This is a genomic window from Streptomyces sp. NPDC001108, from assembly GCF_053598535.1.
The window spans coordinates 114,543-226,719 of sequence record NZ_JBSFKL010000003.1; the positions used below are offsets into that span (position 1 = coordinate 114,543).

Below are 112,177 nucleotides of genomic sequence, written 5' to 3' on the forward strand. Positions count from 1 at the left end.
AGGCCGCTGGTGAACATCTTCAACGGGGGGAGGGTCTCGTCGACCGGGTGCTTGCCGCCTGCCGGGGCGGCGGCTCCGGGGTCGGAAGGGGATACGGCCGGTGCGGGGGATTCCGGGGATACGGGTGAGGCGGCGGATGCTGCGGATGCGGGGGCTGCTTCGTTGCGAAACCTGGGCGTGGCTGCCACGGCGGTTCCTCCGGTCGGTTACACGTCTGCGGTGACGTGGGTGTCAGGGAGGTGGTGCAAGAGGGGCATTGATCTGGTGGGGCAGGTCGTGCAGCTGGTGCGGGCAGCTCCGTGCGCCGGTGCGGGGACGCGTACTCGTGGGTACGCGCCCCCGCACCGGTTGCCGCGGACCCTCCCGGGTCCACGGCGGCCGGCCGAGGGCCGTCCCCCTCGGCCGGCGGTATGGGGATACCGCGGGAGGGTCAGGCTCCGGCGGCGATCCGGGCCAGCCGGCGGGCCTCGTCGCGGGTCGCGCGGGCGATGGTGTCCTCGTCGGCGGTGACCAGGTGGTTGTCCTCGACGACCGGCTTCCCGTCGACGAGGGAGAGGGTGACGGGGGCCGCGGCGCCGAGGACGAGCGCGGTCACCGGGTCGGCGATGGAGGCGTGGGCGAGGGTGTCGAGCTTCCAGAGGACCAGGTCGGCGAGTTTGCCCGGCTCCAGGGAGCCGATCTCGTCGGCCCGGCCGAGTACCCGGGCACCGCCGTGGGTGCCCAGGCGCAGGGCCTGACGGGCGTTCAGGGCCTTCTCGCGGTGGGCGCCGAGGCGGTTGATGAGGAGGGCGTTGCGCAGTTCGGTGTGGAGTTCGCCGGACTCGTTGGAGGCGGTGCCGTCGACGCCGAGGCCGACCGGGACCCCGGCGGCGAGCATGTCGGGCACCCGGGCGATGCCGGCGGCGAGCCGGGCGTTGGAGGAGGGGCAGTGCGCGACACCGGTCCCGGTGCGGGCGAAGGCGGCGATGTCGGAGTCGTTCATGTGGACGCAGTGCGCCATCCACACGTCCTCGCCGAGCCAGCCGGTGGACTCGAAGTAGTCGGTCGGGCCCATGCCGAACAGCTCGTGGCAGAACTTCTCCTCCTCCACGGTCTCCGAGCCGTGGGTGTGCATGCGCACGCCCTTGCGCCGGGCCAGTTCGGCGCCCTGCCGCAGCAGTTCGGTGGAGATCGAGAACGGGGAGCAGGGCGCGGCGGCGACCTGGGTCATCGAGCCGAACGACGCGTCGTGGTGGGCGTCGATCGTCGCCTCGGTGCCGGCCAGCGCGCCGTCGAGGGACTCCACGGCGAAGTCCGGCGGCAGCCCGCCGTCCGCGGCGCCCCGGTCCATGGAGCCGCGGGCGAGGGTGAAGCGTACGCCCATGTCCCGGGCGGCCCCGATGATGGCGCCGGACAGGTCGCCCGCGCCGCGCGGGTAGACGTAGTGGTGGTCCATGGCGGTGGTGACGCCGCCGCGGGCCATCATGGCGAGCGAGCCCTGGGCGGCGGCCCGGACCATCGGCTCGTCGATGCGGGCCCAGGTCGGGTAGAGGGCGACCAGCCAGTCGAACAGGTTGTGGTCGGTGGCCAGTCCGCGGGTGATCCACTGGTAGAAGTGGTGGTGCGTGTTGACGAGGCCGGGGGTGGCCAGGTGTCCGGTGCCGTCGACGCGGCGGACGACGTTCTCCAGGTTCTCCGGGGCCGGTCCGGCTCCGACGGACTCGATCGTGTTGCCCGCGACGACGATGTGTCCGTGGGCGTACTCGGTGTCGTGGGCGTCGACCGTGGCGATGGCGACGTTCTCGATGACGGTGCGGGAAACGGGGGCTGCCGAAGGTGCCATGGGGCTTCCTTCCGATGTGGGTGGCGGTGCGGGCACGGCAGGACCCTAGGAGGATTTGAGTGCCGCGGCGGAGGTGGCGCCACGGGTGCCGAGATGGTGGAAGAACAGGTTCAGCACCACGGCGGCGAGCGCGCCCGCGCTGATGCCGGAGCCGAGTACGGTCTGCGCCCAGGCCGGGAAGCCCGCGTAGAAGGCGGGAGAGGCGAGCGGGATGATGCCCGCGCCGAGCGAGACGGCGACCAGGATGATGTTGGAGCTGTCGTCGAGCCCGGCCTCGGAGAGCGTCCGGATGCCGCTGACCGCGATGGAGCCGAAGAGGACGATGCCCGCGCCGCCGAGGACCGGCATCGGCACCGTGGAGACGACCGCGCCGAGGACCGGGAAGAGCCCGAGGACCAGGAGCGCGCCCCCGGCGGCGGCGACGACGTAGCGGCTGCGGACCCGGGTCAGCGAGACGACACCGACGTTCTGGGCGAAGGCCGAGGTGGGGAAGCCGCCGAAGACGGGGCCGAGGAAGGTGGCCAGTCCGTCGGTGCGCAGGCCGCGGGTGATGGTCCGGCCGTCGGTCTCGCGCTCGCAGATCTCGCCGATGGCGAGCATTCCGGCGCTGGACTCGGTCATCAGGACGAGCATCACCAGGCAGAGCGAGATGATCGCGGCGGGCTGGAACTGGGGGGCGCCGAACGCGAAGGGGGTGGGCAGCGCGGCGACCGGGGCCGAGCCGAGCGCGCCGAAGTCCGCCATGCCGAACGGAATCGCCGCCAGGGTGCCGATCAGCAGGCCGAGGAGGAGGGCGACCTGCTTGACGAAGCCGCGGCCGAAGCGCTGGATCAGCAGGATGACGACGAGGGTGAACGCGGCGAGCGCCAGGTTCCGCATGGTGCCGAAGTCGGCGGCGCTCTTGTCGCCGCCCTGGGCCCAGGCGACCGGTACCGGCATCAGCGTCACCCCGATGAGGGTGATGACGACGCCCGTGACCAGGGGCGGGAAGAAGCGCAGCAGCTTGCCGAAGAAGGGGCCGACGGCCAGGCAGAAGAGCCCGGCGATCATGACCGCCCCGTAGATCGCGGGGAGTTGGTCGCCCGGGGCGTTGGTCTCGGCGATGGCGAGCATCGGTGCGATGCCGGCCGAGGAGGCGGCGTTGACGAAGGGCAGCCGGTTGCCGGCGAAGCCCTTGACTCCGAGGGTCTGCAGGAGGGTGGCCACACCGGCGATGAGCAGGCTCGCGGCGATGAGCCGGGTCTGTCCCGCGGTGTCGAGGCGGACGGCCTGGCCGATGATGAGCGGGGGTGTGACCACGCCCGCGTACATGGCGGCGATGTGCTGGAGCGCGGCCGGGACGAGCCGCGAGGGGTGGAGCTTCTGGTCGACCGGGTGGACCTCGGGTCCGTCCGGTGCGGTGGAACACGGGCCTTCTGTCGGCCGCTTTGCAGGCGTTGCCATGGCTGTTCCCTCCGGTGGCGCACCCCCGCCGGCTACCGGCGGCGGGGGTGCGCGCCCCGCGTCAGAGGTTGGTCATGTCGACCGGGATGTGCGGCTCGCAGCCGTCACGCAGGATGGTGGCCTCGATCAGGCCGTAGGGGCGGTCGGCGGCGTAGTACACGGCGCCGTCCTTGGCTTCGTTCTCCAGGCCGAAGGCGGAGAGGTCCTGCCGGAAGTGGTGCTTGTTGGGGGCGGAGAAGCGGATCTCGTCGATCTCGCTGCGGTTGTTGATGACCCGCGAACCCATCTGGTACAGCGTCTGCTGGAGCGAGAGCGAGTACGTCTCCACGAAGGCGTGCAGGATGTGCTTCTTCGCCTGCTCGTAGGACCGCTCCCAGTGCGGCATGCGCTGCTCGTCACCGGTCCAGTTGTGCCGCCACCAGGTCGACAGGGAGGTGGCGAGGATCCGGTCGTAGTCCTCCTGGAGCGTGGTGTACTTGTCCTTGATGTAGCCCCAGAACTCCGAGTGGGTGGAGTTCATCACGGTCAGGTCCTTCAGCCCGGACAGGACCTCGAACTTCTCGCCGTCGTAGGTGATCTGCGCGAGCCGGGTCTCCTGGCCCTTGCGGACGAAGGAGTGCTTGACGTCGTCGGCGCCGATGAACCGGGAGTTGCTGTCGGAGCCCGCGATGCGCTCCCAGGCGTACTCCTCGATGCGGATGCGCGCGCGGTGGATCGACGGCTGGCTGTCGACGAAGTGCCGGGCGAGGTGGATGCCGTACTGCTCGGCCGACTCGATGCCGTACTCCTTGGCGAACGCGAAGCAGGTGTTCTTCGTGGTGTCCGTGGGGAGGCAGTGGGCGTTCGAACCGTTGTAGTGGACGTCGGCCAGGTCGCCGGAGAGGGCGACGGAGACGTTCAGGTCCTTGATGTGGTGGGTGTCGCCGTCCCGGGTGATCTTGACGACGCGGTTCTCTGCTTTGCCGTACTGGTTCTGGCCGAGAATCGTGGGCATGTCTGCTAGCTCCCTCGGTATACGGAGTAGCCGAACGGGTTGAGCAGCAGCGGTACGTGGTAGTGCTCGCCCGGAGTGACGGCGAAGGCGATGGTCACCTCCGGGAAGAACGCACCGCTGTCCCTTACGCGGGGGGCGTCCTGCTGCGCCTCGGCTTGCTTCTTGCTGGCGAAGTACGTCTCGGTGTCGAAGTCGAGGCGTACATGGGTGGTGCCCTCCGGCAGTGCCGGCAGGTCCTTGCAGCGCCCGTCCGCGTCGGTGGCCGATCCGCCGAGCGCGGTCCAGGGCGCGTCGCCGCCGCTGCGGGCGGCGAGCGTGACGGCGACGGACGCGGCGGGACGGCCGATGCTGGTGTCCAGGATGTGGGTGGACACCGATGCGGTGGTGTCGGTGCTCAAGACCGTCACTCTCCTTCGGTTACGAGACGGGTCAGCCGGATACGGTTGATCTTGCCCAGCTCGGTGCGCACGATTCCGCGCTCCTGCTCGGGCGAGTTCCCGATCCGGGACTTCACCGCATCGCGCATCTGCTCACCGGTGGCGCCGGTGGCGCAGATCAGGAAGACATGTCCGAACCGCTCCTGGTAGGCCAGGTTGAGTTCGAGCATCTCGGCCTTGAGTTCCTCCGTGGCGTCGGCCATGCCCCGCTGTTCGCGGGAGGAGGTCGGGTCCTGGGGCTTCGGGCGGCCGATCGGCGGGTGGGCGGCCATCGCCTCGGCCAGATCCCGCTCGTCCAGCGCCGCCGTGGCGGCGTCGGAGGCGAGCAGGAGGGCCTCGGCGGAGGCGTACGGTCGTCGGGAGAGGATCGCTCTTCCCCAGGCCGCACTGGCACACACCTCGTGCAGCGTGGTGGTGGCCTCGTCGTCCGCCAGGGTGTTGAACCGGGCCAGGCCCGGCGTGGAGCTCGAAGTCACGGGAGCCTCCGTGGCTGTTGTGCGCTGTGCGTTGTCGCTTCGCGTCGGTCGGGCTGCGGATAGCTAACGCCCTCCGGAACACAACGTCAACACTTTGTTGAAATTCCGCGAACGAAGAGGGCCGCCGCCCGGTTCCCCGAACGACGGCCCGCCCCTTGACGCCTCAACTACTCGGCTTTGGCGCTGTTTTCCCTGTTCAGGTAGTTGTAAACGGTGAAGCGACTGACACCCAGCGCGCTCGCCACCGTCTCCACCCCGTGCCGCACGGAGAAGGCGCCACGCGCCTCCAGGGCACGCACCACCGACTGCTTGGTCCGCCGGTCCAGCTCGGCGAGCGGCATGCCGTGCCGCCGTTCCATGGCGGCCAGGATGTGGTCGAGCGACTCCGAGAGCTGGGGCAGCCGGACGGCTATGACGTCCTCGCCCTCCCAGGCCAGGACGACGTCGTCGCCCTCCGCCTGATCGGGGCCGAGCAACTCGGCCCCCATGGCGTCGACGAGCGGCTTGACCGCGGCGACGAGCGGGTGGTCGGCCGGTTCGGTCACCGGGAGCCCTCCCCGACCACGTTGACCTGGAGGGAGACCCGGGTGGCGCCCGACGCCAGGGCCTGGCGCAGCAGCGCGTCCACCGCGGTCAGCACCTCGTCGGCGCGGCCCTCCGCCGTGTTGCCGAAGGGGCCGACGTCCACCGAGTCCAGGTCGGCCGCCTGGATGACCTCGCGGGCGACGACCGCATGGGCGGGCGCCTCGTCGAGATCGAAGGGTTCGGTGGTGAACTCCACTCTCAAACGCACTGTCTCTCCTCATGCGCCGACCGCGCGGCCGCGGCCCTGTTCCGCGGGTCAGACCTTAACGGACCTGCGGGCCCGGCCGTACGCGAACGACGACCGCGACGGGAGCGGGCCCCGGAACCGCCACCCCCGGGACCGAATTCCGGGCACCCCCTTGACAGCTTCCGGACCTCCGGGCAATCTTCCGTTAAGTAGAAACTAACTTCCGCAATACGGAAGGAGCGCCGAACCCTCATGGGCTATCCGGACCAGCGCTTCGATGTGAACCTGTCGATCCTCTTCACGGAACTCCCGCTCCTGGAGCGCCCCGCGGCCGCCGCCGCGGCCGGCTTCACGGCGGTCGAGCTGTGGTGGCCCTGGATCGAGACCCCCACCCCGCCGCAGGCCGAGCTCGACGCCCTCAAGAAGGCGCTCGACGACGCGGGCACCCAGCTGGTGGGGCTGAACTTCTACGCCGGACGGCTGCCCGGCCCGGACCGCGGCGCGCTCTCCGTGCCGGGCACCGAGTCGGACCGGTTCCGCGCCAACATCGAGGTGGCGGCCGACTTCGCCGCCTCGGTCGGCTGCAAGGCGCTCAACGCGCTGTACGGCAACCGGGTCGACGGCGTGGACCCGGCGGAGCAGGACGAACTGGCCCTGGAGAACCTGGTGCTCGCCGCCCGCGCGGCCGACCGGATCGGCGCCGTGCTCCTGATCGAGACCCTCAACGCACCGGAGTCCCCGCTCTACCCGCTGGTCAGCGCCCCGGCCGGGATCGCCGTCGTCGACCGGGTCAACGCGGCCACCGGACTCGGGAACGCGAAGTTCCTGCTGGACCTGTACCACCTGTCGATGAACGGCGAGGACCTCAGCCAGGTCGTCGCGGCGTACGCCGACCGGACCGGCCACGTCCAGATCGCCGACAACCCGGGGCGCGGCGCGCCCGGCACCGGCACGCTCCCGCTGGAGCAGCTCCTCGACGAGCTGACGAAGGCCGGCTACGACGGCTGGGTCGGCCTGGAGTACAAGCCCGGCGACCGGCCGAGCGCCGAGAGCTTCGACTGGCTCCCGGCCGCCGCGCGCCCCGCCCGCTGAGCCGGCGCGCCCCCTCGTACACCCGCACACCGGAAGGCACCCTCATGAGCAACACCCTCCCCAAGGTCGCGTGGATCGGGCTCGGGATCATGGGCTCCCCCATGTCGGAGAACCTGATCAAGGCCGGGTACGACGTCACCGGGTACACCCTGGAGCAGGCGAAGATCGACCGGCTGGCCGCGGCCGGCGGCACCGGCGCGGCCTCCATCGCCGAGGCGGTCCGGGACGCGGATGTCGTCATCACGATGGTGCCCGCCTCCCCGCAGGTCGAGGCGATCGCCTACGGCCCGGACGGCATCCTGGAGAACGTCCGCCCCGGCACGCTGCTGATCGACATGTCCTCGATCACCCCGCAGACCTCCGTGGACCTCGCGAAGAACGCGCAGGACAAGGGCGTACGGGTGCTCGACGCCCCGGTCTCCGGCGGTGAGGCCGGCGCGATCGAAGCGGTGCTCTCGATCATGGTCGGCGGCGAGCAGGACGACTTCGACGCGGCCCTGCCCCTCTTCCAGGCCCTCGGGAAGACGATCGTGCTGTGCGGTCCGCACGGCTCCGGCCAGACGGTGAAGGCCGCCAACCAGCTGATCGTCGCGGTCAACATCCAGGCCTGCGCCGAGGCCGTGGTCTTCCTGGAGAAGTCCGGGGTGGACCTGGCCGCCGCACTGGACGTCCTGGGCGGCGGGCTGGCCGGTTCGACCGTACTGGCCCGCAAGAAGGACAACTTCCTCAAGCGGGACTTCGCCCCGGGCTTCCGGATCGACCTGCACCACAAGGACATGGGCATCGTCACCGACGCCGCCCGCAACGTCGGTGCCGCGCTCCCCGTCGGCGCCGTGGTCGCCCAGCTCGTCGCCTCGCTGCGCGCGCAGGGCGACGGCGGGCTGGACCACTCCGCGCTGCTGCGCGCGGTCGAGCGGCTGTCGGGCCACCCCGTCCAGGGCTGACCGCCCCGCCGCACCCCAGACTTCCGGACGGCCTCGGCGCTGACACCTGTCCTGTCGCGCCCAGGCGCCGGCGCCGTCCGGAACACCCCTTCACCTCACCCTCTCCAGAAATTCAACAAACTGTTGACGTCGGGTTCGGGGCGTACTTACGCTCCTGGAGCCCCAAGGGCGTCGTAGTTCAGCAGCTCCCGTACGGAAGGTCGCCCCGACACCATGACGCAGCGTGTGCTTACGACCGAGTCCGGCGCTCCGGTCGCCGACAACCAGAACTCCGCCACCGCAGGCGTCGGTGGCCCGATCCTCCTCCAGGACCAGCACCTGCTGGAGAAGCTGGCCCGCTTCAACCGGGAGCGCATTCCGGAGCGCGTGGTCCACGCACGCGGCTCCGGCGCGTACGGGTACTTCGAGGTGACCGACGACGTCACCGGCTTCACCCGGGCCGACTTCCTCTCCGCGATCGGCAAGCGCACCGAGACGTTCATCCGGTTCTCCACCGTCGCCGACTCCCTCGGCGGCGCGGACGCGGTGCGCGACCCGCGCGGCTTCGCCCTCAAGTTCTACACGGACGAGGGCAATTACGACCTGGTCGGCAACAACACCCCGGTGTTCTTCATCAAGGACCCGATCAAGTTCCCCGACTTCATCCACTCGCAGAAGCGCGACCCCTTCACGGGCCGTCAGGAGCCGGACAACGTCTGGGACTTCTGGGCCCACGCGCCCGAGGCGACGCACCAGGTCACCTGGCTGATGGGCGACCGGGGCATCCCCGCCTCGTACCGTCACATGAACGGCTACGGCTCGCACACGTACCAGTGGACGAACGCCGCGGGCGAGGCCTTCTTCGTCAAGTACCACTTCAAGACGAACCAGGGCGTGCGCTCCCTCTCCAGCGAGCAGGCCGCCGAACTGGCCGGCAAGGACGCCACTTCGCACCAGACGGACCTGCTCCAGGCCATCGAGCGCGGTGTGAACCCGTCCTGGACGCTGTACGTGCAGGTCATGCCGGCCGCCGAGGCGGCGGACTACCGGTTCAACCCGTTCGACCTGACCAAGGTGTGGCCGCACGGCGACTACCCGCTCCAGCGGGTGGGCCGGCTGGTCCTGGACCGCAACCCGGAGAACGTCTTCGCCGAGGTCGAGCAGGCCGCGTTCTCGCCGAACAACTTCGTGCCCGGCATCGGCCCCTCGCCGGACAAGATGCTCCAGGGCCGGCTGTTCGCCTACGCGGACGCGCACCGCTACCGGCTGGGCGTCAACCACACCCAGCTCCCGGTGAACGCGCCCCGCACCGCCGTCGTCGACAACTACGGCCGCGACGGCCTGCACGCCACCCGCAACGGCTCCCGCCACGACAAGAACTACGAGCCCAACTCGTACGCGGGCCCGGCCCAGACCGACGCCGCGCTCTCCGCCCCGCTCGCGATCCACGGCTGGACCGGCACCCACGCGGCGCCCGCCCACACCAAGGACGACGACTTCTTCCAGGCGGGCGAGCTCTACCGGCTCATGTCCGAGGAGGAGAAGGGGCGCCTGGTCGCGAACATCGCCGGCGGGCTGTCCCAGGTCGGCCGGGACGACGTGATCGAGAAGAACCTCGCCCACTTCCACGCCGCCGACGCCGACTACGGCCGGCGCGTCGAGGAGGCCGTCCGCGCCCTGCGCGAGGACTGATCCCTCCTCCCCCGATCCCTGCTCGCGCCGCGCACCTGATGAGGGGTGCCGCGTGGCGCGGGCAGGACGAGGCCGCGGCGGTGTGCGACGCCAGTGCGGTGGCGAGGCCCCGGAGTCTTCCGTCCCCTGACCTGAAGCGGACGGGAGCTCCCCGGCCGGTCGCCACCGCCGCGGCCCCTGTTGTGTTTTCCCGGTGTCCTTTCGTTGTGTTCGCTGCTGTGTCCGTCGTCGTGCGGGCTGTCGCGCCGGCTCAGACGGTGACCCGCGGATGTGCGGGACCGAGGTGGTGGACGGTGCTCCGGTCGCAATGTCCGGCGAGGAGTTCCCGCAGCTCGCCGACGGCGGCCTCGACGAGATGGCCGTCCCGGCCCGCGTGCAGGGTTTCGAGGACGAAGGCGACGCGGGTGGAGTCCTCGGTGACGCGGGTGCGGTGGGCGTCGCGGTGGTTCCAGTGGCGGGTCAGTACGCCGGTGGTGTCGGTGTAGACGATCTCGCCGGCCCTGGGCGTCTCGACCGTGCCGGGTTCGCCGAGCGGGGTGAAGGTCTCGGTGCCGTGGGCGTACCGGATCCCGATGTCACCGGTGACCCGGTCGAGGTCGAAGGCGCCGGCGGGCAGACCGTGGCGGACGGAGACCGCGTTGTAGGTGTCGACGGCCGGATTGATCCGGGGCAGCGCGCCCTTCTTCGCCAGGCGGCGGCCGAGGGCGTCGACACTGGGCCGGATCCGGCGGGGGTTGGTGCCGAAGGAGCGGTAGGCGGTGTGCCACGCCTCGACGCGCGGGTCGTTCTCGTCGGCGGGCCGCCACTCACCGGCGGCGAGCCGCCGCTCCAGCTCCTCGACGGCGGCGCCGGTGGCGGGCCAGGGCTCGTGGCCGCGCAGGCCGGTGGCGGTGACGACGGCGACGAGGGTGTCGGGGAAGGCGTCCGCGACGGCGGGGTCGATACCGAAGGTGGTCACAGGGGGTCCGTTCCTGGGTGGTGCGGGCGTGGGGTCAGGCGAGGGCGAGGAGGCTGACGGCGACGGCGGCGGTGCCCAGGCCGATCAGCTGCCCCCGGTGGACGCGTTCGGCGAGGACACCGCAGGCGAGCAGGACGGTGCCCGCCGGGTACAGGGCCGTGATCACGGCGACGACGGCCAGGTCGCCGGAGCGCGCGGCGAGCAGGAACAGCAGGTTGGCGACCGAGTCCAGCACTCCGGCCCCGGCCGCCGTCGCGTACGCGGGCCTGCCCGGCCCGAGCCGCCGGTACATCGCACCGGCCGCGACCAGGGTGACCGCGGAGGAGACGGCCCGGCCGGTGATCAGCGGGCCGACGCCGCTGTCCGGCGGAGCCTGGTGCAGGCAGACCAGTTGGAGGGCGATCGCCGCCCCGGCGCCGAGGGCCAGCAGCAGCGCGGTACGCGACGGGCGCGCCCCGCCCGCGCCGTGCCCGGCACTGACCAGCACGACCGCCGCCAACGCCAGCGGAAGACCGATCAGCCCGGCCGGCCCCAGCCGCTCGCCCTGGGTCAGTCCGACACCGACCGGCAGCATCGCCGAGACCAGCGCGGTGACGGGGGACAGCACGTTCATCGGCCCGATCGCCAGTGTGCGGTACAGCAGGGCGAACGCCACCGCCGACGCGACACCGGACGCCGCCCCCCACGCGAGGGTGGCGGGGGCGAAGGAGGCGCCGAGGAAGGGCCACAGCAGCAGTTCGACGGTGAGCGAGGCCGGTGCGGCGATCATCACGGTGCGCAGCACATGGGCCCGGCGGGCGCCGAGGCCACCGAGGAAGTCGGCACATCCGTAGGCCAGGGAGCTGCCCAGGGCCAGCAGCAGAGCGATCACGGGTCACGCGTCCCTTACTATCGATGGAACGACCACACCGTACAACGCACCGACCGCGATAAGTCAACTGAACGACCGCGTGGTGCACCGTGACGACCGACCACCGAAGGGGCGAGCGCGATGGCCGAGACCGAGGCGGCGCTGCGGACGCTGGCGCACAACGTCCGCGCGGCCCGCGTCCGCGCCGGACTCTCCCTGGACGAACTCGGGCGCCGCGCCAAGGTCAGCAAGGGGGCCCTGGTCGGCCTGGAGAAGGCCCAGGGCAACCCGAACTTCGCCACCCTGGTCCGCCTCGCCGACACCCTGGGCGTCCCGGTGTCCGCGCTGGTGGAGGGGTCGGCCGAGGAGCGCGTGCGGGTCGTGTCCGCCGACGCCGTCGCCCCTCTGTGGACCGGGGAGCAAGGCGGCGAGGCGCGGCTCGTGCTGACCACGCCGGGGCCCGCCCCGGTCGAGGTCTGGCAGTGGCGGCTCGAACCCGGCGAGACGTACCCCAGCCACCCCCACCAGGCGGGCGTCGTGGAGACCGTCACCGTCACCGCCGGGCGGATGGCACTCGTCGTCGACGGCGCGGAACACACCGTCGAGGCCGGGCAGACCGCCACCTTCGCCGCCGACACCGCGCACGCCTACCGGGGATCCGGCACCGGGACCTGCCACCTGATCATGACCGTCCACCTTCCCCCGGGCCCCGCGTAACACCCCCGCGCCCTTGCCCCCGGACACGCCGGGGGCAGGGGCGACGCACCGTACGGGCGTCAGGAGGCGGCCAGCGGGCGGATCGCGGTCGGCGCGTGGGCCGGTTCCGTCGCCAGCTCCTCGAACTCGTTGACGGACGCGATGTCCGTACCGCTCATCGCGATGTTGGTGACCCGCTCCAGGATCGCCTCGACGACCACCGGCACCCGGAACTCCGCGGCCAGCTTCTTGGCCTCCTCGAAGGCGGGCAGCAACTGGTCGGGCTCGGTGACCCGGATCGCCTTGCAGCCCAGTCCCTCGACGACCTTGACGTGGTCCACGCCGTACACGCCGAGCTCCGGCGAGTTGATGTTCTCGAACTCCAGGTTGACCTGGAAGTCGATGTCGAAGTTGCGCTGCGCCTGGCGGATCAGCCCCAGGTAGGAGTTGTTCACCAGGACGTGGACGTACGGGATGCGGTGCTGCGCGCCGACGGCCAGTTCCTCCAGCATGAACTGGAAGTCGTAGTCGCCGGAGAGGGCGACGACCGAGCCCTCGGGGTCGGCGGTGGCGACGCCCAGCGCGGCCGGGATCGTCCAGCCCAGCGGGCCCGCCTGGCCGCAGTTGATCCAGTGGCGCGGCCGGTGGACGTGCAGCATCTGCGCGCCGGCGATCTGGGAGAGGCCGATGGTGGTGACGTAGCGGGTCTCGGGGCCGAAGGCCCGGTTCATCTCCTCGTACACCCGCTGCGGCTTCAGCGGCACGTTGTCGAAGTGCGTGCGTCGCTGGAGGGCGGCGCGGCGCTCCTGGGTGGACGCGGCCCACTCCGAGCGGTCCTTGAGCCGTCCGGCCGCCTTCAGTTCGCGGGCCACCTCGATGAACAGCTCCAGGGCGGCGCCGGCGTCGGAGGCGATGCCGAGGTCGGGGGCGAAGATCCTGCCGAGCTGGGTCGGCTCGATGTCGACGTGGACGAACGTCCGCCCCCGGGTGTAGACGTCGAGCTTCCCGGTGTGGCGGTTGGCCCAGCGGTTGCCGATGCCGAGGACGAAGTCGGACTCCAGGAAGTTCGCGTTGCCGTAGCGGTGCGAGGTCTGGAGGCCGACCATGCCCGCGTTCAGCCCGTGGTCGTCGGCGATCGCGCCCCAGCCCATCAGGGTCGGGACGACCGGGACGCCGGTGAGCTCGGCGAACTCCACCAGGAGCTCGGAGGCGTCGGCGTTGATGACGCCGCCGCCCGCGACGATCAGCGGCCGCTCGGAGGCGTTCAGCAGCTCCAGGGCGCGCTCGATCTGCTTGCGGCTCGCGGCGGGCCGGTGCACCGGCAGCGGTTCGTACAGCTCGGGGTCGAACTCGATCTCGGTGAGCTGGACGTCGATCGGCAGGTCGACGAGGACCGGGCCGGGGCGGCCGCTGCGCATCAGGTGGAAGGCGCGCTGGAGGACGCCGGGGACCTGCGCGGCCTCCAGGACGGTCGTGGCGGCCTTGGTCACGGGCGCCGCGATCGAGGCGATGTCGACCGCCTGGAAGTCCTCCTTGTGCAGCACGGCGGTCGGGGCCTGGCCGGTGATGCAGAGGATCGGGACGGAGTCGGCGATGGCCGAGTACAGGCCGGTGATCATGTCCGTGCCGGCCGGTCCCGACGTACCGATGCAGACGCCGATGTTCCCCGGGCGGGCCCGGGTGTAGCCCTCCGCCATGTGGGAGGCGCCCTCGACATGGCGGGCGAGCGTGTGATGGACGCCGCCGGCCGCCTTGAGGGCCGCGTAGAACGGGTTGATCGCCGCACCGGGCACACCGAACGCGTTGCTGACGCCTTCGCGCTTGAGGATCTCAACTGCCGCTCGGGCAGCGGTCATTCGAGGCATGGGAGCTCCTGGTCGGACCTGGTGGAGTCGGGCTCTGTCGCGCCGGCCTGAGAGCACCAATTCCGCATTACGGAAACTTGATTCTGTTATACGGAAGTCAATGTAAAGCGCGCTCCAGCGGCCGTCAAGAGACGGCGCGCGGCGCCGCCGGGGCACACCGGAAGGCCGGAAGTACGCCGGTGCACTCCCCCACGACGGCACTCCTGGTGGACGATGGAGCCGAGACGGAGCCGGCCGGAGGGGAAGCCGGGCGGCGGAGGGAGACCAAGGTGGAACCCGTGCCGGTACGCTGCCCGGCCTGCCGCCGCGAGCACAGGTACCGACCCCCGTCCCGCCCCTGCCCCTGCGGGGCGCGGACCGCCCCGGCGGTACTGCCCGGCACCCCGGCCGTGCGGATCACCCGCCCGGCCGGGGAGGACGACCGGGTGACGGTGCGCTGCGAGGACTGCGGGCGCCGGGAGCGGTGGACGCGGCCGGAGCTGTGCTGCCCGTGCGGGACGGTGCTGCGCGTCCCGGTCCGCCCGGCCCCGGACCCCGGCCCGGACGCGGCGCCCGAAGCCCCGCCCCGGCCCGCCGAGCCCGCCCACATACCGCTGCCGCGCACCGCCCCGGCCCCGCGCCCCGCCTTCCCGGCCGCCGCCATCCGCGACCCGGGCGACGCCCTCGCCACCGCGGCCCGGTACCTGGGCTGGCTGGGCTACCACGACGTGGCCCGGCCCGCGCGCCCCTCGGCCGCCCGGATCGATCTGCGAGCCACCGGCGTGATGGCCCAGGTCGACACGGTCTCCCGGCCGACCGCGCCGCGCGACGTCGAGTGCCTCTGGCTGAACGCGCTCAGCGCCCAGGTCACCGGCGTCCTCTTCTCGCTCTCCGGGTACACGCCGGACGCGGTGGTCCGGGCGGACGCGCTGGGCGTACCCCTGTTCACGATGGACACGGCGGGCACCCCTCGCCCGGTCAACGGCCCGGCCGACGAGCTGCTCAGCACCGGGATCTAGCTCCGGTCCGTGAACTCCGGTTCTCAGTAGGGGAGTTGAAGGTAACTTTCATTCCCGACACGCGTCCGATCGACTGTCATGGCCGAGGGCACGGTCGATACGCTGCGGCGCTTCCCGCCTCCACGACACAGGAGCACTCATGCCCGGACGATTAACGACAACAGCCGGACTCCGTATGGCGGTACTGGCCGCCGCCGTCGCCGTCGCCCTGTCCACGACCGGACTCCAGGCCACCGCCGCGCCGTCGCGGGACCACGCCCCGGTGAACACCGCCTTCACGCAGGCGGCGGAGAAGTACGACGTCCCCCGGGACCTGCTGGCCGCGGTCGGCTACAGCGAGACCCATCTCGACGGCCACGACGGCGAACCGAGCCAGGACCTCGGATACGGCGTCATGCATCTGGTCAGCAACCCCGTCAACCACTCCCTGGACAAGGCCGCCGAGATCACCGGCCGTTCCTCCGCCGAGCTGCGCCGCGACACCGCGGCGAACATCGAGGGCGGCGCCGCCGTACTGCGCGCGCACGCCGACGCGCTGGGCCTCGACCGCGCCGAACGACGCGACGTCAACGCCTGGTACCCGGCCATCGCCCGCTACAGCAACGCCGAGGGAGCCACCGCCGCCCTCTACGCGGACACCGTCTACCAGTTCCTCGCCCGGGGCATCACCGCGGTGGCCGAGGGCGAGAAGGTGACCGTCACCGGCCGCGGCGTCGCCCCGGACAAGGGCGCGCACAAGGACAGCGGCAGCCGAAGCAACCTCGGCACCACGAGCACGGACTACCCGCCCGCGCTCTGGGTTCCGGCCTCCCCCAGCAACTACGACACCGGGCGCACCGAGGCGATCCGCGCGATCGTCATCCACGTCACCGAGGGCTCGTACGCGGGCACGGTCAGCTGGTTCCAGAACCCGGCCTCGGAGGTGAGCGCCCACTACGTGGTCCGTTCCTCGGACGGCGAGGTCACGCAGATGGTGCGGGACTCCGACACGGCGTGGCACGCGCGTTCCGGCAACCCCTACTCCGTGGGCATCGAGCACGAGGGCTTCATCGCCGACCCGGGCTGGTTCACCGACACGCTGTACCGGTCGTCGGCCGCGCTCACCAGGCACCTGGCGGACCGCTACGGGATCCCCAAGGACCGCGCCCACATCGTGGGTCACTCCGAGGTTCCCGGCAACGACCACACGGACCCCGGCCCGAACTGGAACTGGGACTACTACATGCAGCTGGTCGGAGGCTCGGGAGGCAACCCGCCCCAGCCGGGGGACCGCTCCTGGGTCGACACCTTCGCCGACGCGCCCGGTTACGCCTCCCCGACCAGCACGGTCCGGACGGGCGTCCTCAAGCAGGGCACCAACTACGTCTTCTGCAAGGTCTGGGGGCGCGAGATCCGCGACTCCTCCGGGAGCTACAACCACTGGTGGCTGCTCACCGACCTCGACGAGGGCCCGGCCAAGCAGTACGTCTCGGCGTACTACCTCTCGCGCTGGGGCGACGACGAGGCCCGCGACAACACCGGAGCCACGATCCCCACCTGCAAGGACGCCTGACCCGACGCCGGTCCTCCCGTGGTCCGTCCACGGTGGGGACCGGCGCCGCCCGGAGAACACCACCCGTGCCCGGGCCCCGTCACCGCCCGGCGGTCCGGCCGCTCGGACCGCGGCCGCCCCGGGCGACATACTGGGCGCATGCACATCCGTACCGCCCGCCGCGCCGACCTTCCCCTGCTCCAGGAGATCGAGCGTGCCGCCGGTGAACCCTTCCGCACGCTCGGCATGGACGCCATCGCGGACGACGACCCGCCGCCGCTCGACCTGCTCGACACCTACCGGCGCGCCGGCCGCGCCTGGGTCGCCGTGGATCCGGCGGACCGCCCGGTCGGCTATCTGATCGCCGACCCGGTCGACGGCGCGGTCCACATCGAGCAGGTGTCCGTGCACCCGTCCGCCGCGCGGCGCGGGGTGGGCCGCGCGCTCATCGACCACGTCGCCGGCTGGGCGGGCGGGCGCGGCACGACGGCGCTCACGCTCACGACCTTCACCGAGGTGCCCTGGAACGCGCCGTACTACGCCCGTCTCGGATTCCGCGTACTTGACGAGGACGAACTCACCGACGGGCTGCGGCGGATCAGGACGCAGGAGGGCCAACACGGCCTGGACCGCTGGCCACGGGTCTGCATGCGGCGCGCCGTCCCCCGTCCCACCGGCCCCACGGGCCCCCGGCAGCTCACCGGAGCCGACCGGCAACAGTGAGTGCAATCGGTCACGTTCGGCTCCGAGGGGCCACAAATGTTCGGCCGGTGTCAGTGGCCGCCCTTAAGGTAGTGGTCATGGCTTTAACTCCACGTCACACACCGTCCGGCGACCGCCCGCGCACGTCCGGGTCGGCCACCTCGTCCGCCGCGCGGGCGAACGAGGCGATCCGCGCGTTCGTCGACGCGCAGGCGACCCAGGAGTGGTCCCCCGTGGAGTCGGCCGCCGCCTATGAAGTACTGCTGATCGAGTGGGCGGCCGCGACCCGGGATGCCGGCGGCGGCATCATCGAGGCCGCCTGACGGCCCGGGAGCGGCCCGCCCCTCGCGGGGCGGCCTACTCCCCGTACCCCTCCCGCAGTTCGATCTTCCGGACCTTCCCGCTGACCGTCATCGGGAAGGCGTCCAGGATCCGCAGCCGCCTCGGGATCTTGTAGTGCGCCAGTTGCTCGCGGCAGAACTCCGCGATCTCCTCCAGGGTCGGCGGCAGCGCCGGGTCCCTCGGGATGACGCAGGCCAGGATCTCCTCGCCGTAGGTCTCGTCCGGAACGCCCACCACCTGCACATCGGCGATCTTCGGATGGGCGTAGAGGAACTCCTCGATCTCCCTCGGGTAGACGTTCTCGCCACCCCGGATGATCATGTCCTTGATCCGGCCGACGATCTGGACGTAGCCGTCCTCCCGCATCACCGCGAGGTCGCCGGTGTGCATCCAGCGGCCGGCGTCGATGACCTCGGCGGTCCGCTCCGGCTGTTCCCAGTAGCCGAGCATCACGCTGTAGCCGCGGGTGCACAGCTCGCCCGGTACGCCGCGCTCCAGCGTCACCCCGGTCACCGGGTCGACGACCTTCACCTCGATGTGCGGCATGACCCGGCCGACGGTGCCGGTGCGGCGCTCCAGGTCGTCGTCGCGGCGGGTCTGGGTGGAGACCGGTGAGGTCTCCGTCATCCCGTAGCAGATGGACACCTCGTCCATGTGCATCTCGGCGACGACCCGCTTCATCACCTCGACCGGGCAGGGAGATCCGGCCATGATCCCGGTGCGCAGCGAAGAGAGGTCGTACGCGGCGAAGTCCGGGAGGTTCAGCTCCGCGATGAACATGGTGGGCACCCCGTAGAGCGAGGTGCACCGTTCCTCCTGCACGGCGGCGAGCACCGCTCCGGCCTCGAAGGCCGGGGCGGGTATGACGACGCAGGCGCCGTGCGAGGTGGCGGCGAGGTTCCCCATGACCATGCCGAAGCAGTGGTAGAAGGGTACGGGCAGGCAGATCCGGTCCTGCTCGGTGTAGGCGACCTGCTCCCCCACGAAGTAGCCGTTGTTGAGGATGTTGTGGTGGGAGAGGGTGGCGCCCTTGGGGAAGCCGGTGGTGCCGGAGGTGTACTGGATGTTGATGGGGTCGTCGCAGGACAACCCGGCTTCCCGGGAGGCGAGTTGTTCCGCCGTCACGGTCCGCGCCCCGGCCAGCAGCTCCTTCCAGGACGGGTCGCCGATGTAGTGCACGGCACGCAGCTCCGGGCAGTCGGCGCGGACCTGGTCGACCAGGGCGCGGTAGTCGCTGGTGCGGTGCGCGAGCGAGGCGGCCAGCAGGGATATCCCGGCCTGCTTCAGTACGTACGCCAGCTCGTGGGCCCGGTAGGCCGGGTTGATGTTGACCATGACGGCGCCGATGCGGGCGGTGGCGTACTGCACGAGCACCCACTCCGGGCAGTTGACCGCCCAGATGCCGACCCGGTCGCCCTTGGCCACGCCGGACGCCATCAGGGCGCGGGCCAGCTCGTCCACGGCGGCGCCGAACTCCGTGTACGTCCAGCGCCGTCCGGAGGCGACGTCCACGAGCGCCTCGCGGTCGCCGTACGCCTCGATCGCGCGGTCCAGGTTGCGGCCGATGGTGTCGCCGAGCAGCGGGGTGGTGCCGGTGCCGTGGGCGTAGGAGAGTCCGGTCATCGCAGATCGCCCTCGTCGTACTCGGTGCCGGTGCCTTCGGCGGTGCGCTCGCGCAGCTCGATGCGGCGGATCTTGCCGGAGACGGTCTTGGGCAGCTCGGCGAACTCCAGCTTGCGGACGCGCTTGTACGGGGCGAGGACCGCCCGGGAGTGCTCGAAGAGCGCCTTCGCCGTGTCCGGGCCGGGCTCCCAGCCCTCCGCGAGGACCACGTACGCCTTCGGGACGGCGAGCCGGACCGGGTCGGGCGCCGGTACGACGGCGGCCTCGGCGACCGCCTCGTGCTCCAGCAGCGCGCTCTCCAGCTCGAAGGGGCTGATCTTGTAGTCGCTGGCCTTGAACACGTCGTCGGCCCTGCCCACATAGGTGATGTAGCCGTCGGCGTCGCGCGAGCCGATGTCGCCGGTGCGGTAGTAGCCGCCGGCCATCGCCTCGGCGGTGCGGTCCGGGTCGCCGTGGTAGCCGGTCATCAGGCCGAGCGGGCGGGCGGACAGGTCGAGCGAGATCTCGCCCTCGGCGGCTCCGGGCTCGCCGGTGACCGGGTCCAGCAGCTCGACCTTGAAGCCGGGGCTGGGCCGCCCCATCGAACCGGCCTTCAGGAGCTGACCGGGGGTGTTGGCGACCTGGACGGCGGTCTCGGTCTGGCCGAAGCCGTCCCGGATGGTGACGCCCCAGACGCGCCGGACGGTCTCGATGACCTCCGGGTTCAGCGGCTCACCGGCCGCGACGACCTCGCGTGGCGGGGTCTTCAGCTGGCCGAGGTCGGCCTGGATCAGCATCCGCCAGACGGTGGGCGGGGCGCAGAAGCTGGTGACGCCCGAGCGGTCCATCTCGGCCATCAGCCGGGCCGCGTCGAACCGGGTGTAGTTGAAGATGAAGACGGTCGCCTCGGCGCTCCACGGCGCGAAGAGGTTGGACCAGGCGTGCTTGGCCCAGCCGGGCGAGGAGATGTTGAGGTGGACGTCCCCCGGCTTCAGACCGATCCAGTACATCGTCGCCAAGTGGCCGATGGGGTACGAGACATGGGTGTGCTCGACGAGCTTGGGGCTGGCGGTGGTGCCGGAGGTGAAGTAGAGCATCAGCGGCTCGTCGGCGTCGGTCTCCCGGTCCGCCTCGAAGCTCTCCGGCTGCTCGTCGGCCCCGGCGTACGCGAGCCAGCCGGGCACCTCCGCGCCGACCGCGATCCGGGTGTAGTCGCCGGGCACCTCGTCGAACTTGGCGGTGTCGGCGTCCCGGACCAGGACGTGCCGGACCCGGCCTCGCTCCACCCGGTCCCGCAGGTCGACCGGGCCGAGCAGCGGGGTGGCGGGGATGACCACGGCGCGCAGCTTCATCGCGGCTAGGGCGGTCTCCCACAGCTCGACCTGGTTGCCGAGCATCACGAGGATCCGGTCCCCGGCCCGTACGCCCTGGGCGCGCAGCCAGTTCGCGGCCTGGTTGGAGCGGGCGGACATCCGGGCGAAGGAGACCTCGGTGCGGCCGCCGTCCTCCTCGACGATGTGCAGGGCGGTGCGCTCGTTGTTCTCCGCGATGGCGTCGAACCAGTCGAGCGCCCAGTTGAAGTGATCGGTCCTGGGCCAGCTGAAGCCCTCGTACGCCGCTTCGTAGTCCTCGCGGTGCTTCAGGAGAAAGTCCCGGGCGGCCCGGAACGTCTCCGTCGCACTGGTTGCCGACATGTGCCCTCCTCAATTGCGGACCGGACCGGTCACTTAGCATCATTCAAACAGTGACCCAGGTCTCACCACCCCCGAACGGGGGTACGGCGGGGTGGCCGAGCCCCCCGCCCCGGGACCGGGTGGAAGGACGTCAGCGTGCCGGAATCCGTCGATGTGGTCGAAATGCAGACAGCGCTGCTGCGGTTGCGCCGGACCAGTGGCCTGCCGGTGGCCTTCGGCGGGCTGCTCTCGGACGCCCGCCACGCCCGGATCGCCGAGCTGAACGGGGCGCAGACCGCCGCCCTGCGCGGGCTGGTCATCTCGGCGGGCAGCGGGCTCGGCGGCAAGGCGATCGCCCTGTCCCGGCCGTGCGCGGTGACCGACTACCACTCCTCGCGCCACATCAGCCACGAGTACGACCTGGCGGTCGCGGCGGAGGGGCTGCGCTCGGTGGTCGCGGTCCCGGTCGTGGTGCGGCGCAAGGTCCGCGGGGTGCTGTACGGGGCGCTGCGCGCGCCGGTCACGCTCGGCGACCGCACCTTCGACGCGGCGGTGGCAGCCGCCCGCGACGTGGAGCAGGCGCTGGTCGTCCGGGACGAGGTGCAGGACCTGCTCACGGCCGCCCGGGAACAGGTCACGGATCCGCGCACGGCACCGGAGGCGTGGGAGGACGTCCGCGAGGCCCACCGCGAGCTGCGGGCCCTGGTCCCGAAGGTGGACGATCCGGCGCTCCGCGACGAGCTGCTCGGGGTGTGCGGGCGGCTCGCCTCGGCGGCCGGGGCGCGTACGCCGACGCCCTGCGGGGTGCGGCTGGCACCGCGCGAGCTGGACGTGCTGGCCTGCGTCGCGGCGGGGGCGACCAACGCGGCGGCGGCGAAGCGGCTCGGGCTGCGGGCGGAGACGGTGAAGGGCTATCTGCGTTCGGCGATGCGGAAGCTGGGCGCGCACACCCGGCTGGAGGCGGTGGTGGCGGCCCGGCGCGCGGGGCTGCTTCCGTAGCCCCTTCCGCCCGGGCCCAGCCCGCCCCGATCCGCACGAAGGGCCGCGGTGCCCCCGCCCACGTCCGGGGCCCCGTCAGCCGAAGTCGACGAAGGTGGCGAACCGGATGTCGCAGGTGTCGGCGGCGCCCGGCTCCGCCATGACGGAGAGCATCCGCCGGGCCTCCTCGGCGACCGCGTCGCGCTCCGCCGGGCCGAGGGTGGAGAGCGGCTGCACGGTGAGCACCGACGGGTGGGCGCCCGGCCGTCCGGGGCCGTCCTGCCGCCAGACGGCCGCGAGGAACCCGTCGACGAGGACCGTGCCGTACGTCTGGTTGCCGTTGCCGTTGCGTCCGTGGAACCGGGGCGGGATCACCCGGCTCCGGTCCGCGTGGCCGAGCAGGACGTTGTCGAACTCGGGCAGGAAGCGCGGCGGGGCCGGGGTGTCCTCGGCCGGGCGCGGCGCGTCCGGCAGGTCGAAGAGTTCGGCCCCGTGCTCGTCCCGGAAGGTGACGAGGCCGGGGCGCAGCCGCTCGAACACCTCCCGCATCCGGGTCAGCCCGGCCCAGACCTGCATGTCCTTGACCGAGGCCGGTCCGAAGGCGGCGAGGTAGCGCAGCACCACGGCGTCCGGCGTGGGGGCCTGCCGCGCGGCGGTGCCCAGCCAGCGCTCGGCGGTGGTCAGCGCGACCTGCCCGCTGCGGCCCCACACCCCGCGCGGGGTGGTCTGGACCAGCGGGAGCAGGCAGCGGGCGGCCGTGCCCAGCGCCCGCGGATCGGCCCCGGGCCATTCCGCGCCCAGCGCCTCGCGGAGCTCCTTGGGCGTCCGGGGTCGTTCCGCGACCAGGCCGGCGGCGAGGGACCGCAGCCGGTCGAGGTCCACCCCGGTGAGTCCGGCGCGGAACATCCGCAGCTCCCGGTCGCGGGCCGGCTGGACGAGTGGGCGCAGGCCCAGCACGTCGTCGGCGGTGTGCAGATGGATGGTGGAGCGCAGGGTGACGATGCGGGCCACCTCGCGGGACTCCATCAGCGCGGCCAGCTCGGCGGGGACGAAGCCGTCGAGGCGGGCGCAGAGCTGGTAGTAGGGCGGCCGGGTGTTCTGCGCCTGGAGGCCGACCAGGTGGGCCACGGCGTCCTTGGCGGGCATCGCGGTACGGCGCAGCAGCAGCTGGCGTTCCAGGGTGGCCCGGTTCAGCGCGCGGGCCGAGAGCACGGCGGGCGCGGCGGAGTTCTTCGTGGCAGCCATGACGGGCACGGTACGCACCCTTGCGGACAGGTCCGGTCCGCAACGGCGGTCGCGCCGCGTCCGGTGCGCGTCCCGTGGCGCGGGTCCGGGGATCGCGGGGCGGGCGCCCGCATGATGGGTCGGGTGATCAGTGTGCTGTTCGCCCTCCTCACCGCGTTGAGCAACGGCTCCGCCTCCGTGCTCCAGCGCCGTGCCGCCCGTACCGTCCCCGACAGCGAGGCGATGCGTCTGTCGCTGATCGGACATCTGCTGCGCCGGCCGATCTGGCTGGCCGGGATCGGGCTGGTGGTCCTCGCGGCCGTCTTCCAGGCCGTGGCGCTGGCCACCGGGCCGATCGCCGTGGTCCAGCCGATCTTCATGATCGAGCTGCCCGCCACCCTGCTGATGGCCGCCTCCGTGATGCGGGTCCGGCTGCCCCGGCGTACCTGGTACGGGGTGGCGGCCGTGACGCTGGGGCTGGCGCTGGGCATGGCGTCGGCGGCCCCCGGTGGCGGGTCGGCGTCGGTGCACGCGCTTGCCTGGGTTCCCGCGCTGCTGCTGACCGGGCTCTTCGAGGCAGCGCTGATCGCCGCCGCGCTGGCCACCCGCGGCGACACCCGGGGCGCGCTGCTCGGCCTCGCCGCGGCCTGCGGGTACGCGCTGACGGCGGCGCTGATGAAGGACGCGATGGCCCGGCTGACGGACGGCGGCGTGGGGGCACTGTTCTCGGCCTGGCAGCTGTACGCGATGGCGGCGGCCGGGGTGGGCGCGCTCTTCCTGCTCCAGAACGCCCTCCAGGCGGGCACGCTGGTCGCCGTGCAACCGATGCTGACCCTGGGGGACGCGCTGATCAGCGTGGCGTACGGGGTGACGCTGTTCGGCGAGGAGCTGCGCACCGGTTGGTGGCTGGTGCCGGTGCTGGCGGCGCTCGTCCTGATCGCGGTGGGCTGTGTGGAGCTGGCCCGCTCCCCGCTGGCGGCCGGGGATCCCCGGCCGCCGGCCCGCCGGGTGGAGTGAGCCGCCCGCCTGACCGGAATCCGGTGCACCGGTCGCGCCGCCCGTCCTCTCGGCGCTATCCTCCCGATCTGGACATCTGCGGTGGTGCGGGCAAGGGGCCCGTGTTCTTCTTGGGGGTTGGTGTGGTTTCTGGTCGCGTCGTACGGTTCGACGGAGCTCGGGGGTACGGGTTCATCGCACCCGACCACGGCGGTGAGGACGTGTTTCTCCACGTCAACGACATGCTGATCCCGGAGTCGTACGTGCACACGGGCACGGCGGTCGAGTTCGAGATCGAGGACGGGGAGCGCGGGCTGAAGGCGTCGTCCGTGCGGCTCGCCGAGGGGGCCACGCCCGCCCCGCCACGGGTCGTGTCCCAGGCCGTCACCGATGACGACGCCCTGTGCGACGTGCTGAGCGCGGCCGAGTTCACCCGGGCCGTGACCGATGTCCTGCTGGATTCCGCGCCGACGCTGACGGGCGCACAGATCCTCCAGGTCCGGCGCAGCCTGCTCCAGTTCGCCAAGAAGCACGGCTGGACCGAGGGCTGACCGCTCCGCGTCCGGGGGCCGGGCCGGCCCCCGGACGGGTTCATCCGGCGCGCTCGCGTACCACCAGCGGGGTACCGAGAACCTGGTGACCGCCGCTGGCCATCATGCGCACCTCTCCCCGGTCACTGATCTCCGCGCGCACGATGCCGGTCTCGTCCTCGTAGACCGGGAATCCGCCCGCCCCCGACTGCTCGGTGCGGTGGACGGTCACCGTGTCGTCCTCGACGGCGGACGCCTGAAACACCAGTTGGTAGCTCTCCGGGTAGTCCATGACCTCGTCTCCGATGCGGACGGGGCAAGGCTGTTTCCGCCCGCACCTCCATGGTCCCTCCGTCCGGCCGGTGACGCCCGGCCGGGCGTCACGGCTGCGGGTCCGCACTCCGGACATTTATCCTGAAACCGTACGGGCGGTTCGACCGCACTCGGGCGCGTATCGCAGGCCCGGCCCTCCTTTTCTCGGCCGGGAAGGGAGACAGCACGATGGATGCCGACAGGGGAGACGACGTCTACCAGCCCCAGCCGCCGGAGGCCGCCGACCTCACCGAGCAGCTCGATGTCGAGGACACGCTGGACGGCCGGGGCCTGACCGACGCGCTGGACGAGGGCTACTCGCCACCCGAACGGCCATGGGCGGTGGAGGACCGGGGCACCACCGCGGCCGAGCAGCACGACGGCGAATCGCTGGACGACCGGCTCGCCCGCGAGCTGCCCGACCTCTCGGACACCGTCGGCGACGGGGTGGGCGATCTGCCGGACGGCGACGGCGAGCCGTGGGACGAGGAGGTCGGTACGGTCCGGGCCGGCCGGCTCACCCGGCAGCTCGACCTCGACGATCCGGACACCACGGCGGGCGAGGACGTCGGCATCGACGGGGCGGGCGCCTCCGCCGAGGAGGCCGCGATGCACGTGGTGTCGGACACCCCCTGAGACGGCCCGGCACCCCGCCGGACCACCATGACCCCGGAGGTAATCGACGCCTTCCCCGGCGTCGGACATCGTGTTCCTCACCGGGCCGGCCGAGAGCCGGCCCCCGAGGAGAGGACCCCACGATGACCAGCTACGCCGACGCGGTCGAGCGCTACTTCACCGCCTGGAACGCGACCGGCGCCGAGGAGACGGCGAAGGCCGTCGCGGCCGCCTTCACCGAGGACGCCACGTACACCGACCCGCTGGCCGAGGTGAGCGGGCACGAGGGACTGGTGGCGCTGATCGGCGGCGCCCAGCAGCAGTTCCCCGGCTTCTCCTTCCGGCCCTCCGGAACGCCGGACGGGCACCACGCGCTGGCGCGGTTCGGCTGGGAGCTGGTCTCGGCCGCCGACGGCTCGGCGCCCGTCGCCGGGTTCGACGTGATCGTGCTCGCCGACGACGGGCGCATCTCCTCGGTCAGCGGATTCCTCGACCGGGTGCCGGGCGCCTGAGACCCCGGCGGGGAGGGCGGGGCCGGTCGCCGCTCAAGCGGGCTCGTCGAGGAACTTCCCGCCCTCCAGCAGGGTCTTGAGCGTGGACAGGATCGCCACCCAGCCCTCGCTGACGCCCTCCAGCATCCTGCTGTCCGGGCTGTCGAAGCCGTCGTGGGTGAGGGTCAGCCGGATCCCCAGCTCGGGTTCGGCGGCCGGTTCGATGTCGAAGGAGACCCGGGACCGCTCCTGGACGGCCCGCTCCCACTCCTCGTCCGAGGCGAAGTCGAACATCTGGCGGTGCATGGGCTGGAGGGTGTGCCAGCTGTACGCGAGCCGCCTGCCGGGTTCGGCCGCCAGGACCCGCTGGCCGACCTCCTCGAAGTCACCGTCCGGGTCCATCTTCCAGCGCACCGGCGCTCCCGGCTCCCAGGTGGAGTCGGGGCCGTGATCGCCCATGTAGATCCTGATCAGCTCGGGGTCGGTCAGGGCCCGGTAGAGCTGGTCGGCGGTGGTCTGGATGTAGATGCGGTAGACGAACTCGGGCTGGTCCATGTCCGTTTCTCCGGGTGTGGTCGGTTCACTGGGCGTCGGCCCGGGGCGGGTCGGCCGGTGCGCGCGGGGCCCGGCCCTGCGCGGGCAGGGCGGCGAGCCCGGGGGCCGGTTCCAGCGGGCGATCGGTGAAGAAGCGGGCCATCAGGTCCGCGACGTCGTCCGGGCGTTCCAGGGCGACCCAGTGGTCGGACTCGCCGATCGTCAGGAACCGGCTGCCCTCGATCGTGGCGGCGAAGGCCCGCTGCCGCTCCGGCGAGGTCACCGTGTCATGTTCGCCCGCGAAGACCAGGGTGGGCACGCCGGTCAGCCCACCGGAGAAGTCCGGCCGCTGCTCCAGCGCCCGGTGCAGCGAACGCACCGCGTGCGGGGAGTGGGTGAGCGCGTACAGGAAGGAGCGCCGCACATAGCGGCGCGCCAGCTCGCGGCGGTGGACCGGGCGTTCGAGGTCCTGGCACATCAGCACCTCGGCGGCCAGCCCGGCAAGCCCGGCCAGGTCCCCGGTGTCGAGCCGGGCGACGGCGCGGGCCCAATGGGCGCGCTGCTCCTCGGTGATGTGGGCGGGCACCCCGCCGAGCGCCAGCCGGGCGATCCGGCCGGGGTGGCGGCGGGCGCAGCCGAAGGCGATCGACGTTCCGTACGAGAAGCCGAACAGGTTGATCCGCTCGGCGCCCAGGTCGTCGGCGATGCCGATGACGGCGTCCTGGAGGAGTTCCGCGCCGGTGCCGGGCGGTAACGGGTCCGCCCCGCCCATGCCGGGCAGGTCGGCGGTGACCACGGAGGCCAGCGGCCCGAGGTGGTCGTCCATCTGCGGCCAGCCGTACATGCCCTGGAGGGCGCCGCCGAGGACGATGACCGGTTCGGTGCGCGGCGCGGGCTGCCGCAGCAGCCGGTAGCCGTAGCGCAGCCCGCCCACCGACAGGGTCCGGATGATCTCGTCGGCCATGGATCGCGTGCCTCTTGGTTTCCGGGTCAGGCCCTGGTGAGAACGAGTGCGGCGTTGTGTCCGCCGAAGCCGAGCGAGGTCTTGACGGCCGCGTCGAGCGCCGCGGGCCGGGCCTCCTTGCTCACCACGTCGACGGGGATCTCCGGATCGGGGGCGTCGAGGTTCACGGTGGGCGGGACCAGCCCGCGCTGGAGCGCCAGGACGGTCAGCGCGGTCTCGATGCCCCCGGCGGCGCCCAGGGTGTGCCCGGTCATCGCCTTCGTCGAGGTGATCAGGGGGCGGTCGCCGAGGACGCGGTGGAGCATCGTTCCCTCGATGAGGTCGTTGGAGACCGTGGACGTGCCATGGGCGTTGACGTGGCCGATGTCCCGGGGCTCGACACCGGCGTCGGCGAGCGCGGCGCGCAGGGCCCGCTCGATGCCGAGGCCGCCGGGGTCGGGAGCGACGGCGGAGTGGGCGTCGCTGGAGGCGGCGTATCCGGCGATGTGGGCGCGGACGGTGGCGCCGCGGGCCCGCGCGTGTTCCGGGCGTTCCAGCACCAGCAGGCCGGCGCCCTCGCCGACGACGAAGCCGTCCCGGTGGGCGTCGAAGGGGCGGCAGGCCGCCGCGGGGTCCTCGCGCCGGGTGGAGACCGCCTTGAGCCGGCAGGCGCTGGCGATGAGGAGCCGGGAGCAGACCGATTCTGCGCCGCCCGCCACGACGATGTCGCAGGCGCCGGTGCGGAGCATCTGGTGGGCGGTGCCGAGCGCGACGGTCCCGGAGGAGCAGGCGGTGGAGACGGCCTGGCTCGGGCCGAGGACGCCGAGGTCGGTGGCGACGCTGCTGGCCGCGCCGTTGACGACGGTGAGCGGGGCGAGCTTCGGGGAGACCCGGCGGGCGCCGCGCTCGGTGAGCAGGGTGTGCTGTTCGTCGTAGAAGGGCAGACCGCCGTGGGCGGAGCCGATGACGACGGCGACCCGTCCGGCGTCCCAGGCCTCGGGGTCGAGCCCGGCGTCGGCGACGGCCTCGCGGGCCGCGAGGACGGCCAGTTGGGCGAAGCGGTCCATGAGCCGGGCGGCCGCCACACCGAGCACGGCGCGCGGGTCGAATCCGGCGACCGTGTACATGAAGTCGCAGGGCAGGCCGTCGAGTTCGGTCCGGTGCGGGACGTGGGGCGGTTCCGTGAGCCCGGTGACCGCGCGCCAGGTCGCCTCCGTACCGACGCCCGCGGCGGTGATCAGGCCGATGCCGGTGACGGCGGCGGCGAACGGCTCCGGGCGGTACGGCCGGGCCGTCACGCGGCGACCCGGTGGTCCACCGCGTCGACCAGTCGGCCGACGGTGTCCCGCGAGCTCAGCTGCACGTCGTCGAGGTCGACGCCGAGCCGGTCCTCGATGAGCAGCCGCAGCTCCTCCAACGCCAGTGAGTCCAGTCGGAGGTGACGGAGTGACACCTCGGGTCGGATGGCGTGGGGGTCGGTGCCGAAGTTCGCCACCAGCAAGGTACTGATCTCTTCTGCCGTGCTCATGGTGCGGCGCTCCTGCGCTCTCGTACGCGGTGACGCCCTGCCGCGTGAGGTGTGCGTGCCATCGGGGGACGCCGGCTGGTCCGGAGAAACCATTTATACGCCTTCGCGACGGTAGAACCGGTCCGCGTTCGCCCGTGCGATGGACGGCGTCCAGGTGTGCGAATCCGGGGAGGGATGACGGTGCGACACACCGGGGCAGATGATTGTCATGGCCTGGACAGAAAGATAATCTGATCGCGCTTCGCGGCCCTCGGCCCACCCCGTCCGGGCCCGGGGCCGCGCCCACTCCCCCACCGAGCAGGAGCAGGTATGCCCAGCCGCGCCGCGACCCACACCCGGGGCCGCGCCACCGTCCTGGCGGCCCTCACCGCCACCGTCCTCACCATGACCGGATCGCCGTCCCTCGCCGCCCCGGGCGACGGCCACCCGATGGAGCGGGCGTTCGAGCGGGCCGCGGCGGAGTACGACGTACCGCGCGATCTGCTCGCCGCCGTCGGCTACGGCGAGACCCATCTCGACGGCCACTCCGGGCGCCCCAGCCAGGCCAACGGCTACGGCGTGATGCACCTGGTGAGCAACCCCGCCGACCGGACGCTGGAGCGGGCCGCTGCCCTGACCGGCGCACCGCTCGCACGGCTGCGCACCGACACCGGTACCAACATCCTGGGCGGCGCCGCCGTGCTGCGCGCCCACGCCGACAAGCTGGGGCTGGACGCCCGGGACCGCGACGACATCGACGCCTGGTACCCGGTGGTGGCCGCGTACGGCGGCGCCCGGGGCCCGGCCGCGGCGCTGTACGCCGACACCGTGTACACCTTCCTGGCCGACGGGATCACCGCGTACGTCCCCGGCGGCGAGCGCATCACGGTGACGAGCCGTCCGGTCGCCCCGCGGAAGGGCACGCTCGCCGCCACCGAGGTCCGCGCGCAGAGCCCCGACTACCCGTCGGCGCTGTGGGTGGCGGCCAACGCGAACAACTTCGCCCCGGGCCGGTCCGCGAAGATCGACAAGGTGGTCGTCCACGTCACGCAGGGCTCCTACGCGGGCTCGATCAGCTGGTTCCAGAACCCGGCCGCGGAGGTGAGCGCCCACTACGTGGTGCGGTCGTCGGACGGCCAGATCACCCAGATGGTGCGGGACGGCGACACCGCGTACCACGCGCGCAGCGCCAACTCCTCCTCGCTGGGCATCGAGCACGAGGGGTTCATCGACGACCCGTCCTGGTTCACGGACAGCATGTACCGCGCCTCCGCCGCGCTGACCGCGTACCTCTGCGACCGCTACGGGATCCCCAAGGACCGGGCGCACATCATCGGGCACAGCGAGGCGCCGGGCAACGACCACACCGACCCCGGGCCCTACTGGGACTGGAACCGCTACATGCAGCTGGTCGGCGGGGACACCGGCGGGGACAGCTCCGACGGGCTGAGCTTCGCCTCGTACGCCACCCAGCAGACCGGCTCGTCCGGCGCCCAGGTCAAGGCCGTCCAGCGGCTGCTGAGCGAGCAGGGCTTCCCGGTCGGCCAGGTGGACGGCGACTTCGGCCCGGCCACCAAGGCCGCGGTGATCGCGTACCAGGGCGCGCGGGGACTGGACGCGGACGGTGTGGTGGGGGCCCGGACCTGGACCGCGCTGCTGTCGGCCGGTCCCGTGCCCAGCCTCCAGCAGGGCGCCACGGGCGACGCGGTGAAGCGGCTCCAGCGCGCGCTGACCGCGGCGCTGGGCTCGACGGTCGGCGTCGACGGCAGCTTCGGCCCGGGGACGGCGACCGCGGTGCGCGGCTACCAGACGAGCCGGGGCCTGACGGCCGACGGCGTCGTGGGGGCGAACACCTGGGCGGCGCTGCAGTCCGGGCGCTGACCCCGTTCGCACGGGGCGGGGCTGGGTGCGACCGCCCCGCCCCGTGTGCGCCGCCCCGCCGGGCGTGGCCGTGTCACGTTCCGGAAACCTTCCGGAAACCCTTGACGTCCCTCCTGACTCGTTCTTAACCTCACTGCGTAGTTCGCATTCCTTGCAGTTCACGTGCTGCGGCGCTTTCCGCAGTGTTTTGACAGGCACAGACACAGACCACCTGTCGGTGGCTTCGTCGTGCCTGTTTCTCTGTGCTCCCGTACCGCCGATGGGTCTTCCTCGAAGGCGGATTCATGGCACAACGTCCGAGCGTCAGAGGCGTCGGCGACGTCGTTGCGCTCATCGATGGGCTGGGCAAGATCACCGGCCGGGCGCAGGTCATCTGGTTTCTCGTGTTCGGCGGGCTCTTCCTCGACGCCTATTCGAACGCGGCGCTGAGCGCCGGCCTGGGGCCGATGACGTCCCAGATGGAGCTGAGCAGCACGCAGGTCTCGATCCTCACGGCCACCGCCCCGGCCCTGGCGATCATCTTCAACCCGTTCGGCGGCTGGCTCGCCACCCGGATCGGCCGTGTTCCCCCGCTGCTGCTGGCGAAGGTGTTCGCCATCGCCGGCGCCCTGCTGGCCGCCTTCGCCGGTGACTTCACCGTCGTCTGGCTCGGCCGGGTGCTGGTGGGCGTCGCGTACGGCATCGACTTCGCCGTCGCCATGGCGCTGCTCGCCGAGTACACGCCCGCGAAGCTGGGCGGGCGGCTGAACCTGTGGCAGGCCGTCTGGTACGTCGCCACCACCAGCAACCTCGCGCTCGCCCTGCTCTTCTTCAACCTGGACGTCGGTGCGGACATCTGGCGCTGGTCGGTCGGATCGGCCGCGGTCGTCGCCGTCGCGCTGCTGCTGGGCCAGTGGCTGATGCTCAAGGAGAGCCCCACCTGGCTGGCGAGCAAGGGCCGGCTGGCGGAGTCCGTCGCCAACCTGGACCGGATCTACGGGATCAAGGCCGTCGCCGGTGAGCCGGACGGGGCCGCCCGGGCCGCCACCGAGGCGCCCGCCATCGGGTTCCGCCAGGCCGGGGTCCTCTTCCGGGGCGACTACCTGCCGCGCACGATCCTCTCCTCGGTCATCTCGCTCGGGCAGTCGATGCAGTACTTCGCGGTCGGCTGGTACCTCCCGCTGATCAGCCTGACGATCTTCGGCGAGAGCTTCGAGAAGGCGACGATCGGCTCGATGGTCTTCAACGCCTTCGGCATAGCCGGCGGGCTGCTCTCCGCCTACTTCGGCCGCCGCCTGGGGCTGCGGCTCAGCTCGGCGGCCGGTTTCGCCGGGGTGTTCGTGGCGCTGCTCGCGATGGGGCTGACCTTCGAGAAGGTGCCCACGGCGGTGGCCTTCCTGCTGCCGGTGCTGTTCATCCTCTGCCACTCCTCGGGTCCCGGCGCCAACGGCAAGTCGATCGCCGCGCTCTCGTACAGCAGCGACGTCCGCGCGCTCGGCACCGGGGTCACCGGGATGGTCGGCAGTTTCGGCAGCGTCGTCGGGCTGTACGTCTTCCCGCAGATCAAGGACTCGCTGGGGCTCGCCAACACCTTCCTGGTGCTCTCCGTCGTGCCGCTGCTCGGACTGATCACCTGCCTGGCGATCAAGTGGGACCCGACGAAGGCCGCCTCCCCCGACGAGACCGCCGCCCGGGCGGGATCACCGGAACCCTCGGCGCCCGCCGCCGCGCGCTGACCCGCCACAGGTCCCGCCGCACCACACGATGGTGCCCTCTCCCCTCCCCCGTCCCCATCCTCCCGAAAGGGCCGCAATGACGCAGTCGCTTCCCGGCGCCGCCGCCCGGCTCGGTGTGCTCGCCATCGACGAGGGCACCACGGGCACCCGGGCCGGAGTCGTCCTGGACTCCGGCACCGCCCACGAGGTGTTCTACCGGTCGATCAAGGTCGGTCATCCGGACGACCTCTCGGTCGAGCAGGACCCGATGGAGATCTGGACCGCCACCGTCGAGGTGGCACGCCGCGCCGTGGCCGGGGCCCGCGCCGAGGGCATCGGGATCACCGCGGTCGCCCTGTCCACGCAACGCGCCACGGCGATGCTCTGGGACCGGGTCACCGGGCGGCCGCTGCTGCCCGCGGTGGTGTGGCAGGACCGGCGGTACGCGGCCGACCTCACCGCGTACGAACCGGAGTGGGACGCCGCCCTGCTGGCCCGGCAGGGCCGGCCGGTCGGTGCCCGCTCGCCGTTCCTCTGGGCCGCCCGGCAGATCGCCGGCCACCCGGAGGTGGCCGCCGCGTACCGCGAGGGCCGGCTGCTCTTCGGCACCGTCGACACCTGGCTGATCTGGCGGCTCACCGGCGGTGCCGTGCACGCCACGACACCGACCAACGCCGCCTCCACCGGCGGCTACCTGCTGGCCTCGCACGCCTGGGACGAGGAGTGGATCGGCCACCTCGGTTTTCCGACCGAGCTGCTGCCGGAGCTCTGCTCCGACGACGCGGGCTTCGGCACCACCGACCCGGCCGCCCTCGGCATCTCCGTACCGCTGGCCGCCTCCATGGGCGACCAGCACGCCGCGCTCGTCGCGCTCGGCGGACTCGCCGCCGGGCAGGGCATGTGCGTCTACGGGACCGGCGCCTTCGTCGACGCGGCGACCGGCACCACCCCCGCCCTGCCCCGGCCGGACATCTCCGGGGTGCTCGCCCAGCCCGGCCGGCGGCAGGGCTCCACCAGCCACTACAGCCTGGAGGCGTACACCTCCACGGCGGGTTCGGCGCTGCGCTGGCTCTGTGACGACCTGGGCCTGTTCGCGTCGCCGAAGGAGCTCGGTGAGGAGGCGGGCCGGGTCCCCACCCGGCCGGGCCGCACCCCGCGTTTCGTCCCGGCGCTCGCCGGGGTCCGTACGCCGGTCTGGCACCCGGAGGCCACCGCCGCCCTCACCGGGCTCACCCTCGCCACCACCCGCGCCGACCTGGCGCGCGCCGTGCTCGACGGGATCGCGCACTCGGTGTGCGACCTGATCGACGGGGTCGCCGCCACCATGGGCACCCCGTTCACCCGGCTCCGGGTGGGCGGCGGGGTCTCCGGCAGCGACCCGCTGATGCGCATCCAGGCCGACCTGACCGGGCTGCCGCTGGAGCGGGTCTCCGACTCCGCCACCGCCAGCCTGCGCGGCACCGCCTACCTCGCCGGCGTCGCCCGGGGCCTGTGGTCCTCGCTGGAGGAGGTCGTCGAGGCACAGCCGGTCGGCCGGGTCTTCGAGCCCTCCACCACCGCGGCCGAACGCGCCGCGCAGCGCTCCGCCTGGCGCGACGTGCTCGTCGCCCACCTCGGCGACCCTGCGCTGCTCCCCCTGAAAGCCCCCGAACCGCACACCCCCCACTGACGTCGCGCCGACGGCACGTACGTCGCACCGGCGGCCCGCACGCGATGGGCCGGCCGCCGTACCGGAACACCAGGAGTTGATGTTGTGATCACCATGCCCGCCCGGAAGCCGAGGCGCAGCGCCGCGGCGACCCGCCGCACGCCCCTGCTGCTCGACCGGGCAGCCCTCAAGCGCCGGCTGGCCGACGACACGTACGACGTGCTGGTCATCGGCGGCGGCATCACCGGCGCGTACGCCGTGCTGGACGCGGCCTCCCGGGGGCTGCGCGCGGCGCTGGTCGAGAAGGACGACTTCGCCTCGGGCACCTCCTCGAAGTCCTCGAAGATGGTGCACGGCGGCCTGCGCTACATCGAGCAGGGCAACGTCAACCTGGTCCGCCACTCGCTGCTGGAGCGGCACCGCTTCCGGAAGAACGCCCCGCACCTGGTGCACCGGCTGCCGTTCCTCTTCCCGATCCTGGAGAAGGAGGGGGTCTTCGACGCCCGCCTCGCCAAGGGCTTCGAGGGCCTGCTGTGGACGTACGACCTGGTCGGCGGGTGGCGGATCGGCAAGCTGCACCAGCGGCTGACCGTCCCCGAGGTGCTGGCGCAGGCGCCGACGCTGCGCGCGGACGACCTGAAGGGCGGGCTGATGTACTTCGACGCCCGCACCGACGACGCCCGGCTCGTGCTGACCATCGTGCGGACCGCCGCCGCGCTCGGTGCCACGGTCCTCAACGGGGCCAAGGCCGAGGGCCTGCTCATGCAGATGGGCAAGGTCTCCGGTGCCCGGGTCTCGGTGGACGGCGACAGCTTCGACATCCGGGCCCGCGCCGTGGTCAACGCCACCGGGGTGTGGACCGACGAACTGGACGCCAAGGCGGACGACGGCCACCGGCCGCAGGTGCGCCCCGCCAAGGGTGTGCACATCGTGGTGCCGTGGGAGAAGGTGCGGATCAACTGCACGGTCACCGTGCCGATCCCCGGCCGGGCCCGCCGCGCCACCTGCACCCGCTGGGGCAACAGTGTGGTGCTCGGCACCACCGACGAGGACTACCGCGGCTCCCCCGACGACGTGCACTGCACCCGTCAGGAGATGGACTTCCTGCTGGAAGGCGCCAACACCGCCTTCGAGGGGAAGCTCACCCCGGACGACGTGGTCGGCTCCATCGGCGGTCTGCGCCCGCTGGTCGGCGGCAAGGAGGGCGCCACCCTCGACATGCGCCGCGACCACCACATCACCATCGGCCGCACCGGCATGGTGACGGTGACCGGCGGCAAGCTCACCACCAGCCGCCACATGGGCGAGCTCGTCATCGACAAGGTGATGACCGTGCTCGGCCGGAAGGCACGGAGCCGCACCACCGACCTTCCGCTGCTGGGCGGCGCCGGTTACGACTCCGAGGCGGTGGCCGCGTCCGGCGGCCTCGCCGCCCACCTGGGCGAGCGCTTCGGCACCGAGGCCCGGTTCGTCGGCGATCTCGTCCAGGAGGACCCGTCGCTGGCCGAACCGGTCGTCGCCGGGCTGCCGTACACCCGGGCCGAGGTCGTCTACGCGGCCCGGGCCGAGCTGGCCCGTTCGGTCGACGACGTCCTCTCCCGCCGGACCCGGGCCCGGCTGTTCGCCCGGGACGCGTCCGTGGACGCCGCCGAAGCGGTCGGCGCGATCCTCGGGCAGGAACTGAACCTCACGGAGGCGCAGGTCGAGCGCTCGGTCGCCGAGTACCTCGCAGCCGTCCGTCATGAAAAGTCCGTACTCCTCGAAGGGGCAGCAGCATGATCAGCCGTCAGACCATCACCCACCCGTTCAACCGGGGCGACTACACCGTGGGCGCGCCCAGCTTCGCCAAGTGGGCCCGGAACACACCGATCGGCGACGGGGCCGCGGCGCTCCAGGTCGACCCGGTGGAGGTCCCCGAGTCCGTGGTGGAGGCGCTGCGCGGCGCCGCGCACGCGGTGCACACCGCCCGCGAGGAGGTCGTCACCCGCACCCGCGACTGGTGGGCCGGTTCGATGATCGGTGAGACCGAGGGCCGTCCGGCGACCCCGGACGCGGTGGTCGTCGAGGCCGCCGACGCCGACCAGGTCGCCGCCGTGCTGCGGATCTGCCACGAGGCGGGCATCCCGGTCACCCCGTCCGCGGGCCGTTCCAACGTGACCGGCGCGGCGCTGCCGGTCTTCGGCGGGGTCGTCCTGGACGTGTGCGGGCTGAACCGGATCACCGGCTTCGACGCGGAGTCGAACATCGTGGACGTCCAGGCCGGCATGTTCGGCGACCTCTTCGAGAAGCAGCTCCAGGAGGAGTACGGCGTCACCACCGGCCACTGGCCGTCCGCCTTCGCCGTCTCCACGGTCGGCGGCTGGATCGCCTGCCGGGGCGCCGGTCAGCTCTCCACCCGGTACGGCAAGATCGAGGACATGGTCGTCGGCGTGGACGTCGTGCACGCGGACGGGACCCGGGCGACCTACGGCGACTACGCCCGCGCCGCGGTCGGCCCGGACCTGCGCCAGCTGTTCGTCGGCTCCGAGGGGACCCTCGGTGTGATCGTCTCGGCCCGGCTGCGGGTGCACCCGCTGCCGGAGTACGCCTCGGCCGCCGCGTACGGCTTCACGAGCTTCGCCCAGGGGCTGGAAGCCTGCCGCCGGATCATGCAGCGCGGCGCCACCCCGGCCGTCCTGCGGCTGTACGACGCCCTGGAGTCGGGGACGCACTTCGGCCACCCGGAGACCAATCTGCTGCTGATCGCCGACGAGGGCGACCCGGCCCTCGTGGACGCCTCGCTGAAGATCGCCCGGGAGGTCTGCGAGGAGTACGGCCCCGAGCTGGACAGCCAGGCGGTCTTCGAGCGCTGGCTGGACGAGCGGATGCTGGTCGGCAAGTCCGCCGACGGCTTCAAGCCCGGCCCCGGCTTCGTCGCCGACACCCTGGAGATGGCCGCGTCCTGGACCGACCTGCCGGCGATCTACGACGAGGTCGTCGCCGCGATCCAGGCGGTGGACGGCACCCTGGCCGCCTCGGCCCACCAGTCCCACGCGTACACCGACGGCGCCTGCGTCTACTTCTCGCTCCGCGGCGACGTGGCTCCCGAGTCGCGCCGCGACTGGTACCGCTCGGTGTGGGACGCCGCCAACGGCGTACTGATCAAGCACGCGGCGGCGCTCAGCCACCACCACGGCTGCGGGCTGCTGCGCGGCCCCTACCTGGAGGAATCCCTCGGGGCGGGCTTCGCGACCTTCGTCGCCGTGAAGAAGGCCCTGGACCCGGCCGGCATCCTCAACCCTGGCAAACTGGGCCTTCCCAGCCGATTCGGTACGTCTCCGCTGAACTGACCCCGGGAGCCGCGCAGCCGCGCTCCCCGCGGTCGCGTTCCGTGCGGTGACGCACCCCCTCCTCACAGGCAGGTCCTGCCATGACCCCTTCCCCCTCCCGGTCCGGCGCCCCGCTCGACCCCCGGCTCACCGCGGCGTTCGCCGAGGTGCCGGTCGTCGCGTCGGTCGTCGGCACCCAGCCGCTGCGCCAGTTCCTGACCGCACCGGCCAGGGTGGGCATCCTCGCGTCGTTCGCGGTGGGGCAGCTGCCCCAGGTCGTACCGGCGCTGGGCCGGGCGGGGAAGACGGTGTTCGTGAACGTGGACAGCAGCCCCGGTCTGGCGCAGGACCGGGGCGCGCTGGAGTTCCTCAAGGGCCTGGGCGCGCACGGTGTGGTCAGCACCAGGCTCTCGCTGATAGAGAAGGGCCGCCCGCTCGGCCTGCTGACCATGATGAAGGTGTTCGTCACCGACCGGTCCAATCTGCGCCGCTCCACGGACGCGATCTCGCGCGGGGCGCCGGACCTGGTCGAGATCATGCCCGCCCCGATCGTCGCCCGGATGAGCGCGCAGGCACAGCGCGCGATGTCCCCGTCGGTGGCCGCGGGCTTCGTGGAGACCCCCGCGGACGTCGCGCTGGCGCTGGCCCTCGGCTCGGCCGCCGCCGCGACGTCCGACCCGCGCCTCTGGAGTCTGCGCCGGGACCAGCTTCCGCCGGTCCCGCCCGCCGCGCTGAAGAGGCCCGCCCCACCTCAGGAGTAAGAAACCATGACGTACGTGGTCATAGCCCGCTACCGCACCAAGGAGGGCGCGGAGGACACCGTCCTCCCGCTGCTCGACACGATGGCCGCCGCCTCCCGCCGCGAGCCCGGCAACCTGGCCTACCGGGTCCACCAGGGCACCGAGGACCCCCGGACGGTGGTGCTGTACGAGGAGTACGCCTCCGAGGACGACTTCACCGCCCACTGCGCCACCGAGCACTTCCGGGAGATCGTGCTCGGCCGGGTCGTCCCGCTGCTGGACAGCCGGGACGTGCTGCGCTGCGCGCCGCGCGGGGAGGTGGGCGCGTGAGGACCCGGGCGGTGGTGCTGCGCGGTACGTCGACGGCCCGGCCCTACTCCGCGACCCGCCCGGTCGAGGTGGAGGAGCTGGAGCTGGGCGCCCCGCGCGAGGGCGAGGTGCTGGTCAGGATCGCGGCCGCCTCGCTCTGCCACTCGGACCTCTCGGTGGTCAACGGCGACCGGGTCCGCCCGCTGCCGATGGCGCTGGGTCACGAGGCGGTGGGGATCGTCGAGGAGACCGGTCCGGGCGTCCACCGGTTCTCCCCGGGCGACCACGTGGTGCTGGTCTACGTACCGAGCTGCGGGTTCTGCGGCGACTGCGCGGCAGGCCGGCCGGCGCTGTGCGCCCAGGCCGCGGCGGCGAACGGTGCGGGGGCCCTGCTGCACGGCCCGTCGCTGCTGACGGACGCCGCCGGCGAGCCGGTCCACCACCAGCTCGGCGTCTCCGCGTTCGCCGAACACGCCGTACTGGCCCAGGAGTCGCTGGTACCGATCCCGAAGGACGTCCCGTTCGAGGTGGCGTCGATGTTCGGCTGCGCGGTCCTCACGGGAGCGGGCGCGGTGATCAACACGGCGGCGCTGCGCCCGGGACAGTCGGCGGTGGTCTACGGGCTGGGCGGCGTCGGGCTCTCCGCGGTGCTCGGCGCCCGGGCCGCCGGGGCGTACCCGGTCATCGCCGTCGACCCGGTCGCGGAGAAGCGGGAGCTGGCCCTGCGGCTGGGCGCCACGCACGCCCTCGCGCCCGACGACGCGGTCCGGGAGATCCGCGAACTGACCTCCGGCGGCGCCGAATTGGCGGTCGAGGCGGTGGGCAGCCCGAAGGTGATGGGCGCGTGCCTGGAAGCGGTGGCGCGGGGCGGCCGGGTCGTCTCGGTGGGCCTGCCCGCGCCGGACCGGATGCTGGAGGTGCCGGCCCTGGCCTTCGCGGGCGAGGGCAAGTCCCTGCTGGGTTCGTACATGGGCGACGCGGTGCCGCGCCGGGACATCCCGAGGTTCCTCGACCTGTGGCGGGCCGGGCTGATGCCGGTGGAGCGGATGCACACCGGCACCCTGCCGCTGACCGGCATCAACACGGCGATGGAGGAGCTGGCCTCGGGCCGGGCGATCCGTCAGGTGCTGGACACCTCGGGGCTGCTGGGGAGGTGAGACCGGTCGGAGCGGTGGGTTCCGGGCGGGTCGACGTGCGGCCGGGCGGCGTACGGGGCCTCTCCGCCCGGTACGCCGTGCGGGACGATCCGGCGCCGGCCGATCCGCCAGCCCCCCTCGCTCCGCACGATCTCGTCCTCGAAGGTCACGGTGCCGCACCCGCCGTCGACGGCGACCCCGATGCCCTTGGACCGCGCGTGCACCCGTCCGTCCCCGGCCTCGGTGAGAACGATGTTGGTGACGTGGTGGCCGACGGGGCCGTGGGCCGCCCCGGCCCGCGCCCGCGCCATGTCGCGGAACGCCTCCAGCCCGCGCAGCTCACCGTGGCCGAGCCGCGACGCGTCGTAGACGACGTCCTCGGTGACCAGCTCGTCCAGCCGGTCCAGCTCTCCGTCGTCGACGACGTGCCCGTGCAGGGCGAGCAGTTCGTGGATGGCCAGCCGTTCGTCGGCTCCGAGTGTCATCGCCGGTCCTTTCCCGAGGTCTCGCGACAGCCCCCGGCTACGGGTATACGGGGCGGGCGCGCCGCGGGGCGCGGTACGGCACCGGTCGCGGCGTCCCGGACGTGCGAGTTCATCCCGGTGGAGCAACCGCGCGGCGCTCGCGCCGGGTCTTCCGGCGCGAGCGTCCCGGTCAGTAGTGGCCGGTCCGGCCGTCCAGGATCTCCCGGATGGCGTCCAGGTGGCCCGCGTGCCGCGCGGTCTCCTCGATCATGTGGAGCATGATCCAGCGCAGGGTGGCGCCCGACGCCTCGAAGTCGGGGTGGCGCCCCGTCTCGTCGAGCGAGCGTCCGGCGACGATCCCGTTGGAGACATCGACCTGCCGGTCGTAGTCGTCCAGCAACTTCGCGAGCGGCACCCCGTCGACCATCATGTCGGCGTCCTCGGGCCCGTCGAACACCGGACCGGCCGCCGGGCGGCCCGTCAGGACGACCTCGAACCAGACGTACTCGGCCCAGCGGAGGTGGGACAGCACACCGGCCGCCGTCATGAGCGGCGAGGACGGCAGGACGGCGCGGTGCGCGTCCGCCTCCGACAGTCCTTCGCACTTCCAACGGGCAACCGCCCGCTGGGAGTCGAGCCAGCCGGTGAGCTGGGTCCGTTCGTCGGCGTCGAAGGCGGGGCGGTCGCGCGAAGGGTAGGAGGACATGACCGCCGAGGCTACCGGGCCGGTCGGCGCCCCCTCCACCGGGAACGAGTCCGCCTGCTACCTTTGCCGGATGTTCCTCCTCTGTGCGTAGGGCCCGCCACAGCCGCACCCCGTTTTGACCGGGTGCGGTGCTCCGGTGTCCCCGCATGCCCGCGGCGCCCTCCCGTGCGCCGCCCTTCACGAGGAACGTCCTCATGTCTCCCTCTTCGCCCGCGCCTTCGTACGCGGCCGTCCTGCGTACCCCGTACGCCTCCCGCACCTTCGGGGCCGCCCTGCTGGGGCGGCTCTCGTACGGGATGGTCTCCCTCTCCCTGATGCTGGCGGTGCGCGCCGCCACCGGCTCGTACTCCGTCGCCGGTACCGTCATGGCGCTGTTCGGTGCGACCAGCGTCTTCCTCTCGCCCGCCCGGGCCGGGCTGATCGACCGGTACGGGCCGCGCCGGGCCCTGCCGCCGATGGCCGGTCTCTACGCGCTGCTGCTCGCCGCCCTGGCGTACGCCACCTGGCGGCCGGGCGGCTCACCGTTCCTGATCGGGGCGCTGGCCACGGCGGCGGGTGCGTGCACCCCGCCGCTGGGGCCGGTGATGCGGATGCTCTGGAGCGAACTGGTCGCCGACCGGGAGCTGCTGCAACGTGCCTACAGTCTGGACGGTGTCGCCGAGGAACTCCTCTTCGTCAGCGGGCCGTTGCTGGTCGGGGTGGTGATCGCGGCGGCCCCCGCGTCGGCCGGTGTCGCACTCAGTGCCGCGCTGGTCCTCACCGGCACGCTGGCACTGGTGACCTCACCGGCGGTGCGCGGTGCGCGGGCGGGGCGGCCGGCCGGTGCGGGGAAGGCGCGGGGCGGCCCGGTGGCCGGGCGGCGGCTGCTCGGTGTGGCCGCGCTCCGGCAGGCGGTGCTGGTGACGGGCACCGTGGGCCTGTGCCTGGGGGCGCTGGATCTGCTGGTGGTGGCGTTCACCGAGCAGCGTCACCAGGGCGCGGCCGTCTCCTGGGTGCTGGCCGCCCTCTCGGCGGGCAGCGCGGTCGGGGGGCTGGCCTACGGCGCGGTGTCGTGGCGGACGCCGAACCGGGTGCGGCTGCCGCTGCTGGCGGCCGGGCTGGGCGCGGCGGTGGCCGTGGCGGGGCTGTCGCCCCGGGTGTACGTGCTGGTGGTGGTGGCCGCGGTGGCCGGGCTGTTCGTCGCCCCCGCGCTGACCACCGCGTATCTGATCGCGGACGAGTCGGTGGAGGCGGCCGCCCGGACCCGGGCGGGGGCCTGGGTGAACAGCGCGGTGAACGCCGGGGCCTCGGCCGGTACCGCGGTGGTGGGGCTGCTGGTGGACCGGCTGTCACCGGCGCTGTGCTTCGCACTCGCGGGGGCGCCCGCGCTGCTGTGCGCGGCGGTGGTGGCGCGGGGCGCCCTGGCGCGCACGTCCGTGGGAGCGGGTGGTGCGGTCAGCCGGTCGTGACCGCGCACCACTCCTCCCAGACGGCGGCCAGGTCCGCCTCGATCGCCGGTGCCACCGTGTCCAGCAGCCGGATCTGGGCGCCCGGCCCCGCCAGTGCCGTCCGGTACGGGTGGGGCGGGCCGCCCGGGTCGGCGCCGAGCGCGGTGACCGAGCCGATGACCCGGTGCGGGCCGAGGACCCCGGGCAGTTCGCGCAGGTCCGCGTCGCGCAGGTCCAGGTCCTCGACGAGGAGTTCCAGGCCGTCGTAGGTGGCGTGCGTGGTGGCCCGGACCGCGCCGCCGCGTTCGCCGGAGCGGCCCAGGACCAGGGTGTCGCGCCAGAGCATGCGGGCCCCGGCCGCGAGCACGACCGTCATCGAGCGCTCGACCCGGGCACCTTCGGAGATCACGAACGGCCGGGCGTCCCAGAGGAGTTCGCCGCCCTCCTCGATCTCGACGCGGGCCCGCCAGCTCGATGTGCCGCCCCGGTGGTCGTAGGCGACCAGTCCGGAGGGTTCGGTCAGCTCCAGCCGGGCGCCGGCGCCGACCCTGATGCGCAGCCGCAGGTCGTCACCGGCGAGGAGTCCGGCCCGGGTGCCGACCAGGGCGAGGCGCAGCCGGTCGGGGGCGGGGCGCAGCGGCCGGGGCGCGAGGAAGGCGCCCGGCCGCAGTTCGCGGGCGATGTGCCGGCCCGCGCCGTCGCGTTCCACGGCGACGGCGGTGGGCTCGGCGGCCTGTCGGTTCACGAGTGGCTGTGCGCGTGGTCGTGGTCGCCGCCGTGGCTGTGCGGGGCCATCGGGCCCGGGTCGGTGGGGACCAGGGTGCCGTCGCGGTGCCGGGCGAGGACGGACCGTACCCAGTCGGCGAGTTCGGCGACCGAGGCGGCGTCGTGCTTGGAGAGCGCGAGGACGGGCAGGCCGTCGCGGGCGGCCGAGGCGTCGGCGACCATGGCGGCCACGTCGACCTCGACGTGCGGGGCGAGGTCGGTCTTGTTGATGATCAGGAGGTCGGCGCCGGTGATGCCGGGGCCGCCCTTGCGGGCCACGTCGCCGCCGCCCGCGACGTCGATGCAGAAGAGCTGGGCGTCGGCGAGGGCCGGGCTGAAGGTGGCGGTGAGGTTGTCGCCGCCGCTCTCCACGAGCACCAGGTCGAGCGGGCCGAACTCCTCCTCCAGGTCCTCGACGGCGTCGAGGTTGGCGCTGACGTCGTCCCGGATCGCGGTGTGCGGGCAGGCGCCGGTCTCAACGGCCCGGATGCGCTCGGTGGGCAGGACGCCCGCCGAGCGGAGGAAGCGGGCGTCCTCGTCGGTGTAGATGTCGTTGGTGACGACGGCCATGGCGAGTTCGTCGGCCAGTTCACGGCAGAGGGTCGCGAGGATGGAGCTCTTGCCGGTGCCGACCGGTCCGGCGACGCCGAGGCGCAGGGCGCGCGGCCGGGTGTGCTGGTGGGTCTGCTCGTCGGTGTGCTGGTGCTGCTCAGGCAAGGAAGAGTCTCCGTTCTCGTCGTGCGTGTTCCAGTGCCCACTGTTCGGTGAGCGGGGGCGTGCGGGCGGGCAGTGCGGCCGGGTCCGGTACCGCGAGGGCCTCGGCCACCGCGGCCGCGGCGTGCGGCTCGGCGTCGAGGATCCAGGCGACGGAGTCCAGCGGGTCGCCGGGCAGCAGTTTGAGCGCCGCGGAGGTGATGGTCTGCAGTTCGTCGTAGACGACGCCGCGGGCCAGTTCCTCCTCGGTGACCCGCATGACGGCGCCGAGCGCGCCGAGCGCGACCGGCCGCAGCGGGCGGGTTTCGAGGGCGGTCAGCGCGGTGACCGCCGGGTGGTCGGGGGCGAGCCGCCGGGCGAGGCGGCGCACCCCCCGGCCGAGCGTCGCCGACGCCTCGCGGAGCGGGGCGGCCGGGGTGCGGGCGGCCAGTGCGTGCTGTACGGGGCCGTAGTCGACCGGGTCCTGTCCGGCGGCGCGCAGGGCGAGCACGGCGGCGGCGGCCTCGGTGACGGCGGCGGTGTGCAGCCGGGCCCGCAGCAGGGCGGGGAGGTGGTCGCGGGTGAGGCCCGCGGCGACGGCCGGTTCGAGTCCCGCGCTGTAGGTGTACGCGCCGACCGGGAGCCGTCCGTCGCCGAGCAGCAGGGGTGCCAGGCCCGCCATCAGAACATGGCGTACCGCTGGGCCAGCGGCAGTTCGGTGGCGGGTGCGGGCTCCACGAGTTCCCCGTCGATGCGGATGGCGAAGGTCTCCGGGTCGACGTCGATGTCGGGGAGCGCGGTGTTGTTCGGCAGGTCCGCCTTGGTGAGGTGGCGGGTGGGCCGTACCGCGACCAACTCCCGTTGGAGCCCGAGGCGTTCGGCGAGTCCGTCGTCGAGTGCCGCGGGGGCCACGAAGCTGACGGAGAGGTGCGGGGCGGCGTCGGCGGCGGCGGTGGCGCGCAGCAGGACGGGCTGGGTGGTCGGGATCGCGGCGTTGGCGTCGCCGAGCGGGGCGTAGACCACCATGCCGCCCTTGAGGACGGCGGCGGGCCGGATGCCGAAGAAGGCGGGATCCCAGAGCACCAGGTCGGCGAGCTTGCCGGGTTCGACGGAGCCGACGACGTGGTCGATGCCGTGGGCGACGGCCGGGCAGATCGTGTACTTGGCGACGTAGCGGCGGGCGCGCTCGTTGTCGGCGGGCAGTTCGCTGCCCCGGTCCCCGAAGCGCCGCTTCATGACGTGCGCGACCTGCCAGGTGCGGCAGACGACCTCGCCGATGCGGCCCATGGCCTGGGCGTCGGAGGAGGTGATGGAGAGGGCGCCGATGTCGTGCAGGACGTCCTCGGCGGCGATGGTGGTGGCGCGGATGCGGGACTCGGCGAAGGCGAGGTCCTCCGGGACGCGGGGGTTGAGGTGGTGGCAGACCATCAGCATGTCGAGGTGTTCGGCGACGGTGTTGACGGTGTGCGGCAGCGTCGGGTTGGTGGACGCCGGCAGGATGTGGGGGTGGGAGGCGACGGTGATGATGTCGGGGGCGTGGCCGCCGCCCGCGCCCTCGGCGTGGAAGACGTGGATGGAGCGTCCGGCGATGGCGTCGAGGGTGCCTTCGACGTATCCGGCCTCGTTGAGGCTGTCGGCGTGCAGGGCGACCTGGAGGCCGTGTTCCTCGGCGGCCTTGAGCGCGGCGTCGATGGCGGCGGGGGTGGCGCCCCAGTCCTCGTGGACCTTGTAGCCGCCCGCTCCGGCGAGGGCCGCCTCCCGCAGGGCCTCGGCGCCGACGGTGGAGCCCTTGGCGAAGAGCATGACGTTGAGCGGGACGCGGTCCAGCGCGCGGTGCATCATCGCCAGGTTCCAGGCGCCGGGGGTGACGGTGGTGGCCTTGGAGCCCTCGGTGGCGCCGGTGCCGCCGCCGATGACGGTGGTGGTGCCGGTGGCGAGGGCCTCGTGCAGGGCTTCCGGCATGAGGAAGTGGACGTGGGTGTCGACGGCTCCGGCGGTGAGGATGCGGCCCTCGCCGGAGACGACGTCGGTACCGGGGCCGATCACCAGGTCGGGGTGGACGCCGTCGCTGATGTCCGGGTTGCCGGAGCGGCCGAGGGCGACGATCCGGCCGTCCCGCACGCCGACGTCGGTCTTGACGATGCCCCAGTGGTCGAGGACGACGACGTTGGTGATGACGAGGTCGAGGGCGCCGTCGGCGCGGGAGGCGGTGGACTGGGCCATGGACTCGCGGATGGACTTGCCGCCGCCGAAGACCGCCTCGTCGCCGCCGAAGCAGCGGTCCTCCTCGACCTCGATCCAGAGGTCGGTGTCGGCGAGGCGTATCCGGTCGCCGGTGGTGGGTCCGTAGAGCGACGCGTAGGCGTCACGGGTCATCAATGCCATGTCACATGTCGTCCGTTCGTTCGGGCCGGGTGCCGGGCACCACGATGCCGGGCACCCTCTGGTGGCCTCCGAGTTCGACGAGGGCGACCTCGGCGCCGACTCCGGGTTCGAAACGCAGGGAAGTACCGGAGGGAATATCGAGCCGGAATCCCTCGGTAATGGCCCGGTCGAAGGAGAGCGCGGGATTCGCGTCCGGGAAATGCAGATGCGAGCCTATTTGAATGGGACGGTCACCGTCGTTCACCACGGTCACGGAAATCTGCGTACGGCCGTCATTGATCTTCAGTTCACCGGACCCGGTCCGGATCTCGCCCGGGATCACGGGATCGGCGAGGTGATCGTGACGAGCTTGCGCCCGTCCGGGAAGGTCGCCTCGACCTGGACGTCCTGCAGCATCTCGGGAACACCTTCCAGCACGTCGGCGCGGGTGAGGACATTCCGTCCCGCGGTCATCAGATCACTGACGAGGGCGCCTTCACGAGCACGTTCCATCGCCCAGCAGGAGAGCAGTGCGACCGCCTCGGGATAGTTGAGGAGCACCCCCCGCTCCTTGCGGTCACGGGCGACCATTCCGGCGACGCTCAACAGCAATTTCTCCGTGTCGGACGGAGTGAGAAACATTGGGAAACCTCCATGCCAGCATTCCCCGGGATTCCCGGAATCGCTCGCTCTTCTTATAAGCCTCCCGAGCGCGCCCTGGCAACTCACTCCATGCCGCGATAAGTCTGTTTCTAGCCTTATCGACCACCATATACGGGCAAAGTAGACAAATTTTGTGCATCAAGAAACGGTAAAGAGAGGCGGCCCCGCACCCGGTCAGGGGGTGCGGGGCCGCCTCGGGGGCGCGCCGGATCAGCTCGCTTCGGCCCGGTCCGGCGGTCCGGGTGGGGTCACTTCAGGCCGAAGGCCCGGATGATCTCCTGGTCGATGCCCAGCCCGCCGGGCGCCTCGGCGTGCGCCTTCAGCGAGACGAACGAGCCGGCCTTCGCCGCGGTCTTGAACCGGGCGGTCCAGGAGCCGACCGCGTCCTTGCGCAGCTGCACCGGCTCCCAGCTCTTGCCGTCGTCGTAGCTGACCGACAGCGAGGCCCCGGTGGCCTTCACCGCGCCGTCCAGCCACTCCTGCGTACCGGCCGAGAGGCCGATCTCGGTCCAGCCCTTGGCCTTCACGTCACCGGCCAGGTCGGTGTCGACCCGGTAGTCCAGCTGGAGCAGCGGGATGTCGGCCTGGGAGGGGCCGTTCTCGTCCATGGCGCCGGAGACGAAGTTCCACTCGGTGTGGGTGCGCACGGAGGTCTTCCACTCGTCGGCGTCCCGGGCCGAGTCGAGCACGAAGCGGTACGGGAGCTTCTCGGGCGAGACGTCCCAGGCGAATCCGGCCCGGCCCGCGACCTTCTTGATCAGGGTGTCGCCCTGGTAGAAGGCCGTGCTGGTGGTGTCGTACTCGTCCGACGGCATGGCGCCCGAACGTCCGGCCCCGGAGTCCGTCCACGGGGTGAAGTTGAACTGGATGTCGTTGTAGACGGACCGGAACGGACCCCAGTAGCCGGTGCCCAGGCGCGGCCGGGCGATCGGGGCGAACCACTGGGCGGGGTAGGTGCGGCCCGCCGTGTAGTCCAGGTCGCCGCTGCGCATCTCCAGGGCGGCCTCCCCGCCGTCGCCGAGAACCGAGTGGTTCTCGTACCAGAAGGAGGCGCCGGGCAGCGGGGTGACCCACTCCTCGCGGGTGCCGGGGAACTTCTCGTACTCCTCGAAGCCGACGCCGGGGCCGTAGTCGGGGATGTCGTAGCGGTAGCCGCCGCCGAGCCGGTCCTTCTCGCCGTAGAAGGTGTTCTCCACCTTCGCCAGGTCGCGGGCGGACGGGGCGTACGCCAGCGAGCGGTCCGGGACGGTGCCGTCGTGGCGGTCGACCAGGTCGTAGACGTAGCGGGCGAACTTGCGCTGGGTGACCGTGGCCTTCGCGCCGTGCCGGACCGAGTCGATCAGCTTCTCGCCCGCCAGGCGCTGGACGGAGGCGACCGGGATCGCGGTCTGGGTGCCGTACGGGGCGTACGACTCCAGCAGGACGCCGTCGCCGTCGTTGACCACGAACAGCGCCCGCGCCCCGGCGGCCACCGCGGCGGCGACCCGGTCCTCGGGGGCGACCGCGTCGCTGCGACGGACGACGACCGCCTTGCCCTTCGCGTTCAGGCCCCGGTAGTCGGCGGTGGCGCCGTTGCCCGCGAAGACGGTGGCGAGCTTCTGCGTACCGCTTTCGGCGACCGGGGAGCCGCCCTGCACCGTCACCGGGACGTCCCGGCCGTCGGCCGACAGGTCGATCAGCTTCTCGCCCTGCCGCCAGCGGGTCAGGAAGGAGAAGCTGCCCTCGGTGACCTTCTCGGTGGGGCTCGCCCACAACTGGTCGTAGATCAGCGGGATCTGATAGGCGTCGCGCTGGACCACGCCGTTCGGTGCGGTGCGCGCCATGTCGTAGCGCAGCTGCCGGGTCTCGGTCTCCTTGGGGGTGCGCACCGAGACCTTGCGGGCCTTGGAGGCGTCGAGGGTGACCGTGGCCGACTTGCCGAGGACGATCTCGGGGGCGGCGAGGAAGGCGAGCGCCTTGGAGTCGGCGCGGTCACCGGCGACGTCCGCGGCGGTCCAGGCCGTGTAGTTGCCGGGCGGCAGCCGCAGCGTGGTCTCGCCGGGGACGGCGACGGGCTGGAGCTGCTCGTCGCCCAGCGCGCCCAGGACGACGGTGCCGTCCATCGGCCTGCCGTCGCGGTCGCGGAGCTTCAGCGTGAGGTCGTACAGCTCCTGCTCCTTGTTCAGGGCGAAGCCGGTGTGGGCGACGACGGTGCCCGCCGCGTCCGTGGCGAGGACCTGGCCGGAGAACTGCGTGTTGTTCGCGACCTTCGACGGGTCCAGCGAGAGCACGGCCTCGGCGGTACCGCCTGCCGGGACGGTGATCCGCTTCGTGGAGAGCGTGTACGCGTCGGAGCCGGTGTCCGTGGCCAGGTCGAGCGTGACGTCCTTCGCACCGGTGTTGCGGTACGTGATGGTCCGCTCGGCGACCGGGTCGGACGGGGAGTGCGGCCAGGCGTACGAGGCGACCGCGACGGAGCCGGTGGCCTCGATAGTGGTGTCGACCGCCGCCTTCACGTCGAGCCGGCCGGTGCCCTGCTCGTACGGGGTGTACTCGGGCAGCCGCTTCGACGAGCTCATCAGCGCGTCCTTGATCCGCTGGCCGGACCAGTCGGGGTGACGCTGCTTCAGGATGGCGGCGGCGCCCGCGACGTGCGGGGTCGCCATGGACGTACCGGACATCGACTGGTACATGCCCTCGATGCCGGGGACCGACTGCGAGGCGGCGGCGTTGATGTCGACGCCCGGTGCGGAGAGGTCCGGCTTCAGGCCGTAGGACCTGACCAGCGGGCCCATGGAGGAGAAGGCCGCGCGGTTGTCCTGCTTGTCGACGGCGGCGATGGTGAGCGCCTTCTCCGCGGAGCCGGGCGAGCCGATGGTGCCCGCGCCGTACGCGTTGCCCGCGGCGATCACGAAGAGCGGGCCGCCGTCGGCGGACAGCGCGTCCACCGCCAGCGACATGGGGTCGGAGCCGTCGTCCGGGACGCTGGAGCCGAGGCTCATGGAGACGACGTCGGCGCCCTCGGCCTTCGCCCACTCCATCGCCTCGATGATCCCGGAGTCGGCGCCGCTGCCCTCGTCGCTGAGCACCTTGCCGACGATCAGGTCGGCGGCCGGGGCGACGCCCTTGTTGGTGCCGTCGGAGGCGGCGCCGGAGCCCGCGATCGTGGAGGCGACGTGGGTGCCGTGCCCGTTCTTGTCGTCCACCTCCTCGCCGGGTACGAAGCTCCGGGACTCCAGGACGCGGTCCTTGACGTCCGGGTGGTCGGCGTCGATCCCGGTGTCCAGGACGGCGACCTTGGTGCCCTTGCCGTCGTAGCCCTCGGCCCACGCCTGCGGGGCGTTGACCTGCGGGACGGAGTCCTTGAGCGCCGCCTCCACCCGGCCGTCGAGCCAGAGCTTGGCGATCCCGGCGTCCAGCGAACGGGACGCGGGGGTGCGGGTGACGCCGTTCCAGAAGGTGCGGGCGGTGTCCTTGCCGGCCTTCAGCGCGGTGCCGTGGATGCTGGAGAGGGTGCGGACCTTCTTCGCGCCGCGCGGGGCGGCGGGCAGCGCGCGGGACGTGGCCCCCGGGTAGGTCGCGATCAGCGGGATGCCGCCGGACCGCTTGTCGTCGTAGCCCATCTTCACGAGCGCGGTGACGTTGAACAGCCTGCGGTCCAGCTTCCCGGCGGCGAGCAGCGCGGTGGCCTCGTCGGGCAGGACGTAGAGGTCGTCGCCGGCCTGCTGGACGTGGACCCCGCCGGTCGCCCCGTCGGGGCGGTCCACGGTGACGGTGTCCTGCTTGCCGACGCCGTCGGTGTAGTGCACGACATCGCCCGTGACCAGGGTGATGTCGTACTCCTTGACGGGCGCGGCGGCCTGGCGGGCGCCGGGGTGGGGGGTGTCCTGCGCGGCGGTGGCGGCGCCCGCCGCGGGGAGCAGTGCGCCGCTCACGAGGGCGACCGAGGTCGCTATCAGCAGGGCTCTGCGACCCGCGCGCGCGGGTCTCGCCCGGCCGGAGGCGGAGGAGGGAGTCGAAGTCATGGAGCAGATCTAAGGGCCAAAACCCCGGCTACGGTCCGGTAGGCCCCTGGCGTGAAGCCGCCGTGGCGGCAACCCGCCCCACGTGGACGGGAACCGGGAACGGTTCAGGCCACTGCGGGGATCGATCCGGCGGGCGGGGACGCCTCGTGGTGGATCGGGGTGTGCGCGCCGGTGAGCGGTACGCCGCTGCCGCCGCGCCGCTCCGCGACGATCTCCGCGACGATCGACAGCGCGGTCTCCTCCGGGGTACGGGCCCCGAGGTCGAGGCCGATCGGCGAGTGCAGCCGGGCCAGTTCGAGCTCGGTGACGCCGGCCTGGCGCAGCCGTTCGTCGCGGTCCAGATGGGTGCGGCGCGAACCCATCGCGCCGACGTACCCGACCGGCAGCCGCAGCGCCAGCTCCAGCAGCGGGATGTCGAACTTGGCGTCGTGGGTGAGGACGCACAGCACGGTGCGCGCGTCGACCTCGGTGGCCGCGAGGTAGCGGTGCGGCCAGTCGACGACGAGTTCGTCGGCCTCGGGGAAGCGGGCCCTGGTGGCGAAGACCGGGCGGGCGTCGCACAGGGTCACGTGGTACCCGAGGAACTTGCCCGCCCGGACCAGGGCCGAGGCGAAGTCGATGGCCCCGAAGACGATCATCCGGGGCGCCGGGACGCTCGATTCGACGAGGAGGGTGAGCGGCCGGCCGCAGCGCGAGCCGTCGGCGCCGATGGTGACGGTGCCGGTGCGGCCCGCGTCGAGCAGGGCGCGGGCGTCGGCGGCGGCGGTGCGGTCCAGTTCGGGGTGGCCGCCGAGTCGGCCCTCGTGGCTGCCGTCGGGGTGGACGAGCAGGGGGCGGCCGAGGAGTTCGGCCGGGCCGTCGGTGATCCTGGCGACCGCCGCCGCCGTCCCCCGTGCGGCGGCGGCGAGCGCGGCGGCGAACACCGGCCGCGCGGGGTCGTCCGCGCGGACCGGTGTCACCAGGATGTCGATGACGCCACCGCAGGTCAGCCCCACGGCGAAGGCGTCGTCGTCGCTGTAGCCGAACCGTTCGAGCACGGTGACGCCGTCCTCCAGCGCCTGCCCGCACAGTTCGTACACCGCTCCCTCCACGCACCCGCCGGAGACCGAGCCGATCGCGGTGCCGTCGCGGTCGACGGCGAGCGCGGCCCCGGGCTGCCGGGGAGCGCTGCCGCCGACCGCGACGACGGTGGCGACGGCGAAGTCGCGTCCCTGCCCGATCCACCGGTCGAGTTCCTCGGCGATGTCCAGCACGGCGTTTCTCCTTACTACGGGTGCGCGGAGGGGGTGGGGAGCCGTCGGCCGCTACTTGGCGCCGAGCCAGCTCTCGATCGGGCTGAGCGCGAAGTACACGACGAACACGCCGGTCAACACCCACATGAACGCGCCCACTTCACGGAACCTTCCCTGCGCCGCCTTGATCGCGGCGAAGGCGATCACCCCGGCACCGACCCCCGCGGTGATCGAGTACGTGAACGGCATCAGGGCCACGGTCAGGAAGACCGGTACGGCGACGGAGCGGTCGCCCCAGTCGACGTGCCGGGCGTTCTGCATCATCATCGCGCCGATCACGACCAGCGCGGCGGCGGCTATCGGCCCCGGCACGATCTGGGCGAGCGGGGTGAAGAAGAGCCCGGCCGCGAAGAGCATTCCGGTGACCACGGAGGACAGGCCGGTGCGGGCGCCCTCGCCGACCCCGGTCGCCGACTCGATGAAGACGGTCTGTCCGGAGGCCCCGGAGACACCGCCGATCGCGCCGCCCGCGCCGTCGATGAACAGCGCCTTGGACAGGCCAGGCATCCGGCCCTTGTCGTCGGCGAGCCCGGCCTCGGTGCCGACGCCGATGATGGTCGCCATCGCGTCGAAGAAGCCGGCCAGGACCAGGGTGAAGACGATCATGCCGACGGTCATGGCGCCGATCTGGCCCCAGCCGCCGAACTCGACATGGCCGAAGAGCCCGAAGTCGGGCAGGGAGACGGCGCTGCCCTGGAGTTCGGGCGCGCTGCCGCCCCACGCCTTGGGGCTGATGTCGGTGACCGCGTTGACGACGACGGCGAGGATCGTGCCGACGACGATGCCGATCAGGATCGCGCCGGGCACATTGCGGGCCTGGAGCATGAAGATGAGCAGCAGGGTGACGCAGAAGAGCAGGACGGGCCAGCCGGTGAGCTGTCCGCCGGTACCGAGGGTGACGGGAGCGCCCTTGCCGACGAACCCGGCGTTGACCAGGCCGATCAGCGCGATGAACAGGCCGATGCCGATGGTGATGCCGTGCTTCAGGGCCAGCGGGATGGCGTTCATGATGATCTCGCGCAGCCCGGTGACGACCAGCAGCACGATCACCACCCCGTACATCACGCACATGCCCATGGCCTGCGGCCAGGTCATGTGGGGTGCCACCTGGGTGGCGAGCACCCCGGAGACGGAGAGCCCGGCGGCCAGGGCGAGGGGAACCTTGCCGACGAAGCCCATCAGCAGGGTGGAGACGGCGGCGGCCAGGGCGGTCGCCGTGATCAGCGCGGCGTGGTCGAGCCGGTTGCCCGCCGCGTCCGGGCCGGAGAGCAGCAGCGGGTTGAGCAGGAGGATGTAACACATCGCCATGAACGTGGTGATGCCGCCGCGGACTTCGCGGGCGACGGTGGAGCCGCGCTCGGAGATGTGGAAGTACCGGTCGAGCCAGGATCTTCCGGCCGGGACGCGCGAGCCTGGGCCCGCGTCCGGTGCACTGGTCCTGGGTTCCACTGAATTCTGGGTCATGATGCCTGACTCCCAAGGTTCACAGGGGCACCCGCGACGCGTCGGTGTGACGCGGGATTTGGGATGTCTGCGCCGGCGGCACGACCCGGGGGACGGCCCGAGACGAACGGTGCGTGCAGAGTGAGGTGGGACACCGTACGGATCGGCGGGCGTCCGTACCCGCCACGGAGGTACGGCGGCCCGCGCGTACGGGTACTGCCGGTGCTACGGGTACCGCGGGGGCGTACGGGTTCGTACGCGGGTACCGCGGGCCCCGGGCGGCGCGGCCGGCGGGAGTGTGTCGTTCCCGGTGGGCGCGCACCGCCCGGAGGGTTCAGGAGGAGCCGTGGCCCCCCGCCTCGGGGCGCTCAGGCACCGGTGAGGTGTTCGGGGCGTACCGGCGTCCGGTTGAGCTCCAGCCCGGTCGCGTTCCGGATCGCCGCGAGGACGGCCGGGGTGGACGACAGGGTGGGGGCCTCGCCGATGCCGCGCAGCCCGTACGGGGCGTGCTCGTCGGCGAGTTCGAGCACGTCGACCGGGATGGTCGGGGTGTCGAGGATGGTGGGGATCAGGTAGTCCGTGAAGGACGGGTTGCGCACCTTCGCGGTCTTCGGGTCGACGATGATCTCCTCCATGACGGCGACGCCCAGTCCCTGGGTGGTGCCGCCCTGGATCTGCCCCTCGACGGAGAGCGGGTTGAGCGCCTTGCCGACGTCCTGGGCGCAGGCCAGTTCGACGACCTTGACCAGGCCGAGTTCGGTGTCGACCTCGACCACGGCGCGGTGGGCGGCGAAGGAGTACTGGACGTGGCCGTTGCCCTGTCCGGTGCGCAGGTCGAACGCCTCGGTGGGCCGGTGGCGCCACTCCAGCTCGATGTCGACCGCCTCGTCCTCCAGTACGTCGACCAGGTCGGCCAGCACCTCGCCGCCGTCGGTGACGACCTTGCCGCCCTCCAGGAGGAGATCGGCGGTGGCCCACGCGGGGTGGTACGAGCCGAACTTGCGGCGCCCGATCTCCAGGACCTGTTCCCGGACGGCCTCGCAGGAGTGCTTCACGGCGCCGCCGGTGACGTACGTCTGCCGGGAGGCGGAGGTGGAGCCGGCCGAGCCGACCCGGGTGTCGGCCGGGTGGATCGTGACCTGGGCGACGCCGAGTTCGGTGCGGGCGATCTGGGCGTGGACGGTGACGCCGCCCTGCCCGACCTCCGCCATCGCCGTGTGCACGGTCGCCACCGGCTCGCCGGCGATCACCTCCATGCGCACCCGGGCGGTGGAGTAGTCGTCGAAGCCCTCGGAGAAGCCGACGTTCTTCAGGCCGACCGCGTAGCCGACACCGCGCACGACGCCCTCGCCGTGGGTGGTGTTGGAGAGCCCGCCGGGCAGGGCCCGTACGTCGGGCTGCTCGCCGGCCGCCTCCCACTGGCGCTCGGGCGGCATCGAACGGGCCTTGACCCGGCGCAGCAGCTCGGCGACCGGGGCGGGCGAGTCGACGACCTGCCCGGTCGGCAGCAGACTGCCCTGCTCCATGGCGTTGATCTGCCGGAACTCCACGGGGTCCATGCCCAGTTCGGCGGCAAGCCTGTCCATCTGGGCCTCGTAGGCGAAGCAGGCCTGGACCGCGCCGAAGCCGCGCATGGCACCGCACGGCGGGTTGTTGGTGTAGAGCGCGATCGCCTCGATGTCGACGTCGTCGACGACGTACGGGCCGACGGCGAGCGAGGAGGCGTTGCCGACCACCGCCGGGGAGGCGGAGGCGTACGCGCCGCCGTCGAGGACGATGCGGCACTTCATATGGGTGAGCTTGCCGTCCCGGGTGGCGCCGTGCTCGTACCAGAGCTTCGCCGGGTGGCGGTGGACGTGCCCGAAGAAGGACTCGAAGCGGTTGTAGACCATCTTCACCGGCCGGCCGGTGCGCAGGGCGAGCAGGCAGGCGTGGATCTGCATCGACAGGTCCTCGCGTCCGCCGAACGCGCCGCCGACGCCGGAGAGCGTCATGCGGACCTTCTCCTCGGGCAGGCCGAGGACGGGGGCGATCTGGCGCCGGTCGGAGTGCAGCCACTGGGTGGCGATGTACAGGTCGACACCGCCGTCCTCGGCGGGCACGGCGAGCCCGGACTCCGGTCCGAGGAACGCCTGGTCCTGCATGCCGAAGACGTACTCGCCGCTCACCACGACATCGGCGCGGGCCGCCGCCGCGGCCGCGTCGCCGCGGACGATGGGCTGGCGGTGGACGATGTTGGGGTGCGGTACGTGCCCGGAGTGGTGGTCGTCGCGGTTCTCGTGGACCAGGACCGCGCCGGGGCCGGTGGCGGACGCCTCGTCGGTGACGACGGGCAGTTCGCGGTAGTCGATGCGGATCTTCGCGGCGGCGCGGCGGGCCGTCTCCGGGTGGTCGGCGGCGACGAGGGCCACCGGTTCGCCGTGGTGGCGGACCTTCCCGTGGGCGAGGGCCGGGGTGTCCTGGATCTCCAGGCCGTAGTTCTTCACCGTGCTCGGCAGGTCGTCGTAGGTGAGCACGGCGTGGACGCCGGGGGTGGCGAGGGCCTCCGCGATGTCGATGGAGACGATCTCGGCGTGGGCGACGGTGGAGCGCAGGGTGTGGCCCCAGAGCATCTCCTCGTGCCACATGTCGGAGGAGTACGCGAACTCGCCGGTGACCTTGAGGATGCCGTCGGGGCGCAGGGTGGACTCGCCGATGCCGCCCCTGGTGCGGCTGCCCTGGTTGATGCTGGTGGGATTGCCGGTGACGCCCATGGTCAGACCGCCTCTTCCGCTCGGGCGGCCGCCAGGCGGACCGCGTCGAGGATCTTCTCGTAGCCGGTGCAGCGGCAGAGGTTGCCGGAGAGCGCCTCGCGGATGTCCGCGTCGGAGGGTTCCGGGTTGCGTTCGAGCAGTTCGTCGGCGGCGACCAGCAGGCCGGGGGTGCAGAAGCCGCACTGGACGGCTCCGGCGTCGATGAACGCCTGCTGGATCGGGGAGAGTTCGCCGGTCGCCGGGTTGTCCTCGCCGGCCGGCCGGGCCTGCCACTGCCGGGCCCGGTCGAGCGCGGTGCCGCAGGCGCCGGGGGCGCAGCCGCCGCCCGGGTGCTGCTCGGCGCGGTGGGCGGCGAAGTCGGCGAGGCCCTCGACGGTGACGACCTCGCGGCCCTCCACCTGGCCCGCGGCGACGAGGCAGGAGCAGACCGGCACGCCGTCCAGGCGGACCGTGCAGGAGCCGCATTCGCCCTGTTCGCAGGCGTTCTTCGAGCCCGGCAGGCCCATCCGCTCACGGAGCACGTAGAGCAGGGACTCGCCCTCCCAGACGTCGTCCGCCTGGTGCCTGCGGCCGTTGACGGTGAAATTGACGCGCATGATCAGGCGGCTCCTTCGGTGCTGCGGGCGTTGCCGCGGTACGACTCCCAGGCCCAGCCGAGGGTGCGGCGGGCCATGATCCCGACGGCGTGGCGGCGGTAGCTCGCGGTGCCGCGCACGTCGTCGATCGGGTTGCAGGCGCCGGCGGCGAGCGCGGCGAACTGCTGGGCGACGGACGGGGTGATGATCTTCCGGTTGTCCCAGAAGCCGCCCTCCTCCAGCGCGGCGTTCAGGAACGCCTCGGCCTCCTTGGCCCGTACGGGGGTGGGGGCGGCCGAGCCGATGCCGGTGCGCACCGTGCGGGTCCCGGGGTGCAGGGCGATGCCGAAGGCGCAGACGGCGATGACCATCGCGTTGCGGGTGCCGACCTTGGAGTACTGCTGCGGGCCGTCGGCCTTCTTGATGTGCACGGCCCGGATCAGCTCGTCCGGTTCGAGGGCGTTGCGCTTGACGCCGGTGTAGAAGGCGTCGATGGGGATCATCCGGGTGCCGCGTACGGAGACGGCCTCGACCTCGGCGCCCGCGGCGAGCAGGGCCGGATGGGCGTCCCCGGCGGGCGAGGCGGTGCCGAGGTTGCCGCCGACGCCGCCCCGGTTGCGGATCTGCGGCGAGGCGACGGTGTGCGAGGCGAGCGCCAGTCCGGGCAGTTCGGCGCGGAGGTGTTCCATGATGCTGCTGTACGGCACGGAGGCGCCCAGGCGTACGTTCTCCCGGCCCACCTCCCAGGCGGACAGCTCGTCGATGCGGTTCAGGTCCAGGAGGTACTCAGGCCGCCGGTGGTCGAAGTTGATCTCCACCATCACATCGGTGCCACCCGCGATGGGCACGGCCGTCGGGTGCTCGGCCTTGGCGGCGAGCGCCTCCTCCCAGCTGGCGGGGCGAAGGAAGTCCATGAGTGGCTCTCTTCTTCTCAATCGGGTCGTTCACTGGGGCGGGTGCGGCCGGCCCCCGGGCTGCCGCCGTCGGCAGTCGGCGGGCCGACGGCGGCCCCGGGTGCGGCCGGCCCCCGGCAGGGCGTTCCTGCTGTGTCGACGCGGTGTGTGACCCAGTACACAAGCCGTGTCCGGCCCGGTGCAGTCACCGAAACCATGAAGGAGTTGGCTGGCCGATCTCCTCGTCTTGTAGATTCGAACGAATGGCGGAGGTCGGCGACCTCGCCGTAATACCCAGTTTTCACCCGCACCAACGAAAGAGATCGGCGGCGACGAGATGCGGCTGCGCGCACTGCTGGAGACCGACGCGCTGGGCCTGCGGCTGCTCGGCGGCGAGGACGAGCTGGACCGTTCGGTCCGCGGCGTGATGACCACCGACCTGCGGGATCCCAGCCGCTACCTGTCGGGCGGCGAGCTGGTCCTGACCGGTCTGGCCTGGCGCCGGGACGCGGCGGACTCGGAGCCGTTCGTCCGCATCCTGGCGGGCGCCGGGGTGTCCGGGCTCGCCGCGGGCGAGGCGGAGCTGGGGGACGTGCCGGACGACCTGGTGGAGGCGTGCGCGCGGCACCGGCTGCCGCTCTTCGCCGTCCATGAGACCGTCGCGTTCGCAACGATCACCGAGCATGTGGTGCGGCAGGTGTCCGGGGAGCGGGCGGGCGATCTGGCCGCGGTCGTGGACCGGCACCGCAGGCTGATGACCTCCGGCCCGGCGGGCGGCGGGCCGGAGGTGGTGCTCGATCTGCTCGGCTCCGACCTCGACCTGCACGCCTGGGTCCTCTCCCCCACCGGTCGGCAGATCGCGGGCGCGGGCGGCACGCCGCTGCCCGGGCCGGTCGGCGCCGCGCTGGCGGGCCACCACCTGGCCGCCACCCGCACCGGCCGCCGTGCCCCGCACCGGGCCGTGGTCGACGGTGCCACGTATTCGCTCTTCCCGATCCGGAACACCGGCCGCGGCGCCCAGTCGGCGTCCCTCGACGTCCGGGAGTCGGTGCTCTCGGACTGGCTGCTGGCCGTCGAGGCGGACGCCGGGGACTGGCCGCCGGCCCGGCTGGACCTGCTCCAGGGCGTCACCCAGCTGATCGCCGTCGAACGGGACCGGCGCGACGCGGCCCGTACCGTGCGCCGCAGGCTCGCCCAGGAGGTCCTGGAGCTGGTCCAGACGGGTGCTCCGCCCGCCGAGATCGCCGCCCGGCTGCGGGTCGCGGCCCCGGTGCTGCTGCCGGGCCTCGGCTCCGCGCCGCACTGGCAGGTGGTGGTGGCCCGGGTCGAGTGGGGCGGGGCCCAGGAGCGGCCGGGGGCGGGCACCCCGGCGGGCCCGGCCCACGGCGTCGCAGGCGGCCCGGTCGCCCAGGCGCTGCTGGAGGAGATCCTGGTCGACCCGGCGGTCACCGGCCCCGATTCGGCCGACCGGATCGCGGTCGCCCATACGGGTGAGGAGGCGGTGGCGCTCGTCCCGCTGCCCGCCCTTCCGGCCGCCCAGGACGGGGGTCCGGACGCGGCGCGCGACGGCGCACCGGCCGATCCCGCGCTCCACGCCGACGCGCTGCTGGCCACCGTCCGCGAACCGCTCACGGCCGGTCTCGCCGAGGACGGCCGGCTGACCCTGGGGGTCAGCGCGGCGGTGCACTCGCCCGAGGGGCTGCGCGGCGCCCTGGAGGAGGCCCGGCACGCGCGCCGGGTGGCGGCGGCCCGCCCCGGCCGGGTCTGCGCGGCCGGCCACCACGAGCTGGCCTCGCACGTGCTGCTGCTGCCGTTCGTCCCCGACGACGTGCGCCGTGCGTTCACCGCACGCCTGCTCGACCCGCTGCGGGACTACGACCGGCGCCACCGCGCGGAGCTGATCCCCACTCTGGAGGCGTTCCTGGACTGCGACGGTTCGTGGACCCGGTGCGCGTCCCGGCTGCATCTGCACGTCAACACGTTGCGCTACCGGGTCGGGCGAATCGAGCAGTTGACGGGGCGCGACCTCGCGCGCCTGGAGGACAAGCTCGACTTCTTCCTCGCCCTGCGTATGAGCTGATTCCGGCCTCCGTCAAGGCAGTTGGGTCCTCCCACCGTTTGTGAAAACTTTCACCTGAGATCGAACGACCTCTTGGCCGGGCGCCCCGATCCGTGCTGAGATTCCGCCCAGACCCAACACAGCTCGATGGCGCGCTCGGGGAGGGCAACGGTGGCGCATACCGCCAGGTCTGGTTCCGGAACGACAGCAGATGACGATCCGCCGCTCCAGACAGCGGTATGGCGGCTGCGGTCACGCGCCTGCTGGACGGATGCCGCGGCCCTGCTCGAACCCGCGGCCGCCACCGATCCGGCCGCGGCCCTCCAGCGCACCGCCCTGCTGACCGAGCGGTGCCTGTACACCGGCCAGGGCTGGACGGACGCCGAGGACGCGCTGCGCGGGGCGGAGGCGCTGGCCCGCGAGGACGACGAGCGCGGCGCCGCCGCCTGCGAGCGCGGCCATCTGGCGTACGCCTCGACCCTCCTGGGGGTACGCGACCGGGCCGACGAGGCCAGTGTCGCGCTGAGCAGGGCGGCCGCCCTGCTCGCCCCCTCCGCGCCCGCCCGACCGCTGCTGGACTTCCGGCGGGGCCTGATCGCCCAGAACATCGCCGACTCCCCGCAGGCCGCCCGCGCCGCGTACCGCAGGGCGCACGCCGGGGCCGCCGCCCGGGGGGACGCGCTGCTGCTCTCCTCGACCTGGCGCCATCTGGCCCTGCTGTCGCTGCGCGAGGGCGAGCTGGCGGAGGCCCGGCACGGCTTCGCGGAGTGCCTGCGGATACGGGAGGAGCTGGGCTATCTCATCGGTACGGCCCCGGCCCTGATCGCCCTCGCGGACACCGAGCCGGAACCGGAGCTGGCGGGCCGGCTGCGCGTCGAGGCGGGTCGGCTGTTCCGGCTCCTGGGGGGCGTGCCGACCTGGCTGGCACCGCATCTGGACCCGCCCCCGCCCGAGGCCGCCGGGGTGAACTGAGCACGGGGGCCGGGGCGCCGGGTCAGCCCCCCGCGCCGGTGAAGTGCTCCCGGACCAGCGACTGCACGACGGGCAGGTCCTGGGCGATCAGCGCGTCGAGCAGCGCGGTGTGTTCGGCGGCGTCGGCGAGCAGGTCGGCCCGGCGGGTGGCGGGGTTGTCCCGCAGCGGCCACTGCGAGCGGCGGTGCAGGTCGTCGGCGACGGCCACCAGTTGCTCGTTCCCGCAGAGTGCGAGGACGGCGCCGTGGAAGGCCCGGTCGGTCTCGGCGTAACCCGCCCGGTCGCCGATCGCGGCGGCGGCCACCGTGGCGTCGGCCAGCGGCCGCAGGGAGCACCAGGTGCCGGAGGGCACGGTACGGGCCAGCCGCAGCATCACCGGGACCTCGATCAGGGCCCGCACCTCGGCCAGCTCGGCGAGTTCGCGCGGCTCGCGCCGGGCGACCCGGAACCCCCGGTTCGGCACGACCTCGACGGCTCCCTCGACGACGAGCCGCTGCATCGCCTCGCGCACCGGTGTGGCGGAGACCCCGAACCGGGCGCCGAGGGCCGGGGCGGAGTACACCTGGCCCGGCTCCAGCCGGCCGTCGACCAGGGCCGCGCGCAGCGCCTCCAGGATCTGGCCGCGCACCGAGTGACGACGCACTGCCGGGCGCGGGGCGGGCGGCCCGTCGTGGTCGTGGGTGTGCTCGCCGCGCGCCTGCTCGGGAACCCGGACGGAGGCCGGTCCGGTCGCGGGCACGGCGGTTCCGTGCGTCGCCCCGCCTGCGCCGCCCTGCTCCACTCGGACCTCCCCGGCCGTGCCGTTCCGGCACGGCTCGCGTGCGCCGTGCCCGGTGTGCACGATAGGCGCAGGTAGCCGCAGTTCAAACATCATTCCGGTCGGGTAAGGTAAGGCTAACCTGCAAACGATCGTGATTCGGTGGTCCTTGCATGACCCTCTCCACCCTGCTCCCCGGCACCGCGGCATCGGCCGTGACGGACGCGTACGCCCGTCTGGCCGAGGTCTTCCCCGGCCTGCGCGCGCAGGTGCTGGCCGACGGCGAGTCCGCCCCCGGCGGCGCGGGCTGGGTGGGTGCGGCCGAGCTCGCCGGGGGCGGCGCGGCCTTGGACGCCTTCCTCGCCTGGGACCACGAGCAGGTCCTGCGGGACTACGGCCAGGAGGCCCGACCGGACGTGGTGGCCAGCTTCGGACTGCACCGCTACGCCTGGCCCGCCTGCCTGCTGGTGACGGTGCCGTGGTTCCTGCACCGGCGGGTGCCCCGGATCCCGGTGGCGGACGTGGCGTTCCACCGGGCGCTGGGCCGGATGACCCTGCGGGTGCGGGAGTTCGCCTGTCTGCCCGACGACCCGGCCGCCGCGCTGCCCGGCGCCCGGGTGGTCGCCGACGAGACGGCGCTGCGGGCCGAGGTCCTCGCCGCGGTGGCCGGTCATCTCGGCCCGGTGCTCGACGGTTTCGGCCCGCGGATGCGGCGCGGCCGGCGCGCCCTGTGGGGCATGGCAACCGACGAGGTCGTCGAGGGGCTCTGGTACGTCGCCCACCTGCTCGGCGAGGAGCGGCGCGCCATGACCGAGCTGGAGGCGCTGCTGCCCGGCACCACGAAGCCGTTCGTCGGCACGGCCGGGTTCCGCGAACTGACCGGGCCGGACGGCGAGTCGCTGCCCACCCGCGACCGGGCGAGCTGCTGCCTCTTCTACACGCTGCGTCCCGAGGACACCTGCGTCACCTGCCCACGCACCTGTGATGCCGACCGGGTACGGAAGTTGACGTCGGCTCCCTGAGCGGCATCCCCCGCAGGCGTGGTGGAATTCGAACCCGAATCCCTTTCCCCGCAAGGCTGTTCGATTCGGCCCCGGTCTTCCGTGCGCAGCGCCGACCCGATGGCGTTCTCTTGGGCCGAAACCCCCTGTAAGCGAACGGGTTTGGGCAATCATGGCGCCCGAAATGCCCTAACGCTACGCAAGGGACCGCGCATGAGACTGACCGACATACCGCTGAACTGGCTGCTTCCGGGCGCCGTGCTGCTCGTGGGAGTCCTGGCGGCGATGGCGGTGGTCGCACGCGGCAAGCGCGCCGCTGACGCATCCGCGGCCGACGACACCTGGGAACGCAGCGAGGAGCGGCGCCGGCGCAAGGAAGCCCTGTACGCCACCGCCTCGTACGTCCTGCTGTTCTGCTGCGCGGCGGTCGCCGCCGCACTCTCCTTCCACGGGCTCGTCGGCTTCGGCGAGCAGAACCTCGGCCTCTCCGGGGGCTGGGAGTACCTGGTCCCCTTCGGCCTCGACGGCGCGGCCATGTTCTGTTCCGTGCTCGCGGTGCGGGAGGCCAGCCACGGCGACGCGGCGCTCGGCTCCCGCCTGCTGGTGTGGACGTTCGCCGGCGCCGCCGCCTGGTTCAACTGGGTGCACGCCCCTCGCGGGATCGACCACGCGGGTGCCCCGCACTTCTTCGCGGGCATGTCGCTCTCGGCGGCCGTGCTCTTCGACCGGGCCCTCAAACAGACCCGCCGGGCCGCGCTGCGCGAACAGGGCCTGGTGCCCCGTCCGCTGCCGCAGATCCGGATCGTGCGGTGGCTGCGCGCCCCCCGGGAGACGTTCGGCGCCTGGTCGCTGATGCTCCTGGAGAACGTGCGCACCCTCGACGAGGCGGTCGACGAGGTGCGCGAGGACCGGCGGGAGAAGGAGCAGAACCGTCTCCGCAGGAAGGACCAGGAGAAGCTGGACCGGGCCCACATCAAGGCCCTGAACCGGCAGAACCGGGCCTGGCACCGGGTCGGCCGCGCCGCACCCGCCCCGGTGGACGTCCAGGCCCTCACCACCACGGCGGGCTCCGGGCCGCCGGCCGTGGAGCCCGCCATATCCGAGCCGGGACAACTGCCCCTGCGTCCCCGGCCCTCCCTGCAGGCCGTGGCGGGTACGGGCCCGGGTACGGGTCCGGCCGCCGCCCCGGAACGGAGCACGGATGAGCCCGTCACCGTCGACCTCACCGCCGAGGACGACACCCAGGCACTGCCCCGGCTCGACACGCTGGAGCAGAAACTGAAGGACCTGGAGCAGCAGTTCGGCTGAGCCCCGGCCGATCCGCCACCGGAAGGCCCTGACGTCCCGGCCCCCGCCGGCCCGTCAGGGCCTTCCGCCGTCCAGTTCGAACCAGACGACCTTGCCCAGCGCCTGCGCGCTGACCCCCCAGGCGTCCGCGAGGGCCTTCACCAGGAGCAGCCCCCGGCCGTGCGTACCGTCGTCGGCGTCCGGTACGTAGGACTGGGGCAGTCCGGGCACGAAGTCCCGCACCTCCACGCGCAGTCCTGAGGGGGCCACGCTCGCGGTGACGACCGCGCCGTGCGCCGTGTGGATCAGCGCGTTGGTCACCACCTCGCTGAGCAGCAGCTCCGCCACTCCGGCCGACTCGTCGGGCCATCGGTAACGCAGGAACTCCCGCAGGGCCCCGCGCACTTCGCTGACGGCCGCCAGATCGGCGTGGGCCAGTCTGCGGCGTAAGGTGACCGCACTCCGGCCCCGCGTCGCCGGGCCCCTCGGCGCCCCGCCCGTCATGGATCCGGATTCTCCCTGACATCCCATCGGCTCCCCCGCCCGCACAGTGAACCGCCTCCCGTCTCCTTGTCGGCGGTCGTTGGTCGTCGACCGCCGTTCGTCGTCCTTGCCCGGAACATGTCCACGGGATGCATGCCCCGCTGACAGGCCGTCACGCTTGTCGATTCATCAACAAGTGAACAGAGGCTCGTGGTCGACCGGAGAGACCTCGGACATTCGATCGACACAATTCCTCCTCTCGGGTTAACTCCCAAAAAATTCACATCGGTCGCCGTTGACGCCGCCCTGTCTACGCGCGTCATCATGGTGGCTATGCGCATCCCCCCACGGATCACCACGCTCGGCGGCGCAGCCGCCCTTCTGTCCGTCCTCCTCGTCGGCGCCCCGGCCGCCACGGCCGGCGCCACGACCGCCGCACCGGTCGCCGCCTCCTCGCTCTCCTCCGTCGCCTCGGTGGGCAGCGTCTGCTACTCGGCGCTGCCCCCGCAGGCCCACGACACCCTGGACCTGATCGCCAAGGGCGGTCCGTTCCCGTACTCGCAGGACGGTGTCGTCTTCCAGAACCGGGAAGGCGTCCTGCCCAGCCAGAGCACCGGCTACTACCACGAGTACACCGTCATCACCCCCGGCTCCCCGACGCGCGGCGCGCGGCGGATCGTGACCGGCCAGAAGACGCAGGAGGACTACTACACCAGTGACCACTACGCCACCTTCCGTCTGATCGACCAGGGCTGCTGAGCCCCGGTCCTCGGGACCGATCCGCGCCGCAGCCCCCCACCTGCGGCGCGGATCACGCGTGCGGTGCGGCGGGGCGGGCCGTGTGTCCGGCGGCTTGTACGCTCCCCCCATGACCGTGACGTATGTGATCGACGGCGCCCGGGTCACCGGTCTGGACCGGTTCTGGGACGTGATCGGCGAGGCGGTGAACGGTACGGGCGGGTACTTCGGCCGCAATCTCGACGCCCTCGCGGACTGCCTGCACGGGGGCATGGGCACCCCCGACGACGGCGACTACGTCTTCGAGTGGCGGGACCACGCGGCCTCCGCGCGGGCCCTGGGCCACGAGGAGACGGCCCGGCAGCTGCGGCAGAGCCTCCAGCGGGCCGATCCCACCCACCGCACGGTGCTCCGCCACCGGCTCGACGAGGCCCTCGCGGGCCGCGGGCCGACGCTCTTCGACCGGATCGTGGAGATGCTCCGCGACGAGGGGCCGGGGGAACTGCGGCTGCGGTGAACTCCGGCCGCGCCCCCGGGAAGCGCGACGGCGCCGGTCGGCCGAGCGGGAACATCACTCGGCCGACCGGCACCGCGGGGGTCGTGGGGATCAGAACTCGGTGGTCACCTTGGCCCCGTCGAAGGCCTCGTTGCCGTAGAGGCTGATGTAGTGGTACCCGGGCGCCGGGTTGTTGACGGTCAGGGTGTGCGCGTTGCCCGCGCCGGCGGCCTTGTCGGTGTAGGCCCCGGTGGTCGCCCACCCCGTCGAGCTGTAGTAGAGGTCGGCGTCGCCCGTGCCGCCGGAGGCGGTGATCTTCAGCTGGGTGGTGCCGGCCGGGATGAGGACGGCCAGGTAGGCGTAGTCGCCCTTGACGGCCTTCAGCCCGCTGCGCATGCAGTTCTGGCCCAGCAGCCGGACGTCGGCGTCCTTGCACTCGGTGAGGTCACCGGGCGGGGTGGTGGAATCGCCGCCGCAGGCACCGGCCGCACAGGCGGTCAGCCAGGTGTTCCAGTCGGCGTCGTACCGGCTGCCGATGGTCGAGGTGAGCAGGGTGCGGGCGCCGTTCCAGTCGCCCTTGCGGTAGAGGCCGAGCAGGGTGTCGACGTCCGCGCGGTGCGACTGGAGCATGTAACGGACGGCCAGGTAGCCCCAGTTGTAGACCCGGGTCTGGTCGGCGTTGTCGTAGGTGGTGTCGAACAGGGTCCGCAGGGTGTAGGTGCGGTTGGCGGCCTGGGCGATGGCGTCGTCGTAGGCGACCTTGCGGTACGAGTAGGAGACGTACTCCGCGAAGCCCTCCACCCACCAGACGGTCGGCGTGGTCATTCCGGCCTCGAAGTCGCCGTACATGTCGAACCGGCCGTCGAGGTAGTGCGTGTACTCGTGGTTGAGGTTCCAGATCTGGAAGTCGGGGCGGGCCCACTCGGCCTCGTAGGCGATGAACCGGGGGGTGTTTCCGGCGGCCTTGGGGTCGCCCTCCAGGTACATGCCGCCGTTGTTGGTGTCGATGCCGAAGATCACACCGGCGTAGGTCTGGTAGTCGCTGCTGGAGTTGAAGACCACGACCTCGATGGTCTTGTTGTTGTCGTCGGCGACCGGGCCGTTGTCCCGGGCCACCTGGTGGAAGTAGGCGTCCTGGTTGCGCAGGCTGGTGCAGCTCGCGTCGAGCTCCGCCTGGTTCATGTCCTGCGCCCGGATGGTGATGCTGTCGCTACAGGTGAACCGCACCGGCAGGACGGACTTCTCCAGGCGCTCCGCGAGGTTGCAGGCGCCGTACTTGGCGCAGTTGACCTTGTCGAAGGCGTCGACCATCATCGCCAGGTTGACCCAGAGCGGGGCGGTGGAGTTGTCGAGGGAGCTCTTGCCCATCAGGTCGACCACGAGCGGGCTCGCCTTGGCGCGCAGCGAGTCCTCCTTGAGGAAGCGGCCGAGTTCGAGTCCCGCGTTGGCGGCCAGGAACGAGTTCTTGGTGCCGAGCAGGTCGAGGTGGTTCGCGGCGAAGTCGCGCAGGGAGTTCAGTACGCTGGGGTCGGCCTCGATGGCGCTGACGAACTCCGGCACCTGGTGACCGCGGAACATCACCGTGTACACGCTGTTCACGGCGTTGACCATGTACCACGAGCCGTCGTACGACGCGTTGTAGTCGGCCAGCATCTTCTTGACGACGTTCAGGTAGCGGGCGTTCTGCTCGGAGCTGTCGATCAGGATGATCGCCTCGGAGAGGCTCTCACCGTTGGCGTCGGTGACGTCGTAGGCGTGCGAGGAGTTGAAGAATCCGTCCAGCGCGCCCTGGATGGCCGTCTTCAGACGCGGGCCGTACGGGCCGACGGTGTCGGGGTCGTAGTACTGGACGTAGTAACCGGCCCGCAGGAAGAGGATCAGCTGCGGCATCCCGGTGCTGCCGTCACCGGGGTACGAGGCCGAGGCGTCGCGCATGGCGTCGGCGACGGTGACCATCTGGTCCTCGCGGAAGGCGTTGTAGCCGTCCTGGCCCTGGAGCTTGAAGAGCGTGTTGACACAGTCGGTGGTCGCCGCCTTGACCTTCGCGACCAGGGCGCTTCCGGTGTTGTTGGTGAAGTCGGTGACGTCGCACGCGGCGGCGGCCCTGCCGGACGCCTTGAGGCCGGCCCGCTTCGCGGCCTTCATCGAGGGCGCCGGGTGGCTCGGGAGCGCGGCGGCCGGGTCGTCGTAGTCCCGCCTGAGCGCGTCCTTGGACGCGGACTGCGGAGGCCGGTCGGCGGCCTCGAGCGCCGATCGGTCGCTGTGGGCGGGGTCGCCGGCGGGTGCGGTCAGCGACTCGGCGGTGGGACCGCCGGGGGTCCCGGTGCGGGGTTCCGCCTGCCGTCCGGCGGCCTTCACGGCGTGGGGGGCCGTGGCCGAGGCCACGGGGGACTGTCCGGCGGCCTGGCTCGGCGCGGAGAGCATGCCCACGCCCAGGCATGCCGCCAGGACCGCCGTGGACAGTCCAGCTATCTTCTGACGAACCCTCAGGTTCTTCACGTGCCGCCTCCCAGCGGAGTGGTGGCCGCGCGACGAGGCGCGGCTGTGGGGGAATGCGAGGGTGCCGGTGGGGCCCGGCCCGGACCGCCCACGTCGTGACATGGACACAACTTCCGTTCCCTTGCGCGCTGTACAATGGCACATGTCACATGTCCTTCGGAAGCCCTCTCACGCACATTCATCTGCGCGCCAACTTCCGCCCCCAGCACGGACCCAGGGATGCGGCACCGCTCGATCCGGTCGCCACCACCGCTCTTCCGGCCGGGCCCCGCCTCCCGACAGCACCCGGCGCCCCGTACCCGGGCCCCGGCCGAGCCCCGAGGAGCCATGCCCGTGTCCCGTTCCTTCTCCGCGCCCAGCACCGGAAGCCACGATCTGCCGGTCTCCGCCGCACTGGACGCCTTCATGAGCACGGCCTGGGCGGACACCCCCGTGCGGCCGGATTCCCGCGTCCCCTCGCACGGGCTGACCCCCGCCCGCCGCGCCCGGCTGGCCGCTCGCTTCCCCGGTGAGCGGCTGGTCGTGCCGGCCGGGGCCCTGCGGGTCCGCTCCAACGACACCGACCACCGCTTCCGGCCGCACACCGGATACGCCTGGCTCACCGGCCTCACCGGCGAGGACCAGGCCGGACACGTCCTGGTCCTGGAGCCGGACGGCGACGAACGGCACGAGGCGGTGCTGTACCTGCGGCCGCGCTCACCCCGTACCGGCCGGGAGTTCTACCAGGACCGCAGGTACGGGGAGTTCTGGGTGGGCCGCCGGCCGGACCTGGCGGAGGCCGCCGAGCTGACCGGGCTGCGCTGCGAGCCGCTGGAGGACTGGGAGAAGCTCTTCACCGGGCCGCAGCCGCCGGTGCGGGCGCTGGGCGGGGTGGACCCGTCCGTCGACGAACTCCTGCGCTCCCGGCGCCCGTTCCCGCTCGGACGCTCGGCCCCGGCCGGGCTCGAAGCCGTGCTCAGCGAGCTCCGGCTCGTCAAGGACCCATGGGAGATCACGCAGTTGCAGCTGGCCGTGGACGCGACGACGGCGGGCTTCGAGGACGTCGTACGCAGCCTGCCGCAGGCGTCGCGCCATCCGCGCGGGGAGCGCTGGATCGAGGGTGTCTTCGATCTGCGGGCCCGGCTGGAGGGGAACGGACCCGGGTACTCCACGATCGCCGCGGCCGGGGCGCACGCCTGCGTCCTGCACTGGATCCGCAACGACGGCCCGCTGGAGGACGGCCAACTGCTGCTGCTGGACGCCGGGGTGGAGACCGATGCGCTCTACACCGCCGACATCACCCGCACCCTGCCGCTCTCCGGCCGCTTCTCCCCCGTCCAGCGCGGTGTGTACGAGCTGGTGCTCGCCGCCCAGGAGGCGGGCATCGCGGCGCTGCGGCCGGGGGCCCGCTTCCGGGACTTCCACCGGGCGGCCATGCGGGTCATCGCCGAAGGGCTGCACGAGTGGGGTGTGCTGCGGATGTCCGCGGACGAGGCGCTCGCCCCGGAGAACGGCTTCCACCGCCGGTACACGCTGTGCAGCAGCGGCCACATGCTCGGGATGGACCTGCACGACTGCGCCCGGGCACGGGCCGGCGCCTATCTCGACGGCCGCCTGGAGCCGGGGCAGGTGCTGACCGTGGAGCCGGGGCTCTACCTCCAGCCCGACGACGAGACGCTGCCGCCGGAACTGCGCGGCATCGGGGTGCGGATCGAGGACGATCTGGTGGTCACGAAGGACGGGGCCCGGCTGATGTCGTCGGCGCTGCCGCGCACCGCCGACGGGGTCGAGGAGTGGATGGGCGCGCTGCTGGAGAGCCGGGCCTGAGGTCCGTCCCGCCTTCCCGGCCCCGTCCCGGCGGTGGCCGGGAGGGCGGTGCCGGACCCCGGGGTCAGGCCTTGGCGACCCGGGGGCGGTCGACCTCCGCCCCGTCGGGGTTCTCCTCGGCCCAGAGGTTCCTGACGTGGGACATGTGGCCCAGCATGCACCGCTCGGCGCCCGCCGCGTCCCCCGCGATCAGCAGGTCCAGCAACTGGGCGTGCTCCTCGGCCGACTGGACCAGCAGCCCGGACGCGTCGAGCCGGTTCAGCCCGAAGAGGCGGGAGCGCTTGCGCAGATTGCCGACCTCCTCCACCAGACGGCGGTTGCCGGCCAGGCCGAGCAGTTCGAGGTGGAAGCGGCGGTCGGCCTCCAGGTAGCCGAGTATGTCGTGCTCGGAGGCGGCCTCGACGATGGCCCGCGCGAGCGGCCGCAGCGCTTCCAGCTCCGCGGTCTTCCCCATCCGGGCGATCCGACCGACGGTGGGCACCTCGATCATGACCCGGAGCTCCGTGAAGTCGTCCAGGTCCTGTTCGGTCAGCTCCGTCACGCGGAAGCCCTTGTTGCGGACGGCCTCCACCAGGCCCTCGCGGGCCAGGTCGAGCATGGCCTCGCGGACCGGGGTGGCGGAGACCCCGAAGTCGGCGGCGAGGGCGGGGGCGGAGTAGATCACGCCGGGACGGAGCTCCCCCGAGATGAGGGCCGCCCTGAGGGCGTTCGCCACCTGGTCGCGCAAGTGCTCCTGCGCGGAGATGGCGTTGAGCGTCGTCAGGCGGGCCATGTCTGCATCCTCCAGCACCGTGCGGAGCCTCAGGATACAATGTCACGTTTCCATGGACGCCCGATGTCCCCGGTCCGTGCCCATCCGTCCACTGGGGACGCCCTTCCCAACGATCTCCCTGTTACGGGGCGGAGTTGCGGTGCACCGCCTCCGCGACGGCCAGGTCCTCCCACCCCATGCCGACGCTCTTGAAGAACCGGGGCCCCGAGGAAGCGGCCGGAACGCCGCCCGGGACCCGGCCGGTGACCAGGTCGGACAGCCCGCCGACGATGTCCTCGGCGGCGAACACCCCCTCCGCCAGGGGGATCAGCAGATCGCCCGCACCCGCCAGCACCGCCGTGCGGGCCTCGACGAAGACGGCGGACCGGGCCACCAGCGCGCTGTCGACCTCGCGGGCGTCCGGGGTGTGCGAGCCGACCGCGACGACCGTCGCCCCGTCCGGCACCAGGGTGCCGTCGAAGAGCGGAGCGGCGGAGGCCGTGCAGCAGAGCACCAGGTCGGCGGTGGCGACGTCGGCGCCGTCCGCCCGCCCGGTGCCGGCCTCCACGCCGCGCCGCCGGGCGTACCCGGCGAGCTCCTCGGCCCGCCGCGCGGTCCGGCCGGTCACGGTGACCCGTTCGACGCGGCGCTCCGCCAGTACCGCGTCGAGGTGCCCGTACGCCTGCGGTCCCGTGCCGAAGAGCACCAGGTGGCGTACGACGGGGCCGGTGAGGTGGCGGATCGCCAGCGCGGAGACGGCCGGTGTCCGCAGGGTGGTGAGCGCGGCCCCGTCCAGCAGGGCGAGGGGCAGCAGGGTGGCCCCGTCGAGCAGGAGGTAGCTTCCGGTGATCCGGGGCAGGCCGCGCGCCGGGTTGTCGGGGGCGACCCCGGCGATCTTCACTCCGGTGACCCGCCGGGTGGTGGCGGGCATGATCAGCAGCTCTCCGCCGGGCACCGGGAGGTGGTGCCGGGGAGGGACCGTCTCCGGGTCCAGCCCCCCGCCCAGCGCCGCCTCCAGCGCGTCGGCCGCCGCTCGCGGTCCCAGGGCCGCGATGTCGTCGGCGCCGAGCAGGGGAAGGTTCACAGCAGAAATCCTTCGGGGAAGGGGTCGGACGGGTTCAGGAAGAATTGTGCGGTACCGGTGATCCAGGCGCGCCCTGTGACGGTGGGCACGACGGCCGGGAGCCCGCCCACGGTGGTCTCCTCGACGAGCCGCCCGGTGAACGAGGTGCCGATGAACGACTCGTTGACGAAGTCCGCGCCCAGCGGGAGTTCGCCGCGCGCGTGCAGTTGCGCCATCCGGGCGGAGGTGCCCGTGCCGCAGGGCGAGCGGTCGAACCAGCCGGGGTGGATGGCCATCGCGTGCCGGGAGTGGCGGGCGTCGGAGCCGGGTGCCAGGAACTGGACGTGCTTGAGGCCGTGGATGTCCGGGGCCTCCGGGTGGACGGGCCGGCCGGTGGCGTTGACCACGTCCATCAGGGCGAGTCCGGCGGCCAGGATGTCGTCCTTGCGCGCCCGGTCGAAGGGCAGCCCGAGGTCGGCCAGCTCGACCATCGCGTAGAAGTTCCCGCCGTAGGCGAGGTCGTAGCGCACCGTCCCGTACCCGGGCACCTCGGCCGTCCGGTCCAGCGCGACGCTGAACGCCGGGACGTTGGTGAGCGTCACCGCGGTGGCCTCGCCGTCCTTCACCCGTACGTCGACGGAGACGAGCCCGGCCGGGGTGTCCAGCCGTACGGTGGTGACGGGTTCGGTGACCTCCACCATGCCGGTCTCCACCAGCACGGTCGCCACCCCGATGGTGCCGTGCCCGCACATCGGCAGGAAGCCGGAGACCTCGATGTAGAGGACGCCGAAGTCCGCGTCCGGCCGGGTGGGCGGCTGGAGGATGGCGCCGCTCATCGCGGCGTGGCCGCGCGGTTCGTACATGAGCAGGGTGCGCACGGCGTCGCGGTGCTGCTGGAAGTGGGCGCGCCGCTCGGCCATGGTGGCGCCGGGGATGGTGCCGATGCCACCGGTGATGACCCGGGTCGGCATGCCCTCGGTGTGCGAGTCGACGGCGTGGAAGATGTGACGGGTCTGCAAGGCTCCCCCTGGTTCGTCACGGCGGACACGAAGAAGATCACGGGATCACGGGATCACGGCGGGCGGTACGGTCCGGGCCGGCCCGTGCTGGGCCGGGCCCGGACCGGCGGGTGCGCGGGTCAGTGCGCGCCGCCGGCCAGTACCTTCTCCGTCGCGGCGCGTACGGCGGCCAGGTCCTCCGCGGGCAGCGGGAAGCGCGGGGGCCGGGTGCGGCCGCCGTGCCGGCCGACGACGTCCATGGACGCCTTGATGGCCTGGACGAACTCCGGCTTGGAGTCCCAGCGCAGCAGCGGGTGCAGCTCCCGGTAGAGCGGCAGGGCGGTGGCCAGGTCACCGGCGACCGCGGCCCGGTACAGGTCGACGCAGGAGGACGGCAGCATGTTCGGGCAGCCCGCGATCCAGCCGACGGCACCGCCAAGCGCCAGCTCCAGCAGCACGTCGTCGGCGCCGATCAGCAGATCGAGGCCGGGCGCCGCCTCGGCGATCTCGTACGCCCTGCGGACGTCGCCGCTGAACTCCTTGACCGCCACCACGCTGCCGTCCTGGTGGAGCCGGGCGAGCAGCTGGGGGCTCAGGTCGACCTTGGTGTCGAAGGGGTTGTTGTACGCGACGACGGGTACGCCGGCCTCGGCCACCTCGGCGTAGTGGGCGCGCACCGCCTCGTCCTCGCAGCGGTACCCGTTGGGCGGCAGCAGCAGGACGGAGCCGGCGCCCGTCTCGGCGGCCCGTTCCGCCCAGCGCCGCGATTCGGCGCTGCCGTACGCGGAGACGCCCGGCATGACCCGGTTCCCGTCACCGGCGGCCTCGACCGCGACCCGGACCACCTCTTCGCGTTCGTCGTCGGTGAGGGTCTGGTACTCCCCGAGCGAGCCGTTGGGCACCACCCCGTCGCAGCCCGACTCGATGAGCCAGCGCACATGGGCGGCGAAGGCGTCGTAGTCGATGGTGCGGTCCTCGCGCAGGGTGATCGGGGTGGCGACCATGATTCCGTGCCAGGGGCGGGTGCGCTGATCGGTGTTCGTCTGCATCGTGACTCCTTGAGAGGTGTGACATGGCACAGTGCGGTGGCATCAGGACAGCGGTAACGGGGGGCTATCCGGGGTCGGTCAGGTCGGCGAGGGTGCCGAGCTTCACGGGGCAGGCCAGCGGTCGGCGGTCGGGGCCGCCGGGCGCGGTCCCGGAGCCGTGTGCGGCGGCCAGGGCACGGACGGCGAATCCGCAGGTGCGCCCCTGGCACCAGCCCATTCCGGCCCGGGTGAGCAGCTTGGCGGTACGGGTGTCACCGGCGCCCAGCTCCGTGCAGGCGGTACGGATCCGGCCCGCGGTGACCTCCTCGCAGCGGCAGACCTCCGTGTCGTCGGCCAGCCACTCGCTCCAGCCGTCCCCCGGCCGGTGCGCGGCCCCCATCAGGGCGGCGAACTCCCGCATCCGGCGCCGGGCGCGCCCCAGGGCGACCGCCCGGCGGGCGTCCTTCGCGCGCACTCCGCCCCGTACCTCACGGACGACCGCGAGGGCCGCCAACTCGCCTTCACAGAGGGCGAGTTCGACGCCTCCGATACCGCCCGTCTCACCGGCGGCCCAGATCCCGGTGACGGTGGTCGCGAGGGAGCGGTCGACGGTGACCGCGTGGCTGCCGTCGGGGCCGGTACGGGTGGAGCACCCGGCCGCCAGGGCGAGGTCCAGCTGCGGTACGAGTCCGTGGCCGACGGCGAGCGCGTCGCAGGCGATCCGGCGCCCCGTCCCGGCCACGGGGCGCCACCGGTGGTCCACCCGGCTGACGGTCACCGCCTCGACCCGCTCGTCCCCGTGCACCTCGGTGACCGCCCGGCGGGTCAGCATCCGCACCCCGGCGCGGGCCAGTTCGGCCCCGTACCGGGCGCCCTCCACCGCCTTGCCGGGGTTGCCGGCCAGCACCCGGGGCGCGCGGGCGTACGCCCCGTACCCGGCTGCCTCGACCAGGGCCGGGACACTCGCCCCGGCCCGCGTCAGCGAGGCGGCGACGGCCTGGAGGAGCGGGCCGCTCCCGGCGACCACGATCCGGCGCCCGGGGAGGACCAGCCCGGACTTGAGCATCGCCTGGGCCCCGGCCGCGCTCACCACTCCGGGGAGGGTCCAGCCGGGGAACGGGAGCTGGCGCTCGTACGCGCCGGTCGCCAGGACGACGCGGCGGGCGTGGACGGCGGTGCGGGTCTCCCGGTCGTCGCCGGTGACCGCGTGCAGGAACCAGCCCTCGTCCCCGGCCCGTTCGACCGTCCACACCTGGTGGCGGGCGAGGTGGCGGACCGCGCCGGTGGAGCGGTGTACGGCGAGCCGGGCGGAGAGGTCCGCGAAGGCGTTCCAGTGGTGGTGGAGGGCTTCGGGGCGGGCGGCGCCGAGCCCGGGGGCCGGGCTGCGGTAGTACTGCCCGCCGGGGGCGTCGGCCGCGTCCAGCAGGACCACGTCGAGTCCCCGGTCGGCGGCGGTGACGGCCGCGGCCAGACCGGCCGGCCCCGCGCCCACCACGGCGAGCCCGGCGGCGCGGTCGGTGCCCCGGGGGCGGGGCTCATCCGTCGAGTGCGGCATGTCCGTCGCCCTCCTGGGTGGTGATGGTGTCGCCCGGTCGGGCGGGCAGCAGGCAGGCCCGCTGGTTGGGGCGGCCGTTGACGGTGGCCAGGCATTCGTAGCAGGCGCCGATGCCGCAGAAGGCGCCCCTCGGGCGTCCCTCGACCCGGGTGGTGCGCCAGCTGAGGATGCCCGCCGACCAGAGTGCGGCGGCGACGGTCTGGCCCGGAAGCCCCGCGACCGGGCGGCCGTCGAAGGTCATCCGGAACTCCGGTTCCGGTGCGGCGCCGACGAGTTCGGCGGGGGTTCGTGCTCGGCTGCGTCTCACTGGTGCCTCTCCTCGGTCCTCACTGGAGCTGTTCCCGGGCTGTTTCCGGCGGTGCGGCGGGTGGCGGGTGGCGGACGCCCGTACCGTCATCCGGCCCGGCGCCCGGGGTCGAACCGTTCGGGGGCGAACGGGGCGAGGTCGAGGGTGGGCCGCGCCCCCCGGACCGCCTCGGCGATCAGCAGCCCGGTCGCCGGGGCCAGCCCGATCCCCGCCCCCTCGTGCCCGCAGGCGTGGAAGAGCCCCGGCACCCGGGGATCCGGTCCGATCGCCGGGAGGTGGTCGGGCAGGTACGGGCGGAAGCCGTGGTACGCGCGGATCACCCGCACGTCGGCGAGGACCGGGAAGAGCGCGGTGGCGGCCGCCGCCAGCCGGGCGGCCACCGGCACGGAGAACGTCCGGTCGAAGCCGACCCGTTCGCGGCTCGCCCCGATGAGCACCGGTCCGGAGGGGGTCCCCTCCACCACGGGCGAGGTCTGGAGCGCGGCGGATCCGCTCGACACGTCGGCGACGTACTCCGCCGCGTAGACCTTGTGCCGGATCAGCCGGGGCAGCGGTTCGGTGACGAGGACGAAGCCCCGGCGCGGCAGGACAGGGAGTTCCACCCCGGCCAGCGCGGCGAGTTCGCCGCCCCAGGTGCCCGCCGCGTTGACCACGGCGGGGGCCCGCAGTTCCCCCCGTACGGTACGCACGCCGCACACCGCGCCGGCCCGGTCGCGGAGGATCCCGACCACCTCCTCCCCGGGGCGCACGAGCGCACCGGAGCGGGCAGCCGACCGCAGCAACTCCGCGGCCGCCAGGGCGGGCTGGACCTGGGCGTCCTGCGGGTAGTGGCAGCCGCCGGCCAGTCCGGGCGCGAGGTGGGGCTCGACGTCCCGGAGCCGGTCGGCGGTGACGGGGTGCGCCTCGACGCCCGCCGCGCGCTGGCCCTCGGCGGTGGCGGACAGGGCGGCCAGGGAGTCCTCGGACGCCGCGACGACCACGCCCCCCTTGGCCTCGTACTCGATGCCCGGGGGCAGCTCGTCGGCCAGTCCCTGCCACAACCGGGCGGAGAGCAGGGCGAGTTCGAGCTCCGGTCCGGGCACCTTGTCGGAGACCAGGAGGTTTCCCTCACCGGCTCCGGTGGTTCCGCCCGCCACCGGACCCCGGTCGACGACGGCTACGGAGAGTCCGGACCGGGAGGCGTAGTGGGCACAGGCCGCACCGACCACTCCGGCCCCGATGATGACGGCATCCAGGGGGCGTCTCGTGAGCACGTCAGTAATATGTCACATTGCTCAAGGGTCGCCAAGGGTGTCCGCGAGGACGGTTGATCAGTCACCGTCCCCGGGCGGACCGTCCGAACGGGCAGGGGGCGCCCGCCCGTTCAGGGGCGGGGCACGTTGCGCAGGTTGGAGCGGGCCATCTGGACCATCCGGCCCACTCCCCCGTCCAGCACGATCTTGCTGGCGGAGAGCGCGAAGCCGGTCAGCATGTCGGCGCTGATCTTCGGTGGGATGGAGAGGGCGTTGGGGTCGGTGACGACATCGACGAGGGCCGGACCCCGGTGCTTGAAGGCGTCCTTGAGGGCGCCTTCGAGCTGTTTGGGCTTCTCCACCCGCACCCCGTACGCCCCGCAGGCCCGGGCGACCGCGGCGAAGTCCGGGTTGTCGTTGGTCGTACCGAACGACGGCAGGCCCGCGACGAGCATCTCCAGCTCGACCATGCCGAGGGAGGAGTTGTTGAAGACGACGACCTTCACCGGCAGATCGTGCTGGACCAGCGTCAGGAAGTCCCCCATCAGCATGGTGAATCCGCCGTCGCCCGACATCGAGACCACCTGCCGGTTCCGGTCGGTGAACTGGGCACCGATCGCCTGCGGGAGCGCGTTGGCCATCGAACCGTGGCTGAACGACCCGATGACCCGGCGCCTGCCGTTGGGCGAGAGGTAACGGGCGGCCCACACGTTGCACATGCCGGTGTCGACGGTGAACACGGCATCCTCGTCGGCTAGTTCGTCCAGCACCGCGGCGACGTACTCCGGGTGGATCGGGACGTGCTTGTCGACCTTGCGGGTGTACGCCTTGACCACGCCCTCCAGGGCGTCGGCGTGCTTCTTCAGCATCCGGTCGAGGAACCTGCGGTCGGTCTTGGTCCTCACCTGCGGGGTCAGGCAGCGCAGCGTCTCCCGGACGTCGCCCCAGACCGCCAGGTCCAGCTGGGACCGGCGGCCCAGGTGCTCGGGGCGCACGTCGACCTGGACGATCTTCACATCGGTCGGGAGGAAGGCGTTGTACGGGAAGTCCGTGCCGAGCAGGATCAGCAGATCGCACTCGTGGGTCGCCTCGTAGGCGGCGCCGTAGCCCAGCAGTCCGCTCATCCCCACGTCGTACGGGTTGTCGTACTGGATCCACTCCTTGCCGCGCAGCGCGTGCCCGACCGGCGCCTTCACCCGTTCGGCGAAGGCCATCACCTCCGCGTGGGCCCCGGCCGTGCCGCTGCCGCAGAACAGGGTCACCCGCTTCGCCGCGTCGACCATCCGGGCGAGCGCGTCGATCTCCGCGTCACCGGGCCGGACCGTCGGCCGCGAGGTGACCAGCGCGTGCTCGACCGACCGCTCCGGGGCCGGCTGGGCCGCGATGTCGCCCGGCATCGTGACGACGCTGACGCCGCCCTGGCCGACCGCGTGCTGGATGGCGGTCTGGAGCAGCCGCGGCATCTGCTGCGGATTGGAGATCATCTCGTTGTAGTGGCTGCACTCCTGGAAGAGCAGCTCCGGATGGGTCTCCTGGAAGTAGCCGAGCCCGATCTCGCTCGACGGGATGTGCGAGGCCAGGGCGAGCACCGGGGCCATGGAGCGGTGGGCGTCGTAGAGGCCGTTGATGAGGTGGAGGTTGCCGGGGCCGCACGATCCGGCGCAGGCCGCCAGTGACCCGGTGATCTGGGCCTCGGCACCGGCGGCGAACGCCGCGGTCTCCTCGTGCCGGACCTGGATCCAGTCGATGGACCGGTTGCGCCGGATGGCGTCGACGACCGGGTTGAGGCTGTCGCCGACGACCCCGTACATCCGCTTCACGCCCGCCCGGGCGAGGATGTCGACGAACTGCTCCGACACGTTCTGCTTGGCCATGGGTGCGTGCCCTTTCCCCACTGCGGCTTCGGGACTTCCGCTCCCATCAACCCATGGCGCGCGCGGTTACGCCTCCCAGACGCCCGCCCCCGTACGGTCGTCGGAGTACCCCTGCACCCGGAGCCCGGTGTCGGTGAGGAAGGCCGCGAGGCCGGGCGGGGCCGGGGCCTCCCAGCGGGCGGCGAGCTCCTTCGCCAGGGCGGGTTCGCCGCGCAGCGGTGCGGCCAGCCCGGGGCTGCAGAGCAGCAGGACGTCGCCCGACCGGGCCACCGAGCCCCGGAACCGGAACGGCTCGGCGGGCGGCTCCGCGCCGGGCGCGCCCCCGGGCGGGGTCTCCCCGGACGGCGGGGTCCGCGGGTCGAGGTCCTGCCAGACACCGTCGCGCAGCCGGAGCAGTCCGCCCGCTCCGACGCCGAAGAAGACCCGGGTGCGGCAGTCGGGGTCGGCCGGCAGCAGCAGGCAGCGCAGGCTCGCGGTGTACCGCTCCGGTTCCTCGCCCAGCTCGGCGGCGCGGGCGCGCAGCCTTCCGTAGGTGCGGTCGGTGAGGCGGTTCAGCCCGGACTTGAGGTCCTGGCGGCGGCCGGCCCTTATGTCGTCGGAGAGCCGGGCGTGGCTGCGGGCGACGGCCGTGCCGATCCAGCGGCAGGCGTCGGCCGCCGCCCGGTGCGCCGCCCCGGTGGACCGGGCCCCGGTGGCGACGGCGACCAGGACCAGCGCCTCCTCGTCGTCGCCGAAGCGGGCGGTGAGCAGCGCGTCCCGGCGGGGTTCGCCCCGGGACCGGGCGGCGTCCCCGCGCACGGAGGCGGCGCGCAGGGTGTACGTGCCGTAGCGGGCGCCGTCGAGAGCGGTGTCGGGGACGAGCTCGTCCAGCTGCTCCGGACCGGTGGCGGGCAGCGCGGTGGGCTCGGCGTCGTAGCGGGACGGGCGGTCGCCCAACTGGCCGAACCCCCGGTGGGGCGGGGGTTCGGCGCGGGTCGGCGCCGCGGGTTTTGCCGGCCGGGGCGGCTCCGGTGGGGTGACGGCGTCCCGGTCCGGCGGGACGGGCCCGTCCGGGCCCACCGCGCCGGACGCCGAGTCGAAGCGGTCGTCGAGGGTGTCGGCCGTGTCGCCCGGGCCGGTGTCCCGGGCCTTCTCGTCGTACAGCCTGCGCCACCACGCGTCCTCGGCGGCGGGGCTCTCCCCCTGCTGGCTCATGCCCTTATTGTCGGCAGCCGGGGCACCGGGAAAACGGCGCATCCGCAAAGACGGCCGGGAACAGGGGTCCGCCGGACGTCCCCACCCCCCACGGGAAGGACGCCCGGCGGACCCGGTCGGGGTGTCGTCAGCGCACGGCGTACGCGTCGGTCACGGTCTGGACGACGGAGTTGCCGTTGGCGTCCGTCAGCTCGGTCCGCAGGGTGACCGGCTTGCCCGCCGCGCCCGCGTGGTCCACGGTCGCGGTCCACCGGCCGTCACGCCGCGCGGTGGTGGCCGCGGTCCAGGTCTCCCCGCCGTCGTAGGAGTACGCGACCTTGGCCGCGGTCAGCTTTCCGGGGGTGTAGCCCGCGTGGCCGGAGACGCTCAGACCGATCGTCTGGCCGTCCTTGGCCGGAAGGGTCTTGAGCCCGTCGGTGTCCAGGTCGTAGCCCGGGAAGAGCAGCGGGACGCCCTGGGAGTAGGCGTTCTCGTCGCGCTTCGAGCGGAACTTCCAGGTGGTCTCGGTGCTGGTGGACCGCTTCCACACGGCCGCCGGCTGGCCGAACCGGGTCGTCCTCAGGGTGAGTTCGTACGCGGCGTCCTCGGCCGGGACGGTGAACACCCCGGACGGCCAGCCGGTCTCGTCGATGAGCTCGCCGTTGCTGCGCAGGCTCATGCTGCCGATGTCGCCGAAGGAGCCCTGGAGACCGGCGTGCTCGCTGTCGCTCCAGAAGCCGGGGGCGACGCCGATCAGGTTGTCCTGGCGCTCGGCGGCGAGTGCCGGCTTCCCGGCGTCGTCGCGCGGGGCGGCCGGGACGGGGATGCCCCGGTACCAGTTCTCCGAGCGCGTCGATCCCGCCTTGTAGCTGCGCGACTGGTCGGTCATCATCTCGCCCCAGGGGAAGCTGGAGGAGAGGTACCGGACCCAGCCGGTGTCGCCCGCCGAGTAGAACTCGGTGCGCCTGGTGGGAGCGGCGACGACGTCGTTGGCGGCGGAGAACACCGCGCCGTACGGCCGGTTGATGAGCATCATGTCGATGTAGTCGGCGGCGACCCCCATCGCCTCGTAGTTCGCGTTCACCTTGCCGAGCTTGGCGTCCCGGACCGTGTAGGTGCGGTCCGAGGTGATCGGGCCGGTCTCGGGGAACGCGAGGTTGTAGACGTACGGGCTGACCGCGGTGGCCTTCCAGTCCAGCGTGACCGGGCCCTTGGCCAGGGCGGCCGTCAGCACCGCGGCCTCACCGGACTCGACGCCCAGGACGGGCACGCCCGGCTGGCCGAAACCGACGGACGGCTTCCAGGGGCCGGGGGCGGCGCGGTGGGCGAGGACGGCCTTGGCGCCCGCGGCCTTGGCGTCGCGCGCCTGATTGGCCATCAGGTCGTCGTCGCCCGCGTCCACCAGGACGATCTTCCCTTCGGCGCCCGCGGCCTTCAGCTCGGCCGGGGTGCCGGTTCCGGCGTCGACGAGTCCGGCGCGGCCGGTGCCGTCGAGGTTGACGGAGCCGGTGCTCGCCACCGTCGGGTGCAGGGCGGCGCCGCCGACGACGGAGAGCTTCTCGATCTGCGGGACGTAGGCGCGCCAGAAGCTGGCGAACTCGAAGTCGCCGTCGCTCGCCCGGCCCTGGACGTCCGCCAGGTAGTTCCGTACGTCGGAGCCGGCGGTGAGGGAGCCCGTGTGCAGCCAGGCGCCGTCCCAGGTGCGGCCGAAGGCGAGCGTGGTGGAGTGGCTCTCGGTGGCGCGGTCGGCGGTCCTCACCTGGACGCGGTGGGCCTTGCGGGCGTCCAGGACGAGGGTGGTGTCCTTGGTCAGGTTCAGCTGCGGCCGGGCCAGGTAGGCGATCGACTCGTCGAGACGGCCGGTGGAGTCCGCCGGGTCCGGGGAGATGACGAAGCTGGACACGAAGTACGCGCCGGGGCGCAGCCGGTATATCTGGTCGGCGGCGCCGTCGTTGAAGCGGCGCTCACCGCTGGCGGTGTCGGTGCCGATGACGTCCAGCGAGGAGGAGCCGGCGGCGGGCTCGCCCGCGCGGTCGACGAGCTTGACCCGCAGGGTGACGGTCTCGGCGCCCACGTAAAGCGAGAACGGGGTGGAAACCTTGGCGCCGCCGGGACCGGTGGCGAGGACGCGTCCCGTGACGTCGCCGTACTGGGCGGCCGTCAGCTTCGCGGTCGGGTCGATGGCCAGCGGGACCTTGACGGTGGCCCCGGCCGGGACGGTGACGCTCTTGGAGCCGAGCTTGGCGACGGCGGAGCGGACGGTGGAGCCGTCGTTGCCGGTGACGCCCTGGACCTTCAGCGACAGCTTGACCGGCTTGGTACCGGAGTTGGTGTACGGGACGTCGACGGTGGTGCGGTCGCTGCGGTCCTGCGGCCACGCGTAGGTGCCGCCCTGTAGGGCGGGGGCACCTACGACCGTGGTGTCGATGGCGGCCTTGACGTCGAGGCGTCCGCCACCGGTCTCGCGGACGTCGCCGGGGATGTCGCTCTTCGCGGACGAGACGAGCGCCGCCTTGATCTGCTGGGCGGTCCAGTCGGGGTGGCGCTGCTTCACGATGGCGGCGGCGCCCGCTACGTGCGGGGTGGCCATCGACGTGCCGGACATCGACCGGTACGCGTAGACGCCCCGGCCTCCGGCGGAGGCGGCCGAGATGGCGACGCCGGGGGCGGCGATCTCGGGCTTGAGGGTGTGCGTGTCGACGGCGGGGCCGCGGCTGGAGAACTGGGCGGTGGTGTCGTCGCGGTCGACGGCGCCGACGGTGAGCACGCCGGGGGCGCAGCCGGGCGAGGAGACGGTGTTCAGCGTCGGGCCGGCGTTGCCGGCGGCGACCACGAACAGGGTGTCCTCGCTCTGCGCCAGCTTCTCGGCGGCGAGGCTCATCGGGTCGGTGCAGTCGGTCGGTTCCGGGGAGCCGAGGCTCATCGAGACGACGTCGGCCTTCTGGTCGACGGCCCACTGCATGCCGGCGATGATCCAGGACTCGGCGCCGGAGCCGCTGTCGTTGAGGACCTTCCCGGCGAGCAGGTCGGCGCCGGGGGCGACGCCCTTCTTCCTGCCGCCGCTGGCCGCGCCGGAGCCGCCGACGGTGGAGATGGTGTGGGTGCCGTGGCCCTGCCGGTCGTCGGTGCTGTCGGAGTCGGTGAAGTTCTCCGAGGCGGTGACCCGGCCCTTGAGGTCGGGGTGTTCGGCGTCGACGCCGGTGTCGAGGACGGCGACCTTGGTGCCCTTGCCGTCGAATCCGGCGGCCCAGGCGAGGTCGGCGCCGACCTGCTTGGTCGACTTGTCGAGACTGGCCCGGACCTTGCGGTCGAGCCAGAGCTTCTTCAGCCCCGAGGAGGCGAGGCCGCGGGCGGCGGTGCCCGTTCCGGCACCGGTGACGTCCGACCAGAAGTCGGCGGCCTTCGCCTTGTCGGCCTTGAGGGCGACCCCGTCGATGACGTCCAGGACCGGACCGCGCTTGGCGCCGCGCGGGGTGGCGGCCCGTGCGGTGCGGGCCGTGCCCTTGCCGTAGACCGCGATCAGCGGCAGCGCCTTGGTGTGCGCGTCGTCGTAGCCCTGCCGGACGAGGCCGGTGACGTTGAAGAGTTCCTCGTCGACCGTGCCGTCGGCCAGCGCGGCGGTGGCCGACTCGGGGTAGACGTACAGGTCCTTGCCCGACTGCCGGGTCTGGAGCAGGGGTACGGTCCCGTCCTCGCGCGGCAGCGCGGTGACCGAGGAGGCCCCCGAACCGTCCGTGCGCACCAGGACCTTGTCGCCGGTGACCAGGGTCACGGTGACCGGTTCGGCCTTCTTCGCCTGCGCGGCGGAGCTGCCGGTCAGTGGTCTCTTGCCTGTCGTACCGTCCTGCGGCGCTGCCGCTGACGGGGCGATCGCGGTGACGGCCAGGACGGCGGCGGTGGCCGCTCCCAGCGCCGTGCGCGATATCGGACGCATCGCTCTCCCCAATTGATTACGGAACCAACCAGCTCAAACCGCCGCCTAACGACGGTTGTTGGTACTGCGGTGGCGCCACATTGGCAGAGCGACGGACGTTAAAGGGATGATGTACACGGCGGGTTTACGCCGTGGCCGTTTTCCGCCACGACCGGGTGCCCGGCCACGGCGACACGGTGCGGAACAAGCTCGTCCGGGAGGGTCTGGGGATGCTGGGAGCCATAGGTCTCGACGAGATACAGGAGTCGGCGTACCGCGCGCTCGTGGCGGTGGGCGCCGCGGAGGTCTCCGATCTCGCACACCGGCTGGTGCTTCCCGAGCCGGACACCGAACGCGCTCTGCGCAGGCTGGAGCAGCACGGGCTGGCCGCCCAGTCCTCCGCGCGGCCGGGCCGCTGGGTGGCCGCGCCGCCGGGGGTGGCGCTCGGCGCCCTGCTGACCCAGCAGCGCCACCAGCTGGAGCAGGCCGAGCTGGCGGCGGCGCTCCTCGCCGAGGAGTACCGGGCGGAGGCCGCCGGGCCCGCCGTCCACGACCTGGTCGAGGTGGTCACGGGCGGGAGCGCCGTCTCGCACCGCTTCCACCAGTTGCAGCTGGGTGCGACGAGCGAGGTCTGCGCCCTGGTCACCGGGAAACCGATCGCGGTCACCGGCATGGAGAACGAGGCCGAGGAGCAGGCCGCCACCCGCGGGGTCTCCTACCGGGTGGTGGTCGAGCGGGAGCTGCTCTCGCTGCCGTACGGGATCATGGAGCTGTCGGCGGCGCTGAGCCGGAACGAGCAGTGCCGGGTGATCGACCGGGTGCCGACCAAGCTGGTCGTCGCCGACCGCACCCTCGCCATGGTGCCGCTGACCGGGCGCGGCGCCGAGCCCGCCGCCCTGGTGGTCCACTCCTCCGGGCTGCTGGAGTCGCTGATGGGTCTCTTCGAGGCGGTGTGGCGCGAGGCGATGCCGCTCCGGATGAGCGAGAGCGGCATCCCGGCGGAGGAGGACACCGGCCCGGACGCGACGGATCTGGAGATCCTGTCGCTGCTGCTGGCCGGGCTGACCGACGCGAGCGTGGCCAAGCAGCTGGAGCTGGGACTGCGGACGGTGCAGCGCCGGGTGAAGGGCCTGATGGAGCTGACGGGCGTCTCGACCCGGCTCCAGCTCGGCTGGCACGCCTACGAACGGGGCTGGGTGGCCCGTACCCCCAGGGAACGCTGACGGGCGGGACCGGCCGGACTCCGGCAGTCTGGTCAGATGGGTGTGTGGCAACTCGTCGCCGTCGGCCTGGTCATGTTCCTGGGCCTGCTCGGCGTGCTGGTTCCGGGGGTACCGGGACAGGCGATCGTCTGGGCCGCCGTGCTGTGGTGGGCGCTGACCGACACGTCGCCGCTCGCCTGGGGCGTGCTCATCGGCGCGACGGCGGTGCTGCTGCTGGACCAGGCGCTGAAGCCGCTGCTGCCGCCGCGCCGCCCGCGTGAGACGGGAGCGCCGCGCAGGACGCCGTTGCTGGGCGGCATCGCCGCGATCCTGGGCTTCTTCGTGGTGCCGGTGGTGGGCGCGGTCATCGGCTACGTGGGGGCCATCTACGGTGCGGAGCGGCTGCGGCTGGGCAGCCGGGGCGCGGGCTGGGCGTCGGTGCGCTCGGTGATGCGGGCCACCGGCTACTCGGTGCTGGTCGAGCTCTTCGCGTGCCTGCTGGTGGCGGGCGGCTGGCTGGGCGCGGTGATCTGGGGCTGAGCGTCACGGCGCAGCAGCTCCAGGTGGCGTGCCCCGTACGAACGCCAGGGCCGCCAGCACTCCGCCCCGGGCCACCGCTCCGGGTCGACGTCCGGGTCGCCGAGCGCCCGCATCCGGACGAGGGCCGCCCTCGCCGGGCCGAACCCGGGCAGCCGCAACAGCGCCCGTTCGGCCTCCTCCCGGTCGGCCCCGGCATCGAGCCGCACCTCCCCCTCGGCGAGGGCGGCGGCCAGCGCCCGCAGCTCCGGTGCCTCGGGGGCACCGGCCAGCGCGCCCGGCTCCGGAAACACATGCGTCAGCCCGCCGCAGGGCACGTCCAGGACCTTCCCGTACGCCTCCACCAGCCGCCCGGCCGCCGCCTCGCCCACCAGCGTCCGTACCGCGAACTCCTCCGGGTCCGCGGTGCCCGGCGAGCGCAGCCCGGGGCGGGCGGCCACCCCCGGGGCGAGCAGCGGATCGGCCGCCAGCCGCTCGTCGACGGCGTACGGGTCGGCGTCCAGGTCGAAGAGGCGCCGCAGCCGCTGGACGGCGGTCGTCAGGTCCCGCAGGTCCGTGAGGTGGATCCGGGCGTCCAGCCAGGGCCCGGCGGACCGCTCGTCGACGGCCACGATGCCCGAGCCGTACGGCAGCCGCAGGGTGCGCCGGTAGGTGCGGTGGCCGGGCTCCCCGGCCATCTCCTCGACCCGGTCCACCATCGCCCCGGCCAGCAGGTCGAAGACCTCCCGGGCCGCGTACGGCCCCCGGTGGGCGAGCCGCAGCGGGATCCCGGTGGTCCGCGCCTCCCGGACCGCCGCGCCCAGCCCCGTGGCGGCCTCGGCCCGCAGCGCGCTCGGGGTGCGGGCGTAGATCTGCCGGACCGTGTCGTTGAACTGGCGCACACTGGCGAAGCCGGACGCGAAGGCGATCTCGGTCACCGGCAGCCCGGTCGTCTGGAGCAGGACCCGGGCGGTGTGGGCCCGCTGGGCGCGGGCGAGCGCCACCGGGCCCGCCCCCAGCTCCGCGTTGAGCTGCCGCTGCACCTGCCGCGCGCTGTAGCCGAGCCGCCGGGCCAGACCGGGCACGCCCTCCCGGTCGACCACCCCGTCGCCGATCATCCGCACCGCCCGGCCCACCACGTCGGCCCGGACGTTCCAGTCGGCCGAGCCGGGCACGGCGTCCGGGCGGCAGCGGCGGCAGGCCCGGAAGCCGTGCCCCTGCGCGGCGGCCGCGGTCGGGAAGAAGCGGACGTTCTTCCGTCGGGGCGTGACGGCGGGGCAGCTCGGCCGGCAGTAGATGCCGGTCGTCTCGACGGCGAAGAAGAACGCGCCGTCGAACCGCGCGTCGCGGCTGCTCACCGCCTCGTACCTGGTCCGTTCATCCATCACCCGATCCAGTGTGCGGCACCTCGCGGCACCGCACCGGCGGGTTTCGGACACGGACCCCGGCCGCCCCGGGGTCCGTGTCCGAAGGCGGGGCTACCGCATCCGGCCGCGCTTCGCCTCCATGGCGGCCCGGCCCTCGGCGCCCTGGCGCTTCCAGGTGCGCAACATCTCCGAGCGCAGCCGTGCGTCGGTCTTGGCCGCGATGCGCCGGTTCTCCCGCATCAGCTTGCGGAAGCTGTCGAGGCGCCGCTCGTGCAGCGAACCGTCCGCGATCGCGGCGAGCACCGCGCAGCCGGGCTCGGTCTCATGGGCGCAGTCGTGGAACCGGCACTCCCCGGCCAGCTCCTCGATCTCGGAGAAGACCTGGCCGACCCCCGCCTCCGCGTCCCAGAGCCCGACCCCGCGCAGCCCGGGGGTGTCGATGAGCACCCCGCCGGAGGGCAGGAGGAGCAGGTTGCGGGTGGTGGTGGTGTGCCGCCCCTTGCCGTCGACGTCGCGCGCGGCCCGCACGTCCATCACGTCCTGGCCGAGCAACGTGTTGGCCAGCGTCGACTTGCCCGCCCCGGAAGCGCCGAGCAGCACGCTCGTACCGCCCGAGACGATGGCGGAGAAGACGTCGATGCCCTCCCCGGTGGCGGAGCTGACGGCCAGCACCTGCACACCGGGCGCGACGCCCTCGATGTCCTGGACGAGGTACGACAGCGTCGCCGCGTCCGGCACCAGGTCGGACTTGGTCAGCACCACGATCGGCTCGGCGGCGCCGTCCCCGGCCGAGCCGTCGTCCCGCAGCAGCGCGTCACCGCTGGAGCTGGACATGGCGAGCGCCAGGAACCGCTCCACCCGCCCGAGGTCGAATTCGACGGCGAGCGAGAGGCAGATGACGACGTGGTCCACATTGGTGGCGAGCACCTGGCCCTCGGAGCGCTGCGAGGACGTCGAGCGGACGAAGGCGGTGCGCCGGGGCAGCAGCGTCCGCACGAACTGCGGGTCACCGTCGGGGTCGACGGCGACCCAGTCGCCCGTGCAGACGATCCGCATCGGGTCGCGCGGGACGACGAAGGCCGTGTCGGCACGGAGCGTGCCGTGCGGGGTGACCACATCGCACTGGCCGCGGTCCACCCGCACCACCCGGCCGGGCAGCAGCCCCTGTGCGGCGTGCGGGGCGAAGGCGTCCGCCCACGCGTCGTCCCAGCCGTAGGGAGCCAGCGGGTGAGCGGCGGACGGGTCCTGCGAGGAGAGAAGAGAAGAAGAGAACGAAGAGAACGGGAGAGACAAGGGAGACCCTTCAAAGGGTGGCCCCGGCAACGCGCACACGGGCGCGCAGAGTTACGGAGTAGGTCAGCCGGCGACCACAGGGGTGGGCATGATGCTCTTCGGATTGCGGGCAGCACCCGTCACAGCGACAGTCATCACGATCCTCACCTCCTGGTTCACGCACGGGACCGACGGCGGCGGTGGATCCCCGCCGTCCGGAACGTGGCAAACCATAGCCCGCGCCTCTCCACGGGCTCAACCCCTTTACCGCGCGGCCCGAAACGGAGCCGACCGACGCCACATCCGCCGGAGGTATCCACTTATCTCCCTCGATCAGGTGATAGGCGTACGCATCACCCTGTTCATGGCGGTTAGGGTGCCGGACATGACCACACCCCAGACCTCCACCGGCACCTTCTCCCCGGCCCAGTTGGGCACGATCACCCTGATCGGATGGAGCGGCGAACACCCCGCCGACGGCGCCGATGTCGCCTTCCTGCTCGTCTACTCGCTGGGCGACGGATCGGACGGCCCGGCCGGGACGGAGGCCGCCGTCCGTGTGTCGCTGGAGCGCGCCGGACTGCCGGTGGGCGCCTCCCCGGTCTACGCCGCGGAGCAGCCGGGCCTTCCGGTGAAGCTGCTCGTCCAGGCCGGACAGGCGGTGCTGACGCTCCCGCACTTCACCGCGCAGTACCCCGCACCGCCGGAGTGGCTGGCCGCGGCCGGTGCCCGGGGCGAGGTGAACGTCATGTTCGCCACCCGCCCGTGGCCACAGGGGGCGCCGGGCCGGCCGGTGAGCGAGGAGCAGCTGCGGGCCTTCGCGGCCGACCCCGAGGTCATCACGACCGCCGCCCACTGCGTGCTCCCGATCCGCAGCCTCGGCTGACCCGCCCGGTACGAGGATGCCCACCGCACCACGGGGTGCGGTGGGCATCCTCGTACCCGGAATCCCTGGGTCGACGGCCCCGGATCCGGCTGTTCCCTCCGTGTGCGACGGTGCGGGCGGCCGCGGGGAGAACCCTTGACCGCCCGCACCTGTGGCACGTCAGTTGTTGGCGACGCCGTTGCCCGAGAGCACCGGGATGTCGTCCACGAGGTGCGACAGCGGCTCGTCGCCCTTGGCCTGGGTGGAGTTCTCGGCGCACTGCTGGTTCTGCGGCGAGGACAGGACGTTGATGTCCTGGACCGCGACCGGCACCAGCAGGCCGACGAGCGAGCCGGCGTTCGCCTTCACCGGCAGGCCGACGCAGAGCTTGTTCAGGCTGCCCTGTACGAGCTGGGCCTGCGGGCTGCCGTCACCGTGGGTCGCGGCGTTGCCGAACGCGTCGACGGCACCGTTGCCGGTGACCGACGTGGTGCCACCGTCGTTGCCGATCGCCATGGCCGCGGGGGCCGCGACGGCGGACAGGCCGACCAGGGACACGGCCACCGCTGCGCCGGTCATCATCTTCTTCATCACGCTTCACCTTTCGGAGCGTCCCGTTGTGGAACGTACTGATCAACCCGCTACGGATGAGTCGGTTCCGCAGCACCACCCAAAAGTGTTCGATCCGGCATGAGTTCGATCACCGGCTCTCAGTCGTCGACCGCCTCACCGGAGGCCCGGGCCGCGGGAATCCGGGCGCGGGGTCTGCCGGGGTCCGCCGGGGGCGCCGGATCCGGACCGCCGTGGGCCGCCCGCCATTCGGCGAGCAGCCGGTCGTAGATGGGTGTGCCGTCCTGCGCGTGCCCCTGCCGACCGCGGGGGTGCTGACTGTCGTTCTGGTCCATGACCGGGCCCTACCCGGTGCGGCGGCCGGTGTCCGCCCGTACTACGGCAACCGGCCCAGTCCGCCCGCCCGTTCGTGGGCCCTCCCGCCCCGGACACACCGATGGGGCCGACGCGCCCGCCCGGCCGGGAGCGGCCGTGCGGGGATGCGCCGACCCCAGGGTGGGTCGGGTACTGCGGTACTGCGAACGGACAGGCGGGGAGCTGCCCGGACACACTCCCGGCCGGATCAGGACGTGACCGGCGAGGAGCGCGGGGCGGTACGGCCTTTAGTTGTTGGCGACGCCGTTGCCGGAGAGGACCGGGATGTCGTCCAGGATGTGCGACAGCGGCTCGTCGCCCTTGGCCTGGGTGGAGTTCTCGGTGCACTGCTGGTTCTGCGGCGAGGACAGGATGTTGAGGTCCTGGACCGAGATCGGGACCAGGCCGAGCACCGAGCCGATGTTGGCCTTGGCCGGCAGCGCGATGCAGGGCTTGTTGAGCGAGCCCTGGATGAGCGCGATCTGCGGGCTCATGTTGCCGTAGGTGGCGGAGTTGCCGTACGACTGCACGGCCTCGTTGCCGCTGAGCGAGGTGGTACCACCGTCGTTGCCGACGGCCATGGCCTGCGGGGCGATCGCGGCGGAGACGCCGACGAGCGAGGCAGCGACGGCTGCCGAGGCCATAATCTTCTTGATCATGAAATAGCCCTTCTGGAATTTCTCTGTTGCCCGCCTGTCCGGAGCGACCTGATCAACTCTCGGCAACGGGGATGGTTGTGCCGATTCACTCGAACGGTGCCGCCCTTTCCGGCCGTACGCCGGATGCGGGACACCGGAGGAAGCCGAGGGGCGGGAGACCGGCGGAAACGCGGTCGAGGCCCTCGGGCTCAGCCGCCGATCGGCAGGCCGCCGAGGAGGGGGGCCGCGCTCTTGGCCGCACCGGTGGCCTGCTCGGCCAGCTTGGTGACGGTGCCGTTCTTCTTCACCGCGTCCGCGGTCCGGCCGACCGTGTCCACCACCGGGTTCACGGCCTGCGGGGCGCTCTCCACCACCTGGTTGATGCCCCCGTTGAGGCTGAGGTTGGGGGCCGTGGTGTTGGTGACGGCGAGGGCGGGAGCAGCCGTGCCGAGAGCAACCACGGAACCGGCAACGAACGCAGCAGTCTTCGCGTACTTCATTTCTCGGGTTCCTTTCTGCAGCGGCATCCGATTCGGTCGCGCACCGCGCCGCACGAGCCTTCCGTGGCCGTGCCTTCCGCCGCTTTCGCCCTGGGTAACGAGGCGGTCGCGGCCCGGCAACTGGACACGGTCGGGTTTTCCGCGGGTCCATCCGTTCGAAGGGCCACAGCGGGGAGAGGGAAAGGGGAAGGCCCCGTACCGCGTCGGAACGCGGTACGGGGCCTTCTTCGGCCGAGGACGTTCGACCGGTGCGACCAGGGGTCAGGCGTTGACGCAGGTGTTGCCGAAGGCGGGGTTCAGCACACCGATCACGTCGATGGTGTTCCCGCACAGGTTGATCGGAAGGTGGATCGGCACCTGGATGACGTTGCCCGAGATGACACCCGGGGAGGCGGCGGCGCCGCCCTCGGCACCGGCGTCGGCGAACGCGGGCGCGGCCGTGCCCATCGCCATCAGGGTTCCGGCGGCGATGGCGGCAACCTTGGTGTACTTCACTGTGTTCCCTTTCTTCGACGGAGTCCGAAACGGCCACGTCTTTCGTGCCGCACGAGCGCGGTACTCATCACTCGTAACTCCGCCGCTGTCATTCGTAACGATTTAGGACCGTAGGCGAAACTCGTAGAGCTGAAGATCCTCAGAAGATCGCCCGGATGACGCAATATCGATCACCCGATGGGTCCGGAAAGCATTCCGGCCGAAGCGCCTTATCGGTGCGCGACAGCAACAGGCCCGGACCGCGCGGAGGAGGAACCGGCGGCTCGGGCCTGTCGTTACGGCTGGATCAGGTGCGGATCAGCTGTTGCCGGCACCGTTGCCGGACAGGATCGGGATTCCGTCCAGGATGTGCGACAGGGGCTCGTCGCCCTTGGCCTGGGTGGAGTTCTCGGTGCACTGCTGGTTCTGCGGCGAGGACAGAACGTTGACGTCCTGGACCGCGATCGGGATCAGACCGATGAGCGAACCGGCGTTGACCTTGGCGGGCAGGCCGATGCAGGGCTTGTTCAGGCTGCCCTGGACGAGGCTGAACTGCGGGCTGCCGTCGCCCTGGGTCTCCTGGTTGCCGAAGACCTGCGAGGCTCCGTTGCCGGTGACCGAAGTCGTACCGCCGTCGTCGCCGATGGCCATGGCCTGCGTCGCGCCCAGACCGAGGATGGAGGCGGCAACGGCACCCGTCGCCAGAACCTTCTTGATCACGTTTAACCCTTCTCGTACTGGATGCCCCGTACCGGGGCTCCCTGCACAACTCGGTACCAGGAGTTTGGTTCTTTCGATTCACCCGAATGTCAGCATCGCGCGCACAACAGTACGAAAAACACTCCAGCCGTTCATCGCTACTCCATTCGCGTGATCACAAAATTTCCACGGCTCTGCGAGTTTCCTGAACAAATCCTCCTCGTTATCCATGTACACACTGTGTAGCTCGGGCGCGCGACCGGCAGAAGCAGGGCTCATTCCACGAAGAACAGGCCCTCATGGTCTCCGCGTTTCCCGAAACCGCTGCTTTCCGAGTAGCGCACGGCACCGCCGAGCGTCCCCTCGGCGGCATCTGTACCGGTCTGATGAACGAACTGCGAGCTCCGGCTCGCCACGGAATGTCCTAGGAAGGGCAATCGATGCGCAAAGCCTTGAGTAAAAGCGTGCTCGTCACGGCGGCAGCGTCAGGACTGCTGGCCATGACCGGCGGGTACGCGTTCGCGGACGCCTCCGCCGACGGTGCGGCCGTCGGTTCGCCCGGCGTCGGCTCGGGCAACACCGTGCAGGTGCCGGTGCACGTGCCGGTGAACGTGTGTGGCAACACGGTCGACGTGGTCGGCCTCCTGAACCCCGCGTTCGGCAACAAGTGCGCGAACGTGGGCGGTCAGGGCGGCGGCGGGGGCCAGGGCGCCAGCGCGGAGGGTGCCGCGGTCGGCTCCCCCGGCGTGCTCTCCGGCAACGTGGTGCAGGTCCCGGTGGACGTACCGGTCAACGCCTGCGGCAACAGCGTGAACGTGGTCGGCGCGCTGAACCCGGCGGGCGGGAACCAGTGTGCCAACGTGTCCGGCGGGGGCGAGCTCCCGCCGCCGGTGGTCCACCCGCCGCACCACCCGCCGGTGGAGCCCCCGCACCACCCGCCGGTCAAGCCCCCGCACCACCACACGCCGCCGAAGCCGCACAAGCCCGACTGCCCGCCGGAGCACCACAAGCCGCCGGTCCACCACAAGCCGCCGACCCCCGAGCACCCCAAGCCGCCGAAGCCGCACAAGCCCGACTGCCCGCCGGAGCACCAGAAGCCGCCGGTCCACCATGAGCCCCAGACCCCCGAGCACCCCAAGCCGCCCGAGCTGGCGCACACCGGTGCCGACGGCAACCTGGGCATCGCCGGTGGCGCCGCCGCCGCGATGGTCCTCGGCGGAGGGCTGATGGTCCGCCGCGCCCGTACCGCGAAGGACTGACCGAACGGGTCGGCCGATGGCCGACCGGCATGACGGACGGCGGTCCGTCGCCGCAGCCGGGGCTGCGGCGACGGACCGCCGTTCCGCTTTCCGCTCAGCTCCGGGAGAGCCCCGCGCGGTCCAGGCAGGCCGCGATCCCGGCGGTCTCGGTGGCGTCCAGATCGCGCATCGGCGCGCTCATCCGGTTCGTGGTGATGATCCCGCGCAGCATCAGCGCGGTCTTGAAGGCGCCGAGCCCGGCGGCGGTGGCGGACGCCGTGCCGGGGCGGGCGGCGCGGACGATGTCGAAGAGCGCGACCAGACGGTCCTGTTCGGCGCGGGCCACCGCCCAGTCGCCGCGTACCGCCGCCTCGTGGAGGCGTACGTAACCGTGCGGGTCGACGTTGCCGAGTCCGGGGACGGAGCCGTCCGCGCCGCCCAGCATCATCGCGTCGACGACCAGTTCGTGCCCGGTGAGCACGGAGAACTGCGGGAGCCCGCGCGCCGCGATGGCCAGACGGCGGAACGAGCCGTCGTCGCCGCTGGAGTCCTTCACCCCGGCGATCACGCCCTCCTCGGCGAGCGGCAGCAGCAGTTCGGGGGTGAGCTTGCTGTGGACGCAGACCGGGACGTCGTAGGCCAGGACCGGCAGGTCGAGGGCGGCGGCGACGGTGCGGAAGTGCCGGTCGATCTCGGTGTCGTCGGTCCGGGTGTAGAAGGGGGCGGTGACGACGACGGCGTCGGCGCCGAGGTCGCGGGCGGCGCGGGCCCGTTCGATGGCGCGGTCGGTGGTGGTCTCGATGGCGCCGACGAGCACCGGCACCTGGCCGGCGGCGGCGGACGTGATGATCCTGATGACCTCGTCCTGCCGGGCGGGCGTGAGGTAGGCGGTCTCGCCCGAGCTGCCGAGGGCGAAGAGGCCGCTGACGCCGCCGTCGAGGAGGTGGGCCACGACCCGCTCCAGGGAGGGGCGGTCGATCTCGCCGTCCGCGGTGAGCGGGGTCACGACGGGCGGGATCACGCCGGTGTAGCGGGGGGTGCGGGCGGTCATGCGGTGCTCCTTGCGGATGGTGCGGAGGGGATGGAGGGGTGGACGCAGTGCCAGCGGTGGCCGGCCGGGCCGGTGGCCGGGGCCGGGAACTCCGTGGCGCAGGCGTCGTCGGCCTTCCAGCAGCGGGTGCGGAACGGGCAGCCGGTGGGCGGGTTGGTGGCCGAGGGCACCGGGCCGGTGAGCACGATGCGTTCGGTGGTCTCCAGCAGGCTCGGGGTGGCCGAGAGCAGCGCCTCGGTGTACGGGTGCCGGGGCGCGCCGGCCACCTCGGCGGCCGGGCCCTCCTCGACGATCCGGCCGAGGTAGAGGACGGCGAGACGGTCGGCGAGGTAGCGCACCGTCTGGATGTCGTGCGAGATGAACACCATGCCGAGGCCGAGGCGTTCGCGCAGGTCGACCAGGAGGTTGAGGACCTGGGCGCGGACGGAGACGTCGAGGGCGGAGGTGGGTTCGTCGGCGACGATCAGCTCCGGTTCCAGGGCCAGGGCGCGGGCGATGGCGACGCGCTGGCGCTGGCCGCCGGAGAGCTGTCCCGGCAGGGCGGCGAGGGTGTGGCCGGGCAGCCCGACCAGGTCGAGGAGTTCCTCGACGCGGGTTTCGCGTTCCCCTGCGGTGCCGCGCCGGTGCACGTCGAGTGGGTCGCGGAGGATCTGACGTACGGTCAGTCGCGGGTTGAGCGCGGTGGACGGGTCCTGGAAGACGACGCCGACGGCGGAGCCGAAGTCCTGGCGGCGCTTGGCCGCGGGCATCTCCCAGAGGTCGTCGCCGTGGAAGGAGACCCGGCCCTCGGTGGGTTTCTGGAGCCCGGTCAGCACGCGGGCCAGGGTGGATTTCCCGCAGCCGGACTCGCCGACCAGGCCGACGATCTCGCCGCGCTCGACCTCCAGGGTGGCGTCGGTGAGGGCGTGCACCGCGTCCCGGCGGAAGAGTCCGCCGCTGCGTGCCTTGTGGCGTACGTGGACGCCGTCGAGCCGGATCACCGGTGGCTCCCTTCCAGTCGTGCGGCCCGCGCGGGGTGGTGGCAGGCGGAGCCGTGGTCCTGCGCGTCGGTGTGGGCGGTGAGCTCGGGCGGGGTGGTGCGGCAGCGTTCGGTGGCGGCCGCGCAGCGCGAGGCGAAGCGGCAGCCGGTACCGAAGCCCTGGGGCGCGGGGACGATGCCCCGGATCTGGTGGAGCCGGTCGGCGCCGGCCTCCAGGGAGACCACCGAGCCGAGCAGTCCGCGGGTGTAGTGGTGGGTGGGGCTGGTGAGGACGGAGCGGGTGGCGCCGATCTCGGCGAGCCGGCCCGCGTACATCACCGCGATCCGGTGCGAGAGGTCGCCGACGAGGGCGAGGTCGTGCGAGACCAGGACCATCGCGAAGCCGAGTTCGTCGCGGAGCTCGACCAGGAGTTCGACGACCTGGGCCTGGACGGTGACGTCGAGGGCGGTGGTGGGTTCGTCGGCGATGAGCAGGCGCGGGTCGCGGGAGAGCGCCATGGCGATGAGGACGCGCTGGCGCTGGCCCCCGGAGAGCTCGTGCGGGTAGCTGCGCAGGGTGCGTTCGGGGGCGAGGCCGACGAGTTCGAGGAGTTCGGCGGGGGTCTTCGTACCGCCGCGCGAGGTGAGCTGCTTGAGCTGGGTGCCGACGAGTACGGAGGGGTTGAGGGAGGAGAGGGCGTCCTGGTAGACCATCGCGATCTCCGGGCCCATCAGGGCGCGGCGTTCCTTGGGCCGCAGGTCCAGCAGGTTGCGGCCGCGGTAGAGGATCTCGCCGCCGACCTCGGCGTTGCGGGCGAGCAGGCCCATGACGGCGAGGCTGGTGATGGACTTGCCGCAGCCGGACTCGCCGACCAGGCCGAGGGTCTCGCCCTCGTGGACGGTGAAGTTCAGCGAGTCGACGACGGGGACGGGGCCGTAGCGGTCGGGGAAGCGGATCGACAGGTCGCGTACGACGAGCAGTTCGGCGGCGTCGTCCGGGACGGGGGCGACGGCCGGTGCGGTCGCCCCGATCCGGTCGGCGAGCCGGGCGAGGGCGGCGTCGACGTCCACGGTGGCGGCCGCCTCGACCGGGTCGGGGGCGGGGTCGCCCGCGGGGGCGGCGGGTGCCTTGGTCCTCCCGGGTGCGGCGGAGGCGTCGGTGAGGCCCTCGGAGAGGACGTTGAGGGCGAGGACGGTGACCAGCAGGGCCAGGCCGGGGAAGAAGGTGGCCCACCAGCCGCCGGCGAGGAGGATCTGCCGGCCGTAGGCGAGGACGCTGCCCCAGCTGGGGTCGGGGTCCTGCACGCCCGCGCCGATGAAGGAGAGGCTCGCCTCGAAGATGATCGCCTCGGCGACCATGACGGTGGCGAACACCATGACCGGGGCCATGCAGTTGACGGCGACGTGGCGGAGCACGATGTGGCCGCGCCGGGCGCCGATGACCTTCTCGGCGGCGACGTAGTCCTCGCCGTACTGGGAGAGCACGTTGGCGCGGACCACGCGGGCCAGTGACGGGGTGTAGACGAAGGCGATGGTGGCGATGATCACCGGGACGCTGGTGCCGAAGACGGCGACGAGCACGGCGGCCAGGGCGATCGGCGGGAACGACATCACGATGTCGAGGGTGCGCATCACGGTCTCGTCGCCGAGCCGGCGCGAGGTGGCGGCGAGCGAGCCGAGCAGCGAGCCGGCGACCAGGGCGAGTGCGGTGGCGCCGAGGCCGATGACCAGCGAGTAGCGCGCGCCGTGCACGACCCGGGCGAAGACGTCGCGGCCGGCCCGGTCGGTGCCGAACCAGTGCTCGGCGCCCGGGGCCTGGACGGGGGTGCCGGTGGTGAGCGGGTCCTGGGTGAGCAGCGGGGCGAACACGGCGCCGAGGACGACGACGATCAGGACGCCGAGGGCGATGCGGGAGGTGACCGGGAGGGCGCGGAACGCGATGCCGGGTCGGGAGAGCTTGGTGGCCAGACGGCCGGTGGCGAACATGTCACACCGTCCTGATGCGCGGGTTGACCAGCAGGTAGAGCAGGTCGACGATGACGTTGACCACCAGGAAGGCGATGGCGATGGTCAGTACGGTGCCCTGGACCAGCGCGACGTCGCCGCCGGTGACACCTTCGAGGATGAGCTTGCCCATGCCGGGCAGGTCGAAGATCGCTTCGATGACGACCGCGCCGCTGAGCATGTAGCCGACCTTGATGCCGAGCACGGTCAGCGGGGTGACGAGCGCGTTGCGCAGGACCGAGCGGATCACCAGCAGCGGCGGAAGTCCGTTGCCGCGGGCGGTGCGTACGTAGTCGCGGTCGAGTTCGGCGACCATCGAGGTGCGGACGAGCCGGGCGAGCGAGGCGGAGACCGGGAGCGCGAGCGAGATCGCGGGGAGGGTCATGGTGGTGAGCCAGCCGCTGAAGGAGTCGGCGGGGTTGGTGTAGCCGCCGGTCGGGAAGATCCGGCTGTTGAGCGCGAACTGCTGGATGAGCAGGACGCCGAGCCAGAAGGACGGGATGGCGACCCCGGCCATGGAGAGGACCCGGAACAGCTGGTCGGGCCAGCGGTCCCGGTACATGGCGCCGATCACGCCGAGGACCACGGCGAGCACGACCGCGAGGAGCAGGCCGAGCAGGGTGAGCTGGAGGGTGAGCGGGAAGGCGGCGGTGATCCGGTCGATCACGGGCTGGCTGGGCGGGACGGTGGTCCCGAGGTCGAGGTGGACGAGCTGTCCGAGGAAGTGGAAGTACCGGACCGGCAGCGGGTCGTTGAGGCCGTTGGCCTCGGCGAAGGCCGCTCGGGCCTCGGGGGTGGCGCTCTCCCCGAGCGCGTTGAAGGCCGGGTCGGCCGGCGAGAACTGGAGCACCACGAAGACGAGCAGCGCGATGCCGAGGATCATCACCGGCATCATCGCGACGCGGCGCAGCGCGAGCCGGAGAAAAGCAACCATCGTCGGGTTCCTTGCGGGTTGGGCGGGGGCCGGCGGCCCGGGGCACCTGGGGGCGTCTGACTGAATGAGTGCGGAAGGAGGAGCGGGGTCCGGTGCGTGCGATCGATCGCACGGCGGAGGACCGTCCCGTACCGGGCGTACGGGACGACTCCCACGACGCCGCGGGCAGGTGTCGGACACCCCCGAGGGGTCCGGTGCCCCGGGCCGGGCGTTCGGGCCGGGGCCGGGTCAGGCGCGGGCGACGTCCAGGAAGGAGAGGCCCGTGGTGGGCAGCGGCTCGAAGCCGGGCAGCGCCTTCTCGTTCCAGGCGGTGGGCAGCTTGCGGTGGAGGACCGGGTAGAGCGCGGCCTCGTCGGCGACCAGGTCGGTCACCTCGCCCCACAGCCGCTTGCGCTCGGTCTCGTCGGCGGCGCGGGCGGCCTGGTCGAGGGTCTGCCTGACCTTCTTGTACGCGGCGGAGCCGCCCCAGGCGTAGCGCTTCTCGGGCCAGAAGCCGTAGTAGAACCAGCGCAGCAGGAGGTCCGCGTCGTTGCCGAAGACGGACGGGTCGCCGGGGGCGGCGAGGACCTCGAAGTCCCCCTTGTCGACCTTGGCGTACTGGGCCGGGGACTGGGCGATGTCGAGGGTGACCTTGACGCCCGCCGCCTCCCAGCTCTCCTTGAGCAGCGGGGCGATGTCCTTGACCCAGCCGGTGTCGGTGGTGAGGACGGTGAAGGAGAGGTTCTTGACGCCCGCGTCGGCGAGCAGCTGCTTCGCCTTTTCCACGTCGTGGGTGTAGACGGTGGCGGCCTTGTGGTAGTCGGGGTGGGTGGCGGGGACGTAGCCGGTGGCGGCGGCCGCGTTGCCCACCATCGCGGTGGAGATGATCTTCTCGGTGTCCAGGGCGTAGTGCACCGCCTGGCGCACCCGCTTGTCCGCGAAACGCTTGTCCGCGGTGTTGAACATCAGGAAGAGCATGCCGAAGGACTGCACGGACTCGGTCTTCGCGGTGGCCCCGAGGCGCTTGACGTCGATGTACGGGACGTCCTCGATGGCCTGGACGCGGCCCGATTCCATGGCGCTGACGCGGGCCGACTGGTCCGACATCAGCCGCCAGACCATCTTCTTGGCCTTGGCGGGATGCGGCCCGTTGTACTTGTCGTACGCCTCGAAGACGATCTTGTCCTCGCGGGTCGCCTCGACGAACCGGTACGGCCCGGAGCCGACCGGCTTGGCGTCGAACGCCTTGGGGTCGGGCTCGACGATCTTCTTCGGGACGATCCGGACGACGGCGATCCGGGACGGGAAGAGCGCGAAGGGGTACTTCAGCTTGAACTCGACGGTGCCCGCGTCGACGGCCTTCACCGTGTCGACGAAGGGCACGAACTGGGCCATCAGGGAGGCGTTCTTCGGGTCCAGGACGCGTTCGAAGCTGAAGACCACGTCCTCGGCAGTGACCGGCGATCCGTCGTGGAAGGTCGCCCCCTCGCGGAGGGTGGCCCGGTAGGTGGTGGCGTTGATCTTCTTCGGCGCCTCGGTGGCGAGCGCGGGGCGGGCCACGAGTGTTGCCGGATCGAGATCCACCAAGCCCTCGAATATGTGCATATTGGCGGCGTAGGGAGTCGCGCCCGAGGTGATCATCGGGTCGAATCCGGTCGACAGGGGGTAGGAGAGACCGGCCTCGATCAGCTCGCCGGCGCCACCCCCGCCCGTCGCGCCGTCAGCGGTCGAGGACGGTCCGCCACAGGCGGAGAGAGTGGCCGTGATGGCGGCTGCCGCGCCGACGGCGCCGGTGAATCGCAGGAAGGTACGGCGCTCGACACCGGCTGTTATCAGCTCGGGCACGGGTCCTCCAGGGACATCGAAGGCGGAACGGAAGGAAAGGCGGAAAACGACTGGTCAACGCATCGTGGCACCCGGGAACACGGGGGCCGACGAGCCCTGCGCATCAGACGTCAGATGTCTGATGCCTTGATAACGTGGGAACGTAGCTGGGCAATCGAGAGGGGTCAAGAGGGTGGGGAGTTCACATATGTCCGGTGCGAAGCCCGGCCGACAGCTGCTCAGGCAGGAGGTCGTCGAGGGCATCAAGCGCTACATCCTTGAGGAACGGCTCCGCCCCGGGGACCCGCTGCCCGCCGAGCCGGCCCTCTGCGAGGCACTGGGCGCGAGCCGCTCCAGCGTCCGCGAGGCGGTGAAGATCCTCGCCGCGCTGGACATCGTGGAGGTGCGCCACGGGCACGGCACGTACGTCGGACGGCTGAGCCTCTCGGCCCTGGTGGAGAGCCTGACCTTCCGCGGGCTGCTCTCCCCCGACGACGACTTCCAGGTGATGGCCGACCTGGTCGACGTACGCGAGCTCTTCGAACGTGGGATGGCCGACCGGATCGTCTCGCTGCTCAGCACGGAGCAGCTGGACCGGCTGGACGGCCTGGTCTCCACGATGCGCGAGACCGGCGTCCAGGACGGGCACGGCTTCGTCGAGGCCGACCGGGCCTTCCACGCGCTCCTGGTCGCCCCGCTCGGCAACGAACTGATCGGCCAGCTCTCGATGGCCTTCTGGGACGTGTACTCGATCGTCGCGCCGCATCTCGACGGGTTCACGCACGCCGACGAGATGGAGACCATCGCGGCCCACCAGAACATCGTGGACGCCGCGCGGGCCGGGGACATCACCGGCTTCCTGAAGGCGCTGGGCGAGCACTACGCCCCGGTCAGGCGCCGGATCTCCGAGGCGCGCGCCCGGAACTGATCCGGGCCCCGAAGAGGGACCGGCCCCGCCCGACGGGGAACCGGACGGGCGGGGAACGGTGCGGGCGGGGCCCTTGACGGTCGCCGCGAACGCTGCCTAGGGTCCGTGTGCCACCAGGACATCTGACGTCTTCTGTCTAGCCTTCCGGCGTTCGCGCGTCCTGCGCCCCGGCGTTCACCTCCCGGCCCACCCCAGAAGGGCACCCCCATGCCGTTGACGGACCTCTCGCTCGCGGAATGCCTCGACCACCGGCCCGAACTGCCCGTTCCGGACGGCTTCGACGCCTTCTGGTCGGACACCCTGGGCGAGGCGTCCGCCGCCGCCGCGGCGGCTCCCCCGCCCGTGTTCACGCCCGTCGACACGGGGCTCAGCCAGATCCGTACGTACGACGTGACCCTGCCCGGATTCGCCGGGCGGCCGGTGCGCGGCTGGCTGCATCTGCCGGCCGGGGCGACCGGGCGGCTCGGCTGCGTCGTCGAGTTCCTCGGGTACGGGCGGGGGCGGGGGCTGGCGCACGAGAGCCTGGTCTGGGCCTCCGCCGGGTACGCGCACCTGATCATGGACACCCGCGGCCAGGGCTGGTCGGCCGCGGGCGGCTCCACCGCCGACACGGACGCGGGCGCCGCCGGCACCGTGCCCGGCTTCCTCACCCGGGGCGTGGAGAGCCCCGAGACCTACTACTACCGGCGGGTGTTCACGGACGCGGTGCGCTGCGTCGAGACGGCGCGCGCGCATCCCTCGGTCGACCCGGACCGGATCGTGGTGACCGGGGTCAGCCAGGGCGGCGGGATCGCCCTGGCGGTGGCGGGGCTGGTGCCGGGGCTGGCCGGGGTGATGCCGGACGTGCCGTTCCTCTGCGACATCCGGCGCGGCGCGGAGATCACCGGCCGCCCGCCGTACACCGAGATCGCCGAGTACCTGCGGCTCCACCGCGACCGGGCCGGGACGGTCTTCGCCACCCTGGCGTACTTCGACGCCGCCCTGCACGCCACCCGCGCCACCGCCCCCGCGCTGTTCTCCATCGCGATGATGGACGACATCTGCCCGCCCTCCACCTGCTTCGCCGCGTACCACAACTACGCGGGCGCCAAGGACGTACGCGTCTACGCGTTCAACGGGCACGAGGGCGGGGCCGCGTACCAGCAGCGGGAGCAACTCGCTTGGGTGCGTGCCCTGTTCACCGCCCCGGCGCCGGGGCGGTCCGACCGCTCCTGACCCCGGCCGCGCCGCCGCGCCCTGCCTTCCCCCTTCCCAGAAGCACCATCCCCTTCCGAGAAGAGAGACCGTCCATGCAGCGAAAAGCCTCCGTCGCCCTGCTCGGTGCCGCCGCGCTCCTGGCCGTCACGGCCACCGGCACCTCGTACGCCGCCTCCCCCGCCCCCGGTGAACTGACCTTCCAGGACCTGACGGTCGACGGCGTGGGCTCGCCGCACTACCGCATCCCGGCCCTCACCACCTCGGTGAAGGGCACCGTGATCGCGGCCTACGACGCCCGCCCCACCCTCGGCGACCTGCCGGGCAACATCTCGATCGTGGTCCGCCGCAGCACCGACAACGGGGTGACCTGGCAGCCCCAGCAGGTGGTCCGCCGGGACGCCGCGCCCAAGGGCTACGGCGATCCGAGCCTGCTGGTGGACCGCACCACCGGCCGGATCTTCCTGTTCTACGCGGCCTCGGTGAACCAGGGCTTCTTCGGCTCGGCCACCGGCAACGACGAGTCCGACCCGAACGTCCTCCAGGCCGACTACAGCTACTCCGACGACGACGGCGTGACCTGGACCCACCGCCGGATCACCCGGCAGATCAAGGACCCCGCCTGGGCGGGCATGTTCGCGGCCTCCGGCGAGGGCATCCAGCTCCGGCACGGCGCGTACAAGGGGCGGCTGATCCAGCAGTACGCCGTCCGCGTCAACGGCGCCAACTACGCGGCGAGCGCCTACAGCGACGATCACGGCGAGACGTGGCGGATGGGCACCCCGGTCGGCCCCGGCGGCGACGAGAACAAGACGGTCGAGCTGTCCGACGGCCGGATCATGCTCAACAACCGCTCCAAGCCGTACCGGACCGTGGCGTACTCCTCCGACGGCGGGGTCACCTACACCCCGTTCGTCCAGGACACCCGCCTGACCGACCCGGCCAACAACGCCTCGGTGATGCGGTACAACCCCGATGCCGCACCGTCCGACCCGCAGTCCTCGTGGCTGCTGTTCAGCAACACCGAGGACGCCTCCGCGCGGCGCAACCTCACGGTGAAGATGTCCTGCGACAACGGCCGGACCTGGCCGATCCGCAAGGTCGTCGACCCGGGTTCCGCCGCCTACTCGACGCTGACCCGGCTGCCCGGCGGACGGCTCGGGCTGCTCTACGAGCGGGCCGACTACACGCACCTCACCTACTCCTCCTTCGACCTGAAGTGGCTCGGCGGCACCTGCGCCGACATCACGGTCACCCCGCCCGCCACCCTGAAGGCCGGCACCACCGCCGAGATGACGGTCCGCGTCGTCAACCGGATGGACGTGCGCCGCGCCGCGGGCACCGTCGACCTGACCGTGCCGGCGGGCTGGACGGCCCAGCAGCGCGCCGTCCCGGCGCTCGACCCCGGCCAGGGCGCCAACATCAAGGTCCCGGTCACCGTCGCGGCCGGGGCCTCGGGAAGCGCCGCGCTCACCGCGACGTACCGGACGATGGGGCTCCAGGCGTCCGGCGGCGGGACGGTGACCGTCACTCCGTGACCACGCTCCGGCCCCCGTCCGCCCCGGCGGTGCGACGATGAACCGGACGGAGCGTCGAAGACCTCGGGACGGACGGTGGACCGGTGACGGTGACGGGTTTACGCATCGGCGTGGTCGGCGGCAGCATCGCCGGCTGCGCCATGGCGATCGCGGCGGTACGGGCCGGGGCGGAGGTCACCGTCCACGAACGCAGCGACGGCGCCCTCCAGGAGCGGGGCTTCGGCATCGCCATGCCGCCCCCGCTCCACCATGAGCTGGTGGCCAACGGCTATCTGGGCGCTGACATGGAGACGGTGCCGGTCGAATCCCGGGTCTGGCTCACCCGGGCCCCGGGCGGGCGGTCGACGCGCGAGCTGGCACGCCAGACGGCCCCGGTGGCCGCGTGCAACTGGGGTCTGCTGTGGCGGGCGTTGCACGAGCGGGTCCGGGCGGGGGTGTACCGGCGGGGGCTGCCGGTGGAGTCGGTGGCGCGGACGGCCTCGGGGCGCGGCCTGATCCGTACCGGGGACGGGGAGCGGGAGTACGACATCGTGGTGGGGGCGGACGGGTTCCGCTCCGTCACCCGGGAGCGGATGGCCCCGGACGTCCGGCCGGTGCCCGCCGGCTATCTGGCCTGGCGGGGCACGGTCCCGCTGGACGTGCTCGGCGATCTCACGGGTCCGCTGGGGCTGCTGCGGGACGCCTGGGTGACGCTGGGGTTCCCCGGCGGGCACGCCGTCTTCTACGCGATCCCGGGCCCGGTGCCGGGATCGCGGCTGCTGGCGCACGTCGTCTACGGAACCGCCCCGCAGGGGGCCGATCCGGAGGCGTACGTGGGTGAGCTGGCTGTCGAGCACTTCCCGGCGGAGTGGGCCGAGGTCGTGGTGCGGGCCACGCCCGGCGCCCGGGCCCACCACCCGGTCGCCGACCTCGTGGCACCCCGGGTCGCCGAGCCGCCGTTCCTGCTGGCGGGCGACGCGGCGGGGGTGACCCGGCCGCACACCGCCAGCGGTGCGGTCAAGGCCCTGCAGGACGCGCTCTGCCTGGAACGCGCCCTGCGGGACACCTCCTCGGTGGCCGACGCGCTGGGCCGGTACGCCGACGAGCGCACCGCCGAAGGGACCCGGCTGGTGGAGCTGGGGCGGCGGCTGGGGCGCGATCTGGTGGAGCACACCCCCGACTGGGCCGCGATGGGACCGGCCGAGGTGGAGGCGTGGAGCCGGGCCGCGCTCGGCGGCGACCGCAGCTATCTCTACGGCAGCGTGCACCGGCCCTGATCCCTGATCCACCGGACACGCCCCGGGGCGCTCAGACCCCCGCGGCGGTCAGCGCGGCCATGTCCACGACCCGGTCGGCGGCCTCCGCCACGGCCGGGTCATGGGTGGCCACGACCGTGACGCAGTCGTCCTGGTGGGTCCGTTCGGCCAGCAGTCCGGCCAGATCGCCGGCCTGGGAACGGTCGACGGCCGCCGTCGGCTCGTCGATCAGCAGCAGCTTCGGGGAGAGGAAGAGCGCGCGGGCCAGGGCGACGCGCTGGCGCTCGCCGCCGGAGAGCTGTTCGGGGCGGTGGCGCAGCCGGTGGCCGAGCCCGACCCGGGTGAGGGCCTCCTCCGCGCGGGAGCGCTGGGCGCGGGGGCGGCCGCCGCCGATGTACACGGCGGCGAGGAGCTGGTCGGTGGCGGTCAGCCCGGAGAGCAGGTTGCCGCTCTGGAACATGTAGCCGATCCGCTCCCGGCGCGCCGCGGCCCGGCGGGCGTCGGAGAGCACGGCGAGGTCGTCGCCGTCCAGCAGGACCTGCCCGGCGGTGGGCCGCAGCAGGGCGCCCGCGACGGCGAGCAGGGTGGACTTGCCGGAGCCGGAGGGCCCGACGAGCGCCGTCATCCGGCCCGCCTCGAAGGTGACGTCGAGGCCGTCGAGGACGGTGGTACGGGCGTCGGCGCCGCCGAAGGCGACGGTGACGCCGGACAGTTCGAGGCTCATCGGTTGGCTCCCAGCATGGTCAGCGGGTCGGCGTGGGTGACCCGGCGCAGGGTCAGGGCGGTGCCCGCGAGGCCGACGGCCGCGACGGTGCACATGGTGGCGACGAGGGTGCCGGCGGGCAGGCTGAAGGGCACCTGCTCACCGACCAGCAGCCCGACGGCTCCGGCGAGCACGGCGCCCGCCACGGTGCCGAGGACGACGACCAGCGCGGCCTGGACCACCGTGTGGGCCAGCAGCCGGCGGCGGGAGGCGCCCATGGCGCGCAGCAGGGCGAGCTCGGGCTGGCGCTGGACCGTCCACACCGCGAAGAAGGCGCCGACGACGAGCGGGGCGATCAGGTAGAGGAAGACCTGGATCGAGGTCATGGTGACGCGCTCGCCGGTGTAGCCGGGGGCCGCCTCGTACGCCTTCTCCTTGGTGAGGGTGGTGGTGGAGTGGCGCTTGTCGAGGGCGGTGACCGTGGTGTCGGTGGGTGCGGTGCGCAGGGCGAGGGCGCTGAACTGGTCGGGGATCGCGGCGGCCGCGGCGGCGGGGGCGCCGGGGGTGCTGAAGCGGATGCGCTGCCAGGTCTTCAGCGGTACGTAGGCGACGGGTACATGGCCGTAGCTGGAGCGTTCGGTGAGTCCGACGACGCGCAGTTCGATGCCGAGCCGGTCGATGACCAGGGTGTCGCCGACGCGTACGCCCTCGTCGGCGAGTTTGGCGGACATCACGATGCCGTCCTGCGGGGCGTTCGCGAGGCCGTGCCCCTCGGTGACGGAGGGGGCGAGGAAGGAGCCGGGCTCGACGCCGAACGCGGCGAGGTCGACCTCGGCGCCCCGGTCCGTGGTGCCCCGGGTGATGGAGACGCCCAGCGGGGCCGTTTCGGTGCCCGCGTCCGCGCGCCAGGCGGCGGCGGTCTTCTCGTCGAGGAGGCTGCGGGCGAACTGGTCGGAGCGGGCGTCCGAGGAGAAGACGAGCTGCGCGGCCGGGAGGCGGCGCAGCGCGGAGATGGTGTCGTCGCCGAGGCCGGTGGTGAAGCCGGAGACGATCCCGACGAGTGCGGCGACGAGCACCACGACGGATCCCATGAGCAGAAAGCGCCCCCGGGCGGCGCGCAGCTCCAGCAGTGCGAGGAACACGGCGGTTCCCTTCGGTGGATCGATGTTAGGGACAGTGCGTCGCCAAGATAGATGATGGGGACGCGGCGTCCCCAAGTGGGGGTCGGAAACGGCCGGGGCTTCTAGACTGTGCCGATGCCCCGGATCCAGGCCGCCACGGTCGCCGAGCACCACGCCCAGCAGCGGCTGGCCCTGGTGCGGGCCGCGCGCGAGCTGCTGGAGGGCGGGGACGCGGCGGCCGTGACGTTCACCGCGGTCGCCCGGGCCACCGGCCTCGCCCGCAACAGCGTGTACAAGTACTTCCCCGGCCGGCCCGAGCTGCTCGCCGCCGTCGTCGAGGACGCGATGCCGCGCTGGACGGACGCCATCCGGGAGGGCATGGCGGCGGCCACCACCCCCGAGGAGAAGATCGCCGCGTACGTGTCGTGCCAGCTGGACCTGGTGCGCCGGGGCGAGCACCGGATCGCGGCGGCGCTGGCCGGGGTCCGGGACGCGACGGTGGTACGGGAGAGCGCGGCCCACGCCCACCGGGAGCTGCTGACCCCGCTGACCGAGGCCCTGACCGTGCTGGGCGAACCGGACCCGAGGCGCACCGCACTGCTCCTCCAGGGCATCGTCAACGCCGCCACCACGGCGATCGAGGGCGGCGACGACGCCGAGGCGGTCACGGACCGCGCGGTCCGGATGGCCGTCACCTCGATCACCGGCTCCGCGCCGACGCCGTAGCGCGCGCCGATCCTCGGTACCGCGCGTCCACCCCTTGACCGGCCGCACGTCCATCCGTCTAAGGTGTGCGAGACATAAGACATCTTACGTCTCATGTCTCGATCCGCTCAGTCGGCCCGGGCCACGGATCGGCGCACCGACCGGGCTGGAGCCTCACGATGTCCCTGACCGCACCGCCGCCCGGTGTCGTCCCGCCGGTCGGCGCCCCGCCCGGCCGACGCGGTGCCGGGTCCGCCGTCTGCCCGCCGCCGGTCCGATGAGCGGGCCCGCCGCGCGGGGCAAGGCCCCGGTGATCGGCCTCGACCTCGGCGGTACGAAGATCGCCGCCGCGCTCGTCGGGCCGGACGGCACGGTCCTGGCCCGGCACACCCGCCCCACCCCGGCCCGGGACGGCGCGCCCGCCGTGCTGGACGCTCTCGCCGGGGCGGCCGCGGCCGTCGACCCGGAGCGCCGGGCCACGACGATCGGCGTCGCGGCGGCCGGGGTGATCGACCCCCGTACCGGCCTGGTCACCAGCGCCACCGACTCCATCGGCGGCTGGGCCGGGACCGCTCTGGGCGCGGGCCTCGCCGACCGCACCGGAACCCCGGTGGCCTGCGACAACGACGTACGCGCCACGGCCGGTCCGGAGCTGGCGGCGCTGACCGCCGAGCCCGGGTACGCGCACGGATCGCTGCTCTTCCTCGCGGTCGGCACCGGCGTCGGCGGCGCGGTCGCCGTCGACGGGCGGATGCTGCACGGGTCGGCCGGGCTGGCCGGTCATCTCGGCCATCTCCCCAGCCCCGAGGCGGCCGGGCTGCCCTGCACCTGCGGTGCCACCGGCCATCTGGAGGTCATCGCCTCCGGTCCCGGCATCGCCGCCCACTACGAGCGGCTGACCGGCGCGCCGGTGGACCGGCTGGAGACCGTCGCCGCCCGCGCCGGGCGGGGCGAGACGGCCGCCGTCCGCGCCATCACCACCGGCGCCACCGCCACCGGCCGGCTGCTCGGCGGCCTCGCCAACGCGCTGGGGCCGGACCGGGTCGTCGTCGGCGGCGGCGTCCCCCGGATCGGCCCGCTCTACGGGGACGCGCTGGCCGCCGCGTTCACCGCGGAGCTGATGGGACCGCTGCGCGGGCTGCTGCCCCGGGCGCCCCTCCTCGGCGCCGACGCGGCCGTGCTCGGCGCCGCCGCCCTCACCACCACCCTGCCCCTCCACCACCCGGGAGCCCCGCGATGACCGCCCAGGAACCGACCACGACCGCTCAGGAACCGACCACGACCGTTCAGGCGCCGACCCCGACCGCCCGGAAGTCGGGCCCGTCCGCCGGGGAGTTGGCCGACGCCCTCCGGGGCAGGCTGATCGTCTCCTGCCAGGCCCCGCCCGGCGACCCGATGCGCGACACCGCCACCCTCGTCCGGCTCGCCCGGTCGGCCGTCGCCGGGGGCGGCGCCGCGATCCGCGCCAACGAGCCGGAGGTGGTCGCCGCGATCACCGCGGCCGTCGACCTTCCGGTGATCGGGCTGTGGAAGGACGGCGACGTCGGCGTCTACATCACCCCGAGCGTCCGGCACGCCCTGGCCGTCGCGGAGGCCGGGGCGCGGATCGTCGCCGCCGACGCCACCGACCGGCCCCGCCCGGACGGCTCCACCTTCGCCGAACTGGTCGCGGCGGTGCACGGGGCGGGCGCGCTGGTGATGGCCGATGTCGCCACGCTCGACGAGGGGATCGCGGCCGCCGGGCAGGGCGCCGACTACGTCTCCACCACGCTCTCCGGTTACGTGCCCGGCAGCCCCCGGCAGCCCGGCCCCGACCTCGACCTGGTCTCCGCGCTGGCCGCCGCGATCACCGTCCCGGTGGTGGCCGAGGGCCGGATCAACACCCCCGAGGAGGCCGCCGAGGCCCTGGCGCGCGGCGCCCACAGCGTGGTCGTCGGGACCGCCATCACCGCCCCCACCGCTCTGACCGCCCGCTTCGTCGCCGGGATCACCCGGACCTGAGCCCACCGGAGGCTCCTGGGGCCCGGCTGAGATCCGCGGCCAGGGCCCCGGATCTCAGCCGGCGATCCGCTCGAAGACCGCGGCGAGGCCCTGGCCGCCGCCGATGCACATGGTCTCCAGGCCGTACCGGGCCTCGCGGCGGTGCAGTTCGCGGGTGAGCGTGGCGAGGATCCTGGCACCGGTCGCGCCGACCGGGTGGCCGAGGGAGATCCCGGAGCCGTTGACGTTGATCCGCTGCTCGTGGTCCTTCTCGCCGAGGCCCAGTTCCCGGGTGCAGGCCAGGACCTGGGCGGCGAACGCCTCGTTCAGCTCGATCAGGTCGAGGTCGGCCAGGGTGAGCCCGGCCCGCTCCAGGGCGGTGCGGGTCGCCGGTACGGGGCCGAGCCCCATCGTCGCCGCGGGCACCCCGGCGCGGGCGAAGGAGACCAGCCGGACCAGCGGGGTCAGGCCGAGCCGCTCGGCGGTGGCCGCGCTGGTCACCAGGCAGGCGGCGGCCGCGTCGTTCTGCCCGCTGGCGTTGCCCGCGGTGACCGTCGCCTCCGGGTCCGTCTTCGACATCACCGGGCGGAGCGCGGCCAACTGCTCCGCGGTGGTGTCGGGGCGGGGGTGCTCGTCGGTGGCGACGACGGTCTCGCCCTTGCGGTTCCGTACGGTGACCGGGACGATCTCCGCGTCGTACCGCCCCTCGGCGGCGGCGCGGGCGGCCCGCTGCTGGGAGCGCAGGGCGAGTTCGTCCTGCTCGGCCCGGCCGATGCCGTACGCCCGCCGCAGGTTCTCGGCGGTCTCGATCATGCCGCCGGGGACGGGGTGGTGGAGGCCGCCCGCGGTGACCCGGCCCCGGGCCAGCGCGTCGTGGAGCTGGAGGCCGGGGCCCTTGATGCCCCAGCGGCCGTCATGGGTGTAGTACGGGGCGGCGCTCATCACGTCGACGCCGCCCGCGACGACGACCTCGCTGAAACCGGCCCGGATCTGCATCGCCGCGTCCAGCACCGCCTGGAGGCCGGAGCCGCAGCGGCGGTCGACCTGCGATCCGGTGACCGTCTGGGGCAGCCCGGCGTCCAGCGCGGCGACCCGGCCGATGGCGGGGGCCTCGGCGGACGGGTAGGAGTGACCGAGGATCACCTCGTCGACGGCGTCGGGCGCGATCCCGGTACGGGCCACCACCTCGGCGACGACCCGCGCGGCGAGGACGGCCGGGGTCTGCCCGGCGAAGACCCCGCCGAACCGGCCGATGGGCGTACGCAGGGGTTCGCAGATGACGACGTCGGGCTGGCGGTCGGGCACGGTGTGGCCTTTCGGGACGGACGGGCGGATACCGCCGGCCCCGGGCGCGGCCCGGAAGCCCCGGCCGCCCGGCGGACGGACGGCACCGCTTCCGGAGCACGCCCCCGCGCCCGGCGGCCGGACGGGCCCATGGGTCCGCGCGGCGGCCGAACTCCGGCCGACGCCCGCAGACATGGGCCCGCTTCCCGTCTATCTTCGCTGAGACCGATCACATGTGACACCCCGAGAGGACCGCAACCGCCATGCGTATCAGGATCGTCGGCGCCGGGGCCATGGGCCGCGGCATCGCCCAGTGGGCGGCGACCGCCGGACACACCGTCGAGCTGGGCGACGTGCGCGCCGAGGCCGTGACGACCGCCGTGGACTTCGTACGGTCCATGCTGGAACGGGCCGTGGCCAAGGGCCGGATGTCGGGCGCGGACCGGGACGCCGCCCTGGATCGGCTGGTTCCGCTCGACGACCCGTGGGCCGCCGGGCCGGAGGTCGAGCTGGTCGTGGAGGCGGTGCGGGAGGACCTCGCGACCAAGGCCGAGGTCTTCGGCCGGCTGGAGCGGGCGCTGCCGGAGGCGGCCGTCTTCGCGACCAACACCTCCTCCCTGTCGGTCACCACGATCGCCTCGGCGCTGAAGGACCCGACGCGCCTGGCCGGGCTGCACTTCTTCAACCCGGTGCCGCTGATGCGGATCGTCGAGATCGTGCCCGGCGCGGCCACCCGCCCGGAGATCCCGCCCGCCCTGACCGCGTTCGTCGAGGGGTGCGGCCACCGCGCGGTCACCGTCGCCGACACCCCCGGCTTCCTGGTCAACCACGCCGGGCGCGGACTGGTGACGGAGGCGCTGGCGCTGCTGGAGGAGACCGTCGGCGAACCGGCGGACATCGACCGGATCGCCCGTGACGTGCTGGGGCTGCGGATGGGCCCGTTCGAGCTGATGGACCTCACCGGCCTGGACGTGACGGCCGCGGTGATCGACTCGATCTGGCAGGGCTTCCGCCACGCGGACCGGCTCCGCCCCTCCTACCTCACCCCGAACCGGGTGACGGCCGGGCTGCACGGCCGCAAGACCGGGCGCGGCTGGTACGCGTACGGCCCCGAGGCCCCCGCCCCCGCGCCGGAACCGCCCGTCACCGGCGACCCGGACCGCCCGGTGTTCGTGCACGCCCCCGAGGGCCAGGACCGGGATGCGGCGGCGCTGCGGGCGGCGCTGGCCGCAGCGGGCGCCACGGTGGAGTCCGGTGACGGGCCGTCGGAGGCGGCCGTGGTGCTGGTCCCGGTGT

At 72.9% G+C, this 112,177-nt stretch carries 103 protein-coding genes (2 of these 103 only partly in view); 41 read left to right on the plus strand and 62 right to left on the minus strand.

The annotated features are described in order from the left end of the window. The 8 genes from ACWC97_RS09015 to ACWC97_RS09050 all read right to left on the minus strand — a co-directional run. On the minus strand, window positions 1–188 hold the 5' end (the start) of the coding sequence (locus tag ACWC97_RS09015; RefSeq protein ID WP_450648313.1) for a nucleobase:cation symporter-2 family protein. It extends 1,309 nt beyond the left edge of the window; 188 of the gene's 1,497 nt are visible here — the first part of the coding sequence; it begins with the start codon at window positions 186–188; its stop codon lies beyond the left edge, outside the window. A 242-nt stretch (window positions 189–430) separates the two neighbouring features. Beyond that, window positions 431–1,822: an 8-oxoguanine deaminase gene (locus ACWC97_RS09020; protein ID WP_352272870.1), complete on the minus strand. Its 1,392-nt coding sequence runs from the start codon at window positions 1,820–1,822 to the stop codon at window positions 431–433. 45 nt (window positions 1,823–1,867) lie between these two features. Continuing rightward, on the minus strand, window positions 1,868–3,265 hold the full coding sequence (locus tag ACWC97_RS09025) for a nucleobase:cation symporter-2 family protein (protein ID WP_352272871.1): 1,398 nt from the start codon (window positions 3,263–3,265) through the stop codon (window positions 1,868–1,870). A gap of 61 nt (window positions 3,266–3,326) precedes the next feature. Next, window positions 3,327–4,259 (minus strand): factor-independent urate hydroxylase, encoded by a 933-nt coding sequence (pucL, locus tag ACWC97_RS09030; RefSeq protein ID WP_352272872.1) that lies wholly within the window; start codon window positions 4,257–4,259, stop codon window positions 3,327–3,329. Window positions 4,260–4,264: 5 nt separating this feature from the next. Further along, window positions 4,265–4,657 (minus strand): hydroxyisourate hydrolase, encoded by a 393-nt coding sequence (gene uraH / locus ACWC97_RS09035; RefSeq protein WP_352272873.1) that lies wholly within the window; start codon window positions 4,655–4,657, stop codon window positions 4,265–4,267. A 5-nt stretch (window positions 4,658–4,662) separates the two neighbouring features. After that, a complete protein-coding gene (gene uraD / locus ACWC97_RS09040) occupies window positions 4,663–5,172 on the minus strand; it encodes a 2-oxo-4-hydroxy-4-carboxy-5-ureidoimidazoline decarboxylase (protein WP_392280164.1) in 510 nt (169 codons plus the stop codon). A 167-nt stretch (window positions 5,173–5,339) separates the two neighbouring features. Beyond that, on the minus strand, window positions 5,340–5,717 hold the full coding sequence (locus tag ACWC97_RS09045) for a helix-turn-helix domain-containing protein (protein WP_352272875.1): 378 nt from the start codon (window positions 5,715–5,717) through the stop codon (window positions 5,340–5,342). After that, window positions 5,714–5,965 (minus strand): thiamine-binding protein, encoded by a 252-nt coding sequence (locus ACWC97_RS09050; protein ID WP_352272876.1) that lies wholly within the window; start codon window positions 5,963–5,965, stop codon window positions 5,714–5,716. Before ACWC97_RS09050 ends, ACWC97_RS09045 begins: the two co-directional genes overlap by 4 nt. Window positions 5,966–6,196: 231 nt before the next feature. Here ACWC97_RS09050 and ACWC97_RS09055 point away from each other — a divergent pair, with 231 nt between their 5' ends. From ACWC97_RS09055 to ACWC97_RS09065, 3 genes are all read left to right on the plus strand, one after another. Continuing rightward, complete coding sequence (locus ACWC97_RS09055; protein WP_450648317.1) at window positions 6,197–7,036, plus strand: TIM barrel protein; 840 nt, start codon at window positions 6,197–6,199, stop codon at window positions 7,034–7,036. Between the two features lie 44 nt (window positions 7,037–7,080). Next, the gene (locus tag ACWC97_RS09060) at window positions 7,081–7,980 is read left to right on the plus strand and encodes a 2-hydroxy-3-oxopropionate reductase (RefSeq protein ID WP_352272878.1); all 900 of its coding nucleotides are present in this window, start codon (window positions 7,081–7,083) and stop codon (window positions 7,978–7,980) included. Window positions 7,981–8,193: 213 nt separating this feature from the next. Next, on the plus strand, window positions 8,194–9,651 hold the full coding sequence (locus tag ACWC97_RS09065) for a catalase (protein WP_385206322.1): 1,458 nt from the start codon (window positions 8,194–8,196) through the stop codon (window positions 9,649–9,651). Window positions 9,652–9,901: 250 nt separating this feature from the next. Here the strand turns inward: ACWC97_RS09065 and ACWC97_RS09070 are convergent, their stop codons facing one another. Both ACWC97_RS09070 and ACWC97_RS09075 read right to left on the minus strand, forming a co-directional pair. Continuing rightward, window positions 9,902–10,609, minus strand: a complete 708-nt coding sequence (locus ACWC97_RS09070; protein ID WP_450648320.1) for a B3/B4 domain-containing protein — start codon at window positions 10,607–10,609, stop codon at window positions 9,902–9,904. Window positions 10,610–10,643: 34 nt separating this feature from the next. Beyond that, window positions 10,644–11,480, minus strand: a complete 837-nt coding sequence (locus tag ACWC97_RS09075) for an EamA family transporter (RefSeq protein ID WP_450648322.1) — start codon at window positions 11,478–11,480, stop codon at window positions 10,644–10,646. 120 nt (window positions 11,481–11,600) lie between these two features. On the opposite strand from ACWC97_RS09075, the gene ACWC97_RS09080 reads away from it, so the two are divergent. Continuing rightward, window positions 11,601–12,176: a helix-turn-helix domain-containing protein gene (locus ACWC97_RS09080; protein ID WP_450648324.1), complete on the plus strand. Its 576-nt coding sequence runs from the start codon at window positions 11,601–11,603 to the stop codon at window positions 12,174–12,176. Window positions 12,177–12,235: 59 nt separating this feature from the next. On the opposite strand, the gene gcl is transcribed toward ACWC97_RS09080, so the two are convergent. After that, entirely contained in the window at window positions 12,236–14,020 is a 1,785-nt protein-coding gene (gene gcl / locus ACWC97_RS09085) for a glyoxylate carboligase (RefSeq protein ID WP_450648326.1), read from the minus strand. Window positions 14,021–14,289: 269 nt separating this feature from the next. Between gcl and ACWC97_RS09090 the strand changes: the two genes are divergently transcribed. The 4 genes from ACWC97_RS09090 (at window position 14,290) to ACWC97_RS09105 (ending at window position 17,574) form a co-directional block, all read left to right on the plus strand. After that, window positions 14,290–15,018, plus strand: coding sequence for a hypothetical protein (locus ACWC97_RS09090; RefSeq protein WP_450648328.1), 729 nt, complete (start codon window positions 14,290–14,292; stop codon window positions 15,016–15,018). A gap of 139 nt (window positions 15,019–15,157) precedes the next feature. After that, a complete protein-coding gene (locus ACWC97_RS09095; RefSeq protein WP_450648330.1) occupies window positions 15,158–16,570 on the plus strand; it encodes an N-acetylmuramoyl-L-alanine amidase in 1,413 nt (470 codons plus the stop codon). A gap of 138 nt (window positions 16,571–16,708) precedes the next feature. Continuing rightward, window positions 16,709–17,272: a GNAT family N-acetyltransferase gene (locus tag ACWC97_RS09100; protein ID WP_450648332.1), complete on the plus strand. Its 564-nt coding sequence runs from the start codon at window positions 16,709–16,711 to the stop codon at window positions 17,270–17,272. A 77-nt stretch (window positions 17,273–17,349) separates the two neighbouring features. Continuing rightward, window positions 17,350–17,574 (plus strand): hypothetical protein, encoded by a 225-nt coding sequence (locus ACWC97_RS09105; RefSeq protein WP_450648334.1) that lies wholly within the window; start codon window positions 17,350–17,352, stop codon window positions 17,572–17,574. 34 nt (window positions 17,575–17,608) lie between these two features. On the opposite strand, the gene ACWC97_RS09110 is transcribed toward ACWC97_RS09105, so the two are convergent. Next, on the minus strand, window positions 17,609–19,216 hold the full coding sequence (locus ACWC97_RS09110; RefSeq protein ID WP_450648336.1) for an AMP-binding protein: 1,608 nt from the start codon (window positions 19,214–19,216) through the stop codon (window positions 17,609–17,611). Further along, the gene (locus ACWC97_RS09115; RefSeq protein ID WP_352272889.1) at window positions 19,213–20,889 is read right to left on the minus strand and encodes an AMP-binding protein; all 1,677 of its coding nucleotides are present in this window, start codon (window positions 20,887–20,889) and stop codon (window positions 19,213–19,215) included. The genes ACWC97_RS09110 and ACWC97_RS09115 overlap by 4 nt, the downstream gene beginning before the upstream one ends. A 135-nt stretch (window positions 20,890–21,024) precedes the next feature. Between ACWC97_RS09115 and ACWC97_RS09120 the strand changes: the two genes are divergently transcribed. After that, window positions 21,025–21,867, plus strand: a complete 843-nt coding sequence (locus ACWC97_RS09120) for a helix-turn-helix transcriptional regulator (RefSeq protein ID WP_352272890.1) — start codon at window positions 21,025–21,027, stop codon at window positions 21,865–21,867. A 75-nt stretch (window positions 21,868–21,942) separates the two neighbouring features. On the opposite strand, the gene ACWC97_RS09125 is transcribed toward ACWC97_RS09120, so the two are convergent. Continuing rightward, a complete protein-coding gene (locus ACWC97_RS09125) occupies window positions 21,943–23,091 on the minus strand; it encodes a winged helix DNA-binding domain-containing protein (protein ID WP_352272891.1) in 1,149 nt (382 codons plus the stop codon). A 123-nt stretch (window positions 23,092–23,214) separates the two neighbouring features. Here ACWC97_RS09125 and ACWC97_RS09130 point away from each other — a divergent pair, with 123 nt between their 5' ends. After that, the gene (locus ACWC97_RS09130) at window positions 23,215–24,087 is read left to right on the plus strand and encodes a DMT family transporter (protein WP_450648339.1); all 873 of its coding nucleotides are present in this window, start codon (window positions 23,215–23,217) and stop codon (window positions 24,085–24,087) included. 122 nt (window positions 24,088–24,209) lie between these two features. Then, window positions 24,210–24,617, plus strand: a complete 408-nt coding sequence (locus tag ACWC97_RS09135; protein WP_352272893.1) for a cold-shock protein — start codon at window positions 24,210–24,212, stop codon at window positions 24,615–24,617. A 40-nt stretch (window positions 24,618–24,657) separates the two neighbouring features. Here the strand turns inward: ACWC97_RS09135 and ACWC97_RS09140 are convergent, their stop codons facing one another. Beyond that, window positions 24,658–24,888 (minus strand): DUF6296 family protein, encoded by a 231-nt coding sequence (locus ACWC97_RS09140; RefSeq protein WP_352272894.1) that lies wholly within the window; start codon window positions 24,886–24,888, stop codon window positions 24,658–24,660. Window positions 24,889–25,097: 209 nt separating this feature from the next. On the opposite strand from ACWC97_RS09140, the gene ACWC97_RS09145 reads away from it, so the two are divergent. After that, window positions 25,098–25,544 (plus strand): DUF5709 domain-containing protein, encoded by a 447-nt coding sequence (locus tag ACWC97_RS09145; RefSeq protein ID WP_352272895.1) that lies wholly within the window; start codon window positions 25,098–25,100, stop codon window positions 25,542–25,544. A gap of 122 nt (window positions 25,545–25,666) precedes the next feature. Then, on the plus strand, window positions 25,667–26,035 hold the full coding sequence (locus ACWC97_RS09150) for a nuclear transport factor 2 family protein (protein WP_352272896.1): 369 nt from the start codon (window positions 25,667–25,669) through the stop codon (window positions 26,033–26,035). A gap of 33 nt (window positions 26,036–26,068) precedes the next feature. On the opposite strand, the gene ACWC97_RS09155 is transcribed toward ACWC97_RS09150, so the two are convergent. From ACWC97_RS09155 to ACWC97_RS09170, 4 genes are read right to left on the minus strand one after another with little or no spacing between them, the layout of a single operon-like run. Then, window positions 26,069–26,569: an SRPBCC family protein gene (locus ACWC97_RS09155; protein WP_352272897.1), complete on the minus strand. Its 501-nt coding sequence runs from the start codon at window positions 26,567–26,569 to the stop codon at window positions 26,069–26,071. 25 nt (window positions 26,570–26,594) lie between these two features. Then, window positions 26,595–27,512 carry an alpha/beta fold hydrolase gene (locus ACWC97_RS09160; RefSeq protein ID WP_450648342.1) on the minus strand — a complete coding sequence of 306 codons (918 nt, stop codon included), beginning with the start codon at window positions 27,510–27,512 and terminating at the stop codon, window positions 26,595–26,597. Between the two features lie 26 nt (window positions 27,513–27,538). Further along, window positions 27,539–28,789 carry a beta-ketoacyl-[acyl-carrier-protein] synthase family protein gene (locus ACWC97_RS09165; RefSeq protein ID WP_352272899.1) on the minus strand — a complete coding sequence of 417 codons (1,251 nt, stop codon included), beginning with the start codon at window positions 28,787–28,789 and terminating at the stop codon, window positions 27,539–27,541. Further along, a complete protein-coding gene (locus tag ACWC97_RS09170; RefSeq protein ID WP_352272900.1) occupies window positions 28,786–29,019 on the minus strand; it encodes an acyl carrier protein in 234 nt (77 codons plus the stop codon). Before ACWC97_RS09170 ends, ACWC97_RS09165 begins: the two co-directional genes overlap by 4 nt. Before the next feature lie 309 nt (window positions 29,020–29,328). On the opposite strand from ACWC97_RS09170, the gene ACWC97_RS09175 reads away from it, so the two are divergent. The 8 genes from ACWC97_RS09175 to ACWC97_RS09210 all read left to right on the plus strand — a co-directional run bounded on the left by ACWC97_RS09175 (window position 29,329) and on the right by ACWC97_RS09210 (window position 39,735). Then, entirely contained in the window at window positions 29,329–30,879 is a 1,551-nt protein-coding gene (locus tag ACWC97_RS09175; RefSeq protein ID WP_450648345.1) for an N-acetylmuramoyl-L-alanine amidase, read from the plus strand. A gap of 284 nt (window positions 30,880–31,163) precedes the next feature. Continuing rightward, complete coding sequence (locus tag ACWC97_RS09180) at window positions 31,164–32,594, plus strand: MFS transporter (protein WP_450648347.1); 1,431 nt, start codon at window positions 31,164–31,166, stop codon at window positions 32,592–32,594. Window positions 32,595–32,670: 76 nt separating this feature from the next. Further along, complete coding sequence (locus ACWC97_RS09185) at window positions 32,671–34,242, plus strand: FGGY family carbohydrate kinase (protein WP_352272903.1); 1,572 nt, start codon at window positions 32,671–32,673, stop codon at window positions 34,240–34,242. An 84-nt stretch (window positions 34,243–34,326) separates the two neighbouring features. Then, window positions 34,327–36,000 carry a glycerol-3-phosphate dehydrogenase/oxidase gene (locus ACWC97_RS09190; RefSeq protein WP_352272904.1) on the plus strand — a complete coding sequence of 558 codons (1,674 nt, stop codon included), beginning with the start codon at window positions 34,327–34,329 and terminating at the stop codon, window positions 35,998–36,000. After that, window positions 35,997–37,550, plus strand: a complete 1,554-nt coding sequence (locus ACWC97_RS09195) for an FAD-binding oxidoreductase (protein ID WP_352272905.1) — start codon at window positions 35,997–35,999, stop codon at window positions 37,548–37,550. Before ACWC97_RS09190 ends, ACWC97_RS09195 begins: the two co-directional genes overlap by 4 nt. Window positions 37,551–37,630: 80 nt before the next feature. Continuing rightward, entirely contained in the window at window positions 37,631–38,290 is a 660-nt protein-coding gene (locus ACWC97_RS09200; protein WP_352272906.1) for a glycerol-3-phosphate responsive antiterminator, read from the plus strand. Window positions 38,291–38,296: 6 nt separating this feature from the next. Beyond that, on the plus strand, window positions 38,297–38,599 hold the full coding sequence (locus ACWC97_RS09205; protein WP_450648350.1) for a putative quinol monooxygenase: 303 nt from the start codon (window positions 38,297–38,299) through the stop codon (window positions 38,597–38,599). Then, a complete protein-coding gene (locus tag ACWC97_RS09210) occupies window positions 38,596–39,735 on the plus strand; it encodes a zinc-binding dehydrogenase (protein WP_352272908.1) in 1,140 nt (379 codons plus the stop codon). Before ACWC97_RS09205 ends, ACWC97_RS09210 begins: the two co-directional genes overlap by 4 nt. Here the strand turns inward: ACWC97_RS09210 and ACWC97_RS09215 are convergent. After that, window positions 39,699–40,199: a nuclear transport factor 2 family protein gene (locus ACWC97_RS09215; RefSeq protein WP_352272909.1), complete on the minus strand. Its 501-nt coding sequence runs from the start codon at window positions 40,197–40,199 to the stop codon at window positions 39,699–39,701. The two genes, ACWC97_RS09210 and ACWC97_RS09215, sit on opposite strands and share 37 nt — an antisense overlap. 169 nt (window positions 40,200–40,368) lie before the next feature. Next, window positions 40,369–40,884 (minus strand): DinB family protein, encoded by a 516-nt coding sequence (locus ACWC97_RS09220; protein ID WP_352272910.1) that lies wholly within the window; start codon window positions 40,882–40,884, stop codon window positions 40,369–40,371. A gap of 194 nt (window positions 40,885–41,078) precedes the next feature. Between ACWC97_RS09220 and ACWC97_RS09225 the strand changes: the two genes are divergently transcribed. Beyond that, a complete protein-coding gene (locus tag ACWC97_RS09225) occupies window positions 41,079–42,332 on the plus strand; it encodes an MFS transporter (protein ID WP_352272911.1) in 1,254 nt (417 codons plus the stop codon). On the opposite strand, the gene ACWC97_RS09230 is transcribed toward ACWC97_RS09225, so the two are convergent. The 12 genes from ACWC97_RS09230 to ACWC97_RS09285 form a co-directional block, all read right to left on the minus strand. After that, window positions 42,319–43,056, minus strand: coding sequence for an urease accessory protein UreD (locus ACWC97_RS09230; protein WP_450648353.1), 738 nt, complete (start codon window positions 43,054–43,056; stop codon window positions 42,319–42,321). The genes ACWC97_RS09225 and ACWC97_RS09230 overlap by 14 nt on opposite strands. Next, window positions 43,053–43,793, minus strand: coding sequence for an urease accessory protein UreG (ureG, locus tag ACWC97_RS09235; RefSeq protein ID WP_450648355.1), 741 nt, complete (start codon window positions 43,791–43,793; stop codon window positions 43,053–43,055). Before ureG ends, ACWC97_RS09230 begins: the two co-directional genes overlap by 4 nt. Then, on the minus strand, window positions 43,786–44,451 hold the full coding sequence (locus ACWC97_RS09240; RefSeq protein WP_450648357.1) for an urease accessory protein UreF: 666 nt from the start codon (window positions 44,449–44,451) through the stop codon (window positions 43,786–43,788). The genes ureG and ACWC97_RS09240 overlap by 8 nt, the downstream gene beginning before the upstream one ends. After that, on the minus strand, window positions 44,451–46,154 hold the full coding sequence (locus tag ACWC97_RS09245) for an urease subunit alpha (RefSeq protein WP_450648359.1): 1,704 nt from the start codon (window positions 46,152–46,154) through the stop codon (window positions 44,451–44,453). The genes ACWC97_RS09240 and ACWC97_RS09245 overlap by 1 nt, the downstream gene beginning before the upstream one ends. Before the next feature lies 1 nt (window position 46,155). Continuing rightward, a complete protein-coding gene (locus ACWC97_RS09250) occupies window positions 46,156–46,476 on the minus strand; it encodes an urease subunit beta (protein WP_450648361.1) in 321 nt (106 codons plus the stop codon). Beyond that, window positions 46,473–46,775 (minus strand): urease subunit gamma, encoded by a 303-nt coding sequence (locus tag ACWC97_RS09255; RefSeq protein WP_352272917.1) that lies wholly within the window; start codon window positions 46,773–46,775, stop codon window positions 46,473–46,475. Before ACWC97_RS09255 ends, ACWC97_RS09250 begins: the two co-directional genes overlap by 4 nt. Window positions 46,776–47,044: 269 nt before the next feature. After that, complete coding sequence (locus ACWC97_RS09260) at window positions 47,045–50,800, minus strand: S8 family serine peptidase (protein ID WP_450648363.1); 3,756 nt, start codon at window positions 50,798–50,800, stop codon at window positions 47,045–47,047. Between the two features lie 104 nt (window positions 50,801–50,904). Then, window positions 50,905–52,053 carry an XdhC family protein gene (locus ACWC97_RS09265; RefSeq protein ID WP_450648365.1) on the minus strand — a complete coding sequence of 383 codons (1,149 nt, stop codon included), beginning with the start codon at window positions 52,051–52,053 and terminating at the stop codon, window positions 50,905–50,907. A gap of 51 nt (window positions 52,054–52,104) precedes the next feature. Then, window positions 52,105–53,556, minus strand: coding sequence for an NCS2 family permease (locus tag ACWC97_RS09270; protein ID WP_450648367.1), 1,452 nt, complete (start codon window positions 53,554–53,556; stop codon window positions 52,105–52,107). Between the two features lie 347 nt (window positions 53,557–53,903). Then, window positions 53,904–56,288: a xanthine dehydrogenase family protein molybdopterin-binding subunit gene (locus tag ACWC97_RS09275; RefSeq protein ID WP_450648369.1), complete on the minus strand. Its 2,385-nt coding sequence runs from the start codon at window positions 56,286–56,288 to the stop codon at window positions 53,904–53,906. Window positions 56,289–56,290: 2 nt separating this feature from the next. Further along, window positions 56,291–56,884, minus strand: coding sequence for a (2Fe-2S)-binding protein (locus ACWC97_RS09280; RefSeq protein ID WP_352272922.1), 594 nt, complete (start codon window positions 56,882–56,884; stop codon window positions 56,291–56,293). A gap of 2 nt (window positions 56,885–56,886) precedes the next feature. Further along, the gene (locus ACWC97_RS09285) at window positions 56,887–57,777 is read right to left on the minus strand and encodes an FAD binding domain-containing protein (protein ID WP_352272923.1); all 891 of its coding nucleotides are present in this window, start codon (window positions 57,775–57,777) and stop codon (window positions 56,887–56,889) included. A gap of 316 nt (window positions 57,778–58,093) precedes the next feature. Here ACWC97_RS09285 and ACWC97_RS09290 point away from each other — a divergent pair, with 316 nt between their 5' ends. Both ACWC97_RS09290 and ACWC97_RS09295 read left to right on the plus strand, forming a co-directional pair. After that, window positions 58,094–59,836, plus strand: coding sequence for a PucR family transcriptional regulator (locus ACWC97_RS09290; protein ID WP_352272924.1), 1,743 nt, complete (start codon window positions 58,094–58,096; stop codon window positions 59,834–59,836). Window positions 59,837–59,986: 150 nt separating this feature from the next. After that, a complete protein-coding gene (locus ACWC97_RS09295; RefSeq protein WP_385206217.1) occupies window positions 59,987–60,787 on the plus strand; it encodes a hypothetical protein in 801 nt (266 codons plus the stop codon). A 22-nt stretch (window positions 60,788–60,809) separates the two neighbouring features. On the opposite strand, the gene ACWC97_RS09300 is transcribed toward ACWC97_RS09295, so the two are convergent. Then, entirely contained in the window at window positions 60,810–61,568 is a 759-nt protein-coding gene (locus tag ACWC97_RS09300; RefSeq protein WP_450648372.1) for a GntR family transcriptional regulator, read from the minus strand. 149 nt (window positions 61,569–61,717) lie between these two features. Here ACWC97_RS09300 and ACWC97_RS09305 point away from each other — a divergent pair, with 149 nt between their 5' ends. Next, the gene (locus ACWC97_RS09305) at window positions 61,718–62,566 is read left to right on the plus strand and encodes a (2Fe-2S)-binding protein (protein ID WP_450648374.1); all 849 of its coding nucleotides are present in this window, start codon (window positions 61,718–61,720) and stop codon (window positions 62,564–62,566) included. A 192-nt stretch (window positions 62,567–62,758) separates the two neighbouring features. After that, window positions 62,759–63,853: a DUF2637 domain-containing protein gene (locus ACWC97_RS09310; RefSeq protein WP_352272928.1), complete on the plus strand. Its 1,095-nt coding sequence runs from the start codon at window positions 62,759–62,761 to the stop codon at window positions 63,851–63,853. Between the two features lie 54 nt (window positions 63,854–63,907). Here the strand turns inward: ACWC97_RS09310 and ACWC97_RS09315 are convergent, their stop codons facing one another. Then, window positions 63,908–64,270 carry an ATP-binding protein gene (locus ACWC97_RS09315; protein ID WP_450648793.1) on the minus strand — a complete coding sequence of 121 codons (363 nt, stop codon included), beginning with the start codon at window positions 64,268–64,270 and terminating at the stop codon, window positions 63,908–63,910. A 378-nt stretch (window positions 64,271–64,648) separates the two neighbouring features. Here ACWC97_RS09315 and ACWC97_RS09320 point away from each other — a divergent pair, with 378 nt between their 5' ends. Then, entirely contained in the window at window positions 64,649–65,074 is a 426-nt protein-coding gene (locus tag ACWC97_RS09320; protein WP_352272929.1) for a ribonuclease, read from the plus strand. Between the two features lie 109 nt (window positions 65,075–65,183). Continuing rightward, entirely contained in the window at window positions 65,184–65,570 is a 387-nt protein-coding gene (locus ACWC97_RS09325; RefSeq protein WP_450648377.1) for a barstar family protein, read from the plus strand. 90 nt (window positions 65,571–65,660) lie between these two features. Here ACWC97_RS09325 and ACWC97_RS09330 read toward each other — a convergent pair whose 3' ends face one another. Then, window positions 65,661–68,048, minus strand: coding sequence for a collagenase (locus tag ACWC97_RS09330; protein WP_450648379.1), 2,388 nt, complete (start codon window positions 68,046–68,048; stop codon window positions 65,661–65,663). 327 nt (window positions 68,049–68,375) lie between these two features. On the opposite strand from ACWC97_RS09330, the gene ACWC97_RS09335 reads away from it, so the two are divergent. Next, window positions 68,376–69,854 (plus strand): aminopeptidase P family protein, encoded by a 1,479-nt coding sequence (locus tag ACWC97_RS09335; protein ID WP_450648381.1) that lies wholly within the window; start codon window positions 68,376–68,378, stop codon window positions 69,852–69,854. 64 nt (window positions 69,855–69,918) lie between these two features. Here ACWC97_RS09335 and ACWC97_RS09340 read toward each other — a convergent pair whose 3' ends face one another. From ACWC97_RS09340 to ACWC97_RS09385, 10 genes are all read right to left on the minus strand, one after another. Beyond that, window positions 69,919–70,626, minus strand: coding sequence for a GntR family transcriptional regulator (locus tag ACWC97_RS09340; protein WP_450648383.1), 708 nt, complete (start codon window positions 70,624–70,626; stop codon window positions 69,919–69,921). Between the two features lie 121 nt (window positions 70,627–70,747). Continuing rightward, window positions 70,748–71,689 (minus strand): ornithine cyclodeaminase family protein, encoded by a 942-nt coding sequence (locus tag ACWC97_RS09345; protein ID WP_450648385.1) that lies wholly within the window; start codon window positions 71,687–71,689, stop codon window positions 70,748–70,750. Then, entirely contained in the window at window positions 71,686–72,687 is a 1,002-nt protein-coding gene (locus tag ACWC97_RS09350) for a proline racemase family protein (RefSeq protein WP_450648387.1), read from the minus strand. Before ACWC97_RS09350 ends, ACWC97_RS09345 begins: the two co-directional genes overlap by 4 nt. 119 nt (window positions 72,688–72,806) lie before the next feature. Further along, complete coding sequence (locus tag ACWC97_RS09355; RefSeq protein ID WP_450648388.1) at window positions 72,807–73,715, minus strand: dihydrodipicolinate synthase family protein; 909 nt, start codon at window positions 73,713–73,715, stop codon at window positions 72,807–72,809. 64 nt (window positions 73,716–73,779) lie between these two features. After that, window positions 73,780–75,249, minus strand: coding sequence for an FAD/NAD(P)-dependent oxidoreductase (locus ACWC97_RS09360; protein ID WP_450648390.1), 1,470 nt, complete (start codon window positions 75,247–75,249; stop codon window positions 73,780–73,782). Then, window positions 75,230–75,490: a (2Fe-2S)-binding protein gene (locus ACWC97_RS09365; RefSeq protein ID WP_385206417.1), complete on the minus strand. Its 261-nt coding sequence runs from the start codon at window positions 75,488–75,490 to the stop codon at window positions 75,230–75,232. Before ACWC97_RS09365 ends, ACWC97_RS09360 begins: the two co-directional genes overlap by 20 nt. Before the next feature lie 152 nt (window positions 75,491–75,642). Next, the gene (locus tag ACWC97_RS09370; RefSeq protein WP_352272939.1) at window positions 75,643–76,809 is read right to left on the minus strand and encodes an NAD(P)/FAD-dependent oxidoreductase; all 1,167 of its coding nucleotides are present in this window, start codon (window positions 76,807–76,809) and stop codon (window positions 75,643–75,645) included. 110 nt (window positions 76,810–76,919) lie between these two features. Beyond that, entirely contained in the window at window positions 76,920–78,662 is a 1,743-nt protein-coding gene (locus ACWC97_RS09375; RefSeq protein WP_352272940.1) for a pyruvate dehydrogenase, read from the minus strand. 66 nt (window positions 78,663–78,728) lie between these two features. Beyond that, window positions 78,729–79,856, minus strand: a complete 1,128-nt coding sequence (locus ACWC97_RS09380) for a protein phosphatase 2C domain-containing protein (RefSeq protein WP_450648393.1) — start codon at window positions 79,854–79,856, stop codon at window positions 78,729–78,731. Window positions 79,857–79,983: 127 nt separating this feature from the next. Continuing rightward, window positions 79,984–83,769, minus strand: coding sequence for a S8 family peptidase (locus ACWC97_RS09385; RefSeq protein WP_450648395.1), 3,786 nt, complete (start codon window positions 83,767–83,769; stop codon window positions 79,984–79,986). 209 nt (window positions 83,770–83,978) lie between these two features. On the opposite strand from ACWC97_RS09385, the gene ACWC97_RS09390 reads away from it, so the two are divergent. Continuing rightward, complete coding sequence (locus ACWC97_RS09390) at window positions 83,979–84,971, plus strand: helix-turn-helix domain-containing protein (RefSeq protein WP_352273258.1); 993 nt, start codon at window positions 83,979–83,981, stop codon at window positions 84,969–84,971. A gap of 36 nt (window positions 84,972–85,007) precedes the next feature. Then, a complete protein-coding gene (locus ACWC97_RS09395; protein WP_352272943.1) occupies window positions 85,008–85,490 on the plus strand; it encodes a DUF456 domain-containing protein in 483 nt (160 codons plus the stop codon). Here ACWC97_RS09395 and ACWC97_RS09400 read toward each other — a convergent pair. Both ACWC97_RS09400 and rsgA read right to left on the minus strand, forming a co-directional pair. Next, window positions 85,415–86,851 (minus strand): DNA-3-methyladenine glycosylase 2 family protein, encoded by a 1,437-nt coding sequence (locus ACWC97_RS09400; RefSeq protein ID WP_352272944.1) that lies wholly within the window; start codon window positions 86,849–86,851, stop codon window positions 85,415–85,417. The two genes, ACWC97_RS09395 and ACWC97_RS09400, sit on opposite strands and share 76 nt — an antisense overlap. A gap of 93 nt (window positions 86,852–86,944) precedes the next feature. Continuing rightward, window positions 86,945–88,126, minus strand: a complete 1,182-nt coding sequence (rsgA, locus tag ACWC97_RS09405; RefSeq protein WP_450648397.1) for a ribosome small subunit-dependent GTPase A — start codon at window positions 88,124–88,126, stop codon at window positions 86,945–86,947. A 364-nt stretch (window positions 88,127–88,490) separates the two neighbouring features. Here rsgA and ACWC97_RS09410 point away from each other — a divergent pair, with 364 nt between their 5' ends. Then, window positions 88,491–88,991 carry a DUF5949 family protein gene (locus tag ACWC97_RS09410; protein WP_352272946.1) on the plus strand — a complete coding sequence of 167 codons (501 nt, stop codon included), beginning with the start codon at window positions 88,491–88,493 and terminating at the stop codon, window positions 88,989–88,991. Window positions 88,992–89,150: 159 nt separating this feature from the next. Here the strand turns inward: ACWC97_RS09410 and ACWC97_RS09415 are convergent, their stop codons facing one another. From ACWC97_RS09415 to ACWC97_RS09440, 6 genes are all read right to left on the minus strand, one after another. Then, a complete protein-coding gene (locus ACWC97_RS09415; protein WP_450648400.1) occupies window positions 89,151–89,561 on the minus strand; it encodes a rodlin in 411 nt (136 codons plus the stop codon). A gap of 119 nt (window positions 89,562–89,680) precedes the next feature. After that, window positions 89,681–89,875: a hypothetical protein gene (locus ACWC97_RS09420; protein ID WP_352272948.1), complete on the minus strand. Its 195-nt coding sequence runs from the start codon at window positions 89,873–89,875 to the stop codon at window positions 89,681–89,683. 267 nt (window positions 89,876–90,142) lie between these two features. Continuing rightward, window positions 90,143–90,553 carry a rodlin gene (locus tag ACWC97_RS09425; protein WP_352272949.1) on the minus strand — a complete coding sequence of 137 codons (411 nt, stop codon included), beginning with the start codon at window positions 90,551–90,553 and terminating at the stop codon, window positions 90,143–90,145. A gap of 188 nt (window positions 90,554–90,741) precedes the next feature. Further along, complete coding sequence (locus tag ACWC97_RS09430) at window positions 90,742–91,032, minus strand: hypothetical protein (RefSeq protein WP_352272950.1); 291 nt, start codon at window positions 91,030–91,032, stop codon at window positions 90,742–90,744. A 261-nt stretch (window positions 91,033–91,293) separates the two neighbouring features. Then, window positions 91,294–91,527, minus strand: coding sequence for a chaplin (locus ACWC97_RS09435; RefSeq protein ID WP_352272951.1), 234 nt, complete (start codon window positions 91,525–91,527; stop codon window positions 91,294–91,296). A 297-nt stretch (window positions 91,528–91,824) separates the two neighbouring features. Further along, entirely contained in the window at window positions 91,825–92,226 is a 402-nt protein-coding gene (locus ACWC97_RS09440; RefSeq protein ID WP_352272952.1) for a rodlin, read from the minus strand. 419 nt (window positions 92,227–92,645) lie between these two features. Between ACWC97_RS09440 and ACWC97_RS09445 the strand changes: the two genes are divergently transcribed. Further along, the gene (locus ACWC97_RS09445) at window positions 92,646–93,464 is read left to right on the plus strand and encodes a chaplin (RefSeq protein ID WP_450648402.1); all 819 of its coding nucleotides are present in this window, start codon (window positions 92,646–92,648) and stop codon (window positions 93,462–93,464) included. Between the two features lie 94 nt (window positions 93,465–93,558). Here the strand turns inward: ACWC97_RS09445 and ACWC97_RS09450 are convergent, their stop codons facing one another. The 5 genes from ACWC97_RS09450 to ACWC97_RS09470 all read right to left on the minus strand — a co-directional run bounded on the left by ACWC97_RS09450 (window position 93,559) and on the right by ACWC97_RS09470 (window position 100,214). Then, the gene (locus tag ACWC97_RS09450) at window positions 93,559–94,494 is read right to left on the minus strand and encodes a dihydrodipicolinate synthase family protein (RefSeq protein ID WP_450648404.1); all 936 of its coding nucleotides are present in this window, start codon (window positions 94,492–94,494) and stop codon (window positions 93,559–93,561) included. Beyond that, on the minus strand, window positions 94,491–95,474 hold the full coding sequence (locus tag ACWC97_RS09455; protein WP_450648406.1) for an ABC transporter ATP-binding protein: 984 nt from the start codon (window positions 95,472–95,474) through the stop codon (window positions 94,491–94,493). Before ACWC97_RS09455 ends, ACWC97_RS09450 begins: the two co-directional genes overlap by 4 nt. Beyond that, entirely contained in the window at window positions 95,471–97,438 is a 1,968-nt protein-coding gene (locus tag ACWC97_RS09460) for a dipeptide/oligopeptide/nickel ABC transporter permease/ATP-binding protein (protein ID WP_450648408.1), read from the minus strand. The genes ACWC97_RS09455 and ACWC97_RS09460 overlap by 4 nt, the downstream gene beginning before the upstream one ends. Before the next feature lies 1 nt (window position 97,439). After that, window positions 97,440–98,390 (minus strand): ABC transporter permease, encoded by a 951-nt coding sequence (locus ACWC97_RS09465; RefSeq protein WP_352272957.1) that lies wholly within the window; start codon window positions 98,388–98,390, stop codon window positions 97,440–97,442. A gap of 228 nt (window positions 98,391–98,618) precedes the next feature. Beyond that, window positions 98,619–100,214, minus strand: coding sequence for an ABC transporter substrate-binding protein (locus ACWC97_RS09470; protein WP_450648410.1), 1,596 nt, complete (start codon window positions 100,212–100,214; stop codon window positions 98,619–98,621). Window positions 100,215–100,401: 187 nt separating this feature from the next. Here ACWC97_RS09470 and ACWC97_RS09475 point away from each other — a divergent pair, with 187 nt between their 5' ends. The 4 genes from ACWC97_RS09475 to ACWC97_RS09490 all read left to right on the plus strand — a co-directional run bounded on the left by ACWC97_RS09475 (window position 100,402) and on the right by ACWC97_RS09490 (window position 105,109). Beyond that, a complete protein-coding gene (locus tag ACWC97_RS09475) occupies window positions 100,402–101,121 on the plus strand; it encodes a FadR/GntR family transcriptional regulator (RefSeq protein ID WP_352272959.1) in 720 nt (239 codons plus the stop codon). A 207-nt stretch (window positions 101,122–101,328) separates the two neighbouring features. Continuing rightward, window positions 101,329–102,336: an acetylxylan esterase gene (locus ACWC97_RS09480; protein ID WP_352272960.1), complete on the plus strand. Its 1,008-nt coding sequence runs from the start codon at window positions 101,329–101,331 to the stop codon at window positions 102,334–102,336. A 74-nt stretch (window positions 102,337–102,410) separates the two neighbouring features. After that, the gene (locus ACWC97_RS09485; protein ID WP_450648412.1) at window positions 102,411–103,853 is read left to right on the plus strand and encodes a sialidase family protein; all 1,443 of its coding nucleotides are present in this window, start codon (window positions 102,411–102,413) and stop codon (window positions 103,851–103,853) included. An 83-nt stretch (window positions 103,854–103,936) separates the two neighbouring features. Beyond that, a complete protein-coding gene (locus ACWC97_RS09490; RefSeq protein WP_450648414.1) occupies window positions 103,937–105,109 on the plus strand; it encodes an FAD-dependent monooxygenase in 1,173 nt (390 codons plus the stop codon). Between the two features lie 31 nt (window positions 105,110–105,140). Here the strand turns inward: ACWC97_RS09490 and ACWC97_RS09495 are convergent, their stop codons facing one another. Continuing rightward, window positions 105,141–105,812 carry an ABC transporter ATP-binding protein gene (locus tag ACWC97_RS09495; protein WP_450648416.1) on the minus strand — a complete coding sequence of 224 codons (672 nt, stop codon included), beginning with the start codon at window positions 105,810–105,812 and terminating at the stop codon, window positions 105,141–105,143. After that, window positions 105,809–106,933: an ABC transporter permease gene (locus ACWC97_RS09500; protein WP_450648418.1), complete on the minus strand. Its 1,125-nt coding sequence runs from the start codon at window positions 106,931–106,933 to the stop codon at window positions 105,809–105,811. The genes ACWC97_RS09495 and ACWC97_RS09500 overlap by 4 nt, the downstream gene beginning before the upstream one ends. Before the next feature lie 114 nt (window positions 106,934–107,047). On the opposite strand from ACWC97_RS09500, the gene ACWC97_RS09505 reads away from it, so the two are divergent. The 3 genes from ACWC97_RS09505 to ACWC97_RS09515 all read left to right on the plus strand — a co-directional run bounded on the left by ACWC97_RS09505 (window position 107,048) and on the right by ACWC97_RS09515 (window position 109,618). Further along, window positions 107,048–107,638, plus strand: a complete 591-nt coding sequence (locus ACWC97_RS09505; protein WP_450648420.1) for a TetR/AcrR family transcriptional regulator — start codon at window positions 107,048–107,050, stop codon at window positions 107,636–107,638. 256 nt (window positions 107,639–107,894) lie between these two features. After that, window positions 107,895–108,857 (plus strand): ROK family protein, encoded by a 963-nt coding sequence (locus tag ACWC97_RS09510; protein ID WP_450648422.1) that lies wholly within the window; start codon window positions 107,895–107,897, stop codon window positions 108,855–108,857. Beyond that, window positions 108,854–109,618, plus strand: coding sequence for an N-acetylmannosamine-6-phosphate 2-epimerase (locus ACWC97_RS09515; protein ID WP_450648424.1), 765 nt, complete (start codon window positions 108,854–108,856; stop codon window positions 109,616–109,618). The genes ACWC97_RS09510 and ACWC97_RS09515 overlap by 4 nt, the downstream gene beginning before the upstream one ends. A gap of 54 nt (window positions 109,619–109,672) precedes the next feature. Here ACWC97_RS09515 and ACWC97_RS09520 read toward each other — a convergent pair whose 3' ends face one another. Then, window positions 109,673–110,902: an acetyl-CoA C-acetyltransferase gene (locus ACWC97_RS09520; protein WP_352272968.1), complete on the minus strand. Its 1,230-nt coding sequence runs from the start codon at window positions 110,900–110,902 to the stop codon at window positions 109,673–109,675. A gap of 242 nt (window positions 110,903–111,144) precedes the next feature. On the opposite strand from ACWC97_RS09520, the gene ACWC97_RS09525 reads away from it, so the two are divergent. Further along, window positions 111,145–112,177: the 5' portion of a 3-hydroxyacyl-CoA dehydrogenase gene (locus ACWC97_RS09525; RefSeq protein ID WP_352272969.1), read on the plus strand. Its footprint extends 506 nt past the window's final position; the window shows 1,033 of its 1,539 coding nt (coding positions 1–1,033); it begins with the start codon at window positions 111,145–111,147; the stop codon falls past the right edge of the window.

What these genes read in the sequence shown, in the direction of transcription:
- ACWC97_RS09140 (WP_352272894.1), bottom strand. Translation starts at nt 24,888, where the DNA reads ATGGACTACCCGGAGAGCTACCAACTGGTGTTTCAGGCGTCCGCCGTC.
- ACWC97_RS09105 (WP_450648334.1), top strand. Translation starts at nt 17,350, where the DNA reads ATGGCTTTAACTCCACGTCACACACCGTCCGGCGACCGCCCGCGCACG.
- ACWC97_RS09450 (WP_450648404.1), bottom strand. Translation starts at nt 94,494, where the DNA reads ATGACCGCCCGCACCCCCCGCTACACCGGCGTGATCCCGCCCGTCGTG.
- ACWC97_RS09150 (WP_352272896.1), top strand. Translation starts at nt 25,667, where the DNA reads ATGACCAGCTACGCCGACGCGGTCGAGCGCTACTTCACCGCCTGGAAC.
- ACWC97_RS09185 (WP_352272903.1), top strand. Translation starts at nt 32,671, where the DNA reads ATGACGCAGTCGCTTCCCGGCGCCGCCGCCCGGCTCGGTGTGCTCGCC.
- ACWC97_RS09460 (WP_450648408.1), bottom strand. Translation starts at nt 97,438, where the DNA reads ATGTTCGCCACCGGCCGTCTGGCCACCAAGCTCTCCCGACCCGGCATC.
- ACWC97_RS09410 (WP_352272946.1), top strand. Translation starts at nt 88,491, where the DNA reads ATGACCACACCCCAGACCTCCACCGGCACCTTCTCCCCGGCCCAGTTG.
- ACWC97_RS09220 (WP_352272910.1), bottom strand. Translation starts at nt 40,884, where the DNA reads ATGTCCTCCTACCCTTCGCGCGACCGCCCCGCCTTCGACGCCGACGAA.
- ACWC97_RS09515 (WP_450648424.1), top strand. Translation starts at nt 108,854, where the DNA reads ATGACCGCCCAGGAACCGACCACGACCGCTCAGGAACCGACCACGACC.
- ACWC97_RS09260 (WP_450648363.1), bottom strand. Translation starts at nt 50,800, where the DNA reads ATGACTTCGACTCCCTCCTCCGCCTCCGGCCGGGCGAGACCCGCGCGC.
- ACWC97_RS09395 (WP_352272943.1), top strand. Translation starts at nt 85,008, where the DNA reads ATGGGTGTGTGGCAACTCGTCGCCGTCGGCCTGGTCATGTTCCTGGGC.
- ACWC97_RS09355 (WP_450648388.1), bottom strand. Translation starts at nt 73,715, where the DNA reads ATGCAGACGAACACCGATCAGCGCACCCGCCCCTGGCACGGAATCATG.
- ACWC97_RS09510 (WP_450648422.1), top strand. Translation starts at nt 107,895, where the DNA reads ATGAGCGGGCCCGCCGCGCGGGGCAAGGCCCCGGTGATCGGCCTCGAC.
- ACWC97_RS09340 (WP_450648383.1), bottom strand. Translation starts at nt 70,626, where the DNA reads ATGGCCCGCCTGACGACGCTCAACGCCATCTCCGCGCAGGAGCACTTG.
- ACWC97_RS09375 (WP_352272940.1), bottom strand. Translation starts at nt 78,662, where the DNA reads ATGGCCAAGCAGAACGTGTCGGAGCAGTTCGTCGACATCCTCGCCCGG.
- ACWC97_RS09155 (WP_352272897.1), bottom strand. Translation starts at nt 26,569, where the DNA reads ATGGACCAGCCCGAGTTCGTCTACCGCATCTACATCCAGACCACCGCC.
- ACWC97_RS09505 (WP_450648420.1), top strand. Translation starts at nt 107,048, where the DNA reads ATGCCCCGGATCCAGGCCGCCACGGTCGCCGAGCACCACGCCCAGCAG.
- ACWC97_RS09065 (WP_385206322.1), top strand. Translation starts at nt 8,194, where the DNA reads ATGACGCAGCGTGTGCTTACGACCGAGTCCGGCGCTCCGGTCGCCGAC.
- ACWC97_RS09495 (WP_450648416.1), bottom strand. Translation starts at nt 105,812, where the DNA reads ATGAGCCTCGAACTGTCCGGCGTCACCGTCGCCTTCGGCGGCGCCGAC.
- ACWC97_RS09270 (WP_450648367.1), bottom strand. Translation starts at nt 53,556, where the DNA reads ATGACCCAGAATTCAGTGGAACCCAGGACCAGTGCACCGGACGCGGGC.
- ACWC97_RS09285 (WP_352272923.1), bottom strand. Translation starts at nt 57,777, where the DNA reads ATGGACTTCCTTCGCCCCGCCAGCTGGGAGGAGGCGCTCGCCGCCAAG.
- ACWC97_RS09215 (WP_352272909.1), bottom strand. Translation starts at nt 40,199, where the DNA reads ATGACACTCGGAGCCGACGAACGGCTGGCCATCCACGAACTGCTCGCC.
- ACWC97_RS09110 (WP_450648336.1), bottom strand. Translation starts at nt 19,216, where the DNA reads ATGACCGGACTCTCCTACGCCCACGGCACCGGCACCACCCCGCTGCTC.
- ACWC97_RS09380 (WP_450648393.1), bottom strand. Translation starts at nt 79,856, where the DNA reads ATGAGCCAGCAGGGGGAGAGCCCCGCCGCCGAGGACGCGTGGTGGCGC.
- ACWC97_RS09025 (WP_352272871.1), bottom strand. Translation starts at nt 3,265, where the DNA reads ATGGCAACGCCTGCAAAGCGGCCGACAGAAGGCCCGTGTTCCACCGCA.
- ACWC97_RS09385 (WP_450648395.1), bottom strand. Translation starts at nt 83,769, where the DNA reads ATGCGTCCGATATCGCGCACGGCGCTGGGAGCGGCCACCGCCGCCGTC.
- ACWC97_RS09365 (WP_385206417.1), bottom strand. Translation starts at nt 75,490, where the DNA reads ATGACCTTCGACGGCCGCCCGGTCGCGGGGCTTCCGGGCCAGACCGTC.
- ACWC97_RS09465 (WP_352272957.1), bottom strand. Translation starts at nt 98,390, where the DNA reads ATGGTTGCTTTTCTCCGGCTCGCGCTGCGCCGCGTCGCGATGATGCCG.
- ACWC97_RS09430 (WP_352272950.1), bottom strand. Translation starts at nt 91,032, where the DNA reads ATGAAGTACGCGAAGACTGCTGCGTTCGTTGCCGGTTCCGTGGTTGCT.
- ACWC97_RS09055 (WP_450648317.1), top strand. Translation starts at nt 6,197, where the DNA reads ATGGGCTATCCGGACCAGCGCTTCGATGTGAACCTGTCGATCCTCTTC.
- ACWC97_RS09020 (WP_352272870.1), bottom strand. Translation starts at nt 1,822, where the DNA reads ATGGCACCTTCGGCAGCCCCCGTTTCCCGCACCGTCATCGAGAACGTC.
- ACWC97_RS09400 (WP_352272944.1), bottom strand. Translation starts at nt 86,851, where the DNA reads ATGGATGAACGGACCAGGTACGAGGCGGTGAGCAGCCGCGACGCGCGG.
- ACWC97_RS09320 (WP_352272929.1), top strand. Translation starts at nt 64,649, where the DNA reads ATGCGCATCCCCCCACGGATCACCACGCTCGGCGGCGCAGCCGCCCTT.
- ACWC97_RS09255 (WP_352272917.1), bottom strand. Translation starts at nt 46,775, where the DNA reads ATGTTTCTCACTCCGTCCGACACGGAGAAATTGCTGTTGAGCGTCGCC.
- ACWC97_RS09360 (WP_450648390.1), bottom strand. Translation starts at nt 75,249, where the DNA reads ATGCCGCACTCGACGGATGAGCCCCGCCCCCGGGGCACCGACCGCGCC.
- ACWC97_RS09100 (WP_450648332.1), top strand. Translation starts at nt 16,709, where the DNA reads ATGCACATCCGTACCGCCCGCCGCGCCGACCTTCCCCTGCTCCAGGAG.
- ACWC97_RS09200 (WP_352272906.1), top strand. Translation starts at nt 37,631, where the DNA reads ATGACCCCTTCCCCCTCCCGGTCCGGCGCCCCGCTCGACCCCCGGCTC.
- ACWC97_RS09225 (WP_352272911.1), top strand. Translation starts at nt 41,079, where the DNA reads ATGTCTCCCTCTTCGCCCGCGCCTTCGTACGCGGCCGTCCTGCGTACC.
- ACWC97_RS09240 (WP_450648357.1), bottom strand. Translation starts at nt 44,451, where the DNA reads ATGGCGGGCCTGGCACCCCTGCTGCTCGGCGACGGACGGCTCCCGGTC.
- ACWC97_RS09310 (WP_352272928.1), top strand. Translation starts at nt 62,759, where the DNA reads ATGAGACTGACCGACATACCGCTGAACTGGCTGCTTCCGGGCGCCGTG.
- ACWC97_RS09480 (WP_352272960.1), top strand. Translation starts at nt 101,329, where the DNA reads ATGCCGTTGACGGACCTCTCGCTCGCGGAATGCCTCGACCACCGGCCC.
- ACWC97_RS09175 (WP_450648345.1), top strand. Translation starts at nt 29,329, where the DNA reads ATGCCCAGCCGCGCCGCGACCCACACCCGGGGCCGCGCCACCGTCCTG.
- ACWC97_RS09325 (WP_450648377.1), top strand. Translation starts at nt 65,184, where the DNA reads ATGACCGTGACGTATGTGATCGACGGCGCCCGGGTCACCGGTCTGGAC.
- ACWC97_RS09290 (WP_352272924.1), top strand. Translation starts at nt 58,094, where the DNA reads ATGCGGCTGCGCGCACTGCTGGAGACCGACGCGCTGGGCCTGCGGCTG.
- gcl (WP_450648326.1), bottom strand. Translation starts at nt 14,020, where the DNA reads ATGCCTCGAATGACCGCTGCCCGAGCGGCAGTTGAGATCCTCAAGCGC.
- ACWC97_RS09305 (WP_450648374.1), top strand. Translation starts at nt 61,718, where the DNA reads ATGACCCTCTCCACCCTGCTCCCCGGCACCGCGGCATCGGCCGTGACG.
- ACWC97_RS09170 (WP_352272900.1), bottom strand. Translation starts at nt 29,019, where the DNA reads ATGAGCACGGCAGAAGAGATCAGTACCTTGCTGGTGGCGAACTTCGGC.
- ACWC97_RS09160 (WP_450648342.1), bottom strand. Translation starts at nt 27,512, where the DNA reads ATGGCCGACGAGATCATCCGGACCCTGTCGGTGGGCGGGCTGCGCTAC.
- pucL (WP_352272872.1), bottom strand. Translation starts at nt 4,259, where the DNA reads ATGCCCACGATTCTCGGCCAGAACCAGTACGGCAAAGCAGAGAACCGC.
- ACWC97_RS09245 (WP_450648359.1), bottom strand. Translation starts at nt 46,154, where the DNA reads ATGGCATTGATGACCCGTGACGCCTACGCGTCGCTCTACGGACCCACC.
- ACWC97_RS09205 (WP_450648350.1), top strand. Translation starts at nt 38,297, where the DNA reads ATGACGTACGTGGTCATAGCCCGCTACCGCACCAAGGAGGGCGCGGAG.
- ACWC97_RS09335 (WP_450648381.1), top strand. Translation starts at nt 68,376, where the DNA reads ATGCCCGTGTCCCGTTCCTTCTCCGCGCCCAGCACCGGAAGCCACGAT.
- ACWC97_RS09485 (WP_450648412.1), top strand. Translation starts at nt 102,411, where the DNA reads ATGCAGCGAAAAGCCTCCGTCGCCCTGCTCGGTGCCGCCGCGCTCCTG.
- ACWC97_RS09425 (WP_352272949.1), bottom strand. Translation starts at nt 90,553, where the DNA reads ATGATCAAGAAGATTATGGCCTCGGCAGCCGTCGCTGCCTCGCTCGTC.
- ACWC97_RS09080 (WP_450648324.1), top strand. Translation starts at nt 11,601, where the DNA reads ATGGCCGAGACCGAGGCGGCGCTGCGGACGCTGGCGCACAACGTCCGC.
- ACWC97_RS09390 (WP_352273258.1), top strand. Translation starts at nt 83,979, where the DNA reads ATGCTGGGAGCCATAGGTCTCGACGAGATACAGGAGTCGGCGTACCGC.
- ACWC97_RS09195 (WP_352272905.1), top strand. Translation starts at nt 35,997, where the DNA reads ATGATCAGCCGTCAGACCATCACCCACCCGTTCAACCGGGGCGACTAC.
- ACWC97_RS09095 (WP_450648330.1), top strand. Translation starts at nt 15,158, where the DNA reads ATGCCCGGACGATTAACGACAACAGCCGGACTCCGTATGGCGGTACTG.
- ACWC97_RS09475 (WP_352272959.1), top strand. Translation starts at nt 100,402, where the DNA reads ATGTCCGGTGCGAAGCCCGGCCGACAGCTGCTCAGGCAGGAGGTCGTC.
- ACWC97_RS09180 (WP_450648347.1), top strand. Translation starts at nt 31,164, where the DNA reads ATGGCACAACGTCCGAGCGTCAGAGGCGTCGGCGACGTCGTTGCGCTC.
- ACWC97_RS09420 (WP_352272948.1), bottom strand. Translation starts at nt 89,875, where the DNA reads ATGGACCAGAACGACAGTCAGCACCCCCGCGGTCGGCAGGGGCACGCG.
- ACWC97_RS09280 (WP_352272922.1), bottom strand. Translation starts at nt 56,884, where the DNA reads ATGCGCGTCAATTTCACCGTCAACGGCCGCAGGCACCAGGCGGACGAC.
- ACWC97_RS09115 (WP_352272889.1), bottom strand. Translation starts at nt 20,889, where the DNA reads ATGTCGGCAACCAGTGCGACGGAGACGTTCCGGGCCGCCCGGGACTTT.
- ACWC97_RS09060 (WP_352272878.1), top strand. Translation starts at nt 7,081, where the DNA reads ATGAGCAACACCCTCCCCAAGGTCGCGTGGATCGGGCTCGGGATCATG.
- ACWC97_RS09415 (WP_450648400.1), bottom strand. Translation starts at nt 89,561, where the DNA reads ATGAAGAAGATGATGACCGGCGCAGCGGTGGCCGTGTCCCTGGTCGGC.
- ACWC97_RS09145 (WP_352272895.1), top strand. Translation starts at nt 25,098, where the DNA reads ATGGATGCCGACAGGGGAGACGACGTCTACCAGCCCCAGCCGCCGGAG.
- ACWC97_RS09275 (WP_450648369.1), bottom strand. Translation starts at nt 56,288, where the DNA reads ATGGGCGTCACCGGCAATCCCACCAGCATCAACCAGGGCAGCCGCACC.
- ACWC97_RS09125 (WP_352272891.1), bottom strand. Translation starts at nt 23,091, where the DNA reads ATGGCTGCCACGAAGAACTCCGCCGCGCCCGCCGTGCTCTCGGCCCGC.
- ACWC97_RS09445 (WP_450648402.1), top strand. Translation starts at nt 92,646, where the DNA reads ATGCGCAAAGCCTTGAGTAAAAGCGTGCTCGTCACGGCGGCAGCGTCA.